This is a genomic window from Roseateles sp. GW823-FHT07B05 (assembly GCF_058794515.1).
Window position 1 is genome coordinate 56,386 of the sequence record NZ_JBXAGX010000010.1, and the last position, 110,691, is coordinate 167,076.

General features: G+C 67.7%; 111 protein-coding genes, 1 tRNA gene and 2 pseudogenes (2 of these 114 cut by a window edge). 51 read left to right on the top strand and 63 right to left on the bottom strand.

Annotated elements, in window-relative coordinates; all coding sequences use genetic code 11:
• Positions 1-607, bottom strand: the 5' portion of a protein-coding gene (flhB, locus tag AC1Q7O_RS19950; protein WP_492657643.1) for a flagellar biosynthesis protein FlhB. 569 nt of this gene lie to the left of the window's left edge; the window shows 607 of its 1,176 coding nt (coding positions 1-607); it begins with the start codon at positions 605-607; the stop codon falls past the left edge of the window.
• 192 nt (positions 608-799) lie between these two features.
• On the opposite strand from flhB, the gene AC1Q7O_RS19955 reads away from it, so the two are divergent.
• Positions 800-1,537, top strand: coding sequence for a substrate-binding periplasmic protein (locus AC1Q7O_RS19955; protein WP_492657644.1), 738 nt, complete (start codon positions 800-802; stop codon positions 1,535-1,537).
• A 48-nt stretch (positions 1,538-1,585) separates the two neighbouring features.
• Here the strand turns inward: AC1Q7O_RS19955 and AC1Q7O_RS19960 are convergent, their stop codons facing one another.
• The 6 genes from AC1Q7O_RS19960 to AC1Q7O_RS19985 form a co-directional block, all read right to left on the bottom strand.
• Positions 1,586-2,215 (bottom strand): protein phosphatase CheZ, encoded by a 630-nt coding sequence (locus AC1Q7O_RS19960; RefSeq protein ID WP_492657779.1) that lies wholly within the window; start codon positions 2,213-2,215, stop codon positions 1,586-1,588.
• A 29-nt stretch (positions 2,216-2,244) separates the two neighbouring features.
• Positions 2,245-2,637, bottom strand: a complete 393-nt coding sequence (gene cheY / locus AC1Q7O_RS19965) for a chemotaxis response regulator CheY (RefSeq protein WP_119043331.1) — start codon at positions 2,635-2,637, stop codon at positions 2,245-2,247.
• 56 nt (positions 2,638-2,693) lie between these two features.
• Complete coding sequence (gene motB / locus AC1Q7O_RS19970) at positions 2,694-3,644, bottom strand: flagellar motor protein MotB (RefSeq protein ID WP_492657645.1); 951 nt, start codon at positions 3,642-3,644, stop codon at positions 2,694-2,696.
• Positions 3,645-3,691: 47 nt separating this feature from the next.
• Positions 3,692-4,549 carry a flagellar motor stator protein MotA gene (gene motA / locus AC1Q7O_RS19975; RefSeq protein ID WP_394510711.1) on the bottom strand — a complete coding sequence of 286 codons (858 nt, stop codon included), beginning with the start codon at positions 4,547-4,549 and terminating at the stop codon, positions 3,692-3,694.
• Positions 4,550-4,638: 89 nt separating this feature from the next.
• Entirely contained in the window at positions 4,639-5,391 is a 753-nt protein-coding gene (locus AC1Q7O_RS19980; protein ID WP_492657646.1) for a class I SAM-dependent methyltransferase, read from the bottom strand.
• A gap of 10 nt (positions 5,392-5,401) precedes the next feature.
• Positions 5,402-6,460 (bottom strand): glycosyltransferase family 2 protein, encoded by a 1,059-nt coding sequence (locus AC1Q7O_RS19985; protein WP_492657647.1) that lies wholly within the window; start codon positions 6,458-6,460, stop codon positions 5,402-5,404.
• 130 nt (positions 6,461-6,590) lie between these two features.
• Between AC1Q7O_RS19985 and AC1Q7O_RS19990 the strand changes: the two genes are divergently transcribed.
• From AC1Q7O_RS19990 to AC1Q7O_RS20000, 3 genes are read left to right on the top strand one after another with little or no spacing between them, the layout of a single operon-like run.
• The gene (locus AC1Q7O_RS19990) at positions 6,591-7,232 is read left to right on the top strand and encodes a glycosyltransferase family 32 protein (RefSeq protein WP_492657648.1); all 642 of its coding nucleotides are present in this window, start codon (positions 6,591-6,593) and stop codon (positions 7,230-7,232) included.
• Positions 7,229-7,891 (top strand): class I SAM-dependent methyltransferase, encoded by a 663-nt coding sequence (locus AC1Q7O_RS19995; protein WP_492657649.1) that lies wholly within the window; start codon positions 7,229-7,231, stop codon positions 7,889-7,891. The genes AC1Q7O_RS19990 and AC1Q7O_RS19995 overlap by 4 nt, the downstream gene beginning before the upstream one ends.
• Positions 7,888-9,441 carry an O-linked N-acetylglucosamine transferase, SPINDLY family protein gene (locus tag AC1Q7O_RS20000; protein WP_492657650.1) on the top strand — a complete coding sequence of 518 codons (1,554 nt, stop codon included), beginning with the start codon at positions 7,888-7,890 and terminating at the stop codon, positions 9,439-9,441. The genes AC1Q7O_RS19995 and AC1Q7O_RS20000 overlap by 4 nt, the downstream gene beginning before the upstream one ends.
• Positions 9,442-9,470: 29 nt before the next feature.
• Here AC1Q7O_RS20000 and flhC read toward each other — a convergent pair whose 3' ends face one another.
• The 3 genes from flhC to AC1Q7O_RS20015 all read right to left on the bottom strand — a co-directional run bounded on the left by flhC (position 9,471) and on the right by AC1Q7O_RS20015 (position 11,065).
• The gene (flhC, locus tag AC1Q7O_RS20005) at positions 9,471-10,007 is read right to left on the bottom strand and encodes a flagellar transcriptional regulator FlhC (RefSeq protein ID WP_310331736.1); all 537 of its coding nucleotides are present in this window, start codon (positions 10,005-10,007) and stop codon (positions 9,471-9,473) included.
• A gap of 49 nt (positions 10,008-10,056) precedes the next feature.
• A complete protein-coding gene (gene flhD, locus AC1Q7O_RS20010; protein WP_394396766.1) occupies positions 10,057-10,377 on the bottom strand; it encodes a flagellar transcriptional regulator FlhD in 321 nt (106 codons plus the stop codon).
• A gap of 229 nt (positions 10,378-10,606) precedes the next feature.
• On the bottom strand, positions 10,607-11,065 hold the full coding sequence (locus AC1Q7O_RS20015) for a hypothetical protein (RefSeq protein ID WP_492657651.1): 459 nt from the start codon (positions 11,063-11,065) through the stop codon (positions 10,607-10,609).
• 439 nt (positions 11,066-11,504) lie between these two features.
• Between AC1Q7O_RS20015 and AC1Q7O_RS20020 the strand changes: the two genes are divergently transcribed.
• From AC1Q7O_RS20020 to AC1Q7O_RS20055, 8 genes are all read left to right on the top strand, one after another.
• Positions 11,505-12,353, top strand: a complete 849-nt coding sequence (locus tag AC1Q7O_RS20020; RefSeq protein ID WP_492657652.1) for a flagellin N-terminal helical domain-containing protein — start codon at positions 11,505-11,507, stop codon at positions 12,351-12,353.
• Positions 12,354-12,585: 232 nt separating this feature from the next.
• On the top strand, positions 12,586-13,434 hold the full coding sequence (locus AC1Q7O_RS20025; protein WP_492657653.1) for a flagellin N-terminal helical domain-containing protein: 849 nt from the start codon (positions 12,586-12,588) through the stop codon (positions 13,432-13,434).
• Positions 13,435-13,669: 235 nt separating this feature from the next.
• Positions 13,670-14,653, top strand: a complete 984-nt coding sequence (locus AC1Q7O_RS20030) for a flagellin N-terminal helical domain-containing protein (protein ID WP_492657654.1) — start codon at positions 13,670-13,672, stop codon at positions 14,651-14,653.
• Between the two features lie 132 nt (positions 14,654-14,785).
• A complete protein-coding gene (gene fliD, locus AC1Q7O_RS20035) occupies positions 14,786-16,222 on the top strand; it encodes a flagellar filament capping protein FliD (protein WP_492657655.1) in 1,437 nt (478 codons plus the stop codon).
• Positions 16,223-16,413: 191 nt separating this feature from the next.
• A complete protein-coding gene (gene fliS, locus AC1Q7O_RS20040) occupies positions 16,414-16,845 on the top strand; it encodes a flagellar export chaperone FliS (protein WP_492657656.1) in 432 nt (143 codons plus the stop codon).
• 35 nt (positions 16,846-16,880) lie between these two features.
• Positions 16,881-17,180 carry a flagellar protein FliT gene (locus AC1Q7O_RS20045; protein WP_492657657.1) on the top strand — a complete coding sequence of 100 codons (300 nt, stop codon included), beginning with the start codon at positions 16,881-16,883 and terminating at the stop codon, positions 17,178-17,180.
• Positions 17,181-17,336: 156 nt separating this feature from the next.
• Positions 17,337-18,068 (top strand): flagellar brake protein, encoded by a 732-nt coding sequence (locus AC1Q7O_RS20050; protein WP_492657658.1) that lies wholly within the window; start codon positions 17,337-17,339, stop codon positions 18,066-18,068.
• Positions 18,065-18,556 carry a pilus assembly FimT family protein gene (locus AC1Q7O_RS20055; protein ID WP_492657659.1) on the top strand — a complete coding sequence of 164 codons (492 nt, stop codon included), beginning with the start codon at positions 18,065-18,067 and terminating at the stop codon, positions 18,554-18,556. Before AC1Q7O_RS20050 ends, AC1Q7O_RS20055 begins: the two co-directional genes overlap by 4 nt.
• Positions 18,557-18,783: 227 nt before the next feature.
• On the opposite strand, the gene fliE is transcribed toward AC1Q7O_RS20055, so the two are convergent.
• The gene (gene fliE / locus AC1Q7O_RS20060; RefSeq protein ID WP_492657660.1) at positions 18,784-19,110 is read right to left on the bottom strand and encodes a flagellar hook-basal body complex protein FliE; all 327 of its coding nucleotides are present in this window, start codon (positions 19,108-19,110) and stop codon (positions 18,784-18,786) included.
• Positions 19,111-19,257: 147 nt separating this feature from the next.
• Between fliE and fliF the strand changes: the two genes are divergently transcribed.
• From fliF to fliR, 13 genes are all read left to right on the top strand, one after another.
• Positions 19,258-20,949: a flagellar basal-body MS-ring/collar protein FliF gene (fliF, locus tag AC1Q7O_RS20065; protein ID WP_492657661.1), complete on the top strand. Its 1,692-nt coding sequence runs from the start codon at positions 19,258-19,260 to the stop codon at positions 20,947-20,949.
• Positions 20,950-21,119: 170 nt separating this feature from the next.
• The gene (gene fliG, locus AC1Q7O_RS20070; RefSeq protein ID WP_492657662.1) at positions 21,120-22,115 is read left to right on the top strand and encodes a flagellar motor switch protein FliG; all 996 of its coding nucleotides are present in this window, start codon (positions 21,120-21,122) and stop codon (positions 22,113-22,115) included.
• 9 nt (positions 22,116-22,124) lie between these two features.
• Entirely contained in the window at positions 22,125-22,898 is a 774-nt protein-coding gene (locus tag AC1Q7O_RS20075) for a FliH/SctL family protein (RefSeq protein WP_492657663.1), read from the top strand.
• A complete protein-coding gene (gene fliI / locus AC1Q7O_RS20080; protein WP_492657664.1) occupies positions 22,895-24,322 on the top strand; it encodes a flagellar protein export ATPase FliI in 1,428 nt (475 codons plus the stop codon). Before AC1Q7O_RS20075 ends, fliI begins: the two co-directional genes overlap by 4 nt.
• A 72-nt stretch (positions 24,323-24,394) precedes the next feature.
• Positions 24,395-24,850, top strand: coding sequence for a flagellar export protein FliJ (gene fliJ / locus AC1Q7O_RS20085; protein ID WP_492657665.1), 456 nt, complete (start codon positions 24,395-24,397; stop codon positions 24,848-24,850).
• A gap of 4 nt (positions 24,851-24,854) precedes the next feature.
• Complete coding sequence (locus tag AC1Q7O_RS20090) at positions 24,855-26,027, top strand: flagellar hook-length control protein FliK (protein WP_492657666.1); 1,173 nt, start codon at positions 24,855-24,857, stop codon at positions 26,025-26,027.
• 124 nt (positions 26,028-26,151) lie between these two features.
• Positions 26,152-26,748: a flagellar basal body-associated FliL family protein gene (locus AC1Q7O_RS20095; protein ID WP_492657667.1), complete on the top strand. Its 597-nt coding sequence runs from the start codon at positions 26,152-26,154 to the stop codon at positions 26,746-26,748.
• Positions 26,749-26,761: 13 nt separating this feature from the next.
• The gene (gene fliM, locus AC1Q7O_RS20100; protein ID WP_492657668.1) at positions 26,762-27,766 is read left to right on the top strand and encodes a flagellar motor switch protein FliM; all 1,005 of its coding nucleotides are present in this window, start codon (positions 26,762-26,764) and stop codon (positions 27,764-27,766) included.
• 28 nt (positions 27,767-27,794) lie between these two features.
• Positions 27,795-28,202 carry a flagellar motor switch protein FliN gene (fliN, locus tag AC1Q7O_RS20105; RefSeq protein ID WP_492657669.1) on the top strand — a complete coding sequence of 136 codons (408 nt, stop codon included), beginning with the start codon at positions 27,795-27,797 and terminating at the stop codon, positions 28,200-28,202.
• Between the two features lie 186 nt (positions 28,203-28,388).
• Entirely contained in the window at positions 28,389-28,712 is a 324-nt protein-coding gene (locus AC1Q7O_RS20110) for a FliO/MopB family protein (protein WP_492657670.1), read from the top strand.
• Positions 28,702-29,448 carry a flagellar type III secretion system pore protein FliP gene (gene fliP / locus AC1Q7O_RS20115; protein WP_492657671.1) on the top strand — a complete coding sequence of 249 codons (747 nt, stop codon included), beginning with the start codon at positions 28,702-28,704 and terminating at the stop codon, positions 29,446-29,448. The genes AC1Q7O_RS20110 and fliP overlap by 11 nt, the downstream gene beginning before the upstream one ends.
• Positions 29,449-29,517: 69 nt before the next feature.
• Positions 29,518-29,787, top strand: coding sequence for a flagellar biosynthesis protein FliQ (gene fliQ, locus AC1Q7O_RS20120; protein WP_492657672.1), 270 nt, complete (start codon positions 29,518-29,520; stop codon positions 29,785-29,787).
• 16 nt (positions 29,788-29,803) lie between these two features.
• Positions 29,804-30,568: a flagellar biosynthetic protein FliR gene (gene fliR, locus AC1Q7O_RS20125; protein WP_492657673.1), complete on the top strand. Its 765-nt coding sequence runs from the start codon at positions 29,804-29,806 to the stop codon at positions 30,566-30,568.
• A 9-nt stretch (positions 30,569-30,577) separates the two neighbouring features.
• Here fliR and AC1Q7O_RS20130 read toward each other — a convergent pair whose 3' ends face one another.
• From AC1Q7O_RS20130 to AC1Q7O_RS20165, 8 genes are all read right to left on the bottom strand, one after another.
• Entirely contained in the window at positions 30,578-30,940 is a 363-nt protein-coding gene (locus AC1Q7O_RS20130) for a hypothetical protein (RefSeq protein WP_492662735.1), read from the bottom strand.
• A gap of 128 nt (positions 30,941-31,068) precedes the next feature.
• Entirely contained in the window at positions 31,069-31,944 is an 876-nt protein-coding gene (locus AC1Q7O_RS20135) for a DUF4394 domain-containing protein (protein WP_492657675.1), read from the bottom strand.
• A gap of 100 nt (positions 31,945-32,044) precedes the next feature.
• On the bottom strand, positions 32,045-33,361 hold the full coding sequence (locus AC1Q7O_RS20140) for an ABC transporter permease (protein WP_492657676.1): 1,317 nt from the start codon (positions 33,359-33,361) through the stop codon (positions 32,045-32,047).
• A gap of 2 nt (positions 33,362-33,363) precedes the next feature.
• On the bottom strand, positions 33,364-34,533 hold the full coding sequence (locus tag AC1Q7O_RS20145; RefSeq protein ID WP_492657677.1) for an ABC transporter permease: 1,170 nt from the start codon (positions 34,531-34,533) through the stop codon (positions 33,364-33,366).
• Positions 34,534-34,550: 17 nt separating this feature from the next.
• Positions 34,551-35,249 (bottom strand): ABC transporter ATP-binding protein, encoded by a 699-nt coding sequence (locus AC1Q7O_RS20150; RefSeq protein ID WP_492657678.1) that lies wholly within the window; start codon positions 35,247-35,249, stop codon positions 34,551-34,553.
• Positions 35,246-36,463, bottom strand: a complete 1,218-nt coding sequence (locus AC1Q7O_RS20155) for an efflux RND transporter periplasmic adaptor subunit (protein WP_492657679.1) — start codon at positions 36,461-36,463, stop codon at positions 35,246-35,248. The genes AC1Q7O_RS20150 and AC1Q7O_RS20155 overlap by 4 nt, the downstream gene beginning before the upstream one ends.
• A 189-nt stretch (positions 36,464-36,652) precedes the next feature.
• Complete coding sequence (locus AC1Q7O_RS20160) at positions 36,653-37,300, bottom strand: response regulator (protein WP_492657680.1); 648 nt, start codon at positions 37,298-37,300, stop codon at positions 36,653-36,655.
• The gene (locus AC1Q7O_RS20165; protein WP_492657681.1) at positions 37,297-38,457 is read right to left on the bottom strand and encodes a hybrid sensor histidine kinase/response regulator; all 1,161 of its coding nucleotides are present in this window, start codon (positions 38,455-38,457) and stop codon (positions 37,297-37,299) included. Before AC1Q7O_RS20165 ends, AC1Q7O_RS20160 begins: the two co-directional genes overlap by 4 nt.
• A 198-nt stretch (positions 38,458-38,655) precedes the next feature.
• Here AC1Q7O_RS20165 and AC1Q7O_RS20170 point away from each other — a divergent pair, with 198 nt between their 5' ends.
• From AC1Q7O_RS20170 to AC1Q7O_RS20190, 5 genes are all read left to right on the top strand, one after another.
• On the top strand, positions 38,656-39,123 hold the full coding sequence (locus AC1Q7O_RS20170; RefSeq protein WP_492657682.1) for a hypothetical protein: 468 nt from the start codon (positions 38,656-38,658) through the stop codon (positions 39,121-39,123).
• A gap of 54 nt (positions 39,124-39,177) precedes the next feature.
• Complete coding sequence (locus AC1Q7O_RS20175) at positions 39,178-39,540, top strand: response regulator (protein ID WP_056199337.1); 363 nt, start codon at positions 39,178-39,180, stop codon at positions 39,538-39,540.
• A gap of 25 nt (positions 39,541-39,565) precedes the next feature.
• The gene (locus tag AC1Q7O_RS20180; RefSeq protein ID WP_492657683.1) at positions 39,566-41,707 is read left to right on the top strand and encodes a chemotaxis protein CheA; all 2,142 of its coding nucleotides are present in this window, start codon (positions 39,566-39,568) and stop codon (positions 41,705-41,707) included.
• Positions 41,708-41,734: 27 nt separating this feature from the next.
• Positions 41,735-42,259: a chemotaxis protein CheW gene (locus tag AC1Q7O_RS20185; protein ID WP_492657684.1), complete on the top strand. Its 525-nt coding sequence runs from the start codon at positions 41,735-41,737 to the stop codon at positions 42,257-42,259.
• 172 nt (positions 42,260-42,431) lie between these two features.
• Positions 42,432-44,564 carry a methyl-accepting chemotaxis protein gene (locus AC1Q7O_RS20190; RefSeq protein WP_492657685.1) on the top strand — a complete coding sequence of 711 codons (2,133 nt, stop codon included), beginning with the start codon at positions 42,432-42,434 and terminating at the stop codon, positions 44,562-44,564.
• Between the two features lie 69 nt (positions 44,565-44,633).
• Here the strand turns inward: AC1Q7O_RS20190 and alaS are convergent, their stop codons facing one another.
• Complete coding sequence (gene alaS, locus AC1Q7O_RS20195; RefSeq protein ID WP_492657686.1) at positions 44,634-47,255, bottom strand: alanine--tRNA ligase; 2,622 nt, start codon at positions 47,253-47,255, stop codon at positions 44,634-44,636.
• A gap of 107 nt (positions 47,256-47,362) precedes the next feature.
• Between alaS and AC1Q7O_RS20200 the strand changes: the two genes are divergently transcribed.
• The gene (locus AC1Q7O_RS20200; protein WP_492657687.1) at positions 47,363-48,847 is read left to right on the top strand and encodes an NAD-dependent succinate-semialdehyde dehydrogenase; all 1,485 of its coding nucleotides are present in this window, start codon (positions 47,363-47,365) and stop codon (positions 48,845-48,847) included.
• 107 nt (positions 48,848-48,954) lie between these two features.
• Here AC1Q7O_RS20200 and AC1Q7O_RS20205 read toward each other — a convergent pair whose 3' ends face one another.
• A complete protein-coding gene (locus tag AC1Q7O_RS20205; RefSeq protein WP_492657688.1) occupies positions 48,955-51,363 on the bottom strand; it encodes a TonB-dependent receptor in 2,409 nt (802 codons plus the stop codon).
• Positions 51,364-51,764: 401 nt separating this feature from the next.
• On the opposite strand from AC1Q7O_RS20205, the gene AC1Q7O_RS20210 reads away from it, so the two are divergent.
• The 3 genes from AC1Q7O_RS20210 (at position 51,765) to AC1Q7O_RS20220 (ending at position 57,079) form a co-directional block, all read left to right on the top strand.
• Positions 51,765-53,432 carry a bifunctional metallophosphatase/5'-nucleotidase gene (locus AC1Q7O_RS20210; protein WP_492657689.1) on the top strand — a complete coding sequence of 556 codons (1,668 nt, stop codon included), beginning with the start codon at positions 51,765-51,767 and terminating at the stop codon, positions 53,430-53,432.
• Positions 53,433-53,552: 120 nt separating this feature from the next.
• A complete protein-coding gene (locus AC1Q7O_RS20215) occupies positions 53,553-56,144 on the top strand; it encodes a response regulator (RefSeq protein WP_492657690.1) in 2,592 nt (863 codons plus the stop codon).
• Positions 56,141-57,079, top strand: a complete 939-nt coding sequence (locus tag AC1Q7O_RS20220) for a diguanylate cyclase (RefSeq protein ID WP_492657691.1) — start codon at positions 56,141-56,143, stop codon at positions 57,077-57,079. The genes AC1Q7O_RS20215 and AC1Q7O_RS20220 overlap by 4 nt, the downstream gene beginning before the upstream one ends.
• Before the next feature lie 63 nt (positions 57,080-57,142).
• On the opposite strand, the gene AC1Q7O_RS20225 is transcribed toward AC1Q7O_RS20220, so the two are convergent.
• On the bottom strand, positions 57,143-58,648 hold the full coding sequence (locus tag AC1Q7O_RS20225; protein ID WP_492657692.1) for a methyl-accepting chemotaxis protein: 1,506 nt from the start codon (positions 58,646-58,648) through the stop codon (positions 57,143-57,145).
• 70 nt (positions 58,649-58,718) lie between these two features.
• A complete protein-coding gene (locus AC1Q7O_RS20230; RefSeq protein ID WP_492657693.1) occupies positions 58,719-58,910 on the bottom strand; it encodes a hypothetical protein in 192 nt (63 codons plus the stop codon).
• A gap of 355 nt (positions 58,911-59,265) precedes the next feature.
• Between AC1Q7O_RS20230 and fic the strand changes: the two genes are divergently transcribed.
• Positions 59,266-60,372, top strand: a complete 1,107-nt coding sequence (gene fic, locus AC1Q7O_RS20235; RefSeq protein ID WP_492657694.1) for a protein adenylyltransferase Fic — start codon at positions 59,266-59,268, stop codon at positions 60,370-60,372.
• 239 nt (positions 60,373-60,611) lie between these two features.
• Here the strand turns inward: fic and AC1Q7O_RS20240 are convergent, their stop codons facing one another.
• Together AC1Q7O_RS20240 and AC1Q7O_RS20245 are read right to left on the bottom strand one after the other, a co-directional pair.
• Positions 60,612-61,391: a DUF6538 domain-containing protein gene (locus AC1Q7O_RS20240; RefSeq protein ID WP_492657695.1), complete on the bottom strand. Its 780-nt coding sequence runs from the start codon at positions 61,389-61,391 to the stop codon at positions 60,612-60,614.
• 83 nt (positions 61,392-61,474) lie between these two features.
• Positions 61,475-61,548: transfer RNA gene (locus AC1Q7O_RS20245), tRNA-Gly, on the bottom strand.
• A gap of 155 nt (positions 61,549-61,703) precedes the next feature.
• On the opposite strand from AC1Q7O_RS20245, the gene AC1Q7O_RS20250 reads away from it, so the two are divergent.
• The 6 genes from AC1Q7O_RS20250 to rpoH all read left to right on the top strand — a co-directional run bounded on the left by AC1Q7O_RS20250 (position 61,704) and on the right by rpoH (position 70,420).
• Positions 61,704-62,111, top strand: a complete 408-nt coding sequence (locus AC1Q7O_RS20250; protein WP_492657696.1) for a PA2779 family protein — start codon at positions 61,704-61,706, stop codon at positions 62,109-62,111.
• On the top strand, positions 62,108-63,058 hold the full coding sequence (locus AC1Q7O_RS20255; protein WP_492657697.1) for a PA2778 family cysteine peptidase: 951 nt from the start codon (positions 62,108-62,110) through the stop codon (positions 63,056-63,058). The genes AC1Q7O_RS20250 and AC1Q7O_RS20255 overlap by 4 nt, the downstream gene beginning before the upstream one ends.
• Positions 63,059-63,097: 39 nt before the next feature.
• The gene (locus tag AC1Q7O_RS20260; RefSeq protein ID WP_492657698.1) at positions 63,098-65,665 is read left to right on the top strand and encodes an ABC transporter permease; all 2,568 of its coding nucleotides are present in this window, start codon (positions 63,098-63,100) and stop codon (positions 65,663-65,665) included.
• Positions 65,662-68,814, top strand: a complete 3,153-nt coding sequence (locus AC1Q7O_RS20265) for a CHASE domain-containing protein (protein WP_492657699.1) — start codon at positions 65,662-65,664, stop codon at positions 68,812-68,814. The genes AC1Q7O_RS20260 and AC1Q7O_RS20265 overlap by 4 nt, the downstream gene beginning before the upstream one ends.
• Positions 68,815-68,843: 29 nt before the next feature.
• On the top strand, positions 68,844-69,347 hold the full coding sequence (locus tag AC1Q7O_RS20270; RefSeq protein WP_492657700.1) for a chemotaxis protein CheW: 504 nt from the start codon (positions 68,844-68,846) through the stop codon (positions 69,345-69,347).
• Between the two features lie 155 nt (positions 69,348-69,502).
• A complete protein-coding gene (gene rpoH, locus AC1Q7O_RS20275) occupies positions 69,503-70,420 on the top strand; it encodes an RNA polymerase sigma factor RpoH (protein ID WP_492657701.1) in 918 nt (305 codons plus the stop codon).
• Between the two features lie 310 nt (positions 70,421-70,730).
• Here rpoH and AC1Q7O_RS20280 read toward each other — a convergent pair.
• From AC1Q7O_RS20280 to AC1Q7O_RS20320, 9 genes and pseudogenes are all read right to left on the bottom strand, one after another.
• Positions 70,731-71,171 (bottom strand): annotated as a pseudogene (locus AC1Q7O_RS20280) (transposase); the annotation flags it as partial.
• A gap of 18 nt (positions 71,172-71,189) precedes the next feature.
• Positions 71,190-71,444, bottom strand: coding sequence for a hypothetical protein (locus tag AC1Q7O_RS20285; RefSeq protein ID WP_348713561.1), 255 nt, complete (start codon positions 71,442-71,444; stop codon positions 71,190-71,192).
• A 107-nt stretch (positions 71,445-71,551) separates the two neighbouring features.
• Positions 71,552-71,863 (bottom strand): annotated as a pseudogene (locus AC1Q7O_RS20290) (DUF1153 domain-containing protein); the annotation flags it as partial.
• 829 nt (positions 71,864-72,692) lie between these two features.
• Entirely contained in the window at positions 72,693-73,376 is a 684-nt protein-coding gene (locus tag AC1Q7O_RS20295) for a glycosyltransferase domain-containing protein (protein ID WP_492657702.1), read from the bottom strand.
• Positions 73,361-74,308, bottom strand: a complete 948-nt coding sequence (locus tag AC1Q7O_RS20300) for a hypothetical protein (protein ID WP_492657703.1) — start codon at positions 74,306-74,308, stop codon at positions 73,361-73,363. Before AC1Q7O_RS20300 ends, AC1Q7O_RS20295 begins: the two co-directional genes overlap by 16 nt.
• Before the next feature lie 120 nt (positions 74,309-74,428).
• Positions 74,429-75,196 (bottom strand): glycosyltransferase family 92 protein, encoded by a 768-nt coding sequence (locus tag AC1Q7O_RS20305; protein ID WP_492657704.1) that lies wholly within the window; start codon positions 75,194-75,196, stop codon positions 74,429-74,431.
• 164 nt (positions 75,197-75,360) lie between these two features.
• On the bottom strand, positions 75,361-75,786 hold the full coding sequence (locus AC1Q7O_RS20310; protein WP_492657705.1) for a hypothetical protein: 426 nt from the start codon (positions 75,784-75,786) through the stop codon (positions 75,361-75,363).
• A complete protein-coding gene (locus AC1Q7O_RS20315; protein ID WP_492657706.1) occupies positions 75,776-77,521 on the bottom strand; it encodes a hypothetical protein in 1,746 nt (581 codons plus the stop codon). The genes AC1Q7O_RS20310 and AC1Q7O_RS20315 overlap by 11 nt, the downstream gene beginning before the upstream one ends.
• Before the next feature lie 408 nt (positions 77,522-77,929).
• The gene (locus tag AC1Q7O_RS20320; protein WP_492657707.1) at positions 77,930-78,811 is read right to left on the bottom strand and encodes a hypothetical protein; all 882 of its coding nucleotides are present in this window, start codon (positions 78,809-78,811) and stop codon (positions 77,930-77,932) included.
• A 1,294-nt stretch (positions 78,812-80,105) separates the two neighbouring features.
• Here AC1Q7O_RS20320 and AC1Q7O_RS20325 point away from each other — a divergent pair.
• Both AC1Q7O_RS20325 and AC1Q7O_RS20330 read left to right on the top strand, forming a co-directional pair.
• Positions 80,106-80,390 (top strand): helix-turn-helix domain-containing protein, encoded by a 285-nt coding sequence (locus AC1Q7O_RS20325; protein WP_492657708.1) that lies wholly within the window; start codon positions 80,106-80,108, stop codon positions 80,388-80,390.
• 12 nt (positions 80,391-80,402) lie between these two features.
• Positions 80,403-81,725: a type II toxin-antitoxin system HipA family toxin gene (locus AC1Q7O_RS20330; protein WP_492657709.1), complete on the top strand. Its 1,323-nt coding sequence runs from the start codon at positions 80,403-80,405 to the stop codon at positions 81,723-81,725.
• Positions 81,726-81,991: 266 nt separating this feature from the next.
• Here the strand turns inward: AC1Q7O_RS20330 and AC1Q7O_RS20335 are convergent, their stop codons facing one another.
• From AC1Q7O_RS20335 to AC1Q7O_RS20355, 5 genes are read right to left on the bottom strand one after another with little or no spacing between them, the layout of a single operon-like run.
• Positions 81,992-82,600, bottom strand: a complete 609-nt coding sequence (locus tag AC1Q7O_RS20335) for an SCO family protein (RefSeq protein ID WP_492657710.1) — start codon at positions 82,598-82,600, stop codon at positions 81,992-81,994.
• Positions 82,597-83,502, bottom strand: coding sequence for a heme o synthase (gene cyoE, locus AC1Q7O_RS20340; RefSeq protein WP_492657711.1), 906 nt, complete (start codon positions 83,500-83,502; stop codon positions 82,597-82,599). The genes AC1Q7O_RS20335 and cyoE overlap by 4 nt, the downstream gene beginning before the upstream one ends.
• A gap of 2 nt (positions 83,503-83,504) precedes the next feature.
• Positions 83,505-84,593, bottom strand: coding sequence for a COX15/CtaA family protein (locus tag AC1Q7O_RS20345; protein ID WP_492657712.1), 1,089 nt, complete (start codon positions 84,591-84,593; stop codon positions 83,505-83,507).
• Positions 84,590-85,288: an SCO family protein gene (locus AC1Q7O_RS20350; RefSeq protein WP_492657713.1), complete on the bottom strand. Its 699-nt coding sequence runs from the start codon at positions 85,286-85,288 to the stop codon at positions 84,590-84,592. The genes AC1Q7O_RS20345 and AC1Q7O_RS20350 overlap by 4 nt, the downstream gene beginning before the upstream one ends.
• Positions 85,239-85,946: an SURF1 family protein gene (locus AC1Q7O_RS20355; RefSeq protein ID WP_492657714.1), complete on the bottom strand. Its 708-nt coding sequence runs from the start codon at positions 85,944-85,946 to the stop codon at positions 85,239-85,241. The genes AC1Q7O_RS20350 and AC1Q7O_RS20355 overlap by 50 nt, the downstream gene beginning before the upstream one ends.
• Positions 85,947-85,976: 30 nt before the next feature.
• Here AC1Q7O_RS20355 and AC1Q7O_RS20360 point away from each other — a divergent pair, with 30 nt between their 5' ends.
• The gene (locus tag AC1Q7O_RS20360) at positions 85,977-86,201 is read left to right on the top strand and encodes a DUF2909 domain-containing protein (protein ID WP_492657715.1); all 225 of its coding nucleotides are present in this window, start codon (positions 85,977-85,979) and stop codon (positions 86,199-86,201) included.
• A gap of 52 nt (positions 86,202-86,253) precedes the next feature.
• Here the strand turns inward: AC1Q7O_RS20360 and AC1Q7O_RS20365 are convergent, their stop codons facing one another.
• The 7 genes from AC1Q7O_RS20365 to AC1Q7O_RS20395 all read right to left on the bottom strand — a co-directional run bounded on the left by AC1Q7O_RS20365 (position 86,254) and on the right by AC1Q7O_RS20395 (position 91,973).
• Entirely contained in the window at positions 86,254-87,138 is an 885-nt protein-coding gene (locus AC1Q7O_RS20365; protein ID WP_492657716.1) for a cytochrome c oxidase subunit 3, read from the bottom strand.
• Between the two features lie 47 nt (positions 87,139-87,185).
• Positions 87,186-87,428 carry a DUF2970 domain-containing protein gene (locus AC1Q7O_RS20370; protein WP_492657717.1) on the bottom strand — a complete coding sequence of 81 codons (243 nt, stop codon included), beginning with the start codon at positions 87,426-87,428 and terminating at the stop codon, positions 87,186-87,188.
• Positions 87,425-88,024: a cytochrome c oxidase assembly protein gene (locus AC1Q7O_RS20375; RefSeq protein ID WP_492657718.1), complete on the bottom strand. Its 600-nt coding sequence runs from the start codon at positions 88,022-88,024 to the stop codon at positions 87,425-87,427. The genes AC1Q7O_RS20370 and AC1Q7O_RS20375 overlap by 4 nt, the downstream gene beginning before the upstream one ends.
• 4 nt (positions 88,025-88,028) lie before the next feature.
• The gene (locus AC1Q7O_RS20380) at positions 88,029-88,139 is read right to left on the bottom strand and encodes a cytochrome oxidase small assembly protein (RefSeq protein WP_492657719.1); all 111 of its coding nucleotides are present in this window, start codon (positions 88,137-88,139) and stop codon (positions 88,029-88,031) included.
• Between the two features lie 5 nt (positions 88,140-88,144).
• Positions 88,145-89,788 carry a cytochrome c oxidase subunit I gene (gene ctaD, locus AC1Q7O_RS20385; protein ID WP_492657720.1) on the bottom strand — a complete coding sequence of 548 codons (1,644 nt, stop codon included), beginning with the start codon at positions 89,786-89,788 and terminating at the stop codon, positions 88,145-88,147.
• A 30-nt stretch (positions 89,789-89,818) separates the two neighbouring features.
• Positions 89,819-91,009, bottom strand: a complete 1,191-nt coding sequence (coxB, locus tag AC1Q7O_RS20390) for a cytochrome c oxidase subunit II (RefSeq protein ID WP_492657721.1) — start codon at positions 91,007-91,009, stop codon at positions 89,819-89,821.
• Between the two features lie 181 nt (positions 91,010-91,190).
• The gene (locus AC1Q7O_RS20395) at positions 91,191-91,973 is read right to left on the bottom strand and encodes a class I SAM-dependent methyltransferase (protein WP_492657722.1); all 783 of its coding nucleotides are present in this window, start codon (positions 91,971-91,973) and stop codon (positions 91,191-91,193) included.
• 164 nt (positions 91,974-92,137) lie between these two features.
• Between AC1Q7O_RS20395 and AC1Q7O_RS20400 the strand changes: the two genes are divergently transcribed.
• The 3 genes from AC1Q7O_RS20400 (at position 92,138) to AC1Q7O_RS20410 (ending at position 94,357) form a co-directional block, all read left to right on the top strand.
• Positions 92,138-92,893, top strand: coding sequence for a ComF family protein (locus AC1Q7O_RS20400; RefSeq protein WP_492657723.1), 756 nt, complete (start codon positions 92,138-92,140; stop codon positions 92,891-92,893).
• 233 nt (positions 92,894-93,126) lie between these two features.
• Entirely contained in the window at positions 93,127-93,597 is a 471-nt protein-coding gene (gene trmL / locus AC1Q7O_RS20405) for a tRNA (uridine(34)/cytosine(34)/5-carboxymethylaminomethyluridine(34)-2'-O)-methyltransferase TrmL (protein WP_492657724.1), read from the top strand.
• A gap of 4 nt (positions 93,598-93,601) precedes the next feature.
• Positions 93,602-94,357: a tRNA-uridine aminocarboxypropyltransferase gene (locus AC1Q7O_RS20410; protein WP_492657725.1), complete on the top strand. Its 756-nt coding sequence runs from the start codon at positions 93,602-93,604 to the stop codon at positions 94,355-94,357.
• A gap of 22 nt (positions 94,358-94,379) precedes the next feature.
• Here the strand turns inward: AC1Q7O_RS20410 and AC1Q7O_RS20415 are convergent, their stop codons facing one another.
• From AC1Q7O_RS20415 to AC1Q7O_RS20445, 7 genes are all read right to left on the bottom strand, one after another.
• Entirely contained in the window at positions 94,380-95,378 is a 999-nt protein-coding gene (locus AC1Q7O_RS20415; protein WP_492657726.1) for an NAD(P)H-dependent glycerol-3-phosphate dehydrogenase, read from the bottom strand.
• A gap of 76 nt (positions 95,379-95,454) precedes the next feature.
• Positions 95,455-95,928 (bottom strand): protein-export chaperone SecB, encoded by a 474-nt coding sequence (secB, locus tag AC1Q7O_RS20420; protein WP_056875037.1) that lies wholly within the window; start codon positions 95,926-95,928, stop codon positions 95,455-95,457.
• A 131-nt stretch (positions 95,929-96,059) separates the two neighbouring features.
• Positions 96,060-96,320 (bottom strand): glutaredoxin 3, encoded by a 261-nt coding sequence (grxC, locus tag AC1Q7O_RS20425; protein ID WP_492657727.1) that lies wholly within the window; start codon positions 96,318-96,320, stop codon positions 96,060-96,062.
• A gap of 11 nt (positions 96,321-96,331) precedes the next feature.
• Entirely contained in the window at positions 96,332-96,742 is a 411-nt protein-coding gene (locus AC1Q7O_RS20430) for a rhodanese-like domain-containing protein (protein WP_492657728.1), read from the bottom strand.
• A 70-nt stretch (positions 96,743-96,812) separates the two neighbouring features.
• Complete coding sequence (locus AC1Q7O_RS20435) at positions 96,813-98,327, bottom strand: methyl-accepting chemotaxis protein (protein ID WP_492657729.1); 1,515 nt, start codon at positions 98,325-98,327, stop codon at positions 96,813-96,815.
• Positions 98,328-98,391: 64 nt separating this feature from the next.
• Positions 98,392-98,814, bottom strand: coding sequence for a type 2 periplasmic-binding domain-containing protein (locus AC1Q7O_RS20440; RefSeq protein WP_492657730.1), 423 nt, complete (start codon positions 98,812-98,814; stop codon positions 98,392-98,394).
• A 16-nt stretch (positions 98,815-98,830) separates the two neighbouring features.
• Entirely contained in the window at positions 98,831-100,030 is a 1,200-nt protein-coding gene (locus AC1Q7O_RS20445; RefSeq protein WP_492657731.1) for a porin, read from the bottom strand.
• 189 nt (positions 100,031-100,219) lie between these two features.
• Between AC1Q7O_RS20445 and gpmA the strand changes: the two genes are divergently transcribed.
• A complete protein-coding gene (gene gpmA / locus AC1Q7O_RS20450; protein ID WP_492657732.1) occupies positions 100,220-100,969 on the top strand; it encodes a 2,3-diphosphoglycerate-dependent phosphoglycerate mutase in 750 nt (249 codons plus the stop codon).
• Here the strand turns inward: gpmA and AC1Q7O_RS20455 are convergent.
• Positions 100,966-101,943: a glycosyltransferase family 9 protein gene (locus tag AC1Q7O_RS20455; protein WP_492657733.1), complete on the bottom strand. Its 978-nt coding sequence runs from the start codon at positions 101,941-101,943 to the stop codon at positions 100,966-100,968. The genes gpmA and AC1Q7O_RS20455 overlap by 4 nt on opposite strands.
• A gap of 42 nt (positions 101,944-101,985) precedes the next feature.
• Between AC1Q7O_RS20455 and AC1Q7O_RS20460 the strand changes: the two genes are divergently transcribed.
• Together AC1Q7O_RS20460 and AC1Q7O_RS20465 are read left to right on the top strand one after the other, a co-directional pair.
• Positions 101,986-102,609 carry a DUF4254 domain-containing protein gene (locus tag AC1Q7O_RS20460; RefSeq protein WP_492657734.1) on the top strand — a complete coding sequence of 208 codons (624 nt, stop codon included), beginning with the start codon at positions 101,986-101,988 and terminating at the stop codon, positions 102,607-102,609.
• Positions 102,606-103,364: a hydroxypyruvate isomerase family protein gene (locus AC1Q7O_RS20465; RefSeq protein ID WP_492657735.1), complete on the top strand. Its 759-nt coding sequence runs from the start codon at positions 102,606-102,608 to the stop codon at positions 103,362-103,364. The genes AC1Q7O_RS20460 and AC1Q7O_RS20465 overlap by 4 nt, the downstream gene beginning before the upstream one ends.
• Here AC1Q7O_RS20465 and AC1Q7O_RS20470 read toward each other — a convergent pair.
• From AC1Q7O_RS20470 to AC1Q7O_RS20495, 6 genes are all read right to left on the bottom strand, one after another.
• Entirely contained in the window at positions 103,348-104,067 is a 720-nt protein-coding gene (locus tag AC1Q7O_RS20470; RefSeq protein WP_492657736.1) for a lysophospholipid acyltransferase family protein, read from the bottom strand. The genes AC1Q7O_RS20465 and AC1Q7O_RS20470 overlap by 17 nt on opposite strands.
• Positions 104,068-104,143: 76 nt before the next feature.
• Positions 104,144-105,448 (bottom strand): dihydroorotase, encoded by a 1,305-nt coding sequence (locus AC1Q7O_RS20475; RefSeq protein ID WP_492657737.1) that lies wholly within the window; start codon positions 105,446-105,448, stop codon positions 104,144-104,146.
• A complete protein-coding gene (locus tag AC1Q7O_RS20480) occupies positions 105,445-106,407 on the bottom strand; it encodes an aspartate carbamoyltransferase catalytic subunit (protein ID WP_268165264.1) in 963 nt (320 codons plus the stop codon). The genes AC1Q7O_RS20475 and AC1Q7O_RS20480 overlap by 4 nt, the downstream gene beginning before the upstream one ends.
• On the bottom strand, positions 106,407-106,892 hold the full coding sequence (gene pyrR, locus AC1Q7O_RS20485) for a bifunctional pyr operon transcriptional regulator/uracil phosphoribosyltransferase PyrR (protein WP_492657738.1): 486 nt from the start codon (positions 106,890-106,892) through the stop codon (positions 106,407-106,409). The genes AC1Q7O_RS20480 and pyrR overlap by 1 nt, the downstream gene beginning before the upstream one ends.
• Complete coding sequence (gene ruvX, locus AC1Q7O_RS20490; protein ID WP_492662736.1) at positions 106,889-107,284, bottom strand: Holliday junction resolvase RuvX; 396 nt, start codon at positions 107,282-107,284, stop codon at positions 106,889-106,891. Before ruvX ends, pyrR begins: the two co-directional genes overlap by 4 nt.
• Positions 107,285-107,286: 2 nt before the next feature.
• Positions 107,287-107,871: a YqgE/AlgH family protein gene (locus AC1Q7O_RS20495; RefSeq protein ID WP_492657780.1), complete on the bottom strand. Its 585-nt coding sequence runs from the start codon at positions 107,869-107,871 to the stop codon at positions 107,287-107,289.
• Between the two features lie 38 nt (positions 107,872-107,909).
• Between AC1Q7O_RS20495 and AC1Q7O_RS20500 the strand changes: the two genes are divergently transcribed.
• A complete protein-coding gene (locus AC1Q7O_RS20500) occupies positions 107,910-109,334 on the top strand; it encodes a cryptochrome/photolyase family protein (protein WP_492657740.1) in 1,425 nt (474 codons plus the stop codon).
• A 177-nt stretch (positions 109,335-109,511) separates the two neighbouring features.
• Here the strand turns inward: AC1Q7O_RS20500 and AC1Q7O_RS20505 are convergent, their stop codons facing one another.
• The 3 genes from AC1Q7O_RS20505 to AC1Q7O_RS20515 form a co-directional block, all read right to left on the bottom strand.
• Complete coding sequence (locus tag AC1Q7O_RS20505; protein ID WP_492657741.1) at positions 109,512-110,159, bottom strand: ATPase; 648 nt, start codon at positions 110,157-110,159, stop codon at positions 109,512-109,514.
• 148 nt (positions 110,160-110,307) lie between these two features.
• On the bottom strand, positions 110,308-110,571 hold the full coding sequence (locus tag AC1Q7O_RS20510; RefSeq protein ID WP_492657742.1) for a hypothetical protein: 264 nt from the start codon (positions 110,569-110,571) through the stop codon (positions 110,308-110,310).
• 85 nt (positions 110,572-110,656) lie between these two features.
• Positions 110,657-110,691, bottom strand: the 3' end of a protein-coding gene (locus AC1Q7O_RS20515) for a cache domain-containing protein (RefSeq protein ID WP_492657781.1). Its footprint extends 541 nt past the window's final position; the window shows 35 of its 576 coding nt (coding positions 542-576); its start codon lies beyond the right edge, outside the window — the gene reads right to left on this strand; the stop codon is at positions 110,657-110,659.

Genomic DNA, 110,691 nt, shown 5'->3' on the forward strand with positions numbered 1-110,691 from the left:
CCGCCAGCGCAACCGCCAGCAGCGCCAGCCCGCCCATCAGCTGCTGGCCCGCGTAGGCCAGCGCCGAAGGCAACGGCACGGACATGATGCTGACGTAGGCTGCCAGCCGGTTCTTCAGCACCAGGGCCCCCACGATGCCCAGGACCAGCGCCAGCAGCACCGCCTTCAGCGCCGTGCCCAGGCCCTGGCCGGTGAACAGCCGCTTGAGCCCGCCAAGCGGGTTCAGGTGATTGAACTTGGGGGCCAGCGGCTTCATCGTCCAGTTCCAGCCGCCGCTGGCGAGGTTGCTGGCGATGCCCACCAGCACCAGCAGCGCAGCGATGGGCCCCATGACCAGCGCGAAATCCAGCGTCATCTCCAACAGCCGCTCGCTCATGAAGCCGGGCCGGGCCAGCAGCCGGGCGTCGAAGTGCAGGCCATGGATCAGCGTCTGGCGCAGTTTCTCGACGATCTGCGGCCCGCCGATCGCCAGCACCGCGCCGCCAGCCACCATCATGGCGAAGTGCGGCAGGTCGCGCGAACGCGGCAACTGCCCCTCGGCCCGAGATTTCTGGATCTTCTTGGGCGAGGCAGGTAGGTTGCGGTCTTGTGCGTCTTGGTCGGCCATGTCGGGATTCACCCCATGCGGGGCGCTGACCCGATTGTTCGAGGCCAGCCGGAAAACCTGAGCGGAAAAAGCGGGGCGCTCACCCGCCTGTTCCGCACCGACATCCGCCGGCAAGCCGTGAAGGATTGCCGCCGCCACGGCAGCGGCCAGTCAGCACAGGGCGTTACGCTTTTGCCCATGGTCTGCCTGCGATTGCGCCCGCTCGCCCTGCTGGCCGCCCTGCTGGCCGGCAGCGCCTGGGCGCAGCCGTCGCTGACCATCGAGTACCGCGACAAGCCGCCCTACAGCTACACGGACGCCGGCAAGCCTCTGGGCTTCCTCATCGAGCGCTCGGCGCGGCTGCTCAAGCGCGCCGGCATCGAGGCGCACTACGTCGAGGTGCCCATACGGCGCACGCTGCAGCACTTGCAGGCCAACCAGGGCGCGCTGTGCTCGCCGGGCCTCTACAGAAACCCCGAACGGGAGGCCTTCGCGCGCTTCTCGCTGCCCATTCACCGTGACCGGCCGCATGTCGTGCTGGCCCATGCCAGCGTGGCGGCGCAGATCCGCGCCATGCCCAGGGTCGCGCAGCTGTTCGCCGACGCGTCGCTGCAGCCCGGCCTGATGGACGGCGTGTCCTATGGCCAGCAGCTGGACCAGCACCTCGCCAACGCCGCCCGCACGCCCGTGCGCGCCCAGCTGGCGCCGCTGCAGCTCGCCCGCATGGTGGGTGCGCGGCGTGTGGACTACATGCTCATCGACGAGGAGGACCTGGGCTGGCTGCGCCGCAACCCGGACTTCACCCACCTGCCACTGGTGCGCATCGAGTTCCCTGACATGCCGCGCGGCGAGCTGCGCTACCTGGCCTGCTCGCAGCAGGTCCCGCCGCAGACGATGGAGCGACTCAACCAGTCCATCCGGGAGCTGGTGCCCGAGGCGCAGCCGGACTGAGCATGAAAAAAGCCGGCGCGAGGGCCGGCTTCGTCGGGGTGGCGAACCTCAGAACCCGAGGCTGGCCAGCAGGTCGTCGACCTCGCCCTGGTTGGTCACGACGTCGGTGCGTCCTTCGGCGTTGACGACCGGGCCCTGCAGGATGGTCGGGTCGACCTTCTCGCGCTGCTCGGGCGGCACCACCTGCACCAGCAGCTTGACGAGGCTGTCTTCCAGATCGTTGGCCAGGTTCACAACCTTGGCGACGACCTGACCGGTCAGGTCATGGAAATCCTGCGCCAGCATGATGTCGGTCAGGTGGTTGTCGATGCTCGTCGTGCGGCTCTCGACATCCTTGACGAAGTTCATCACCGCACCGCTGGCAACGGCCCGCACGGGGTCGGCCACGATGGCAGCGGCCAGCTCCTGCGTCGCCTTGCTGATGCCCGCGTGCTCGGCCTTGGCCTGGTCGACCGAATTCAGCACCTTCTCGGCCGCAGCGGCCGTCTTGGTGGCGATGTAGCTCAGGCGGCTGCGTGCATCGGGCAGGCCGTCCGTGGCCACCTGCAGCTTGGGCATGACGCCCAGGCGCTGCATCGTGTCATGCAGCGTGCGGGTGATGGTGCCGAGCTGCTGAAAGACCTCGGGCGAGACGAGCAGCGGCTCCTGAGCCTTGGCCAATTGGTCCAACTGATCCATCGACATGGCAGTCCCCTTTGGTTTTGTTGTCAGGCGGCGGCAGCCAGCTTCTGCATGATCTTGAGGACTTTTTCCTCCAGCGTCGCCTTGGTGAAGGGCTTGACGATGTAGCCGGCCGCGCCGGACTGCGCTGCCAGCACGATGTCTTCCTTGCGGGCTTCGGCCGTGACCATCAGCACCGGCAGGTGCTTGAGGTTGGGGTCTTCCTTGATGGCCTTCAGCAACTCGAAGCCCGTCATGTTGGGCATGTTGATGTCGCTGACGACGAAGTCGAACTTGGCGCCCTTGAGCATGTTCAGCGCTTCGACGCCGTCTTCGGCCTCTTCGCAGTTGTTGTAGCCGATCTCTTTCAGCAGGCCGCGAACGATGCGGCGCATGGTGGAGAAGTCGTCAACGACCAGGAATTTCATGTCAGCGCTCATGGCGATCCTCTCTGTAGGCAGGCGGGGATTTCAGGGGTCAGCCCGCAGTCTAGTTTCTAGCGGGCCGGCGCCACAGGCTGAGTTTGCGGCATTTTGCCGGTCTCGGCCGCTGGCGTGTCGGCCTCGGGTTCTTCCACCACATTCTTCAGCACGGCGTCCTCGGCATCGCGGTTCATGACGATGATGCTGATGCGCCGGTTCAGCGCGCCGTTGGGGTCCTTGGCATCCAGCAGCTTGCTGGCAGCCAGGCCCTGCACGCGCAGCATGCGCGCCTCGGACAGCCCGCCTGCCACCAGCTCGCGCCGCGACGCATTCGCGCGGTCGGCTGACAGCTCCCAGTTGCTGTAGCCCTTGTCGCCCCCCGGGAAGGGCTGGGCATCGGTGTGGCCCTCCACCGTCAGGCGGTTGGGCACCTCGGTCAGCACGTTGCCGAGCTCGCGCAGCAGCTCGCGCATGTAGGGCTTCACGACGGCGCTGCCGCTGTCGAACATGGGCCGGTTGCCTTCGTCGACGATCTGGATGCGCAGGCCTTCGCGCGTCATGTCCAGGCGGATCTGGCCGCCCAGCGCCGCAAGCTTGGGGTTCTCGGCCAGCACCTCCTCGACCTTGGTCTTGAGCTGCTCCAGGCGCGACTTCTCGGCCTTGCGCTGCTCCTCCTTCAGCGCGCGCAGCGTGTAGCTGGCGCGCTTGGCTTCGCTCTGGCCTTCCTTGACCTGGCCGGTCTCGCGCGTCAGGTCCTTGCCGCCGCCGCGCACGACGCTGGACGAGTCGCCCGAGCCGGAGCCGCCCAGCATGGCCACCTTCAGCGGCGACTGGAAGAACTCGGCGATGCCCTTCTTGTCGCCCTCGGTCGTGGAGCCCAGCAGCCACATCAGCAGGAAGAAGGCCATCATGGCCGTGACGAAGTCAGCGTAGGCAATCTTCCACGCGCCGCCATGCGCCGCATGGCCGCCCTTCTTCACCTTCTTGATGATGATGGGCTGGAGCTTTTTCGCGTCACCAGCCATTCACGGCTCCCGCGAAACCACGCTGCGTTGCCAGGGCGACCGCCACGTCACTTCTTCTTCACGTGGGATTCGAGCTCGGAGAAGCTCGGCCGGTCGCCCGAGAACAGCACCTTGCGGCCGAACTCGATGGCCACCTGCGGCGCGTAGCCCTGCATGCTGGCCAGCAGCGTCGTCTTGATGCACTGGAATTCCTTGCCGGCGTCCTCGACCTTCTGCTCCAGCAGGCCGGCCAGCGGCTCGGCGAAGCCGTAGGCCAGCAGAATGCCCAGGAAGGTGCCGACCAGCGCCGAGCCGATCATGCCGCCCAGCACCGCCGGCGGCTGGCCGACCGAGCCCATGGTGTTCACGACGCCCAGCACGGCCGCCACGATGCCGAAGGCCGGCAGGCCGCCCGCCAGGCGCTGCAGTGCGGCCACGGCGGCGTGCTCTTCCTGGTGGTGGGTCTCGATCTCGCTGTCCATCAGCGATTCGATCTCGTGCGCGTTCAGGTTGCCCGACACCATCATGCGCAGGTAGTCGGTGATGAATTCGGTGACATGGTGGTCGTTGCCCACGACCGGGTACTTCTGGAACAGCGGGCTGGAATGCGGATCCTCGACGTCCTTCTCGATGGACATCAGGCCTTCCTTGCGCGCCTTCTGCAGGATGTCGTACATGAGCGCCAGCAGCTCCATGTAGCGCGCCTTGCTGTACTTGCTGCCCTTGAAGCACAAACCCAGGCCGGCAGCCGTGGCCTTGACGACCTTCATCTGGTTGTTGGCCAGGAAGGCGCCGATGGCGGCACCGAAGATGGTGATCATCTCGAAGGGCAGCGCGTGCAGGATGACGCCGATGTTCCCGCCGTGGGCGATGAACACGCCGAAGATGCAGGCCATGGAGACGGCCCAGCCGATGATGACGAACATGCTTGGTCGGGTTGAGGGTGTTCAGGCCATATCGGCCCGATGCCGGGGGGCTTGAGAAAGTATGCCGAAACGGCGCCGGCGTGAATGCATCAATTGGGCGGCTTTGACGCCACAGTCCGCTGCGGGCGGTAAAGCCACACGAACTGGCCGTTGCCAAGTTGCCAGCTCGCCACCGGCGCGACATCGGGCACGGCGAAGTCCAGGCTGACCAGCCAGGCGCCCGGCGCCATCTCGGCGCAGGCCTTGGCCCAGGCCCGCGGCATGGACTCGGGGCGCTGGAACAGGTAGACCAGCGCGAACGGTGCCCAGTCATCGGCCCACAGGTCGCCCCGGCGCACGGTGGCGCCGCGCACACGCCAGCGCGCAGCCAGCGCGAGTGGCCGGCTCCATTCCACGCCCTCCACGCGGGCCTCGGGGTAGGCCTGCACCAGCTCGCGCAGGCCGTCGCCCACGCCGCAGCCGGCGTCCAGCACGCGGGCGCCGGGCGGCAGCGGCGCGTGGGCGGGCAGCTCCGCCAGCGCGCCGGCGGGTGTGGGGAACAGCGGCGCCTCGCTCCAGCTGCGCCGCGGGTACAGCCACCACAGCAGCCACAGCGGCAGCAGCCACAGCAGCGGCGGCGCGCCGCCCTGCCAGCCCAGCATCAGCGCCGACAGCGGGAAGCCCAGCGCCGCGATGAGCCGGCGCCAGCGCGCCGCGTACAGCAACGCCAGCGCGCCACCCAGCAGTGCGCCGGCGACGACGGCCACCTCGCGCCCCGCGCCCAGCAGCAGCGCGTGGGTGGCCCAGGCCGCCAGCCAGACCAGCAGCGCCGACAGCGGCCAGGCGCCAACGAGCCGCCTCATGCCGACGCGGTCATGGCCATGGGTGGGCGGCCCGCACGGCGGCGGCCTCGGCCTCGCGGCCGGTTCCGTCCAGCACGACGGCCAGGTTGTGCGCGGCCAGCCAGCTGCCCCGCCCCGCAACGGCGCCCGGCTGCTCGGGGTGCTCCCCCAGCGCCAGGCACTGCCGCCAGGCGGCTTCGGCCATGGGCAGGGCGTCGGCGGCCTGCGCGGGCTGGGACGCGGCCAGGTCCAGCAGCACGTCGCCCACCGTGAAGAAGAAGTCGGGCGAGCCATCGCCCACGAGCATCTGCGTCTGCGCGAAGTCCACCGCGTCGCCATGGCGGCCCAGGCACTTCAGCGCAAACAGCCGCCGCGAGACCAGGTCCAGCCACCACGGGGCGGCGGCCGCGTCGGGCAGCGCGCAGGCACGCTCGAAGGCGGCTTCCGCGGCGGAGTGCTCGTCATAGACGGCGCAGTCCTTGCCCAGCTGGTACCAGAGGTAGGCATCGCCCGGCGCCTCCGCCAGCGCCCGCTCCAGCAAGCGGCGGTTGCGGCCGCGCTTGTCCGCCAGCCGCTCGCTGACATAGCCGTCATGCCCCACCACCAGCGGCAGCCGGCGCACCGGCAGCGCGTGCTGCGGCTGCTCGTGAACGCGACCGGCATAGCGAACCGGGCCAGGCAGCACGCGGCTGAGCCAGGCAATAGCCTCGGCCTGCCGGCCGGGCGCCTGGTCGAAGCGGTCGCGCAGCTGCAGCGCGCCGACGAAGCCGGGCACCGTGTCGCGCAGCGCCTGCAGCGCCTCACCGCCGTCGATCAGCCATTCGTCGGCATCCAGCACCAGGTGCCAGTCAGCCCCGGCCAGCGCCAGCGCCTGGTTGCGGGCGGCGGAAAAGTCGTCGCACCACGCAAACGCCTGCACGCGGGCACCGTGCGCACGCGCGACGTGCACGGTGTCGTCCCGCGAGCCGGTGTCCAGCACCAGCATCTCGTCCACCCAAGGGCGCACGCTGTCCAGCAGCCGGCCGATGCGAGCCGCCTCGTCTCGGGCGATGACGACAAGGGCCAGGCGGCGGCGCGGGGGGGCGGTCATGCACGCATTGTGTTCACGCGCACCGGGGCAATGGGGCATTTCAGGGCCGGATTTCCCCTGTTCCACCGGGTTTCGCCCCGGGGCAGGCCGGCCTAGAGTGGCAGTTCTTCCACCGTCCGCGAGGCTTCCGATGATCCCCCGCACCCTGCACGTGATCTGGGTGGGCGACGAATCCAAGCGCCCCGACAACTGCATAGACACCTGGCGCCAGCACAACCCCGACTGGACCGTGCGCGTCTGGGGCAATGACGACCTCGCAAGCTACGGCTGGGTCAACGCCGCGCACATGCGCCAGATGGCCGGCCGGGAGCTCAACGGCGTGGCCGACTTGATGCGCTGGGAGATCCTGTACCACGAGGGCGGCTTCGTCGTCGACGCCGACAGCATCTGCAAGCGCCCGCTGGAGCCCTGGCTGTTCGAGGGCGAGGCCTGCGCCTGCTGGGAGAACGAGCTGATCCGCCCCGGGCTGATCGCCGCCGGCTACGTGGCCTCCGTGCCCGAGAACCCCTTCTTCGGCCAGATCATCCTGGACCTGCAGAAGGAACCCACCGTCGTCGACCGCATGGCCTGGCAGAGCGTGGGCCCGCTGTTCCTGACCGAGCAGGTGCGCCTGCAGCGCTACGCGGGCCTGACGATCTGGCCCAGCCACTTCTTCATCCCGCGGCATTTCACCGGCCACGAGTACACCGGCGGTGGCGCCGTGTTCGCCGCGCAGGAATGGGGCAGCACGCTGGGCAAGTACGACGAACTGCACAAGAGGAAAGTGGCATGACCCCTCCCGCACTCGCAGCAGAACGCGCACCCGTGGACGACCTCCCCGTCTCGCCGCTGGAATACGCACACCAGAAGTACTTCGTGCAGAAGGTCAAGGTCGGCGAAGACTTCGTCGGCGTGCCGCGGCTGGACGCCTTCGTCGCGCTGTGCGCCGAGAAACGCGTGCTGCACGTCGGCTGCGTCGACTGGCCCATCACCGACCTGAAGCGCTCGCTGCACCTGCAGCTGGACGAGCACTGCGCGCTGGACGGCTTCGACATCCACGGCGAGGCCTTCGAGCTGATGCGCCCGCACCTGAAGGGCCGGCTGTTCAGCAACTGGGCCGACGTGACCGACCGCTACGACACCGTGCTGGTGCCCGAGGTCATGGAGCACGTACCCGACGTGCAGGGCTTCCTGCAGCAGCTCGACGCGCTGGGCGCCGACCAGTACATCATCACCGTGCCCGACGCGTACTCGTGCTTTCGCCGGCACTTCGACTACAACAGCGGCGCGCAGACTTTCGTCGAGGTGGTGCACCCCGACCACAACTGCTGGTACACGCCGTTCACGCTGAGCAACGTGATCCGCAAGTACACGCCGTGGCAGGTGGACGGCATGTTCTTCTTCAACGGCATGTCGCTGCTGGCCGTGGCCAGCCGGCCGCAGCCCGAGTGACGACGCCCGCAGCCCTGCGCAGCGAGGCCGAGGCACTGCGCCACGCCGGCCGCGCCGTCGAGGCCATCGACCTGCTGATGCAGGCGCTGGCGCTTGCGCCCACCGACGTCGACACCTATCTGCAGCTGGGCTTCGCGCTACAGGCATTGGGCCTGCACAGCCAGGCCGCCGAGGCCCTGCGCACGGCGGCCATCCTGGCGCCGCACAGCGTGATGGCTCAGGGCTACCTGATCCACGCGACGCAGAAGGCGGCCGACTGGCGCAGCTTCGACGCGGACCTCGCCGCGCTGCGTGCCGCGCTGCAGGCCAGCCCCGACGACGAGTTCGGCATGCCGTTCGCCTTCGTGGGCCTGCCGCACACGCGGGCAGAGCTGAAGCGTGCCGCGACCATGGCCAGCCGACATGTGACACGGGGCCTCAAGTCGCTGTCGCCGCGGCCGATACGCGCACGCGAGCGCGTGCGGGTGGGATATCTGTCGGCCGACTTCCACGCCCACGCCACCGCCGCGCTGATGGCCGAGCTGCTGGAGCGCCACGACCGCGCGCGCTTCGACATCCGGCTGTACTCGCACGGGCCCGATGACGGCTCGCCGATGCGCCAGCGCCTCGTGGCCGCAACCGAGACCTTCATCGACGTGACGCCGCTGAGCCTGACCACGCTGGCCGAGCGGCTGCGCGCTGACGAGCTGGACATCCTCGTGGACCTCAAAGGCCACACTGCCGGCAGCCGCATGGCCGCCCTCGCCTACCGGCCGGCGCCGGTGCAGGTGAGCTGGCTGGGCTTTCCGGGCACCAGCGGCGCGGACTTCATCGACTACGTCATCGGCGACCCGGTCGTGACGCCGCTAGACCATGCCACCGACTACAGCGAGTGCATCGCCCAGCTGCCGCACTGCTACCAGCCGCAGGACGGCCGCCGTACGCCGGGCCCCGCGCCATCACGCGCGTCCATGGGACTGCGCGACGACGCGCTGGTGCTGCTGGGGGCCAACGCCGTCTACAAGATCACACCGCCGCTGTGGGCAGCCTGGATGGACGTGCTGCGCTGCCTGCCCGGCGCGCAGCTGTGGCAGCTCAGTGGCGGCGAGCAGGCCGACGCGCAACTGCGCGCCGCCGCCGGCCCGCTGGCGGACCGCCTCGTCTTTGCGCCCCCGGTGGACATGGACGCGCATCTGGCGCGGCTGCAGGTGGCCGACCTGGCGCTGGACAGCTGGCCCTGCAACGGCCACACGACCACCAGCGATGCACTGGCGGCCGGCGTGCCGGTGGTGACGCTGATGAACGACAGCTTCCCGGGCCGCGTGGCAGCCAGCATCCTGGCGGCGGCCGGGCTGGAGCACTGCATCACGCAGGATCCGGCGAGCTATGTGGACAAGGTGTGCGAGCTGGGCCGCGACGCCGCGGCTCGCCAGGCGCTGCGTGAGCAGATCGCCACGCGGCCGGCCGGCCTGTACGACATGGCGCGCTTCGCGCGCGATCTCGAGTCGCTCTACCGACGCATGTGGGAACGCGCGCTGGCGGGCTTGTCACCCGCGCCGCTCGGCGCCTGAGGCTGCACGGGGGCTGGCGCCCCACGTGATCAGTGCATCTGGATGGAGCCCTGGGCGCGGCCCTTGCCGGCGCGTGCCGGTGGGTTGCACAGGCCACAGACGTAGTGGCGGGCCACTTCATGCGGGTGGGTGACGAAATGACCGTTGCACTTGGAGCACTTGGTCAGCGTCAGCATGCCGTTGTCGACGAACTTCACCAGGCGCCAGGCGCGGGTGACCGACAGCATGGCTTCCAGGCCTTGCGCCTGCGTCTGCTCCTGGTACAGCTGGTAGGCCTTGATGACGGTGTCGATCTCGTCCATCTCGGCGGCCTTGTTCAGGTACTCGTGGATGTTCAGGAACAGGCTGGCATGGATGTTGGGCTGCCAGGTCATGAACCAGTCGGTCGAGAACGGCAGCTGGCCCTTGGACGGGGACTTGCCGCTCACCTCCTTGTACAGGCGCAGCAGGCGCTCGTAGGACAGGTCGGTCTCCGACTCCAGCACCTGCAGGCGCGCACCGAGGTGAATCAGCTGAACGGCACGTTCGATCTGCTTGGCTTCGGTCAGGATGCTCTTGACGCGCATGGTGGGCTCCGGAATCTATGAACTGTTTGGCAGCGAGGCGGACGACGGGTCAGGCGTGCTCGTGGCGGCCGGCCATCAGGATGGAGGCGTGCAGGCGGCTGACGCTTTCGTTCGCACCCGGCTTGCTGTGGTTGGTCAGCAGGCCCCACACCAGGTCGTCGCTCATGCGGAAGGCGCACAGCAGCGTGTTACCGGCGGCGATCTTCATGATCTGCGCGGGGCTCAGCGTGCCGATCAGCGTCGCCGTCTCCTCGCTGATGCCCAGGCGGTACAGCGCCTGTTCACGGTCCGCGCGGATGAGGCTCTGGGCCAGCATCAGGTAGGACAGGTTGGCTTCACGGATCTCGGCGAGCATTTGGTCGGCGTTCATGGCGGGTTTCCGTTTCAGAGCTAGAGGGGTGTTCGGGATCAGTGAAACGGATTGTGTTGAAGCCTCTTTTCCGGCGATATCAGGCTGCGTCGGTGGCCGGCGTCACCCTGGCAGGAAGCGCCTGTCAGGCAAATTCCTACAACCGCGTCAGGCCTGAAAACACCGAGGCCCCGCAGCTTTCGCTGCGGGGCCTCGGTGTTGGGCGTCGGGGTGTACTGTGGGCAGGGGGTCAACGCATTCTGCGCAGTCGCTCCAGCTCGATCATCGCGACGGGCACCAGTTCCGGCGCCTCGGCCTGCAGGCTGTCCCGGCCGGCCCCGTGCTGCAGTTCGGTCAGCACGCCGATGGCGCGGTCCACCTCGCCGCGGCCGGACAGCGAGAACGCCAGCGTGTAGAGGCTGGGGCCGTGCAGCGGGCAGGCCTGCAGTGCACGGTCGGCGTAGGCGCCGGCATGCTCCAGCTTGCCGGCGGCCAGCAGCAACGCCGCCATGTCCGAGAGCAGGTCGTGGCTCATGGGCTCGTCCTGCAGCGCGTCATACAGCATGCCCAGGCCACCGCCCACATTGCCCTTGGCCGCCTCGGCAAACGCCGCGTTGCGGGCGCGCGCCAGCAGCAGCTTGGGATCGTTGCTGGGGACGGCGACGGGGCGGTGGGCGTTCTTGCGTGACGACGAAGACAGGGCTCGCATTGCGGGACTCCAGGGCCGGCGCAGGGTTCGGCCGGGATGTGCCGCACTTTAGGAACGGGTCACCGCGCCGATCCACTGAAAAGCCCCGGCTTTCCGGCGCGCTTTTCGCGCCCGGGGTCGATCCGAAGAACAGGCTGTTGCAGCACCTTTTATTCAAAAGATCACGCTCTTGACAAATCGAGCTAAAGAAACTTGTCCGCCACACCGATAGCCAATCCAACGGCGCTGCAAACAGTTCCGTGGTCCGGCTGGAAGGCCGAGAAGTTGTGACATTGCCCCCTGGGCGGTGACATGACCTGTCGGTTGACCGGCGCCGGGCGTCGCCACAGCGGTGGGTCGCAAGTCCTGCCATTGGGGCAGCACGGGTGCCGCACCCGGGCACCTGGGTCTTCGTCCGGCGCTATTGCCGGGTTCTCTCTAGCTGAAAAGGAAGCGCATCATGGCCTCGGTCATCAACACCAATCTGCTGTCGCTCAACGCGCAGCGCAACGCGTCCACGTCACAGGCCTCCATGTCCGTGGCAATGCAGCGCCTGTCATCGGGCCTGCGAGTCAACTCTGCCAAGGACGACGCCGCCGGCCTCGCCATCTCGGAGCGCCTGAACGCCCAGGTGCGCGGCTCCAACGTGGCCATCCGCAACGCCAACGACGGCATCTCCCTGGCGCAGACCGCCGACGGCGCACTGTCCAAGGTGAACGACTCGCTGCAGCGCATGCGTGAACTGTCGGTGCAGGCGCGCAACGCCACGAACACCAGCGCCGACAAGGACTCCCTGCAGAAGGAATTCGGCGAGCTGCAGAAGGAAATCCAGCGCGTGCTGGGCGGCACGACCTTCAACGGCCGCGCCATCCTGGCCACCAGCGCCGCGGGCACGCAGACCTTCCAGGTCGGCGCCAACACCACCGACAACGACCGCATCGACGTGGCCACCACGGACATGACGACCGCGACGGAAGTCACGGACGTGACCGGCACCGCCGCCCTGATCGACAACACCGCCAACGGCACCGCCATCGACACGGTGATCAACAACATCGACAAGGCGATCGACAAGGTCAACGGTGAGCGCGCCACGCTGGGTGCATCGCAGAACCGCCTGGACGCCGTCATCTCCAACCTGCAGATCTCGGTGGAGAACCAGAGCGCTGCGAAGAGCCGCATCACCGACGCGGACTTCGCACAGGAAACCGCCAACCTGTCGCGGGCCAACATCCTGCAGCAGGCCGGCAACGCAATGATTGCCCAGGCGAACCAGATTCCGTCGCAGGTCCTGTCCTTGCTTCGATGACGCCGGGCCAGCACCGCTGGCCCTGAGTGAAACGTCCACGCTGAAGACGGAAGTCCTCACGCCACCAGCACAAGCACCTTGAACGCCGCTCCGCCCCCAGCGGGCGGCGCTTTTAGGGCCACGTGCAAAAAGGATTCAAGTCAATCCATCGTCACGACGATAAGCATCTCAACGGGTTCGCGATTCATTCGAGGACTACGTACCAGACGCCTCGTCACGAAAGGATTGAACCATGCCTCAAGTCATCAACACCAACCTCGCTTCGGTCAACGCCCAACGCAACACGGCGATGTCGCAGTCGTCGCTGTCGGTGTCCATGCAGCGTCTGTCCTCCGGCCTGCGTGTGAACTCGGCCAAGGACGACGCTGCCGGCCTGGCGATTGCCGAGCGCATGAATGCGCAGGTGCGCGGCATGAACGTCGCCGTGCGCAACGCCAACGACGGCATCTCGCTCGCGCAGACCGCCGAAGGCGCGCTGTCCAAGGTGGGGGACGCTCTGCAGCGCATGCGTGAGCTGGCCGTGCAGGCCCGCAACGCGACCAACACCAGCGCCGACAAGGACTCGCTGAACAAGGAGTTCGCCGAACTGCAGAAGGAAATCCAGCGCGTGCTGGCAGGAACCACCTTCAACGGCCTGGCCATCCTCGCCGGCAACTCGGGCTCGCAGACCTTCCAGGTCGGCGCCAACACCACCGACAACGACCGCATCGACGTGGCCACCACGGACATGACGACCGCGACGGAAATCACGGACGTGACCGGCACCGCCGCCGTCATCGACAACACCGCCATCGGCACCGCCATCGACACGGTGGTCAACAACATCGACAAGGCGCTGGACAAGGTCAACGGCGAGCGCGCCACGCTGGGTGCGTCGCAGAACCGGTTCGACGCAGTGATCTCCAACCTGCAGATCTCGGTGGAGAACCAGAGCGCCGCGCGGAGCCGCATCATGGATGCCGACTTCGCCGTTGAAACGGCCAACCTGAGTCGGGCGCAGATCCTGCAGCAGGCCGGCAACACGATGATCGCGCAGGCCAACCAGCTGCCGCAGCAAGTGCTGGCCCTGCTGCGCAGCTGAGCGCGGAAAACCAGGGCGGCAACGCCCTTGACGACGAGGCACCGGCCGCGGTGCCGGCCCGGCCGGGCACCGCGGCGGCACCCAACTCCCCTGCCCTGACGCTGGCCCGCAGAGGCCTGGAATAGCCGTGGTTTGGCCCGTTGATCGGGCTTTTGCCGGCGGCACGCACTTTCAGAATTCAGCCCATCGGATCGACGCTTCATGCGGTCCGGACTGATATCCGAGGAGTGCGTCAATGCCCCAGACCATCAACACCAACATCGTCTCGCTGAATGCGCAGCGGAACCTGAACGCGTCGCAGTCGTCGTTGTCGACGTCGATGCAACGCCTGTCTTCCGGCCTGCGCGTGAACTCGGCCAAGGACGATGCTGCCGGCCTGGCCATCGCGGAGCGCATGAACACCCAGGTGCGCGGCATGAACGTCGCCATCCGCAACGCGAACGACGGCATCTCGCTGGCGCAGACGGCGGAAGGCTCGCTCGGCAAGGTCGGCGACATGCTGCAGCGCATGCGTGAGCTGGCCGTGCAAGCTTCCAACGGCACCAACAACACCCAGGACCGGGCCGCGCTGAACAACGAGTTCACGCAGCTGCAGACCGAGGTGGGGCGCCTGATGCGCAACACCAACTTCAACGGCTCGCCCATCCTGACCGGCTTTGCCGGCGGCACCAGCGCCTCGTTCAGCTTCCAGTGCGGCGCCAACGCGACCGCCGACGACCAGATCGTCATCACGCAGAGCGACATCCTGGGCACCACGCTGGGCACCACGGGCACCCCCACCGGCAACGACGGTGCGCTGGAAGCCGCGGTCAACAAGACCAAGATCAACATCCTGGGCTCGGCCGGCAGCAGCAACGCCGGATTGCCGCCGACCGCCGCGGTGGACTTTGCCGCCGCCACGCTGCCCGCCCCGGGCGGCGCCGCCGGCGACGAGGGCGACCCGCTGGTGGCCGTGCAGTTCCTGGACTTCGCGCTGGCGCAGGTCAACCTGGCCCGCTCCACCTTCGGTGCCACGCAGAACCGCTTCGACGCCGTCATCTCCAACCTGCAGGTGGCCGTCGAGAACCAGACCTCGGCCCGATCCCGCATCATGGACGCCGACTTCGCGCAGGAAACGTCCAACATGAGCCGGGCGCAGATCCTGCAGCAGGCCGGCAACGCGATGGTGGCCCAGGCCAACCAGCTGCCGCAGCAGGTGCTGTCGCTGCTGCAACGCTGAAAAAGTTTTCGTCCGGGCCTAAAGTTCCGGAAACACCGGCCGATATCGCCTTGGCATATCGGCTTTTTTCATTGGTGAAACACGCCCGCACCCCCGACACTTGCGGGCAACATTCCTGATCTTCCATACAGCATGGCAACCATCAGCTCGGCCGGCCTCGGCAGTGGACTCAATGTTGACGACATCGTCAGCAAGCTGGTCGCGCTCGAGCGCACGCCCATCACGCAGATCAGCAAGAGGGTCGACGGGCTCAAGACCGAGCTGTCGTCGTATGGCAAGGTGCAGAGCGCACTGTCGACGCTGCGGGATGCCGCCTCCAAGCTCACCAACCCGACCACTTGGAGCGGCACGCTCGCGACGTCCAGCGACCCCACGTCCGTGACGGTGTCGGCCGGCGCCGGCGCGGCCACCGGCAGCGTGTCCGTCACGGCGCAGGCGCTGGCCCAGTCGCAGACGCTGGTCAGCGGCACACCCTACGCCAGCTCGACCACCACCGTGGGCCAGGGCAGCCTGACCATCACGCTGGGCAAATGGACGACCGACGGCGGCACACCCCCGACGTACACCGATTTCACCGACAAGGCCGGCGCCACGCCCATCACGATCAACATCGGCGAAGGTCAGGACACGCTGGCCGGCATCCGCGACGCCATCAACGGCGCCAATGCCGGTGTGACCGCCTCCATCATCAACGACGCCAACGGCGCCCGGCTGACGCTGCGCTCCACCGCCAGCGGCGAGACCAACGCCTTCCGCATCGATGCCGGCGGCGGTCTGGCCGACCTGGGCTACGACCCGCGCATCGGCGTCACGTCGCTGATCCAGACGCTTCCGGCGCAGAACGCCCGCGCGCTGATCAACGGCATCGAGGTCAGCTCCGAGACCAATTCGTTGAAGGAGGCCATCGACGGCCTCAACATCACGCTGCTGAAGACGTCCACCATCCCGGCCAGCATCGCCGTCAGCCAGGACAAGGACTCGATCAAGAAGCTCATCACCGACTTCACGACCGCCTACAACGCCGTCAACGCGCTGCTGCGCGACCAGACCAAGTACGACTCCAGCAGCAAGACGGCCGGCCCGCTGCAGGGCGACTCCACCGCCGTCGGCCTGCAGAGCCAGCTGCGCAGCATCATCGGCGGCACCACGTCGCTGGCCGGCAGCCTCAGCCGGCTGGCGCAGATCGGCCTGGAGGCCGGCACCGACGGCAACCTCAAGGTCACCGACGCCAAGCTCAACACCGCGCTGAGCGACATCGACACGGTGAAGAAGCTGTTCATGGGTCTGGATGGCAGCAACAGCAGCAACGACGGTTTCGCGCAGCGCATCCGCAGCTATGTCGACGGCGCGCTGAGCACCGATGGCCGCGTCAGCACCAAGCAGGCCGGCCTGCAGAAGCTCATCGACAGCAACAACAAGAGCATCGACAAGCTTGAAGACCGCGTCGCGCTGACCGAGAAGCGCCTGCGTGCGCGCTACACCGCGCTGGACACGCAGATGAGCCAGCTCAACGGCCTGTCCAGCTACGTGACGACGCAAATGAACAAGCTCAACAACAGCAGTTCGTGACCCGCGCGCATGGCGCCCTGCCATTCACGGCGGCCTCCGGGCCGCCGTTGTCATTTCCGGCTCACCCCAAGCCGCCGAATAGGCGCCAAGTCCGGCACATGTTCCGGTGAAGACCCCCTCAAGTTCCCCCCGGCGGAGGCCGAAAAACAGTCAACACGACGCCACCTCCGCGAGACCCCATGTACGGCAACATGTCCTCCCCCTTCGCAGCCCGCAACCAGAGCGCCACCTTCTACGCCAAGGTCGGCCTGGAGACCGACGTGCAGGCCGCCAGCCCGCACCGCCTGGTCGCCATGCTGTTCGACGGCGTCTTCGATGCGATGACCCAGGCCACGCAGGCCATCCAGGCCGGCAACGTCGAGCTCAAGGGCCGCGCTCTCGGCCGCGCGGTGCGCATCCTGGACGAAGGCCTGCGCGCCGGTCTGGACCTGTCGGCCGGCCAGCTGGCCAACGACCTGCGCGACCTGTACGGCTACGTCTGCACCCGGCTGACGCAGGCCAACCTGCGCAGCGACATCGCCGCCATCGAGGAGTGCCAGCGCCTGCTGAGTCCGGTGCGTGAAGCCTGGGCCGCCATCAGCCAGACCCCCGCCGCCCTGGGCAGCACCGCCCGCGCCGCGTGAGCGTCTCGTCCCTGCCCACTTCCGGTGACCCCGCAATGAATTCCGACCTGCTGAACTACTACGAAGCCATCGAGCAAGCCAGCGCCGACATGCTGTCTGCGGCCCGCACCGGCAACTGGGACGAAGTCGTCAAGCTCGAAGGCGCTTGCGTGCTGCTGATCTCCCAGCTCAAGGCCGCAGCCCACCAGAACCAGCTCAGCGCCGGCGAGTCGCAGCTCAAGACGCGCATCATGCAGCGCATCCTGCTGAACGACGCCGAGATCCGCCACCTGGCCGAGCCGTGGCTGGAAGACCTGGATCATGTGCTGAAGGGCAAGAGCCGGATGGTTCACTGACGCCCCTCGTCTGGCTCGCACCGGCTGAACGCCGGCGAGCCAGACGGACCGGCTTGGGGCGGCCCGGCGCTCGGCCCGCAAATCCGTCGGCGAGACCGTGAACGGATGCCGGCCGCACACTGTCCCGCGACTGGCGCCGCGACTACCATCTCCCGCATGAGCGCCCCTGAAGCCGCCCCTGAAGAATTCCGCGTCGCTGCGCCGGCCGAGATCGCCGGCTATCTGCAGCAGCTGCAGCGCGACAACGCCACCGTGCTGCTGAGCGGCCCGCCGGGCCAGAGCCTGGCCGGCCACATCGCCACGCTGGACACCGCCGCCGGCGTGCTGGGACTGGAGCTGGGCGCCGACCCCGATGGCATCAGCCAGGCGCTGGTGGCCAGCGGCGAGATCACGGCCGTGGCCTACCTGGGTGCCGTCAAGCTGCAGTTTGAGCTGGACGACGCCGTCCTCGTCAGCGGCGAACAGGGCGCCGTGCTGCGCAGCAGCCTGCCCGAGCGGCTGTATCGCTTCCAGCGCCGCCAGTCCTTCCGCGTGCAGCCGGCCGGCAGCATCTACCCGCGTGTCGTGCTGCCCGGCGGCGCTCAGCCCGGCCGCGCGCTGCGCGTGCTGGACATCAGCATCGGCGGCCTCGCGCTGGCCCTGCCGGCCGACGCACCCGCACTGCCCGCAGGGCAACCGACCGCCGGCCCGGTGCTGGAGCTGGACCGCATCACCGCGCTGCGCGTGACGCTGCTGCCCCACCACGCCAGCGCCATCGCAGGCGACGTGCACGGCACCCGGCAGCTGGGCTGCTCCTTCGTCGACCTGGACGCCGCCGCCAGCCGCTCGCTGCAGGTCTACGTGGACCAGACGCAGAAGCGACGCCGGCTGCTCAAGCTGGACCTATGACGCTGCGGCGCCGGCGGGGCTTCACGCTGATCGAGGCCGTCTTCGTCATGGCCGTGCTGGCCATCATCCTGTCGGCCGCGGTGCCCAGCTATGCGAGCTACGTCGCACGCCAGCGCCTGCGCCATGTCGCCGAGCTGCTGGAGATGGACCTGCGCCGCGCCCGCGCGCTGAGCGTGGACGAGCGACGTGACATCCACGTGAGCTTCCACAGCGGCCCGCAATGGTGCTGGGGCTCCAGCCGGGCGACGGCCTGCGACTGTGCCACCGCCACGCCGCGCTGCGAGCTGGGCAGCGTGTCGTCGCGCGATCACAAGGGCACGCTGCTGCAGTCCGGCCAGGGAGTCGCCTTCCAGGCGGGCATCGGCACGGCGCTGGACTGGACGCGCATCGGCATCTCCAACGACCGCAACCAGCAGCTCTACATCGACCTGAACCCGCTGGGCCGCCCCTCCATCTGCGGCACCGACGCCCGCAAGGGAAACTGCTGAAGGTGGCGTCTTAGGGCCGAGCGCCGGGCCGCCCCAAGCCGGCCCCGCGGGCGATGTGCTTGCGGCTCGATGCCGCAAGCATCGCCGTCCCCTCGGGGGCTTCGGCAGGCACATTGAGCCCAGTGGGCTCAATGTGCCTGCCGAAGCGCAGCTGCCGCTGGCCGCTGCGCGGTCCCGATCAGGGTCACCCGCGTACAGCGCGGCGAGCCTGGTCGAGGGGCGCCCGCTCACACCTGCATGTTCATGATCTCGGAATACGCCGAGACCAGCCGGTTGCGCACCTGCAGCGTCGCCTGGAAGCCGATCTGCGCCTTCTGCATGGCGACCATGGTCTCTTCGAGGCTGACGGTGGGGTTGTCCAGCTGCACCTCGCGCTGCAGTCGCGTCGCCTCGCTTTGCTGGGCGCTGACGTTCTTCAGCGCCTGCGTCATCGCGTCGCCGAAACTGGCACCGGCCGTGGCGGCCGGCTTGGGCGCGAGCGGTGTGCCGTTGACCGCCAGCCCCGCCCGGGCGGCGGCCTGGGCGAAGTCGAAGGGGCGCAGCTTCATGTCCATGGGGCAGCACTGTGGCAGCAAGCCGCCTGCGCGAAGCACCGAGATACGCGGGTGGGGTCGGCTACTTCGGCGCTTTCTTGAGGGGGCCCGGCCCAAATAATTTGCGCCATCGCCGGATCCCCCGGCCCCGCCGTACCCGCCCACCCGATGGACAACGCCCTGAGCGCCAACGCTGCCACCGCACCGGCCCTGATCACGCCGGTCGAGCCGCCCAACTTCGCACAGCGACTGAACGGCCTGCCCCTGCGCAGCAAGCTCACGATGGGCGCCGGCCTGCTGGCGCTCGCCGGCGCGGTGCTGGCCATCACGCTGTGGTCCAGCCAGGGAGACTTCCGACCGCTGTTCACGGGCCTGTCGGACAAGGACGGCGGCGCCGTCATCGGCCAGCTGTCGGCGCTGAACGTGCCCTACAAGCACGAGGCCGGCGGCACCATCCTCGTGCCCGCGGGCCAGGTGTACGAACTGCGCATGAAGCTCGCCGCACAGGGGCTGCCCAAGGGCGGCGGCGCCGGCAACGCGGTGGGCTTCGAGCTGATGGACAAGTCCTCCATCGGCCAGACCCAGTTCGCCGAGCGGCTGAACTTCCAGCGCGGGCTGGAGGGCGAGCTGGCGCACTCGATCAAGACGACCAACGACGTCGCCGACGCGCGCGTTCACCTGGCCATCCCGCAGCAGAACGGCTTCTTCCGCGAGCAGCAGAAGCCCAGCGCCTCGGTCGTGCTGACGCTGCGCGGCGGCCGCACGCTGGACCGCAGCCAGGTGGCTGGCATCGTGCACCTCGTCTCCAACGCCGTGCCCGAGCTGAACCCCAAGGCCGTCAGCGTGCTGGACCAGACCGGCGCGCTGATTTCCCAGACCGGCTCCGATGCGGCGACCGGGCTGGACACGCAGCAGCTGCTCTACAAGCAGCAGGTCGAGGCCGGCTACAACAAGCGCATCTTCGAACTGCTGGAGCCGGTGGTGGGCCGCGAGAACCTGCGCGCCAGCGTGACGGCTGATGTGGACTTCTCGCAGACCGAGGCCACCGCCGAGGAATACCGCCCCAACCAGGGCCCCAACGCGCAGGCCTCGGTGCGCTCCAGCCAGAACAGCGAGAGCACCAACGCCAACGCCGCACCGCCCACCGGCGTGCCTGGCGCGGCCACCAACCAGCCGCCCGTGCCGGCCACGGCACCCGTCAACGGCGCTAGCGCGCCGCTGCAGGCCGCCCAGGGCGGCGCCGGCCAGAACAGCAGCCGCAAGGAACAGGTCACCAACTACGAGGTCGACAAGACAGTGCGCGTCACGCGCGGCGCGGTCGGCAACGTGAAGCGGCTGAACGCGGCCATCGTCGTCAACCATCGCTCGGTGACCGACGCCAAGGGCAAGACGACGCAGCAGCCGGTGCCCGCCGAGGAGATCACGCGGCTGACCGACCTCGTCAAGGAAGCCATGGGCTTCAACGCCGACCGGGGCGACTCGGTCAAGATCGTCAGCGCGCCCTTCGTCGTCGACAAGACCGAGCCCGTCGACGTGCCGATCTGGAAGCAGCCCTGGCTGCTGGACATCGCCCGCAGCGCCATCGTGCCGCTGGCGTTCGTGGCCATCGCGCTGATCGCCGTGTTCGGCATGATCCGCCCCGCCATCAAGGCCGCCGCACCGCTGCCGCCGGAGGAAAAGCCCGAGACCGTCGACGAGGTCGTGGACGACACCGAGCTGCTGCCGGGCGCCGACGGCATGCCCAGGCTGGAGGCGCCGCTGCACAACGACAAGCTCGACCGCGCCCGGGCGCTGGCGCGCGACAATCCGGTGGCGGTCGCGAACATCATGCGCGACTGGATGGAAGGACAGACAGCATGAGCCCCTCGTCCAGTCTTGCCACGCTGAACGCGGGCAAGCCTGGCCGGTCCCCCGAGGGGACGGCGATGCATTCGGCATTGAGCCGAATGCACATCGCCCGCGGGCCGGCTTGGGGCGGCCCGGCGCTCGGCCCGAAGGGGCACTACGCTTCGGGCGGTTAAGGTGGCGAGATGGACGACAAAGGCTTAGAGAACGCTGCAATCCTGTTGATGTCGCTGGGCGAGGAAGAGGCCAGCGAGGTCTTCAAGCATCTGTCGCCCAAGGAAGTGCAGGCGCTGGGCGAGACCATTGCCAAGCTCAAGGTCATCAAGCGCGCCCAGGTCGAGCAGGTGCTGGAGAAGTTCGACGCGGTGGCCGAGACGCAGAGCACGCTGGTGACCGACACCGACGAGTACGTGCGCGCCGTGCTGCGCAAGGCGCTGGGCGAGGACAAGGCCAACCTGCTGCTGGACCGCATCCTGCAGGGCAGCGACGTGTCGTCCATCGAGAGCCTGAAGTGGATGGACGCCACCAGCGTCGGCGAGCTGCTGCGCAACGAGCATCCGCAGATCATTGCGGCCATCCTGGCCCACCTGGACTTCGACCAGACCAGCTCGGTGCTGAAGACCTTCACCGAACGCGGCCGCAACGAGGTGCTGATCCGCATCGCCACGCTGGACGGCATCCAGCCCACCGCGCTGAAGGACCTCAACGAGGTCATGAGCCAGATCCTGGCCGGCGGCGAGCGCATGAAGAAGAGCTCGCTGGGCGGCGCCAAGACGGCGGCCGAGATCATCAACATGATGGGCTCCAGCGTGGAGGCCTCGGTGCTGGACTACATCCGCGAGGCCGACGCCGACCTGGCGCAGAAGATCATGGACAACATGTTCACGTTCGACGACGTGAACAAGATCGACGACAAGGGCATCCAGGCCGTGCTCAAGGAAGTTCAGAGCGAGAGCCTCATCGTCGCGCTCAAGGGCGCCAGCGCCGACCTGCGCGAGAAGATCTTTCGCAACATGTCCAGCCGCGCCGCCGAGACGCTGCGCGAAGACCTCGAGACCCGCGGCCCGGTGCGGCTGTCGGAGGTGGAGGCGGAGCAGAAGGAAATGCTCAAGATCGTGCGCCGCCTGGTGGACGAGGGCCAGATCGTGCTGGCCGGCGGCGGCGACGACCAGTTCGTTTAAGGTCGCGCCATGGTCACGCGACAACCACCCCGGCAAGTTCCCCCGCCCGACCGCCGCGAAGGCGAGCGGCGCGGCAGCTACGCGCGCTTCATTCCCGGCGAGGAAGTCCAGGGTGCCAAGGCCTGGAGCCTGGACAGTCTGGGCGACTCGGCGCCCTCACCGTTCGCGCCGATGCGCCCCGGGGTCGCGGCCCCGCCGCCGCCGGCCGCTGCGCCGGTGCAGCCCCCTCCTCCGCCCGAGCCCAGCGTGCATGAACAGCTGCACGCCGCCCGCCAGAGCGGCTACCAGGACGGCTACCGCGACGGCATGGCCGCGCTGGACGCCTTCAAGCACAGCTTCGCGCAGCAGATCAGCGCGCAGGTCGGCGTGGTCGTGAAGAACTTCGATGACGAGCTGCAGGCGCTGGAGGGCGAGATGGCCCAGTCCGTCGCCCGCATCGCCGTGGAACTGGCCCGCCAGGTCGTGCGCAGTGAGCTCACGCAGCGGCCGGAACTGATCGCCCGCGTCGCACACGATGCCGTCGAGGCGCTGCAGCTCTCCGCGCGCCATGTGCGCGTGCGCGTGCATCCCGATGACTTCCCGCTGGTGCAGGACGGCGCCGGCCAGGAGCTGCAGGCCCGCGAGGCCCAGCTCATCCCCGACGTCGACGTGGCGCGCGGCGGCGTCAAGGTGGACGCCGACATCGCCAGCGTCGACGCCACCATCGCGGCGCGCTGGCAGCAGGCCGTGTCGGCCATCGGCCAGCAGTCCATCTGGGAAGACCGCCGGGCGGAGGACGAATGACGTCCGCGCGTACCGAGCGCTGGCAGCGCTACCTGGCCGACCTCGAAACGCTGGCCGGCAACGCCGCGCCGCTGGAGTCGCAGGGCAAGCTGGTGCGCGTGGCCGGCCTGGTGCTGGAAGCCACCGGCATCAAGGTGCCGCTGGGGTCGGTATGCCGCATCCAGATGCCAAGCTCCGGCAACTCGCCGCGCCGCGGCCTCGCGCCGGTGAACGCCGAGGTGGTCGGCTTCTCGGGTGACCGCGCCTACCTGATGCCCACCGACGAGGTGCAGGGCCTGTCCAGCGGCGCCACCGTCGTGCCGCGCCACCTGCCGCCGCTGGCGCCTCAGCTGGGCCAGCCTCTGCACCCCTGGCGCCGCGGCGAGGACCGCGGCCTGCACCTGCCCATGGGCGACGGCCTGCTGGGCCGCGTGGTGGACCCGCACGGCCACCCGCTGGACCGCGGCGGCGAGCTCAGCGCCATCCACAACGAGCCCATGGTGCGCCGTCCCATCAACGCGATGGACCGCGACCCCGTGCGCACGCCGCTGGACACCGGTGTGCGCGCCATCAACGCGCTGCTCACCGTCGGGCGCGGCCAGCGCCTGGGGCTGTTCGCCGGCACCGGCGTCGGCAAATCGGTGCTGCTGGGCATGATGGCCCGCTACACGCAGGCCGACGTCATCGTCGTGGGCCTCATCGGCGAGCGCGGCCGCGAGGTGAAGGAGTTCATCGAGGACATCCTGGGCGAGCACGGCCTGCGCCGCAGCGTCGTCGTCGCCGCGCCGGCCGATGCGCCGCCGCTGATGCGCATGCAGGGTGCGCACTACGCCACGGCCATCGCCGAATACTTCCGCGACCAGGGCCGCCACGTGCTGCTGCTGATGGACTCGCTGACCCGCTACGCGATGGCCCAGCGCGAGATCGCGCTGGCCATCGGCGAGCCGCCGGCCACCAAGGGCTACCCGCCCAGCTGCTTCGCCAAGCTGCCACAGCTGGTGGAGCGCAGCGGCAACGGCCTGCCCGGCGAGGGCTCCATCACCGCGTTCTACACGGTGCTGACCGAGGGCGACGACCCGCAGGACCCGATTGCCGACGCGGCGCGCGGCATCCTGGACGGCCACATCGTGCTCTCCCGCGAGCTGGCCGAGGCGGGTCACTACCCGGCCATCGACATCGAGCGTAGCGTTTCGCGGGTGATGACCAGTGTTGCACCCCAAAACCAGGTCGATTCCGCGCGTCGGTTTCGCCAGCTTCTGGCGAAATACAACAAGGCCCGCGACCTGATCCAGCTCGGTGCCTACGCCCCGGGCGCGGACCCCGAGCTGGACATGGCCGTGCGCCTGCATGCCGACATGACGCGGCTGCTGCAGCAGGACATGCACAGCCCGGCACTTCTTCACGCCAGCGTCAACCAGCTGCAGGCTGTGGTCCAGGGCGCCTAAACCTCCGGGTGGCGCCCGCCGATAACGACAGAGCGTCGGGCCGCCGTGCCGGGCGCAGCGCTGGAGCCCCCGATGAGTGCCACTGCCACCGATACCCTGAGCCTGCTGCTGGAACGCGCCGAAGGCGAGCGCGATGCCGCGGCCCGCGCGCTGCACACCGCCAGCACGCAGGCCGATGCCGCCCGCGCGCAGCACGGCGAACTGGCCGGCTACCGACAGGACTACCAGCAGCGCTGGACGCAGAGCTTCTCGCAGGGCACGACGATGAGCCTCGTCGGCTGCTACCAGAGCTTCGGCCAGCGGCTGAACCAGGCCGTCGACACCCAGGGCCACGTCGCCAACCACGCCGACCAGCGCGTGCAGCGCGCCCGCGAGGCTTTGCGCCAGGCCGAACTGCGTGTGGCCGCGCTGCGCCAGCTGATCGCCCGACGCCGGGCCGAGGCCGACAAGCAGGCCCAGCGCCGCGAACAGCGCGCCACCGACGAGTTCGCCGCCCGCGCCCACCTGCGCCGCACCGCCCACGCCTGACGCCATGCTTGCCCAGAACATCGCCCCCAAGCCCGCCGCGCTGCCGCCGACCGCCCCGGCCAGCGCCCAGCCGCCACAGTCCGCCGGCCCGAGCTTCGCGCAGTTCCTGACCAGCCAGGCCCCGCCACCCGCCCCGCCAGAAGCCGATACCGCGGCGGACGAGGCGCGCTCGGCGCAGGCCGCCGCCCGGCGCCGCCCGGCACAGCCCGCCAAGCCCGCTCAGCAGCGCCCAGCAGAGGCCGCTCCCAAAGCCGAGGCCAAGGCACCGGCCGACAAGACCGACGCCGAAACCGCCACCGACGCCGTGGCGGCCAGCGCCGACGAGGACGACGCCACCGACACGCCGGAGCTGAAGGAGTTCACGCAGTTGCTCGGCATGACGGCCGCACAGCCCGAGGCCCTCGCGAGGAACGATACGCACCGCAGCCGCAACGCGGCCGCCAGCGACGACGACGCGCCCACCGGCCGCACCGGCACGCGCGGCGTGGCCGCCGACGGTGGCCGCAGCCCGGTCGAAGCCGCCGCTGCCGCGCCGGCCCGGGCCGGCGACCTTCGCGCCGATGCCGGCAAGGCCGCACGCGCCGACACGGACGCGCTGCAGACGGCCGCCGCATCACAGCCTGCCAGCGAGCCCGCACCCGCCGCGCCGGCCCCGGCCTCGCCCAGCTTCGCCGCGGTGCTGGCGCAGGCGCTGCCTACGCCCAACGCGGCGGCCGGCGCCGCTCCCGCCACCACCTACGCCGGCGTGCAGGCCCCCGTGCAGAGCCACGCGTTCGCGCCGGAGCTGGGCGCCCGCGTCAGCCTGCTGGCCGTGGACGGCGTGCAGCAAGCGCAGCTGCAGCTCAACCCGGCCGACATGGGCCCGGTGACGGTGCAGATTACCGTCGACGGCAGCCAGGCCCAGGTGTCCTTCCACGCCGCGCAGGCCGAGACCCGCCAGGCGCTGGAGCAGAGCCTGCCCGACCTGGCCGCCGCGCTGCAGGGCCAGGGCCTCACACTCGCCGGCGGCGGCGTGTTCCAGCAGGCTTCGCGTGACGCAAATCACGAGGGCGAGCGGGACGACGACCGCGGCACGGCCCGCGGCTCACGCAGCGGCGACGACCGCGTCGGTGCCGCAGCCACCCCCGGCGCGCCGCCAGCACGCCGCAGCGTGGGCCTGCTCGACACCTTCGCCTGAGCCTGAAGTGGAAATAGCCACGGCAGGCGCCACCTAATTGAGGCTTGCCAGGCCGGGCCGACGTCAATAATCGGCCATAGAAACGTCCACCGCGTGCCGTGGGCGTGCTGTTCAAGGAGTTCTCATGGCGACTGCGCCGGCTGCCGAAGAGGCCGCGCCCAAGGGCGGCGGCAGCAAAAAGCTGATCATCATCCTGGCGGCCGTGCTCGTGCTGGTGCTGGGCGGCGGTGGCGCGGCCTTCATGCTGCTGAAGAAAAAGCCCGCCGAGGACGGCGAGGAGGGCGATGTCGCCGCCGAGGACCACGCCCCCAAGGCCAAGCCCAAGCCCAAGAGCGACCACCCGCCCACGTTCGTGCCGCTGGACCCGTTCACGGTCAACCTGGCCGACAAGGACGTGGACCGCTTCGCGCAGATCGGCATCACGCTGGAGGTCGAGGACCCCAAGTTCGCCGAGCAGATCAAGGCCTACATGCCGGCCATCCGCAGCAACGTGCTGATGGTGCTGGCGCACAAGACCGCCGTCGAACTGCTGACGCGCGAGGGCAAGGAAAAGCTGGCCAAGGACATCATGCGCGAGTCGGTGCGCCCCATGGGCATCGAGCTCGAGGACGAGGACGAGGAACCGCCGGCCGACGCGCCGAAAAAGAAGAAGAAGAAAAAGAAGGCGGCCGTCGAGAGCCCCATCACGCAGGTGCTCTTCTCCAACTTCATCGTGCAGTGACCGCGGATTCACCATGAATCAGCAGATCCTTTCCCAAGACGAAGTCGATGCACTGCTCCAGGGCATCACCGGCGAGAGCCAGAAGCTCGAGCAGGAGGAGGAGCAGGTCGGCGGCATACGCGAGTACAACCTCGCGAGCCAGGAACGCATCGTCCGTGGGCGCATGCCCACGATGGAGATCATCAATGAGCGGTTCGCGCGCAACATCCGCGTGGGCCTGTTCAACTTCATCCGCAAGAGCCCGGAAGTCGCCATCGGCGGCATCAAGGTGCAGAAGTACAGCGCCTTCCTGCGCGAGATCGTCGTCCCGACCAACTTCAACATCGTGTCGGTGAAGCCGCTGCGCGGCAGCGGGCTCATCGTCTGCGACCCGACCCTGGTGTTCGCCGTCATCGACAGCCTGTTCGGCGGCATCGGCAAGTTCCACGCCCGCATCGAAGGCCGCGACTTCTCGCCCACCGAGCAGCGCGTCATCACGCGCATCGTGGAAGTGATCCTGCAGGAGTACCACAAGGCCTGGAAAGGCATCTACCCGCTGGAGCTGGAATACCAGCGCTCGGAGATGCAGCCCCAGTTCGCCAACATCGCCACGCCCAGCGAGATCGTCGTGTCGACCTCGTTCACGCTGGAGATCGGCGAGACCAGCGGCACGATCTACTTCTGCATCCCGTACTCGACGCTGGAGCCCATCCGCGACGTGCTGTATTCCACGACGGTGGGCGACTCCTCCGAGCCCGACCGCCGCTGGATCAACCTGATGAAGACGCAGATCCAGGCCGCCGAGGTGGAGCTGGTGGCCGAGCTGGGCACGGCGCCGGCGACGGTGGAGCAGCTGCTCGCGTTCAAGCCCGGCGACTTCATCGAGCTGGACCTGGACCCGCTGATCCAGACCAAGGTGGATGGCGTGCCCGTCTTCCAGTGCCACTACGGCACGTCCAACGGGCGCTACGCCCTCAAGATCGACAAGATGCTGACCGGCTCTCAAGAGAGCTGGCTGGGAGCCAAACATGACACCTGATTCACCCAGCCAAGAAGAACAGGACGCAATGGCGGCTGAATGGGCGGCGGCGCTGGCCGAAGCCTCGTCCGCCGCGCCTGCGTCTACCGAGGTCGTGGCCGAAGTTCCCGAGCAGGTCTCCACGCCCAGCTTCGCCAACTTCACGCCCACCACGGCGGGCGGCCCGGCGGGCGACATCAACATGATCCTGGACATCCCCGTCCAGCTGACCGTGGAACTGGGCCGCACGCGCATCCCGATCAAGAACATCCTGCAGCTGGCCCAGGGCTCCGTCGTCGAGCTGGACGCGCTGGCTGGCGAGCCGATGGACGTGCTGGTCAACGGCTACCTGATCGCGCAGGGCGAGGTGGTGGTTGTGAACGACAAGTTCGGCATCCGGCTGACCGACATCGTCACGCCGTCCGAGCGCATGCGCCGGTTGTCCAAGGCCGCATAGACGGCCCACCCCGTACCGGCTTCGCCGGCCCCCTCAAGGGGGCAACGCCAGCTGACCGGCAAAGCCGGATCAGCGGCTGCCTTGATGTCGCCGCGCCTTCGGCGGCGGCGGTCGTCGGACTAGCGCAGGTTTGGCCGGCCATTTAGGCGGTTCGGGGGCTCAAGTCGCTCCGCAGAATGCCGAGGCATGAACGCTTCCGGCCTGCTCCCCTTCCTGTGGTTCCTCGGGATCATCGCGCTGATCCCCGTCGCGCTGTGGCTGCTCAAGCGCACGCCGATGGGCGGCGCGGCGGCGGCGGGCGTGCTGCGCGTCGTCGCGCAGCTGCCCACGTCGCCCAACCAGCGTCTGCTGGTCGTCGAGGTGGGCCAGGGCGAGGACCGCCGCTGGCTGGTGCTGGGCGCGACAGCCCAGAGCATCACGACGCTGCACACGCTGCCACCGCAGGCCGAGCCCCCGGCACCGGCCACGTTCGCCACGCTGCTCAAGAAGGAGCGCGGCAATGCGGCCTAAGCACCTGATCGGCCTGGCGCTGCTCGCCGCAGGCAGCGCCATCGCGCAGACGCAGAGCCCGCCAGCAACGCTGCCGCTGCTGGTCGGCCAGGGCGCCGGTGGCAGCAGCTACTCGGTGCCCATCCAGACGCTGCTGTTCTTCACCGCCTTGGGCTTCCTGCCCGCGGTGCTGCTGATGATGACGGCGTTCACGCGCATCGCCATCGTGCTGAGCCTGACCCGCCAGGCGCTGGGCACGCAGGCCTCGCCGCCCAACCAGGTCATCGTGGGCCTGTCGCTGTTCCTGACCTTCTTCGTCATGAGCCCGACGCTGGACAAGGTCTACGCCGAGGCCTGGCAGCCCTACAGCGCCGGCACCATCCAGTTCGACGAAGCCCTCAAGCGGGCCGAGGTGCCCATGCGCGGCTTCATGCTCAAGCAGACGCGCCAGGCGGACGTCGCGCTGTTCGCGCGGCTGGCCAAGCTGGACAACGGCATCAAGCCCGAGGACGTGCCCTTCAAGGTGCTGGTGCCGGCCTTCGTGACCAGCGAGCTGAAGAGCGCCTTCCAGATCGCGTTCCTGATCTTCATCCCGTTCCTGGTCATCGACATGATCGTGGCCAGCGTGCTGATGAGCCTGGGCATGATGATGCTGTCGCCCGTGCTCGTGTCGCTGCCCTTCAAGCTGATGCTGTTCGTGCTGGCGGACGGCTGGAACCTGCTGCTGGGCTCACTCGCCGCCAGCTTCGTCACCTGAAGCAACTGAATCTGCGGGACAGACCGCCCGAGCGAAGCGAGCAGCTCTGTCCCCAACTGACTGAGATTTATGGACGCACAACAAGTCTTCACCTTCGGCCAGCAGGGCCTGTACATGCTGATGCTGGTGTCCGCACCCATCCTCATCGTCGTGCTGCTGGTGGGCGTGGTCATCAGCGTGATCCAGGCCGCGACGCAGATCAACGAGGCGACGCTGTCCTTCGTGCCCAAGGTCATCGCCGCCGTGCTGACGCTGGCTGCCGCCGGGCCGTGGATGGTCACGCAGCTGGTGGATTACATCCAGCGCACGCTGATGACGATCCCGAACGTCGTCGGCTGAGCGCGCCCTTCCTCCGATGTTCAGCGTCACCGAAGCCCAGCTGCTGGCGTGGCTGAACCCGCTGCTGTGGCCCTTCATCCGCACGCTGGCGCTGTTCGCCGGCATGCCCACGTTCAGCCAGCGCAACGTGCCGCTGCGGCTGCGCATCGGCCTGTCGCTGTTCATCGCCGTGGCGGCCCAGCCGTCGCTGCCCGACATCCCGCCCACACCGCTGGACTCGCTGCCGATGCTGACGCTGCTGATCGCGCAGCAACTGCTGATCGGCCTGGCCATGGGCTTCGCAGTGCGCATCGTGTTCGCGGCGCTTGAGTTCGCCGGTGAAATCATCGGCCTGCAGATGGGCCTGAACTTCGCCGGTTTCTTCGACCCCGGCACCGGCGCCCAGGGCACCGCCAGCGCGCGCTTCTTCGGCAGCATGGTGGCGTTCCTGTTCATCGCCATCAACGGCCACCTGCTGCTCATCAACGCGCTGGTGCAGAGCTTCCACGCCTTCCCGGTCGGCGCCGAGCCGTTCGCCTTCCTGCGAATGGCCCAGCCGCACAAATGGGGCGGCGAGATCTTCAATATCGGCCTGTGGATCGCGCTGCCGCTCATCACGATGCTGATGTTCGTCAACCTCGTGCTGGGCGTGATCTCTCGCGTGGCACCGCAGATCGGCGTGTTCTCGGTGGGCTTCCCGCTGACCGTCAGCGTCGGGCTGATCGGCATGGTGGCCACGCTGCCGCTGATGCAGACGCCGTTCACGGTGGCGCTGGAGCGGCTGCTGGCGGCGTTCACCTGAGGCGCCGCTTCAAGGTCTCCGGTAGACGTTCACGGACTGCCCCGGAGAGGCTGCCATGAGGCGCACACCCCAGTCCTGCGGTGCCATGGCGACGGGCAGAACGCGATGGACAGTCTCGCCCAGCGACGCCCAGTTGGGCGAGTCCTCGGAGACCTCCAGCCAGCGCTCACCCGGTCCCTGGAACGACAGGCAGAGGCAGTCGCCGATGTACGCATCCCGCCGGTAGGCTTCAACGCGCTGGACGTCATCCCAGACAAGGCGGTCGTCGCCACTGCCGATGTCATCGGCATCGACAACAACCGCCGCCAGTGCGGGGCGCTGGCCTTGCAGACGCGCCAGCAAGCGCTTGAAGTAGCGAGTCATCATGCCCACCGGGACATTGTCATCGGGTCATGAATCTTGCTGCGCATGCCACGTCGGTCAGCACCCACAGGGCTTCGGCGTCAGGATGCACGCCCGGTCGGCGCATCATGCTGCCACCGCGCCGCCGCCCGGCAGGCTTACGTCGCGCGGCGGCGCAGCGCCGCCAGCGCCGCCAGCGCCAGCAGTCCCGCCGCCAGCATCGCGTAGCTGCTCGGCTCCGGCACCGCACTGACCGTCAGGCCCGACAGCGTGCCGTTGTAGGTGCCGATCAGCGTTGCCGCACCGGTGCCCAGGTTGACGCGGTAGATGCCCGTGGCCAGCGACGTGCCGGCGTCCACGTTCAGGGCTGCATAGGCCTCGCCGTTGCCCAGCACCTCGAAGCCGTTGGCCTTCAGCGCGTCCACGCCCAGAGCGCCGACGGTGGTGATGGTGGGCGTGTTGAACGCCGAGGGCGCCATCGCCAGCGTGTCGGTGGCCGCGTCGATGTAGTACAGCGCCGTGCTCGCCGGCGCCGCGGTGGGCATCAGCGTCGAGTTCGTGTAGGCCACGCCCGTGAAGCCAGCAGCGATCTTGTTCGCCGCATTGCCAACCGCGCCCGTCGCGGCGTTGATCGCGAAGTTGTCGCCGGCCGAACTGACCAGCCGCAGCGACGCGCCGGTGCCGAAGTCCGCCACCGGATTGAAGTCGATGCCGTAGCCCAGGTTGGCCTGCACCACCGGGGCGCTCAGGGCGGCCACCCAGGTTGCGGCGCCTGTCGTCTCGTTGATGGTGTAGATCTGGTTCAGCGTGCTGACGCCGTAGACCTTGCCGTCCTTGGGCCGCGTGTCGATCCCCACGAGGCGATCCCCCGCCATCAGGCCGGAGATGTCGGTGTTGGTGGCGCCGGCGATGTTGGCCGTGTCGATGCGGCTGATCTGGCCCTGGCTGTTCAGGCCGACCAGCGTGACCGCCTGGGCCGAGGCCGCCATCAGCAGCGCTGCCGTGGCGAGCGCCGTGCGAGAAAAGAACGTCATGGGAAGTGCTCCTGGTGAAGGTGAGGTACGGGAACGTCTTCACCTACGACCAGGTACCGGCGCCAGATGCGCGCCGACCGCCCTTCTCCCTAACTTGAGCTCAGGCCTCCCGCAACGCCGTCGTCACCGGCAGGCTGGCGGCTCGCACGGCCGGGAACAGCCCGCCGACGAAGCCGATGGCCAGCGCCCACTTGATGCCTTCCCACAGCAGCTGCGGCGACACGGCGAGGTTGAAGCTCAGCTTGCCGACCGCCCCGGCCGACATCGTCGACGCCTCGAAGCCGTTGAACAGCAGCCACGCGACGAAGCCGCCGATCGCGCCGCCCAGCAACGCCAGCAGCGTCGTCTCCAGCATCACCGCCACCACCACCGGCAGACCGCGGAAGCCGATGGCGCGCAGCGTCGCGATCTCGCGGGCCCGGCTGGCGACGGCGGCAAACATCGTGTTGAGCGCACCGAACACCGCGCCCACGGCCATGATGGCGCCCACCGTGATGCCGATGATGCGCAGGATTTGCGTCATGCGCTCGGCCTGCTTGGAGAAGAATTCCAGCGTCGTCGTTGCCTTGACCTTGAGCTGCGGGTTGCCCTCCAGCGCCTCGCTGAAGGCCTTGATGGCCGCCGGATTCTCCAGCTTCACCGTCGCCGAGTTGCGGCCGCCGCCACGCCGGTAGGCGTCGTTGACAACGTTCGCATCGCCCCACAGCTCCGACTCCATCGCGTCGCCCGACGCGAAGACGCCCACCACGGTCCACGGCTGGTTGCCCAGCTTCAGCGTCGCGCCGACGGTGAGGCCGTCGAACTGCCGCACCGCCCCCTTGCCGACGATGAGCTCGCGCAGGCCGGCCTGGAAGCTGCGGCCTTCGACGATCTTCACCTGGGGCCGCACCGCAAAGGCTGCGTCGCTGACGCCGCGCACCTGGGCACTGCCCGTGTCGCCGGTCTTGCTGCCCTTGACGGGCAGGTTGGCGGCGGCCACGGTCTCGGCCGAAAGGATGGGCTCGCCCTTGGCGTTGCGGGCGACGCCGGGCGCCTGCTCGATCTGCACGATGTCCTCGCGGCTCAGCGACGACGACACCTCGTTGGCCGACGCGCCGCGCATGACGATGGCGGTGTCCAGGCTGCCCGAGTTGCGCTGCGTGCGCGCATAGCCTTCGGCCATCGCCAGCAGCGACACCAGCACGCCCACGACTCCGGCGATGCCCACGACGATGACGGCCGATGAGCCCAGCCGCTGCGTCAGCGTGCTGAGGCCCACAGACGCCACCGAGCGCGCCTGCGCACCGGTGCGGAACAGGAACATCCACGCCGCCAGCAGCACCGCCAGCGCAAGCGCGCCCCACCAGGGCAACGCCACCCAGCCGGCCAGCAGCACGGCCATCAACAGCACAAGGCCGAGGTTCTTCAGGAGCTTCATGGTCAGGCCCTCCCGGCCAGTGCATCGGTGATGTTCACGCGCATCGCCCTCAAGGCCGGGAATGCGCCCACCAGCAGGCCGAACAGCAGCGCCAGGCCCACGCCCACCAGCCAGCTGGTCAGGCCGGCGGCCGGCAGGTTCAGCGCGCCGCCGCTGCCCGCGCTGACGGCGGGACCGATGACGCTGGCCAGCAGCAGGCCCACGCCGCCGCCGATCAGCAGCAGCAGCACCGACTCGGCCAGCACCATGGCCAGCACGCTGCCGCCGGAGAAGCCCAGCGTTTTCAGCACGGCAATCTCGCCGGTGCGCTCGCGCACCGCCTGCATCATCGTGTTGCCCGCCAGCAGCAGCAGCGTGAAGAACACGGCGCCCATGATGGAGGTGACGATGAGGTTGATGTCGGCCAGCTGCCGCATCCACGCAGACATCGCAGCCTGCTCGGTCTGCGTGCGGGTCTCGTGGTCGGAGTTCGCCGAGATCTCGTCGATGGCCTTGAGCACGCGGTCGGCCTGGTTGACGTCCTTCACGCGCGTCACGTACCAGCCCACCTGGCCCTGGTTCCACGGCGTCGTGTCGTCGAAGTACTTCCAGTTCAGCAGCAGCATCTGGTCGTAGAACGCGCCGCTCTTCTTGTCCGGCACCTTGATGAGGCCGGCGATCTTGAACGGCCAGTTCTGGCTGCCGTTGCGGTCCGGAAAGATGGTGGATTGCATCGGGATCTGGTCGCCCACCTTCCAGCCGAACTTCTTGGCCAGCCCCTCGCCGACGAGCACGCCGTCCTTGGTTTCGGCGAACGCCTTGCGGTGCTCGGCCGAAACGTCCATCTCGGGGTAGACGTCCAGGTAGTTGGGCGACACGGCGAAGCTGAACACCTGGTTCTCGGGCTTCTGGTACGCGCCGCCGAACCAGTTGGCGAAGGCCACGTCCTTGACGCCGTCGATCTGCCCGATGCGCGCGCCCAGCGACATTGGCAGCAGCTGGATGAAGCTGAGCCTGGCACCGGTCTGCAACCGTTGCGCCCCGTTTGCACTTTTCCCGGCCTGGTCGAAGCCCACGCGCACCGCGTCCAGCAGCCCGAACAGCAGGAAGGCCGTGATGATGGACACCAGCGTCAGGAAGGTGCGCCCCTTGCGCCTGAACAGCGCAGCCCAGATGAGGTGGAGGTATTTCATGGCGTCACCTCGCTGGCTCAGGCCATGGCCTCGGCTTCGCTCACCAGCGTGCCCTTGTCCAGATGCAGCGTATGGCTGGCGCGCGCTGCCGCGCGCGGGTCATGCGTGACCATGACGATGGTCTTGCCATGCTCGCGGTTGAGCGCCTGCAGCAGCGTCAACACGTCCTCAGCGGACTGGCGGTCCAGGTCGCCGGTGGGTTCGTCGCAGACAAGCAGAGTGGGGTCGGACACGATGGCCCGCGCGATGGACACGCGCTGCTGCTGACCGCCCGACAGCTCGGTGGGCTTGTGCGACGCGCGGTCCGCCAGGCCCACCAGCTGCAGCGCGATGGCCGCACGCTTGCGACGCTCGGCGGCCGACAGCTTGGTCAGCAGCAGCGGCAGCTCCACGTTCTTCTGCGCCGACAACGTGGGCATCAGGTTGTAGAACTGGAACACGAAGCCCACACGCGACGCCCGCCACCGGGCCAGCGCAGCACCCGAGAGCTTGTCGATGCGCTCGCCACCCACGCTGATGGCGCCACCGCTGGGCGCGTCCAGCCCGCCCATCAGGTTCAGCAGCGTCGTCTTGCCCGAACCCGACGGGCCCATCAGCGCGAGGAAATCACCCTGCGCCACGTCGAGGTTGATGCCGTGCAGCACCTCCACGGTCTGCTTGCCGCGGGCGTAGGCCTTGGACAGGTCACGGACTTCGATCAAAGCGCTCATGCTCATTCCTTGTTGGAGACGGTTGAACCACTCTTGAGTTCGGCGGGCGGCGACACGACAACCGTCTCCCCGGCCTTCACACCCTCGGTGACGAGGTGGAACTTGCCCACGTTGGCACCCTGCTTGAACGTGCGCTGCTGCGCGCGGCCGTCAGCCACGACGAACACCACCGGCATGCCGTCCCGTTCGGTGACCGCGTCCGGCGGCACCAGCACGCCCGGCACCGGCTTCGCATCCACCGGCGCCTTGGCCGCCAGGAAGCTCACGCGCACGCCCATGTCGGGCACCACGCGCTCGTCCTTCTGCTCCAGTGCCACGCGCACCTTGACCGTGGCCTTGCCGCGGTCGGCGCTCGGGATGACGGCGACGACATGGGCCGGGATCCTCCAGTCCGGGTAGGCGTCCAGCACCGCCTCGCAGGGCATGTCGGCCTTGACCTGGGCGATGTAGGCCTCGTTGACGTCCACGCTGACCTCCAGCGAGTCCATGTCGACGATGGTGCCCACGCCGGTGCGCGTGAAGCCACCACCGGCGGACAGCGGCGAGATGATCTCGCCCACCTGCGCCGCGCGCGCCGTGACGATGCCGTCGAATGGCGCACGCACCGTGGCGTAGTCATAGTTCACGCGCGAGGCCCGCGCCTGCGCCTGTGCTGCCTCGACCTGGCGCTGCGCCGCCTCCAGCTGCGCCGCCACCGTCTTCACGGCCGTCGCTGCCTGCTCGCGCGACTGCCGCGTCGTCATGCCGGCGGCGTTCAGCTCGGCCTGGCGGCGCTCATCGGCCTGGGCCTGCGCGAGCTGGGCGCGGAGCTGCCCCAGGTTGGCCTCGGCGGTGCGCACCTGCGCCTCGGCCGCGGCCAGCCCGGCCTTCAGGCCGGTGTCGTCCAGCCGCGCCAGCACCTGGCCCTTCTTGACCTTGAAGCCCTCGTCGATGAGCACCTCGGTCAGCGTGCCGGTGATCTGCGCCGACACGGTGGCCATGCGGCGCGCCGTCACGTAGCCGGTGGCCTGCAGCACCGCGTTGGGCGAGACGCCCTGGCCGTTGGCCTTCACGGCGACGGTCTGCACCGGCACGGCCCTGTTGGCGTTGAGATACCACCAGGCGCCGCCGCCCGCTGCTACCAGCAGCACGGCAGCGCCGGCCAGCCCCCACACCCACTTCGGCGTGCCACCGCCGTGATCCTCACGCTGCGCACCGTCGATGCGCAGCTCCTTCAGCATTCCGGTATCGATGACGCACTCCTGGAAGAAGGTTCACCGGGCCGGCCAACGCCGCACCCGCTCGAAAACGGGCAAATTCTGCACAGAGAGCGCTACCAGCGCCCAGGCTTTCGACCAACGGTCGCCCGGAGTGGCGAATCGACAGCCAGCCGGGATGAGTGGCGGCTGGCCAGGGCGAACGGCTGCTAGCTAGCTGGCCACCAGGCCGTTGCGGATCGCGTAGACCGTCAGTTCGGAGTTGTTCGTCAGACCCAGCTTCTCCAGCACGCGGGCGCGGTAGACACTGACGGTCTTGGGGCTGAGCATCAGCTCCTCGGCGATGTCCGACAGGCGCTTGCCCGACGCGATCATCACCAGCGTCTGCAGCTCGCGGTCCGACAGCTTCTGGTGCGCCAGCTCGGTGACCGGCGCCGTCAGGCTCTCCACCAGCATCTGCGCGATCTCGGGCGTCACGTACTTGCGGCCCTGCGCCACCGTGCGCACGGCCTGCACCAGCGTCGCCGGGTCGCCGCCCTTGTTCACGTAGCCATAGGCGCCCGCCTTCAGCGCGCGGATGGCGTACTGGTCCTCCGGGTACATCGACACGATCAGCGCGCGCAGCGGCGAGCCCTCATCCTTGAGCACGTGCAGCACGTCCAGGCCCGAGCGGCCGGGCATGTTGATGTCCAGCACCAGCACATCGCAGGGGTTGTCCTGGCCCAGCTTGTGCAGCAGGCCGCGCAGCTCCGTGTAGTCGCCGGCCTCGCCCACCACCTCGATGTCGTCAGCATCGGCCAGCGTGTCGCGGATGCCGCGGCGGATCAGACCGTGGTCGTCACAAAGGATGACGCGAATCACAGTCGCCCCCAGATGGATTGGCCGACATCGTCGCGGCCGAAGTCGGTGGTGTCGTCCAGCGCGTCGATGGCGTCGGCGTCCAGCGGCACGGTCAGGATGAGGCTGGTGCCCTGCCCCGGCGTGCTGGACAGGTCCACCCAGCCGCCCACCGTCGCCGCCCGCTCGTGCAGGCCGCGGATGCCGAAGGAGCGCTCCTTGGCCAGGTCTTGCGCCGCCACGCCGCGGCCGTTGTCGCGGATCTCCAGCGTCAGCACGCCGGAGTCCAGGCTCAGCTCCAGGTCCACCCGCGTCGCGCCGGCGTGCTTGGACACGTTGGTCAGCGCCTCCTGCGCTGTGCGGTAGGCCACCAGCGGCACGCCGGGCGGCAGGGCCAGGCGCGCCTCGCCGATACGCAGCCCGGCCTCGATGCCCGTCCGGCGCTCGAAGCGCGCCGTCATCCACTGCAGCGCGGCCACCAGGCCCTGCTCCAGGATGGCCGGCCGCAGGTTGTGCATGATGCGCTGGCTGGCGTCGATGGCCGAACTGACCGTCTCCAGCGCTGCCGCCACGCGGGCACGCACCTCGGGCTCCTGCGCATGGCGGTCTATCCAGGCAAGGTCGAACTTGATGGCCGTCAGCGAGCCGCCCACATCGTCATGGATCTCGCGCGCGATGGCTGCGCGCTCCAGCTCCACGCTGGTCTGAAGGTGGCCAGCCAACTGGTGCAGGCGCTGCTTGGAGCGCACCAGCTCGTCCTCCGACGCGCGCCGCGCACGCTCGCTGTCGGCCGCGTCGATGGCGTGCAGCAGCGCCGGCACCAGCCGGGCCAGGTTGTTCTTGAGCAGGTAGTCGGACGCACCGTTGCGCATCGCTGCCACCGCGGCGTCCTCGCCGATCTCACCGGACACCAGCAGGAACGGCATCAGCAGTTGGCGGTCCTTGACGGCCTCCAGCACCTGCAGGCCCGTGAAGCCGGGCAGGTTGTAGTCGGAAATGATGGCGTCCCAGGGGCGGTCCAGCGCCGCCAGCACGGCCGGCAGCACATCCAGCCGCTCCATCTCCAGGCTCAGACCGGCGCGCGCGAGCTGCGCGAGGATGAGATGGTGGTCGAGGTCGGAGTCCTCGACATGCAGCACGCGCAGGACTCTGCCGGCCTGTTCGACACCTGGAATCGTCATGGGCCCGCAGTATGCCCCGCCCGGCAACGGCGCCACGGCACCACGCTCAACGCCTGCCAGACCGGTAATACCGCTCGTTCTCACAACATCTCAAGGTCGACAGCTGCCGAAAATGCGGTGAACATGCAATGATTGATTTGCCCTGATCGAACTCACAGGGCCATGGGACAAGAAGCAGCATCCCCTCGCGGAGACACGATGCAGACAGACACCTTCAACGCAGCCGAAATCGACGAAGCCGTGGCCGCCATGCCACTGCTGGCGGCTGCGGAACTGCAGGATCACCTGATGACGGTGACCAATGACCTTGAGCGCCTGCAGCGCCTGCTCGACGACGCTGGCGAGGCCTTGTCCACGCACTTCTACAGCGCGTCCAACCAGACCATGTCGCTGCTCAGCGGCAGCGATGGCGGCCCCGCGTCGGAGGGCCTCAAGCAGATCATGCAGGACATCGCCGGCGCCATCACCGCGCTGCAGTTCCAGGACATGGCCACGCAGCTGATCGCCCACACCAGCCAGCGGCTGCGCAACTGCGCCGACCAGCTGGCCCGCGACACCTTCGGCATGGACGACGAGGACGGCGCGGCCGTCGTCGAGATCGCGCCGCTGCGGCCCAACCCGGTCACGCAGGACGAGATGGACGCCGGCTCCATCGAACTTTTCTGAACCCCCCGGTCAAATTCAGCCCCAGGCAACCACGCTCTCTCGGAGAAAACTCAAATGCACTCAATCCTTGCTGTCGACGATTCGGCCTCGATGCGCCAGATGGTGGCCTTCACGCTCAAGAACGCCGGCTTCAACGTGGTGGAAGCAGTGGACGGGCAGGACGCCTGGGAAAAGTCCGGCCAGCGCGATTTCGACCTCGTGCTGACCGACCAGAACATGCCCCGCATGGACGGCATCAGCCTGACCAAGAAGCTGCGCGAGAACCCCAAGTTCAAGACCACGCCCATCCTGATCCTGACCACCGAGTCCAGCGACGCGATGAAGCAGGCCGGCCGCGCCGCCGGCGCCACGGGCTGGCTCGTCAAGCCTTTCGACCCGGCCAAGCTGATCGAGGTGATCGGCAAGGTCATCCGCTGATTCCGGTTCCAGGGGAGCACCAGCCATGGGTGACATGACCACCGAAGGCGCCAGCATCAGTGCTGGCATCGACCTCAGCCAGTTCTATCAGGTCTTCTTCGAAGAAGCCGGCGAGAACCTCGACAACATGGAGCAGTTGCTGCTCAACGTGAATGTCGAGGCGGCCGACGACGAAGAGCTGAACGCGATCTTCCGCTGCGCGCACTCCATCAAGGGTGGCGCGGCGACCTTCGGCTTTTCCGACGTCGCCGAACTGACCCACCAGATGGAGACGCTGCTGGACAAGCTGCGCCGCCACGAACTGCAGCCCAACGCCGCGATGGTGGACGTGCTGCTGCAATCCGGCGACGCGCTGCGCGCGCAGCTGGGCCGCCACCAGGGCTCGGGCGCCGATCCGTTCGACACGACCGACCTGCTGGTCAGCATCAAGAGCTTCGTCGAGGGCGGCGCTGCCCCCGCGGCCGCGGCGCCGGCACCCGCTCCCAAGGCGGCGCCTGCGCCCGCCCCGGCTGCCGCGCCCGCTGCCACGGCCGCCAAGCCCGGCACGCGCCTGCTGGAGCTGCAGGTCGGCCCGTTGACCGACCTGACGCTGGCCGAGAACCTCGTCGAGCTGTTCAAGGAAATCACCGACCTCGGCACCATCGAGCCGCTGGACGCCGGCCAGAGCTCCGACGGCATGCGCCGCTTCAAGGTGCTGACCAGCTCCACCGACAACGACCTGCTGGATCTCTTCACCTTCCACGTCGCGCGCGAGCAGGTCAAGCTGATGCCGCTGACCACGGGCTTCGGTTTCTACGACGGCGCGCCCGGCGCACCGCCGGCCGAGGCACCGTCCGCCGATCCCGGCTACGGCTTCTTCGACGACGCCCCCGGCGTGCCCGCCGGTGCGGCCCCCGAGGCGGCGCCTGCGCCCGCCGAGGCAGCGCCCGCGCCTGCGGCCATCGTGCCCGCCCGCCCCGCCACGCCGGCCAAGACCGAGTCCAAGCCCGCCGCCGGCGGCATGGACCAGACGACGCTGCGCGTGTCCATCGAGAAGGTCGACCAGCTCATCAACCTCGTTGGCGAGCTCGTCATCACGCAGGCCATGCTGGCCCAGAACAGTCGCGAGCTCGACCCGGCGCTGTACCAGCAGCTGACGTCAGGTCTTGCCGACCTGGAGCGCAACACGCGCGACCTGCAAGAGTCGGTCATGTCGATCCGGATGATTCCGATGTCGACCGTGTTCAACCGCTTCCCGCGCATGCTGCGCGACCTGGCCGCCAAGCTGGGCAAGAAGGTCGAGCTGGTCACGCAGGGTGAAGCCACCGAGCTGGACAAGAGCCTGGTCGAGAAGATCACCGACCCGCTGACCCACCTGGTGCGCAACAGCTGCGACCACGGCATCGAGATGCCCGCGGACCGCGTCGCCAGGGGCAAGTCCGAGCAGGGCACGATCACGCTGGTCGCGTCCCACCAGGGCGGCAGCATCGTCATCGAGGTGCGCGACGACGGCCGCGGCCTGAACCGCGAGAAGCTCATCAAGAAGGCCCGCGAGAAGGGCATCGACGCGCCGGACACGATGACCGACGCCGAGTGCTGGAACCTCATCTTCGCGCCCGGCTTCTCCACCGCCGAGCAGGTCACCGACGTGTCCGGCCGCGGTGTCGGCATGGACGTGGTCAAGAAGAACATCACGTCGCTGGGCGGCACGGTCGAGATCGACTCCGCCGAGGGCTACGGCATGAAGGTGTCCGTGCGCCTGCCGCTGACGCTGGCCATCATGGACGGCATGAGCGTGGGCGTGGGCGACGAGTGCTACATCCTGCCGCTGAGCAGCGTCGTCGAATCCTTCCAGGTGCAGTCCGACACCATCAAGACCGTCGCCGGCTCCGGCCGCGTCGTCGAGGTGCGTGACGAGTACATGCCGGTCATCGAGCTGGAGAAGGTGTTCGACGTGCCGCGCTTCGACTTCGAGCATGTCAGCTCCATCATGGTCGTCGTGGAAGCCGAAGGCGGCCGCGTCGCACTGCTGGTGGACGAGCTCCTCGGCCAGCAGCAGGTCGTCGTGAAGAACCTGGAAGCCAACTACCGCAAGGTCAACGACGTGTCCGGCGCCACCATCATGGGCGACGGCCGCGTGGCCCTGATCCTGGACGTCGGCAGCCTCGTGCGCCGGTCTCGCCACTAACAATCCACCAACGACAGAGAGGTCCGCATGGAAGCCAGCAACGTCCCCGCCCTGCGCCAGCAAGGCGCCGTCACTGCCAAGTCCCATGGCCCCGCCAGCGGCGAATACCTGACCTTCCGGCTCGGCTCCGAGGAATACGGCATCGACATCCTGAAAGTTCAGGAAATCCGCTCCTACGAGCAGCCCACCCGCATCGCCAACGCGCCGGACTTCATCAAGGGCGTCGTCAACCTGCGCGGCGTCATCGTCCCCATCGTGGACCTGCGCCTGAAGCTGAACTGCCCGACGGCCGAGTACAACAGCTTCACGGTCGTGATCGTGCTGAACGTGAAGAACCGCGTCGTCGGCGCCGTCGTCGACTCGGTGTCGGACGTGCTGGAACTGAACCGCGACGCGATCAAGCCGGCCCCCGAGCTGAGCTCGGCGTCGGTGGACACCAGCTTCATCACCGGCATCGGCTCGGTGGGCGAGCGCATGCTGATCCTGATGGACATCGAGGGCCTGATGAGCAGCGCCGAGATGGGCCTGATGGACGCCGCCATCGCCGCCTGAGAGCGCGGCACACCTGGGCGCAACCCGCGAGGCGGGGAGACATTCAAGATTCAACGGGCTGGGCGCCATCAGCGCCCGGCCCTCTTTCTTGATTAGTCGGGCAAGCTGCTCATCCGAAGCAGCCACCTGACTCTGTACGGTCTTTCAACAAAGAAGTTCAAGAGGTGTGCGCATGCGCCAACCCGTTCAATCGGTTGCACGACAGGTCTCGCTGTCGGGCGCCGCCGCCGTCGCGGTGATCTTGCTGGTGGTCAGCCTCATCGTGGGCACCATGCTCAAACGCACATCGCAAGACCAGGTGAACACCTGGGTGGGCGACAAGGCCCAGTCCCTGATCGACGCCATGCAGGCGATGGACGAGGTGGCCGCCAAGCAGACCCAACGCACCTTCGGCTCCTTCCGCCAGGAGTTCGGCCCCAGCTTCACGCTGGACGAGGCCACCGGCGAGCTGCGCGACTGGGGCCCCAAGCTGAACGGCAACTTCAGCCAGGTCGACAAGTTCGCGGCCGTCAACGGCGGCGTGGCCACGGTGTTCGCGGCCAAGGGCGCTGACTTCGAGCGCATCACGACGTCGCTGAAGAACGAGAAGGGCGAGCGCGCCATGGGCACGCTGCTGGACAAGCAGGGCGCCCCCTACGCCGCCATCACGGCTGGCAAGGCCTACACGGGCCGCGCGCTGCTGTTCGGGCGCGCCTACATGACGCACTACGAGCCGATCAAGAACGATGCCGGCAAGATCATCGGCATCCTCTTCGTCGGCTACGACCTCGACTCTTTCGAGCAGGCCATGGACCGCATGGCCGCAGCCGCCCGCTTCTTCGAGCATGGCGGCACCTACATCGTCGCCGTGCCCAAGGACCCGACCAAGGCGCAGCTGGCCGCCCACCCCACGGCCAAGGGCAAGCTGCTCTCCAGCGTGGCGCCGGGCTTCGAGAAGGTGCTGGCGGAGCAGACCGCGACGGCGGTGACGCTGAACGACGCGCCCGATGTGCTGGGCAACGGCGTCAGCGACAACTTCGCCGTCGCCCGCAAGAGCGACAAGACCGGCTACTGGGTCATCGCCCAGGTGTCCCGCAGCGAGGCGCAGGCCGCCGGCCGCACGACGCTGTTCTTCTTCTGGGGCGCCTTGGCGCTCACGACGGTGGGCCTGGGCTTCGGCCTCATGTGGATGATGCGCCGCTGGGTGGCGCGGCCACTGGCCTCGCTCCACAAGGCGGTCGGCGCCATCGCTGACGGCGACCTCACCCAGTCGGTCAGCAGCAGCCGCCACGACGAGATCGGTGCGCTGATCCAGGACACCGAGGGCATGCGCCAGCGCCTCGCCGCCACCATCGGCACGGTGCGCGCGTCCGTCGACAGCATCGGCACGGCCAGCACCGAGATCGCGACCGGCAACCTGGACCTCAGCCAGCGCACGGAACAAACCGCCAGCAACCTGCAGAACGCCGCGTCATCGATGGCCGAGCTGACCGGCACCGTCCGCCAGACGGCCGACTCGGCCCGCACGGCCAACCAGCTGGTGCAGTCCGCCGTCGGCGCCGCCACGCGCGGCGGCGAGGTGGTGGGCCAGGTGGTCACGACGATGGACGAGATCAACATTGCCAGCAAGAAGATCGCCGACATCATCGGCACCATCGACGGCATTGCCTTCCAGACCAACATCCTGGCGCTGAACGCCGCCGTCGAAGCGGCGCGCGCCGGCGAGCAGGGCCGCGGCTTTGCCGTCGTGGCCGGCGAGGTGCGCTCGCTGGCCGGCCGCAGTGCCGAGGCCGCCAAGGAGATCAAGACCCTGATCGGCAACAGCGTGGAGCGCGTGGAGAACGGCGCCCGCCTGGTGCAGACGGCGGGCACGACGATGGGCGAGATCGTCGCCAGTGTGCAGCGCGTGCAGGACATCATCGGCGAGATCAGCTCGGCCGCCACCGAGCAGAGCGAGGGCATCGCGTCGGTCAACACCTCGGTCGTGCAGCTGGACCAGATGACGCAGCAGAACGCGGCGCTGGTGGAGGAATCCGCCGCCGCGGCCGAGAGCCTGAAGGAGCAGGCGCAGCGGCTGGTGGAGGCCGTGGCCGTGTTCCGCGTGGCCGGCGGCGAGCCGCCGCGCCGGGCCAGCACCCCCGTGCCGGCACGGGCGCCTGCGCCCGCGGTGCCGGTGAAGGCAGCAGCTCCCAAGGCCGCGGCGCCCAAGGCTGCAGCTGCGGCGAAGGCCTCGCCGCCGTCCAAGCCCGCGGCCCGTCCCGCTCCGGCGACCCCAGCGCCCCGCCCTGCCCCGGCGGCCGACGACGGCGACTGGGAAACCTTCTAGCCCGCACCGGCGCAAGAAAGCAAAAGGCCCGCGATCTGCGGGCCTTGTTCATGGCGCGGCGCGCGCCGCTTACAGGCGCTCGGCCACCCAGCCGGCCACGCTGTTGAGCGCCGCCGCCACACCGGCCGGCTGCGTGCCACCGGCCATCGCCAGATCGGGCTTGCCGCCGCCCTTGCCGCCCACCTGCTGCGCGACGAAGTTGACCAGCTCGCCGGCCTTGACCTTGCCCGTGCTGTCGGCCGTCACGCCGGCCGCCAGCTGGACCTTGTCGCCGTCCACGGCCGCAAGCACGATGGCCGCCGTCTTGAGCTTGTCCTTGAGCTTGTCCATGGTCTCGCGCAGCGTCTTGGCGTCGGCGCCTTCGAGCTTGGCGGCCAGCACCTTCAGGCCCTTGACGTCCACGGCCTGGGCCAGCAGCTCGTCGCCCTGGGCAGAAGCCAGCTTGCTCTTGGCGGCGGTCAGCTCCTTCTCCAGCTGGCGCACCTGCTCCAGCACGGCATGCAGGCGGGAGCCCAGCTCGTGCGGCGTGGTCTTCAGCGTCATCGCGGCACCCTGCACCGTGGTTTCCAGCGACTGCAGATAGGTCAGCGCGTTGTCGCCGGTAACGGCCTCGACGCGGCGGATGCCGGCCGCGACACCCGACTCGGCGACGATCTTGAACAGGCCGATGTCACCCGTGGCCTTCACGTGCGTGCCGCCGCACAGTTCCTTGGAGCTGCCGATACTCAGCACACGCACGGTCTCACCGTACTTCTCGCCGAACAGCATCATCGCGCCGGACTTCTGCGCGTCCTCCAGCGCCATGACCTGCGCCGAGACGCCGGCATTGGCCAGGATCTCGGCGTTGACGAGGGCTTCCACTTCGCGGATTTCCTCGGCCGTCATCGGTGCGTTGTGCGCGAAGTCGAAGCGGGTGCGCTCGGCGTTCACGAGCGAGCCCTTCTGTTGCACGTGCGCGCCCAGCACCTCGCGCAGTGCCTTGTGCATCAGGTGGGTGGCGCTGTGATTGCGCACGGTCTTGGCGCGGCGCTCGGCGTCGACCTTGGCGGTGAACACGTCGCCCACCTTGACCGAGCCTTCGACGACCTGGCCATGGTGGCCGAACACGTCGGCCTGGATCTTCAGCGTGTCGGCCACGACGACGCGCGTCGTGCCGTTGCGCAGGTCGCCGGCATCGCCGACCTGACCGCCGCTCTCGGCGTAGAAAGGCGTGTGGTCCAGCACGATGACGGCGTCGTCACCGGCCTGGGCCTCGTTCACTGGCGCACCGTCGATGTAGATGGCCGTGACCTTGCTCGTCTCGCAGACCAGGTGCTCGTACCCGTGGAACTGGGTGGCCGCACCGCTGTAGGCCAGGCCCTGGGCCATCTTGAACTTGCCGGCAGCGCGGGCGCGGTTCTTCTGCTCTTCCAGCAGCTCGTTGAAGCGGACCTCATCCACCGTCACGTCGCGCTCGCGGCAGACGTCGGCGGTCAGGTCGACCGGGAAGCCGTAGGTGTCGTGCAGTTTGAAGGCGGTGTCACCGTCGACGTTGCCCTTGGCCAGCGCACCTTCGAGGATTTCCATGCCGGTGGCGATGGTCTGGAAGAAGCGCTCTTCCTCCTGCTTCAGCACGTCGGTGACGCGCTTCTCGGCCTGGCGCAGCTCTGGGTAGGCGTCGCCCATCTCGGCGGCCAGCGCCGCCACCAGCTTGTGGAAGAACGGCGTGCGGGCGCCCAGCTTGTAGCCGTGGCGGATGGCGCGACGGGCGATGCGGCGCAGCACGTAGCCGCGGCCGGCGTTGCCCGGGATGACGCCGTCGACGATGGTGAACGAGCACGCGCGGATGTGGTCGGCGATGACCTTCAGCGACGGACTGGTCGCATCGCAGTCGCCGCCGCCGGCCGCGTCCACGGCCGACTTGGCCGCGGCCAGCAGGTTCACGAAGGTGTCGATCTCGTAGTTGCTGTGCACGTGCTGCAGCACGGCCGCCAGGCGCTCCAGGCCCATGCCCGTGTCCACCGAGGGCTTGGGCAGCTTGTGCATGACGCCGTCTTCAGTCCGGTTGAACTGCATGAAGACGTTGTTCCAGATCTCGATGTAACGGTCGCCGTCCTGCTCGGCCGAGCCCGGGGGGCCGCCGGCAACGTCAGGGCCGTGGTCGTAGAAGATCTCGGTGCAGGGGCCGCAGGGGCCCGTATCGCCCATCATCCAGAAGTTGTCGGACATGTAGCGCGCGCCCTTGTTGTCGCCGATGCGCACGATGCGCTCTTGCGGCACGCCCACCACCTTGTTCCAGATCTCGTAGGCCTCGTCGTCCTCCGAGTAGACGGTGACCCAGAGCTTGTCGGCCGGCAGCTTGAAGTTGACCGTCAGCAGCTCCCACGCGTAGGAGATCGCGTCCTTCTTGAAGTAGTCGCCGAAGCTGAAGTTGCCCAGCATCTCGAAGAAGGTGTGGTGCCGCGCCGTGTAGCCGACGTTGTCCAGGTCGTTGTGCTTGCCGCCGGCGCGGATGCACTTCTGGCTGGTCGTCGCGCGCGAGTAGGCACGCTTGTCGAAGCCCAGGAACACGTCCTTGAACTGGTTCATGCCCGCGTTCGTGAACAGCAGCGTCGGGTCGTCACCAGGCACCACGGGGCTGGAGGCGACGATCTGGTGGCCTTTCGACTCGAAGAACTTCAGAAAGGTCTGGCGGATCTCGGCGGCTTTCATTCAGCGGCTTCCTGTGGAAATGGGCGGTGACAAAGAGGATCGATTGTAGAGAGGGGGCCTCGCCCGCCACGGTTAGAGTGAATGCCAAATCGACTGGAGAAGCCCCGATGGACGCGAATTCCCCGCTGGACGCGCTGGAGAACCCCGGCCTGCTGCGCACGCAAGCCTTGATCAATGGCGAATGGGTGGGTGCCGCCGCCACCTTCGCCGTGACCGATCCGGCCACCGGCCGCGAGCTGGCCCAGGTGCCCAACCTGGGCCGCGCCGAAACCCAGGAAGCCATCGCCGCCGCCGCCAACGCGCTGGCCGCCTGGCGCGCCAAGCCCGCCAAGGAGCGCGCCGCGGTGCTGGTGCGCTGGCAGCAACTGCTGGTCAGGCATGCCGACGACCTGGCCCGGCTGATGACGGCCGAGCAGGGGAAGCCGCTGGCCGAGGCGCGCGGCGAGGTGGTCTACGGCGCCAGCTTCCTGGACTGGTTCGCGGAAGAGGCCAAGCGCGTCTACGGCGAGACCATCCCGACCACCGACCCCACCAAGCGCTACCTCGTCGTCAAGCAGGCCGTGGGCGTCTGCGCGGCCATCACACCGTGGAACTTCCCGCTGGCGATGATCACGCGCAAGGTGGCGCCGGCGCTGGCCGCTGGCTGCACCGTCATCATCAAGCCGGCAGAAGCCACGCCGCTGACGGCGCTGGCCGCGGCCGAGCTGGCGCAGCAGGCCGGCATGCCCGCCGGCGTGCTGAACGTGCTGACGGCGGACTCGCAGCAGTCCATCGAGATCGGCAAGCTGCTGTGCGAGAGCGACGTGGTGCGCCACCTGTCGTTCACCGGCAGCACCGAGGTGGGCCGCATCCTGATGGCGCAATGCGCGCCGACGATCAAGAAGCTGAGCCTGGAGCTGGGCGGCAACGCGCCGTTCATCGTCTTCGATGACGCCGACCTGGACTCGGCCGTCGAGGGCGCCATCGCCAGCAAGTACCGCAACGCCGGCCAGACCTGCGTCTGCGCCAACCGCATTTATGTGCAGGCCGGCGTGTACGACGCCTTCCTGGAGAAGTTCGCCGCCAAGGTCGGCGCGCTGAAGACGGGCAACGGCTTCGAGCCCGGCGTCCACGTCGGCCCGCTGATCGACGAGCAGGCACTGCAGAAGGTCGAGACCCATGTGGCCGACGCCGTCGCGCTGGGTGCCAAGCTGCTGGCCGGCGGCAAGCGGCTGGAGACCGCCGGCGGCAGCTTCTTCGAGCCCACGCTACTGGCCGACGCAACATCGCAGATGCTGTGCTCGCGCGAGGAGACCTTCGGCCCGGTGGCGCCGGTGTTCAGGTTCCAGACCGAGGCGGACGCCATCCAGCTTGCCAACGCCACCGAGTTCGGTCTGGCCAGCTATTTCTACAGCCGCGACATCGGCCGCATCTTCCGCGTCAGCGAGGCGCTGGAGTACGGCATGGTGGGCGTGAACACCGGGCTGATCTCGACGGCCGAGGTGCCGTTCGGCGGCGTCAAGCAGTCGGGCCTGGGGCGCGAGGGCGCGCGTCAGGGCATCGAGGACTACGTCGAGGTCAAGTACATCTGCCTGGGCGACATCCAGAAGTAGTCATCCAGAAACGAAAAAACCGCGAGGCAGCTTTTGGCTGCACACGCGGTCACTGAACCGACTGGCCGGGCCGGATCGGCCCGCCAGCCACACAGTTTCTTGAAGACTTACTCGAAGTCGGCGCTGAACGTCACCGTGCTCAGGCGCGGGGCGCCGAGGTAGTAAAACACGCCCTGGGCAGCCTGGGTCTGGTAGGCCACGGCGTTGGTCACTGAGCCCGACGACGGGTTGCGGAACTTGGTGTTGGTCAGGTTGCTGACGTTGAAGCGCAGCTGGGCGTTCTTCACGAAGCCGAGGTCGCCGACCTTGTAGCCGACGTCCAGGTCGGCCGTCTTGTACGCAGGCGCGACTTCGTCGTTCATCAGCGTGGCCTGCTGCGAACCCGAGTACTTGGCCTTCACGCGGGCGTAGAACGGGCCTTGCTCGTACTGCAGCGACAGACCGGCCATGTGGCGCGGCGTCAGCGTGAACTCCTTGCCGGCGGTCGGCAGCGTCACGGCGGTGGAGACGCGCAGGTTGTCCTTGATCAGGCTTTCCTGGATGGTCACCGAGGCGTAGGCCGAGAAGCCCGAGAACACGCCCGTACCGGCTTCGAGTTCCAGACCGCGGGTGCGCACGCGACCGGCGTTCATGTAGACGTTGGTCAGCGTGTTCGGGTCGACGGCGTTGGCCTGGCGGTCGCTGAAGTTCGAGTTGAAGATCGTGGCGCCCAGCGACACGGCCGGCGACTGATAGCGGAAGCCGAAGTCCGTCATGATGGACGTCTCGGCCTTCACTTCGGTGTACGGCTGGATGGAGCCAGCGACGAAGCGCACGTTGCTGCCCGTGTAGGCGAAGTTCGACGGCGCGCGGAAGTTCTTCGCGACGTTGGCGAACACCTGCGTGCGCGGGTCGACGTTGAAGCGGATGCCCAGCTGCGGCAGCACTTCGGTGAACGAGCGCTTGATCTGGTAGTCCTGCGACACGTTGGTCGACGTCGTGGCGGTGGCCGACGCGAACGAACGGGTCGTGGCCTCGCTGGCGAAGTTGGTCACGTCGCGCTGGACCGTGGGCACGCGGATGCCCACCGAGATCAGGCCGCGGTCATTGGCGAAGCTGATCTGGTCGTTGAAATAGGCCTGGTGGGCGGTGCTGACCGTCGACCAGTCGCGGCCCTGGTAGCAGGAGCCGTTGACGCGCTGGATGCAGCCTTCCTGCAGCCACATGTCGGACGGCGAACCGTCGGCATTCAGCTGCACGGCAGGCTGGGTCTGGCGGTGCTTGGCGCGCTCGAACCACAGGCCGAACTTCAGGTAGTGGTTTTCCCAGGTCGTGCTCAGCTCGGCCGTGACGCCCGGGCGCTGCGTGCGCGTGACGCTGGCGCGGCCCACGCGGACCACGTCCACCGTGTCGCCGTCGCCGTTGACGTCCTTGGCACCGCCCAGCAGGCCGGTGGTTTCGTTCAGCGCGACTTCAGACCAGCCGCCGTTGCCGAAGCCGTACCACATGTAGGGCTGCACCTTCAGGTAGGTGTCCTTGGCAACCTTGAACGAGCCCGAGACCGACGCGATGACGTTCTCGAACGGGTTCAGCGACGTCTTCCAGAAGATCGGGTTCATCGCCGTCTCGGTCTGCGCGCCGGCGCCCGGCGTCAGACGCGGCTTGAACGTCGTCGCGTAGTCGTAGTTGTAGCCGTTGGCGTTCAGCTGGGCCAGGCTGATCGAGTAGATGTTGTTGTTGACGGCGCGGTTGTAGAGCACCGAACCCAGGATCTTGTTGTCTTCCGACAGGTCCAGCGAGAAGCCGAAGTCGACGTGGTCCTTCTTGGCCTTGCCCTCACCCTTCCACTTGTCGGCTTCGGTGTGCGAGACGCTCAGGAACATCTTGGCCTTGCCGTCCATGAAGCGGCCGGTGTCGGCGCGCAGATAGGTACGGGTCATGCTCAGGCCACCCAGCGTCTGCGAGAAGCGCATGCGACGCTTGTCGGCCGGGTCGCAGGTGATGATGCCCACGCTGCCGCCGGAGGCGCCGCCGCTGGGCGATTCCAGCTCGGTGGACCCTTGCGCGACGGACGTCGTGCAGACGTTCTCGGTGTCGATGAACTCCTGCGGGTAGACGGCGAAGTTGCCCGAGTCGTTGACCGGCACGCCGTTGACGGTGAAGCCCAGCTGGTCGGAGTTGAAGCCGCGGATGGACAGGCCACCACCGAACAGGCCGGTGCCGTCGTAGTTGTAGGTGTTGACGCCCGGCAGCAGCGCGATGGCCTGGTAGGAGTTGCCGGTGGAGCGATCCTTCTCCAGCGACGCCTTCGTGACCGTGCTGCGGCCCTTCACGGAGTCGTCATTGATCATCAGGCCCGAGCCCAGCTTGGCGCCGGAACCCACGACGGTGATGGTGCCCAGACGGACGGCATCGTCCTTGGCGCGGGGCGTTTCGGTGGGCTGGGTACCCGCTGCTTCCTGCGCGTACACGGTGCCAGTGGCCAGTACGGTGACGGCCAGGGCCGTGGCCGTCTTGCAGAACAGTCCGCTCTTCATTCGTGTGACTCCTAGTGGGCGCGCCGGGCGCGCTGGGCTGTAACAAATTCCGTTGACATGACAGTCGGACCGGGGCCCGACCTCTGCCAGTCCTGGAATTGTCATGACTTTCCGTGACAGAACTTTACGGGTAAGTCAGAAGTGGCCCTTTTTAGACACTTCGCTCCGGTTGCCGGCACCAGGGAGGTGCGGCTGCGGGTCGGGTCGGCCGTGGCGCGAAGGCGTGACAGAGGCCGCCGTTTCCCAGTAGGCGCGGGCTTCCCGCCGGGTCGGCGAGGCACCAGATTGGGTTGACGCGCGACCCGGACCGAGGCATTCCCTGACTGTCGCAAAACCGCTACAGCCCCTTGTCACGGTTGGACTCCTAAGATCGACGGTTTAGTCAAACTTCGCTTCGCGCCATGTCATTTCGCCTCAGCGCCGTCGTCATCGCCGGCCTTCTGCTCGCCGGTTGCGCCACCCCGCCGCCCGGCAAGACCACCGAGCTGACGCTGCTGTCGATCAACGACTTCCACGGCAACATCCAGCCCGCCAAGCCGACACCGCTGATGCCGCGCCTGCCCGACCCCGCCACCGGCGAGGTCAAGCCCCAGCCCGCCGGCGGCGTTGCCCACCTGGCCACCGCGCTGGCCCAGCTGAAGGCGAAGAACCCGGACGCGCTGCTGGTCGCCGGGGGCGACCTCATCGGCGCCTCGCCGCTGATCTCCAACCTGCTGCGCGACGAACCCACGCTGGCCGCCATGTCGCAGCTGGGCATCTCGGCCAGCGCGCTGGGCAACCACGAACTGGACGCCGGCCTGCCCGAGCTGCTGCGCCAGGCGCGCGGCGAATGCGCGCCGGCCGGCTGCCTGTGGCCGGGCTACCGGGGCCCCGGCTTTCCCTTCCTGGGCGCCAACGTGCTGGACGCCGCGACGGGCAAGCCCGTGCTGCCCACGCACGTCATGCAGCAGGCCGGGGGCCTGAAGGTCGCGGTCGCCGGCGTGGCGACCAAGGAGACCCCGCAGGTCATCGTCGCCCGGGCCATCAAGGGCCTGCGCTTCGCCGACGAGGCCGACACGCTGAACGCGCTGGTGCCCCAGCTCAAGGCCGAGGGCGCGCAGGTGCTGGTGGCCGTCATGCATGAAGGCGGCGTGCAGGGCAAGGACGGCGCCGCCAACGACCCGAGTTACGCCTGCCCCACGCTGAGCGGCCGCGTGTTGGACATCGCCAAGCGCCTGGACCCGGCCTACGCCATCATCATCGGCGGCCACACCCACCAGGCCTACACCTGCAAGATCAACGGCCGCCTCGTCGTGCAGGCCGGCAGCTACGGCGGCTGGATCACCGAGAGCAAGCTCAAGATCGACGCCACCGGCCGCGTGTTGGAAGCCAGCGCCGTGAACCACCCGGTGCTGCAGTCGGCCTACGCGCCCAATGCCGCGCTGGCCGATCTGGTGGCCCGCGCCGCCGCCCTCACCGAGGCCGCACGCCTGAAGCCCGTGGCGACGCTGCCGCGCGGCGCCGTGCGCAGCGCCAAGGAACCCCACGGCGATGCCGCTCTGGGCAACCTCATCGCCGACAGCCAGCTCGTGTTCGCTCGCAAGCAGGGGCCGGCGGACATCGCCTTCATGAACCCGGGCGGCATCCGCGCCGACCTGGTGGTGGAGCCCGGCAAGCCCACGACGATGAGCGACCTGCTGGCCATCCAGCCCTTCGGCAACGAGATCGTCGTGCTGACGCTGACGGGCCAGCAGCTGTGGGACGTGCTGCAGCGCCAGTTGCCCAAGGGCGACGCCGCGCCGCGCATGCTGCAGCCGTCGTGGACGCTGCACTACCGCTGGCGCACCGGGCCGGACGGCACGCCGCAGCTGGGCGAGATCCTCATCGACGGCAAGCCGCTGGAGCGCACGCGCGACTACCGCATCGTCGTCAACAACTTCCTGTCCGAGGGCGGCGACGCGCAGGCGGGCTTCCGCCACGGCCGCGACCGCGCCGTGCTGGGCACTGACATCGACGCGCTGGTGGGCCTGCTGCGCGACCAGCCGCAGGCCATGGACCGCGTCGCCCCGGGCCGCATCGTCCGCGAGTGAGGGGTCACAGGGGAAACCTGTAACCAATTGCAGCGACGCCCACCCGGGCGCAGCAACGGCGGCCCCCTAGACTCGACCCGTCCGGCACCATTGGCCGGGCGCCAGCGGTTCGGGGGAGCGATGGCGGCGTGGGACAAGCAAGGTGGCGCGGGTGCGGAGCACCGGCACAGGCCCGCGCCCAGCCCGCTGGTGCTCGAGGTGCTGGCCCACCTGCCCTGCGGGCTCGCGGTGTTCGACGCCGAACGCCGGCTGCTGGTGCACAACGCCGAGTTCGAGCGGCTGCTGGACATCCCCGCCTCGCTGTTCGAAGAGCCGCTGCTGCGCTTCCACGACCTCGTCAGCTTCTTCGCCGCGCGCGGCGACTACGGCCAGGGCGAGCGCGCCCGCGCCACCGTCGAGGCGGCGCTGGCGCTGGCCCGCGACGGCCAGCCGCGCCGGCTGGAGACCTACCGCACCGGCGACCGCGTCATCGAGGCCCGCACCGCACCGCTGCCCGACGGCAGCCTCGTCGTCACCTGCCTGGACCTCTCCGCCCAGGTCCAGGCGCGCGTGGCCGCCGAGCGTGCGTCACTGGCCAAGACGCGCTTCCTGGCCAACGTGAGCCACGAGATCCGCACGCCCATGAACGCCGTGCTGGGCATGCTGCGGCTGCTGCAGAAGACGCCGCTGGACGCACGCCAGCGCGACTACGCGGTCAAGAGCGAGGGCGCTGCGCGCGGGCTGCTGGGCCTGTTGAACGACATCCTGGACTTCTCCAAGATCGAGGCCGGCCACCTGGAGCTGGACCCGCACCCCACACGGCTGGACGAGCTGCTGCGCGACCTCTCCGTCATCCTCGCCGCACACGTGGACCGGCGCGACATCGAGGTACTGTTCGACCTCGACCCCGCGCTGCCCGCCATCATCCACGCCGACGCGCTGCGCCTGCAGCAGGTGCTCATCAACCTGGCCGGCAACGCGATCAAGTTCACCAGCAGCGGCGAGGTGGTGCTGTCCATCCAGCGAGTCATGCAGGCCACCGGCAGCGTCACGCTGGCCTTCTCGGTGCGCGACACCGGCATCGGCATCGCGCCGCAGCAGCTGGAGCGCATCTTCTCCGGCTTCACGCAGGCCGAGGCCTCCACCGCGCGGCGCTTCGGCGGCACGGGCCTGGGCCTGGCCATCAGCCGCCGACTCGTGCGGCTGATGGGCGGCGACATCCATGTCGACAGCACGCCCGGTGCCGGCAGCTGCTTCAGCTTCTCGCTGAGCTTCCCGCTGCCCGGCGACGCACCGCCGCCGCCGCCTCGCCAGACGCTCCAGGCGCTGGTCATCGACGACCACGCCGAGGCCCGCCGCGTCATCGGCGCGCTGGCCCGCTCGCTGGGCTGGCAGGTGCGGCTAGCTAGCAGCGGCGCCGAGGCGCTGGCGCTGGCCGCCGCGCAGGCGCCCGAGGTCGTGCTGCTGGACTGGGTCATGCCCGACATGGACGGCTGGCAGACCGCCGTGCAGCTGCGCCACCTGCTGGGACCGGCGCCGCTGGTGCTGATGGTCACCAGCCACGACCGCGAGCGGCTGGCCCAGCGCAGCGCCGCCGAACAGGCGTTGCTGGACGGCTTCCTCGTCAAGCCCATCACCGCGGCCATGCTGAGCCAGGCCGTGGCCGCCGCTCACCAGGCCCGCAGCAGCGACGCCGCCACGCCAGAGCCCGCGCCACAGCGCCTGGCCGGGCTGCACCTGCTGGTCGTCGAGGACAACCCGATCAGCCAGCAGGTCTCGCGCGAGCTGCTGGAGCTGGAAGGCGCCACCGTCACGCTGGCCGGCGACGGCCAGCAGGCGCTGACGCTGCTGGCCCAGGCGCGCGGCCGCCCCGGCTTCGACGCCGTGCTGATGGACGTGCAGATGCCTGTGATGGACGGCACCACGGCCACCCGGCTGATGCGCCGCCAGCTGGGCCTGACGCTGCCCGTCATCGCGATGACCGCCGGCGCGCTGGCCGCCGAGCGCCAGGCCTGCCTGGACGCCGGCATGGACGAGCACATCGTCAAACCCTTCGACCCCGACACCGTCGTCGCCGTGCTGCGGCGCCGCTGCGGCGCGGCCAGGGTGCCCGACCGCAACGCACCGGCCGAGCTGCCGCCCGCGCTGCTGGACGATGCCGGCCGCGCCGGCATCGCGCTGGCCGAGGCGCTGGCGCGCATGTCCGGCCGCGTGGAGCTGTTCGAGCGCACGCTGGCTGCGCTGCATGAGCAGGACCGCCACATCGCCCAGGCGTTGGCCGAAGGCGGCACGGCCGCCGCGCGCGGCCTGCACGGCTACCGCGGCCTGGCCGCCATGCTGGGCGCCGGGCAACTGGCCGCGCTGGCCGCCGAGGGCGAGCACGCCGCCGCGCCCGACCCCGACTGGCGCCAGCGCTTCCTGGAGCGCCGCCAGGTGGACCTCGCCGCGCTCGACCGGCTGGCCGCCAACCTGAACGCGCGCCAGGCCGTGCAGGCGCTGCACGCCGCGGCCAGCGCTCCGCCCGCGGCTGGCACGCTGGCCGGGCAGCTGGCGGTACTGGCCGAGCTGCTGGCCGGCTCCGACCTCGCCGCGCTGGACGCCCACGAGGCACTGCGCCCGCAGCTGCCGCCCGGCGCCGCCGCCACGCTGGACGCGGCGATGGCCGCACTGGACTTCGACACCGCGCTGGCGCTGTGCCGCGAGCTGCACGCCACGCTGGAGCCCCGCCCATGATGCAGATGTCGCTGCCCGAGCACACGCCGCTGATCCCCGGCCACGGCCCGTCGGGGCGGCGCCCCCGGCTGCTTATCGTCGACGACCAGCCCGTCAACATCCAGGCCCTGCACCGCGTGTTCGCGCAGGACTGCCAGGTGCTGATGGCCACCGACGGCGCGCGGGCACTGCAGCTGTGCCGCGAACGCCAGCCCGACCTCGTGCTGCTGGACGTGCAGATGCCCGGCATGGACGGCCACCAGCTGTGCGCCGAGCTCAAGGCCGACCCGCTGCTGCGCGGCATCGCCGTCATCTTCGTCACCGCGCAGGACCACCCCGACGACGAGACCCGCGGGCTGGATGCCGGTGCTGCCGACTTCATCACCAAGCCCTTCAACCCCACCGTCGTGCGCGCCCGCGTGCGCACGCAGCTGACGCTGAAGGCCCAGGCCGACCTGCTGCGCGAACTCGCCTTCGTCGACGGCCTGACCGGCGTGCACAACCGGCGCCACTTCGACGAACGCTTCATCGCCGAATCGCGCCGCGCCCAGCGCACCCGCGCGCCGCTGGCCGTCGTGCTGGCCGATGTCGACCACTTCAAGCGCTACAACGACGCACTGGGCCACCTGGCCGGCGACGACTGCCTGCGCCGCGTGGCGGCGGCGCTGCGCGCCTGCCTGCGCCGGCCCACCGACCTGCTGGCGCGCTACGGCGGCGAGGAGTTCGTCTGCCTGCTGCCCGACACCAACCTGGCCGGCGCCATCGGCGTCGCGCAACTGATGGAAGACACCGTGCGCGCGCTGGCGCTGCCGCATCCGGGCACGGAGGGGCCGGTGACGATCAGCCTGGGCGTCTCGGCCAGCGTGCAGGCCGAGGGCCTCGTCGAGGCGGCCGACAAGGCGATGTACCTGGCCAAGGCCGCCGGGCGCGGGCGGGTCAGCTGGGTGGATGCATGAGACACCGCAGCACCGCGGGCCGGTGCCCGGCAGGCCCCGGCCGCGCCCCCGGCGCCGGGGGCATCACGCCCCGGCCAGCTTGAACACGGCGACGGTCTGCAGCATCCGCTCCGCCTGCTGCTTCAGGCTTTCGGCAGCGGCGGCCGACTCCTCGACGAGCGCCGCGTTCTGCTGCGTGACCTGGTCCAGCTGAACGACGGCTTCGCCCATCTGGTCAATACCGCGGCTCTGCTCGGTGCTGGCAACGCTGATGCCATTGATGAGCTCGGTGACCTGCCGGAACCGCTCCACGATGTCGCTCATCGTCTGACCCGCTCCGCCCGCCAGCGCGTGGCCCGCCTCCACCCTGGCGACGCTGTCACCGATCAGGCCCTTGATGTCCTTGGCCGCCGCCGCGCTGCGCTGCGCCAGGACGCGGACTTCTGCCGCGACGACGGCGAAGCCCTTGCCCTGTTCGCCGGCACGCGCCGCTTCGACGGCGGCGTTCAGCGCCAGGATGTTGGTCTGGAACGCGATCCCGTCGATGACACCGATGATCTCGGACATCTTTCTCGAGGCGGCCGTGATGCCCTGCATCGTGTCGACCACGTCGCGCACGACGGCGCCGCCATTCGCGGCGGCGGCGGACGCCGTCCTGGCCAGATCCGATGCCGAGCTCGCCGTGTCGGCGTTGTGCTTCACCGTCGCCGTGAGCTGCTCCATGGACGCGGCCGTCTCCTCGAGGCTGGCGGCCTGCTCTTCGGTCCGCTGGCTCAGCGCCGCGCTGCCAGTGGCGATCTCGGCCGCCCCAGTGGCCACCGATTCCGCACTCTCGCGGACCTCACCGACGATCCTGGAGAGGTTCTCATTCATCGCGCACAGCGCCTTGAGCAGGCGCCCCGTCTCGTCATCGGCCGTCGCGCCGACCGGCGTGCGCAGGTCGCCCGTCGCCACCGCCTCGGCCAGCTTCACCGCCCGGCCCAGCGGCAGGATGATGGAGCGGATGATGGTCCACGACATGGCCACACCGACGATCAGCGCCACGGCGATGCCCAGCGCGCTCGACCACGTCACCATGCGGGCCGTCGCCACGCTGGCCGCGTACTCGTCCCTCGCCACATCGAGCTGCACCTGGCTCAGCTGGCTGACGACGTCCGCGATGGGGTCGATCGCCGGGTACATGTCCTTCGCGGCGTAGGCCCGCAGCCCCTCGGTGTCAGCGGCCTGCATGAGCGCGATCAACCGGTCTGCCGCCATGTCTGCGTCCTTGAGGAGCGGTCCCGCCTTGGCAATCAGCACCTGCTCGCGCTCGATCAGCGTCGTGGCCACGTAGGCGGCCCACGACGTGCGGATCTTCTGCCGCGCCTCGGAGACCGCGCGCACGCCCTGCTCAGGCGTGAACGCGCCATCGCGCGTCTTGTGCGCGGCGTCGACGATGCCGACGGCATAGCCGTCCGCCACCTCCTTGAGTTGCGCGAGCGGCAGCACACGGTCGTTGTACAGCGAGCCGAGCGTGTCGCTGGCCGCACGCGAGTTCCACACGCCCACGGCCGTCGACAGGACCAGCAGTGCCAGCAGCACCCCGACCATGAAGACAAGCCGCGTCTTGATGCTCCACTGACCCATATTCACACCTCACTTTTTGGATTCGATAAATTTATCATTTTTGATAAATAAACATCCAGTCGAGTCGAGCACCAAAGCCGAGGAAGCGCCAACAAGTTCTCGTCGGCAGGCCCGATGCAAGGCAGCGGTCACGCGCCAAAGGCATGTGGCCGGCCAGGGCATCGACCAGCGCATTGACCATGCGCGTCATGCCGCTGTACCAGCAATGACTGGCGCTGGCGGTCAAGGCCAGACGCTAGGCGAGATATGCAACAACGTCACGACTTGGCCGCACGCCACCATCAAGAACTCGCTCAAGACGCTGTGCGGCTTTTCGTCGGACTATCCGGGCATCCGACATGCCGGTACCCCGGCCGGCAAGCTCCGTAGCATGGAGACCCGCGATTTAGCTGCGCTGTCCATCATGCTGCTGGGCTACTCGCCCTACCTGACGGCAGCGCTTGAGACCAACCTCGCGTCGTTGGTGGAGCCATGAGAGATGAACGTGTCGCAAAAATCAAATAATTCAACCACGTTTGCATGACATGTCGCTGGCGACGACATAGGATGAACACCTGTCGTCAAAATCAGAAAATGCCACCATGACTTGGGTGCCCGGACAGCCCTACAACGCTTTGCCGCCCCTGCCACCCACCGTGGAACTGGAAACGCGCGTGGTGTTGAAGGCCTGTATCCCGGCACGGGCGGCGCTGGCGGCGATGAATCAGGCGGCAGCCCTGATGCCCAACCCGGCCATGCTGGTGAACACCCTGCCCATGCTGGAAGCGCGGGACAGTTCGGAAATCGAGAACATCGTCACCACGGCCGACCGGCTGTTCCAGTACGCTGATGCCGCCGAACAACAGGCTGACCCTGCCACCAAGGAAGCCTTGCGATACCGGGGCGCCCTGTACTGGGGTGCGACCTCGCTGACCCAGCGTCCCTTGTCCACGGCCACGGCGGTGGAGGTGTGCCGGCAAATCAAAGCGGTGGACTTGGATGTACGGCACACACCGGGCACGCAATTGGTCAACGACCGCACCGGTGAGGTGGTCTACACCCCGCCCCAAGGCGAGGCCCTGCTGCGCGAACTGCTGGCCAACTGGGAAGCCTTTCTTCACAACGCTCATGACATCGACCCGCTGGTGCGCATGGCAGCGGCTCACTACCAGTTCGAAGCCATTCACCCCTTTGTGGACGGCAATGGTCGTACCGGCCGGGTACTGAACCTGTTGTTCTTGGTGCAGGAAGGCCTACTCGACCTGCCAATCCTCTACCTGAGCCGCGCCATCCTGCGCCGCAAGGCCGACTACTACCGGTTGCTGCGTGAGGTGACCCAGACCAGCGCATGGGAGCCGTGGGTGTTGTTCATGCTGCAGGGCGTGGAAGAAACCGCGCAGTGGACCACCGCCAAGATTCTGGCCATCAAGCAACTGGCCGACCACACCGCCCAGCATGTACGCGAGCGCCTGCCCAAGCTGTACAGCCGGGAACTGGTGGATGTGATTTTCGAGCAACCTTACTGCCGCATCGCCAACTTGGTAGACCGTGGCATCGCCCAGCGTCAGGCGGCATCGCGCTACCTGCATGCACTGGCCGAACTGGGTGTGCTGGAAGAAAAAACACTGGGCAAAGAAAAGCTCTTCGTCCACCCACGCCTGCTGCGGCTGCTGGGGAACGAAGCGCACGAATACGAACGATACGAATAGCGCCGGCCGGCAACAGAATAGCGCCTACGCACCTTATCGCGGCCGTGCGGTACCCGGGCCAGTTGCTCCGCGACCTTCCACATCAGGTCGCGATCAATCTCGTCAAGCATCGGATCGTCGGCGAGTTCGACGAAAACCGCGGCCCGGACCGAGTTCTCGCGCGAGGTATCGGGCCTCCAGCCGCCCGACTTGCGCGCGAGGAAGACGCCTACCATCTCCGACAACTTCATCGTGGAGTACTAGGCTGCCGCGTGGCCAGTGCTGGAAGGGGTCACTGGAGATTCGTGGACGGGCGCCGAGGCTTGAAGTGGTGCGACAGGCGCCACCATCTGCGGCCGTACCAGCGCCTCGAAGGCAAGCCGAACGACCTCGACATCCATCCGGCGGACGAGAAGGTCCGCGGCCTGTAATGACCTCCCGGGCAAAGGCACCACGAAGCCGAAGTTACGGACTGGCGGGTACATGAACATGCAGACCTGGACGGGCGGCGTGGATGAGGCTAAGGCAAGCGCCTCCTCGTCGATCCGGATCGCCAGTTCCCGCGACTCCCGCTTGGCGACGCAGTGCCACTGAAGTTCATGTTCCGAAACATCGACTTGCACCAAGCCGCTCTCATCGCGGCCATGCCACAGCTGCTCGATGTCCTCAAGGACCCCGCCGTCCCAGTCCCGGGCTTCGACGTAGAGCTTCCTGTGGCGCTTGATGAGCTCTGGCGTGAGGAGGCGACGATCCGTACCGAGTAGGCCGCAGGCAGCGTCCAGCGGCATCAGCCCATTGCCGAGGAGCTCGAGTGAGCCGGCAATGATCTTGGCGGGGTCCATGCGGTCTAGGGTCAGCAGCTGTGCATGCCACCGCGCGGTCAGCTCGGCGGCCACGATCTTGGCCAGGCGCAAGTCCGTGACGCCGGTGCTGTGGAGGATCTCGGCCTGGCCGAAGAAGCCACGCAGGCGCGCGGGCACGCGATAACGAACGAAAAAAATGCCGCTGGCGCGGCGCTTGAGGTTGAGGCTGGCGGCCATGGAACTACCCCTTGGTAGTTGGCCTGCGAGCACGGGGCGGATTGTGGAGACCGCCCAAGTCAAATCAATGACTTACGAAACTGTGGAGCGGGTGATGGGAATCGAACCCACGTAGTCAGCTTGGGAAGCTGAAGTTCTACCATTGAACTACACCCGCATCGGGCCGGGAGTTTACGTGATGCCGCGGGCATGGCCGCGCTGTAGGACAAGGCCGCGAGAACGACTTGTTGCACCCGGCCATGGGGCCGCTGCCGGTCCAGGCCCTAGCATGCCGGCCACCCACAACCGCCTCCCCAAGCAGGAGCTCCCCCCATGAACAAGAACACCGCCCGCCGCGCCCTCGCCTCGCTGCTCATCTCGTCCATCGTCTTCAGCGGCATGGCCCAGGCCGCGCCGACGGCGCTGATCAGCACCGAGCAGGCTGCGGCCGCCCATCAGGCCGCCACGCGCTCCGAGGCGCACGCCCGCCTGCATGCCGCGCTGGACCGCGCCGACCTGGCCGCCATGCTGCAGGCCCGCGGCGTGTCGGCCGACGAGATGCGCGCCCGCGTGGACGCGCTGACGGACGCCGAGGCGCAGCAGATGGTCACGCAGATCGACCGCGACCCCGCCGGCGCCGCCGATGTCGTCGGCGTGCTGTTCACGGTGTTCATCATCCTGCTGGTGACCGACATCCTGGGCCTGACCAAGGTGTTCCCCTTCACGCGCTCGGTGCGTTGATCGCCCGAACCGCGGCGGCGCTGGCCGCGCTGCTGCTGAGCGGCTGCGCCAGCTTCTTCACGCCGCCGCAGACGGCCGCGCTGCTGGCCGGCCCGCCGCAAGACCTGCCCCCGCGCGTGGAGCGCACGGAGGTGCCGTTCTTCCCGCAGACGCGGGACCACTGCGGCCCGGCCGCGCTGGCCACCGCGCTGGCTCACGCCGGCCTGGCCACCGACCCGGACCGGCTGGCCGACGCCGTCTTCCTGCCATCCCGCGCCGGCACGCTGCAGCTGGAGATGCTGGGAGGCGCGCGGCGCCAGGGCGCCGTCGCCACGAAACTGCCGCGCGACCTGCCCTCGCTGCTGCGCGAGGTGGCGGCCGGCCACCCGGTCGTCGTGCTGCAGAACCTGGGGCTGGACCTGATCCCGCGCTGGCACTACGCCGTGGTGGTGGGCTACGACCTGGCCGCGCGCGAGCTCATCCTGCGCAGCGGCACGACCGCGCGCGCCGTGCTGCCGCTGCGCACTTTCGAATACACCTGGGCGCGCGGCGGGCACTGGGCCATCGCCGTGCTGCCGCCCGACCAGCTGCCGGCCACCGCGCTGGAAGCCGATGCGCTGGACGCCACCGTCGGCTTCGAGCGCGCCGCACCGCCGGCCCGCGCCGCGCTGGCCTACCAGGCCCTGCTGGCACGCTGGCCGGCCAACCTGCTGGCCGGCATCGGCCTGGGCAACACGCGGGCCGCCGCCGGGGATGCGGCCGGCGCACGCGCCGCCTTCGAGGCCGTGGCGACGCAGCACGACAGCGCCGTCGCCTGGATCAACCTCGCGCGGCTGCGGCTGGACGCGGGCGACCGCGCCGGCGCGCTGGCCGCGGCCAGGCGGGGCCTGCAGCGAGCCAACGCCAGCGAACCCGCGTGGCGCGATGCGGCCAACGCCACACTGGCGGCCATCGACACGAGCCGCTGACGACCGTCAGGCGGTACCCGCGCGGCTACAGTCGCCCGCATGACGTCCGCTGCCGTACCCGCCCCACGTCCTCCCGCCACACTGGCCGTCGCCTGGCGACAACTGCTGCGGGACTGGCGCGCCGGCGAACTGCGGCTGCTGATGCTGGCCGTCGCGCTGGCGGTGGCGGCGCTGTGCGCGGTGGCCTTCCTGTCGGACCGGCTGGACCAGGGCCTGCGCCGGGACGCCGCGCAGCTGCTGGGCGGCGACGCCGTCGTCGCGAGCGACCAGCCGACGCCGCAGGCCATCGTCGACCTGGCGGCCGAGCTGAAGCTCACCACGGTGCGCACGGCGGCCTTCCCGAGCATGGCGCGCGCCGACGAGGCCCAGGGCGGCGAAAGCCGGCTGGTGGCGGTGAAGGCCGTCAGCAGCGGCTACCCGCTGCGCGGCCGCATCGCGCTGCGCGAGGGCCTGCCGGGCCAGGGCCTTGCACCGGCGGCCGGCACCGTCTGGGCCGACCCGGCGGTGGCCGACGGCCTGGGCCTGAAGCTGGGCGACTGGCTGCTGCTGGGCGACAGCCGCCTGCAGTTGGCCGGCCTCATCGAGACCGAACCGGACCGCGGCGCCGGCTTCATCAACTTCGCACCGCGCGTGATGCTGGCGGAGGCCGACCTGGCCGCCACGCACCTCGTGCAGCCGGCCAGCCGCATCACCTACCGGCTCGCGCTGGTGCCAGCGCCGGGCGCGACGGCCGACGCCGTGAAGCGCTTCGTGGCCGGGTCCGAGAAGCTCATCGAAGCACAGAAGCTGCGCGGCCTGCGGCTGGAGTCGCTGGAGTCCGGCAGGCCCGAGATGCGCCAGACGCTGGACCGGGCGGCGCGCTTCCTGCGGCTCGTGGCGATGCTGTCGGCGCTGCTCGCCGCCGTGGCCGTGGCGCTTGCCGCGCGCGACTTCGCGGCCCGCCACCTGGACGCCTGCGCGATGTTGCGCGTGCTGGGCCAGCCGCAGCGGCGCATCGCCTGGGCCTACGGGCTGGAGTTCCTGCTAGCCGGGCTGGCCGCCAGCGTCGTCGGCGTGCTGCTGGGCCTGGGGCTGCACCAGGTGTTCGTGTCGCTGCTGGCCGGGTTGATCGACGTGGCGCTGCCGGCGCCCAGCGTCTGGCCGGCACTGCTGGGCCTGGGCCTGGGGCTGTCGCTGCTGATGGGCTTCGGCCTGCCGCCGGTGCTGCAGCTGGCGGCCGTGCCGCCGCTGCGCGTCATCCGCCGCGACCTGGGCGCGCCCAAGGCCAGCTCGCTGCTGGTGCTGGGTGCGGGCGTGGCGGGCCTCGCGGCCATCCTCGTCGTGCTGGCGGGCGACCTGACGCTGGGCGCCATCGCGGCCGCCGGCTTCGCGGGCGCGGTGCTGCTGTTCGCGCTGCTGGCTTGGGCTGCCGTGAAGCTGCTGCGCCGCGTGGTGCCCGCCAACGTCAGCGGCGCCGGTGTGCCGCGCTGGCTGCTGCTGGCCACGCGCCAGGTGGCGGCGCGGCCGGGCTTCGCCGTCATGCAGGTGTCGTCGCTGGCCGTCGGCCTGCTGGCGCTGGTGCTGCTGGTGCTGCTGCGCACGGACCTGATCGACTCCTGGCGTGCCGCCACGCCGGCGGCCGCACCGGACCGCTTCGTCATCAACATCCAGCCCGACCAGGGCGCCGACTTCCGCCAGATGCTGACCGGCGCCGGCGTGCAGAAGTACGACTGGTATCCCATGATCCGCGGCCGGCTGACCACGCTGAACGGCGAGGCCGTGCAGGCCAGGCGCTTCACCGACGACCGCGCCCAGCGCCTGGCCGAGCGCGAGTTCAACCTCAGCCACACGGCCGAGCTGCCTGACCACAACCAGATCGTCGGTGGCCGCTGGGGCTCGGCCGCCCCTGGCGAGCTGGGCCTGAGCGTGGAGGAAGGCCTGGCCAAGACGCTGAACCTGAAGCTGGGCGACCAGATGGCGTTCGACATCGCCGGCCAGCCGGTGCAGGGCCGCGTGACCAGCCTGCGCAAGGTGGACTGGTCGTCCATGCGCGTGAACTTCTTCGTGCTGTTCGAGGCGGCCGAGCTGCCCGACCTGCCGGCCACGCAGATCGCCGCCTACCGCACGCCCGCGGCGGCGAAGCTGGACCGCGAGCTGGCGCGCAAGTTCCCCAACCTCACCGTCATCGATGTGTCCGCCCAGCTCAACCAGGTGCAGGGTGTGCTGGACCAGGTCATCCAGGCGGTGCAGTTCCTGTTCGGCTTCACGCTGGCGACGGGCCTCGTGGTGCTGCTGGCCGCGGTGGGCAGTACGCGCGAGGCGCGCACGCGCGAGTTCGGGCTGATGCGGGCCTTGGGCGCGCCGTCGTCGCTGCTGGCGCAGGTGCAGCGCGCCGAACTGCTGGGCGTGGGCGCGCTGGCCGGCTTCCTGGCCGGCGCGGTGGCGCTGGTGCTGGCGGCGCTGCTGGCGCGCTTCGTGTTCGAGTTCGACTGGCAGCTCAAGCCCTGGGTGCCGCTGGCGAGCGCCGCGGCCGGCGCGCTGCTGGCCTGGAGCGCCGGCTGGTGGAGCCTGCGCGGCGTGCTGCAGCGGCCGGTGGTGCAGACGCTGCGGGAGGCGCAGGCGGAATGAACCGGCCAGGCGCCCGTGCCCTCGGCCGCTACCTGGCGCTGACCGCGGGCATCACGGCCGTCTACTACCTGCTGGGCCGGCTGGGCCTGCTGATGGTGCTGCCGCCCTACCAGCTGGCGCCCATCTACCCGGCGGCCGGCTGGGGGCTGGCCGTGCTGCTGGTACTGGGGCTGCGCTACCTGCCGGCCGTCGCGCTGGGCTCGTTCGTCGTGCAGGCGACGATGCTGGGCAGCCAGGCGCTGCCGCTCGCGCTGGCCATCGGTTGCGGCGCGGCCGCGCAGGCTGCCGCCGGCACGCTGCTGATGCGGCGCTGGTGCGGCCAGCCGCTGCTGCTGGCGTCGCCGCGCGAGGTGGCCGGCTACCTGGCGGCGGCGGCGCTGGCGGGCGTCGTCAGCCCCTGCTGCGCGACGCTGGCGCTGAAGGTCGCGGGCGTCATCACCACGGCGCAGATGGGGCTGGTGTGGACGATCTGGTGGACCGGCGACCTGATGGGCGTGCTGATCGCCGCGCCCATCACGCTGGCGCTGATCGGCCAGCCGCGCCGGGCCTGGGTGCCGCGGCGCCTCAGCGTGGGCCTGCCCATGCTGCTGACGACGCTGCTGGTGGGGCTGGGCGTGGCCGCCACGATGGAATGGGACCGCCAGCGCAACCGCGCCGACTTCACGCGCGAGGCCGCCAATGCGGCGCAGGCGCTGGCCGGGCGGCTGCGCGAGCCGCTGCTGGCGCTGGAGGGCGTGCACGGCCTCGTCAAGGTGAAGCCGCTGCCCACGCGCGACGAGTTCGAGCAGGCCACGCGCGGCTTCCTCACCGAGGACAGCCCGCTGATCGCGCTGGGCCTGGCGTTGCGGGTGCCGCGCGCCGACGTGGAGCAGTTCCATGCCGCCGCCGCCGCGGACCGCTTCCCCGGCGGCTTCCAGGTGCGCGACCGCGCGCGCGCCGGCGACGTGCACACCTCGCTCGACGAGGACGTGCTGGCCATCCGCCTCATCGAGCCGCTGTCACGCAACGCCGGTGCGCTGGGCGTCAACGTGCGCAGCGTGCCGGTGGCAAGAGCCGCCACGGAGCAGGCGGCCGCCACGGGCCGTGCGGTCGCGTCGGCCGGCTTCCAGCTGTCGCAGGACAACGAGGGCGTGGGCATCGTCATCTACCAGCCGCTGCAGCGCGGCTCCGCCGGCGTCAGCGGCCACGTGTTCGCCACGCTGCGCCCGGACGTGCTGCTGTCGCGGCTGTCCGCGGACTGGCCGGAGTACCTGGGCGCCTGCCTCGTGGACCTGCAACCCGGCGTGGCGTTCCCGCGCCTGGCCGGCCGGCGCGGCTGCGAGGCGGTGGAGCGCGGCGCCGAGTCGGCGCTGCCGCTGGTGAAGCTGCCACTGAGCTTCGGCGGCCGCGCGTGGGAGGTGCGCATCTACGACCTGCCGGGCCGCTCGCCCGCGCCGGGGCGCAGCTGGGCGTTCGCGCTGGTGGGGCTGCTGGCCACGGCCATGGTGGGCGCGCTGCTGCTGCTGATGTCGGGCCGCACGCAGCACGTGGAGGCGCTCGTGCGCGAGCGCACCGCGGCGCTGCAGCGCGAGATCGCCAGCCGCGCCGAGGGCGAGCACGCGCTGATGCAGACCGAACAGCGCTTTCGCAGCATCTTCGAGACGGCCCCCATCGGCATCGCCTTCACCGACCTGAACGGCGGCTTCCAGGAGGTCAACGCCTACTTCTGCGGCCTGGTGGGCCGCCCGGTCGAGCAGTTGATCGGCCAGCGCTCCGTCGACGTGACCCATCCCGACGACCGCCGTGAGGACATCCGCCTGGGCCGCCGGCTGATGCGCGGCGAGCTGCCGTTCTACCGGCGCCTGAAGCGCTATGTGCGGCCCGACGGCAGCCACGTGCATGCGCGCGTGCTGGTCAGCCTGCTGCGCGGCAACGACGGGCGGCCGCACCGGCTGGTGGGCATCGTGGAAGACATCACCGACCAGCTGCGCATCGAGGAGCTGGGCCGCGCCCGCGAGGCCGCCGAGGCGGCCAACCAGGCCAAGAACGAGTTCCTGTCGCGCATGAGCCACGAGCTGCGCACGCCGATGAACGCCATCCTCGGCTTCACGCAGCTGATGCAGATGGACGCCGGCGAGCCGCTGCCCCCAGCGCAGCGCACCCGCGCACAGCAGATCGCGCAGGCCGGCTGGCATCTGCTGGAGATGATCAACGACACGCTGGACCTGTCGCGCATCGAGGCCGGCTCGCTGCGACTGGAGCTGGCGCCGCTGGCGCTGCCGCCGCTGCTCGCACGCGCACTGGCGCTGGTGCAGCAGAGCGCCGCCGAGCGCGGCCTGGCCATCAGCCAGCGCCTGGCCCCAGACGCGCTGCGGCTGATGGGCGACGCCACCCGCGTCACGCAGGTGCTGACCAACCTGCTCAGCAACGCCGTCAAGTACAACCAACCCGGCGGCAGCGTCGCCGTCGAGGCCCGCTGCCCCGAGCCCGGCTGGGTGGAGGTGGCCGTACGCGACACCGGCCTCGGGCTGACCGACGAGCAGCGCGCCGCCCTCTTCCAGCCGTTCAACCGCCTGGGGCGCGAACGCAGCGGGCTGCCGGGCACGGGCATCGGCCTGGTCATCAGCCAGCGCCTGGCCGAAATGATGGGCGGCAGCCTGCGCGCCGAGGCCGTCGAAGGCCCGGGTGCCTGCTTCGTGCTGCGCCTGCCCGCCGCCGCAGCCGCGCCGGCCACGGCCGAGTCCGGCCCGCAGGGGCCGGCCCAGCCGCAGGCCGGCCCGCACCGGCGGCTGCTGTACGTGGAAGACAACCCGCTGAACGCCGACGTCATGCGCGGCATCCTGGAGCAGCGCCCGGGGCTGGAGCTGGAGGTCGCCTCCACCGTGGAGGCCGGCCTGCGCGCGCTGCGCGAGCGCCCGCCGGCGCTGCTGCTGCTGGACTGGCAGCTGCCCGACGGCGACGGCCTGGCGCTGCTGCGCCAGCTGCAGGCGCCGGGCGCCGCGGCGCTGCCGGTCATCGTCGTGTCGGCCAACGCCCAGCCCGAGCAGATCGAGCTGGCCCGCCAGGCCGGCGCCCGCCACTACCTGACCAAGCCGCTGGATGTGCGCGAACTGCTGGCGCTGGTTGACGAATTGTTGGCATCGCCCGCCCAGCCGGAGCGGGCAGAATGAGCGGCTGAGATCCACCCCGCACCGTACCGATGAGCTCCACCGACCTCGTTCCTGCTACTTCCGGTGCCCAGGCCGTGCAGGCCCTGGCCCGCACCGATGGCCGCCAGTTCCTGACCTTCCGCATCGGCGAGGAGGAATACGGCCTGGACATCCTGCGTGTGCAGGAAATCCGCTCCTACGAGGCCCCCACCCGGGTCGCCAACGCGCCGTCCTTCGTCAAGGGCGTCGTCAATCTGCGCGGCGTCATCGTGCCCATCCTGGACCTGCGCATCCGCCTGGGCCAGGCCGGCGAGTACAACGCCTTCACGGTCGTCATCGTGCTGAACGTGGCCGGCCGGATCGTCGGCGTCGTCGTGGACTCGGTGTCCGACGTGCTGGAACTGAGCGACGACGAGATCAAGCCCCGCCCCGAAGTGCCCGCGGCGATGGACTCCCGCTTCATCACCGGCCTGGGCAAGCTCGGCGAACGCATGCTGATCCTGCTGGACATCGAGGCGATGATCAAAAGCCCCGATTTCGGCCTGGTCGACTGAACCGCGGCCGCGCCAAGTTAGCGGCCGCCCACTGTTCAAGCCTCAGCAACACTGCATTCCAGGAACAGCCATCCGATCCTTAGCACTCAACAAAGCAGAGTGCTAATATCCATCTCACCGCTGCATCTCGTGGCGGTTCAGTAAGGATCAAGACGATGTCTGCTTCTTCCGCCATTGCCGTTCGCAGTCCCTGGGCCATGGTGCCCTCGCTGGGCAATCTGGACGCGTACATCTCCGCCGTCAACCGCCTGCCGCTGCTGACGGCCGAGGAGGAATCCTCCGCCGCACGCAGCCTGCGCGACAAGGGCGACGTGGAGGCTGCCGGCCGCCTGGTGCTGTCGCACCTGCGCCTGGTGGTGTCCATCTCGCGCCAGTACGTCGGCTACGGCCTGCCCCAGGGTGACCTGATCCAGGAAGGCAACGTGGGCCTGATGAAGGCCGTCAAGCGCTTCGACCCCGACCAGGGCGTGCGCCTGGTGAGCTACGCGATGCACTGGATCAAGGCCGAGATCCACGAGTACATCCTGAAGAACTGGCGCATGGTCAAGGTCGCGACGACCAAGGCCCAGCGCAAGCTGTTCTTCAACCTGCGCTCGATGAAGCATCAGCTGAAGGCCGACCAGGCCGACGGCCAGACGCACCGCAACACGCTGACGGAGGCCGAGGTCGCCCACGTGGCCAGCACGCTGAACGTGAAGCGCGAGGAAGTGCTGGAGATGGAGACCCGGATGTCGGGCGGCGACGTGGCGCTGGAGCCGCAGACCGACGACGAAGGCGAGGCCTTCGCGCCCATCGCCTACCTGGCCGACGAGACGCACGAGCCGACGCACGTCATCGAGTCCCGCTCGCGCGACGCCCTGGCCGGCGATGGCCTGCATCGCGCACTGGATGTGCTGGACCCGCGCAGCCGCCGCATCGTCGAGGAGCGCTGGCTGAAGGTGAACGACGACACGTCCGGCGGCATGACGCTGCACGAGCTGGCCGCCGAGTACGGTGTATCGGCCGAGCGCATCCGCCAGATCGAGGTGGCGGCGATGAAGAAGATGAAGAAGGCGCTGACGGAAGCCGCCTGACCGGCGCCGCCCCAGCAAAAAGGCCCCTCGCGGGCGAGGCGTTCAACTTAAGTGTTGAAGTCCTAGGATGAGCCCCTCCCAGCAGGGGCTCATCTTTTGTCTGCTTCTCCACGCCACCCCCGGGTCCCACCTGAATCGGCCGGAATTCAGGTCAATCACTGCAAGACCGTCGGCTGCGCCAACTTCGGCGTGCCCGCTCCGCAAACCCGCGGCCAGGTTGAAGGTGGGGTCGGAAGCAAACTCCTGACCATCGAGGGCCGGCAGTTGCCGTTGCTGCTCTGCTGTATTGACCCAGCAGAACCTGCACAGGTCAGGCCGCTAATGCAAATGCCTCAGCGGGGGGCTTCATGTTCAGCGCCTGGTGCGGGCGCCGATGGTTGTAGAAGTGGATCCAGTCGCCGATCAGGCGGCTGGCGTGCTGCAAGGACTCGAAGCGGTGGCGATGCACGCACTGCTCCTTGAGCGTACGAATGACCCGCTCGACCAGCCCGTTCTGCTCGGGGCTGTGCGGCGTGATGAACTCCTGCTGCAGCCCGTAGCTCCTGACGAGCGCCGTGAAGCTGCGGCTGGTGAAGACCAGGCCGTTGTCCGAGCGCAGCAGGAACGGCGCCGGCACGCGGCCCAGCGTGCCGAACCGCGCGATCAGCGCCTGCTCCAGTGCCGACTCGGCCGTCTTGGATCGGCCGCTGCGCGACAGATGCCAGCCCAGCAACTCGCGGCTGTGGCGGTCGATCACCAGCGCCAGCGTCGTCCAACTGTCGCGCCCCGCTCAGACCCGGCACATGTCGGTCGCCCAGCGCTCATTGGGTGCCTTGGCCACCGACGGCAGCGACTGGATCCGAGGCCTGAAGCCCACAGGCCGCTTGCGCACCTGCCAGCCCTTGAGCTGGAAGACGCGCTGCACCGTGTTCTTGTTGAACCCCAGCAGGTGCGCCACCGTCCGGTAGCCGAACGACGGGTTCTCTTCGATCATGGCCTTGATGGGCGTGACCAAGCGCTCCTGCAGCGACGGGGCTGCCTTCACGGGCCGGTAGTACACCGTGCGCCTGGGCACCTCGAACCACTTGCACAGTTTGCTGATCGAGACGGTGATGCCGTCGGCTTGCAGTCCCTGGCGGATCGTCTCGATCGCTTCTCGTCCTCTCCCAGCAGGGACTGCAATTTTTTTCTGGCGCGCAGCTCCAGCATCGCTTCGCCGTACGCCTCCTGCAGTTCCTTGAGCTGGCGCTCGTACTGCTCGCGCACATCCTGCGGGTTGGCTTTCAAGGCGTTCTCCACGCCTCGGCGGCCGTCTTCCATCCAGCTCTCGATCTCCGACGGCGGCAGCTCATATGTCCTGCTCGCCTCCGACACGCTGGTCTTGCCCTGGATGATCTCCAGCACCAACGCCGTCTTGCGCTTGGCCGTCCAGCGCTTGATCTCTTCGTCCATCAACGTACTCACGGTGTCTTCCTTTCAAAGGTAACACCTGAGCAGGTTTTCACTGGGTCAATACATGACCGCCCAGGAGATCCAGCAGGCGAGGTCGATCGGCGCTGGCGGGTTGCCGATCTCATCGTCGAGCCCTTCCTGGGCAAGAACGACAACGGCGTAGGCAACACCGGGGCAATTCATACACCATCAAGTACCACCGTCGAAGCTCGCCCCTGTGATTGAGCGCTTCAAATCATGGTGATTTCCCATAGTTTGCCTTGCCTCTCATCATCGCCCTCAGTTGCACTCGACATCTAAACAACTTAGCGCTTGGAGCTGAGCAACTCTTGCTTAACTTCTCGCAACTCTTCGTGAAGAGCATGCAGCCCTACATCCATGCGGATGGTGCTCTTCTCAATCCGAAAAACTGTCTTCACTGCAGAAAGCAGAACCCAAAACACGACAATGTTTACCAAGGCCACTGCAAAAAGGACAGCAATCACAGAAATAGTCAAACCCATAATTGGTCCACCCTCTCATGAAACTCAAGTTTTCTGATCTTTAACTGAGCAATTAGAGGCCAAGGAAGTTATCTGGCTTTAAATCAACTCAACCAAGTAAATGACCACCCCTCGCAGCTACCTGTCATACTTTACTCTGACGGGCTTCAGCAGCATCTCTGCAGAGAATAAAAGTCTCCGTCCTTCAAGAACTGTCTCCTCGACACTTCCTGGCAGATCACTCAAACTGGCCTCATGCACCCGGTCCGCGAAAGTGCCGACGACAAATCAACGATGCTAGCCCACCCAGAATGTAGCCCTGCTGCCCAACCAAGAGCAGCTCTCAAACTTTGAGAAATTTAACCGACCATCTCTTTCCCAGCCGGCCGGTTAAAAATTGAAAAAAATGGATTGTCATACTTAGTGGGAGTGATGTACTGAACTGCTATGTTTGTGGACCGGGCCACCTGCATAAAGCTGAGCTGATCTCTCACGGAGTGCTGACAAACCTCAGCCCACCATTTCATGTTGAACTCCCTAACGGCATCGCTGTGCCTACGAATTACCACCGAGGTTTCCGCAAGACCATAGTTGGCTGGCAAGCCATCCGCTCTGTATTTGCGCATTTGCTCTGAGATTAACTCGGGAGAGTCAACTCTCAATTCCAGACATCGCCTCGCCTCGTCGTATGTGCAGATTCTGGCTCTGTGCCTAAATACGGCCAAATCTGCCGATTTCAAATATTCATTGATCAATTTTCTAGCGGGCACCCTCAGCGACACGTTTGCGTCCATCCAAATGGAGTAGGAAGACTCTGTAAAATGATGACTAAGAATCTTGTGCCTACGAGCATTTCTTCTTGGAGATTCCGACTGCTTTGAGGCAGGCCTATATTGCCATATCCCGTTCGATGGCACAGCATGGTCTACATAGGCAACGAAGACAGCGCTATCGGTACATTGATCAGTGCGCAAGACGTCCCGACCGTTGGTGCAGCATGTGTAGACGGTTATCAAGCTAAGACTTCCTAGTAAACCAAACATGGGAACTGCATCGGTTTATCGCTGCGGAGTCCAAGCGCCGTCTGAGCAAACCGCAAGTAGTGCTGCGCGACCACGTCAATGCTCAGACGCCTAGCAAGAAGCTTGCGATATGCCCAGTCCTGCCTTCTTACAAGCGTCGGCGGCGAACTTATGTCAATCCGCCGAATATCCATAACTCCATTAACTTGGCCAGCCGCAGGGAAATCTTTGTTTATTGCACATGGAATACCAGACATCAGGTATTTCTGTAGCTTGGTAGGTGGCTTGTGCAGTTGGTTAAAACATTCTGTGTATTTAACATCAAAGGCGGCCGCGCAGGTCAAAAGGGCAGCCCGCTGCGCTTCTTCAGACCAATCAGATATCTGAACGCCATAGCTTGCAATACTACTTGCGAGTTGCCCAATTCCTACCGCGTGCGCATTCTTGTCCGCAGCAATTCTAGCTGGGGCATGATATTGGTTAGTAAGCAACACTATCCGATCATGCGGCCAGCTAATTTTATCAAGTGCAGCCAAAACATATGGCACATACTGAAATCCCCCAATCCACAGCAGCGTGCGGTTGTCGGGGCGCCGTCGATCGGGGTTTACACCATACTTGTTGTAATGATCGACAAACTCAGTTTTGCCGGACGGAAAAAATGGAGCCAGACTGTGGGAGTGCAAACAAATCAAACGCGCGTAATCGATGAACTCAGAGCTTTCAGCGATTGCTGATTGATTTAAGAATGCATCAACAGGGAAGAATACTATGCTCAGGCTCTTCTTCTTAACTTCTTCGGTCGTTGCTACGTTAGGCGGGCATTTAATCCAGAAGACAAGCGCACCGTCAGCGATGTCAGCAACTTCCTCAAAGTATCTGACGTCCACACAAGTGCGCATAAATGCAGCAATATCGGCGCCGACCCATGCCCAGGAAGGCTGGGAAGTCATGGGGCCAAAATAGATAGTCGGCAACGTCATCATGAGTATGCAGCGCAGCACATCGCTCGTAGCGCTAACTCTACTTAGGGGGGCAAGCCTCAGCTTAAGCAGTCGATGATAATGGAAGGGCTAGGCGCCATCGACATACTCGCTCGGATCACTCGACCCATCCCCCCCCCTTGCCTTCAATTTCGCCTTCAAGTATGGCGCAAAGCGCAACATGCGATTGTCTAGCACATCCCCTTTATCGTACTTGTCCAAAATCGACTGTACAGCGCGCTCCACATTCGCCAAGCGTTTCCGCTCCGTCTCTTGCGACCAAACGTCACCGCGCGTCACCTTGTGCCAAACATCCTCGCCGCTTTTTAGCATGTAGTGAAACAGCGGGATTTCATCTAACGCGGCTTCTACAGCACGAAATCCTTCGCGGTAGGAAAAGCGGTGCGGGCACTTAATATCGTCCTCGTTTATCGCTTCGGGGCGGCAAAGCGTCTTGACGTTCCTCTGAGGTGCGACTAGGTGGCAGCGTGTGTAGTTCTCGATGACCAATCCTTGTGGGCGCACCCTATGATCATTCGAGTCAAATATGATCCAGGGCATTTCCAATCCACCAATGTCCGGGTCTAAGCTTGCCAGGAACGGCAGCAATCCCGCGCCGCGGGCATCAAATATGAACTCGTCTGCATCGATGAATGCTGACCAGACTGCTTTCCCTTTCGTTCGCCGCAAATAGTCTTGGTAAGCAGTTCGTTGCTGATTTCCTCGCTCAGGCCAAGCTATGACAGTCACATTTTCGAAAAGTGAACAGACAGCCGCGAGATCGTCCTCGCTACCATTGTCATAAAGCGTTATGTGCGCCACTCCGAGCCCGAAATGATATTCGAGCCATTCGGCCATGTAGCGCGCCTCGTTCTTAACAATCGAACAGATTTCTATGTTCATCGTGGCGGCAATTTAGGATGGCCGCGCCGACACAAATCCAGGACCCAGAAACCGTGTCGCAGCAATCCACGCAGAAATGACAATTTGCACATGCTGCAATCCCAGCAGAATGCAACTATTCATGGTGAAAATCTATGCTTCAGCACCGGCCGAAGGCCTTCGCGCGGTTTTACAACATACAGGAATCCCTTCTTAAGAAAAACGACATACTTGCTTCTTGGAAGCTGCTCAATCAGCCTCGCAACGTTCAGGTGAGTCCCCTTCTTGAGGACAACATCGACTACGAACAGGAATTTACCCTCATTCCATTCGCCAATATTCCTAGGCATTTTTCGAGTCATGACCATAAGAAGCATAGCTTCCTTGGAAAAATTCGCCCATGCAACATACCCAGAAAGTCGTTCATACTTGTCTTTGAAGACGTGTATTTGGCTGTGATAGGCGGAGTTCCACAACATGCGAAATAGTTCCGGCTCGGTATTGAGATTGGCCATCGAACGAAACATAAGAAGGTCCAGCAGCAGGCACTTCCTATCATCTTGCATGATTGCTCACCATATTCATATTGTGGATGAGGCCTAACACTCTGCGAAGGTATGGAAGAAACGAAAACCCCTCAATCTCAAGCGTTCGAGGATTCTGGCTTTCGCACCATTCCAGCAAGCTCTGCGGCCTGCGGAAAATGTTCTTCTCGCAAGCATTGAAGACTGCGACATACTCACCCGCAACCGCATCGAAGTTAACGATCAGCCTAGGCAGTTCGACCACGACTACGTGGCGGCTTGACTTCAAACTTAGCACCCAATTTGAGGCATGAATAACCTCTCCTATGCAGCTCTCCAATTGATTTATCTGATTATTCTCGAGCATTCGACAAACCAGCCTCTCAAGCCGCCCTTTGTAAAAGAACGGGGTGAGAAGTAGCCGCTTTGCCGCTGCTATTGCCGATGCGATAAAGAAAAGATGGGGGTGGGAGTCAAATCCTGGGGATGCTAGTTTGCTCTCAAGGAGAATCTCGCGAAACGACGCGCCCCACGTCTCGGCGAAAGAGCTTTTGTGTAAAGCATTCACTTGTACCCCCTCCCCCGACGAAGCGGCGACAAAAAGGCTCGCTATGGTTTCAAAGATGGGTTCGTCTTTCGGTGGATCGCTAGGCCATCGATCGTATATTACCGGCCCTTCCGAGCCTTCACTCAATAATTTCTTGGACAATGAGTGGAGAAACAAATGGCCATGATTTTTCGAAAAGGCACCTCGTGACAAGCCGCACACATAATCCAAATGCGCGATTAGTCTGTCATTGAGGCAACTCCGATAGTAATCAATGAACGGTTGTATCGCAATCTGATGGCAGTTGAATTTGGAGAACTGCGCGATAAGGTCCGCGCCAATGCCAATCGGCTCATTCGCTTCCTCGTGAAATGCGGCGGATTCCCGGTTGCCGCCTGCATAGTTTTCAGCTGGATTGACGAATGAGGTATTGGTTAGATCTATCCATCGCCCATCTAAGCATTGATTTGACGGAGAGACTGCGCCGTGCATTATTCCCGCCAGACGAGCGAACGCAAACTGGTCAGCGGCATTGGCAAAAAAGCGGCAGAAAAGTTGAATGACGCGCGAAACGTCGCCGGCGCTTCTCATCAATTGCCTATTGGCCCCCCGTACCCGCCCAACGTCAGACAACAGATGTCTTGCCGCTTCCGATGATGGCGAGAACAAGCTTGCACGCAGAAAGTTTGCGGGACGAAGACTTTGCTCACGGACAAGAAGGCCACCCCAACCGCGCTCCATGCCGCTTACATACGCTGCCTCTGAACCAGTTAAAATGACTCCGTGGACCTCAGCAACCCCTATAGGCAGTATCTTTGATAGGATGCTTGAATATATTGCCTCGTGAATCGCGTAAGCCGCCTTAAACCCACCGTACGAGTGATGGATATCCCGGGAGGCGGCTAGAACATTTTTGCCAACGCCTTTTACCTGTAGTGCGCCAATGTTTCCACAGCGCGCGCCGCCTCCATTTTCGCCAATGCCGGCTCCGCCGTATCGCTCAGCATAAAGAACTACACTATCATTCTCATTGAGTGCAAGCTTGTCGAACGTGACCCCGCCTGGCACGAGGTAGGAGAAGTTCTTTGCAAAACGTTCATTGTTTGCTGAAGCATAGCTCCCAATGTGCTCGGGGCATTCCGCATTAATCCAGATCGTGCGGGCTGACGAGAGGTGCGATGCTGCAAAAGGAACCAGCAGTTGTGGGAAATCGCCAAGATGCAGATTCATTGTCGACCTAAGGGCGTTTTTCGTCTAAAGCCAAGGATCCCATCCCGGGAGCCGCATTGTTGCTGTTGGCCTAGCCCTGTTGAAATGCGCATGCAACCGCCATGCGCCAAATCAGGTGTTGGTTGATAGATTTCGAGACAGAGATCCAATCGTAATCATCGGACACTAACCAAGCCTCTGGGCCCAAAGCAAACGCCCACCCCGGATTTAACCATTGCCTTGTACGTCGGCAATCCAATCCAACTACGCCTCGAAGGCTCGCTCACGACACCGGTGCGCAATATCGCGCATTCTTGAAGGCACACGTGCTCTTACGCGAGATGTGGCGCCAATACTGTGGCACATCCCCCTCGCCATGTTTGGCAAATCTCAGAGGGCAAAGACAAAGAGCCAAAAGGTTACGTTGCACTAACGGCTACGAAGCTCTGAATTAAGCGAGCACCAACTCAGAATCTCGGCAGTTTTGGCCGCTTGAACGTCTTTGTCCACGCCACGATTAACATCGTAGAATGGAAGAAACCTTTTTGTCAGTTCATCAAAACTGTCATTCTTCGCCTTGCGGTCTTTCACTAGCTGAGCGAATGCCGCATGAACAGCTGCTACTTCAGCGCTATCAAATGCTTTGGGAAACCGAAGGGCGGTAAGCTTGTACGCTGCGAGTGATCCACGATCACAGTGCGTGGCGTCACGCTTCAGGAGGTCGAGAGCTTCCGTTTGACCGTCAACGTTGTCGAGTGCCTTTGCCTCGGGTGTTCTCCACCAAAGCGCGGCGGCGCCCCGCTCACCACCTTCCATGGCCCTCTTAAGCATGGGTTCGTATTGCCCGATCATGCTCGTGTCAAGTTCTTGACACATTCGCTCTCTGCCCTCAAGTGGCCCAACAATTTCTGATAGAGGCCGACGCGTCTTCGTCCCTTTTTCGGCAATCATTTCAAGCAACTTTTGGGTAGATCCTGCGATGAGGCTACATTTTCGGATTTCCTTCGCAGCAACTATCGCGTCTTTCGGCAATCCAGATTGCTGAGCAATCTCAACTGCCCGACGTGGCGAAGGCTGATTCTTGCGGCTGATGTTGCTTGCTGCCCCGGCTGGCGTAGTGCTTATCGAGTTTTCAGCGGCAAGCAAGTTGTTTCCATCTTGCCCGCCCCAACGCGCGACCTCAATTCGTTGACCATTGCCGGCATCGGCGGCGACATACGTGCCATCTGCCGCCCCCCTCGAAAGCACGTAATACGCAGCAGATACTCCAACGACTAAGGCGCCGCTACAGATGATGACCTTACGTCCCATCAGCCTCTTTCTCGCGATGTCACCTGCAGGAGTCCTGCGCGCATCCTACATAGCCAGTCCAGCAATCCTCATCCGCAGCCTTCTTGATTTCGTTATTGATCTTTTCGCACAGTGCCGCCCCACCAATGAAATCGGCTAAGCCACAAATCCACTCACCCGTGTCATGAGCCGACTCGGCCTGCTCAAAGCACTCAGTGATCGAATCGATGCATGAGTCTGGCACGGTGTCTGGCAGCCCCCACGAGTTGCAAGATGCAGCCGTGTATGGTGTATGCAATGCGAGGCTAACCGCAACGATTGTAAGAGAGCACGCTTTTTTCATGAAGGACCTCCGCTGTAATCAAACAGGAATACTGCTGACGCCAAACCATACCAATCAAGATGGCATGTTGGACAAAGCATTAAGTACGCACTCGAAAGAAAGTACCTATGTGCTGCTTACATGCTAACGGGCGTAATAAGGTGAGTCCATATGGGAAGCCAAGGGTAATCGCTCTTGCTTCGCAAACAGTCAAAATCTTGATTGTTTAGTTATCCAATCCCGGAAAAGTGGCTCCGCCGCGGCAGGCATTCGATCCTCGTGGGCTGGGAGATCTTGAGATGCCTGCGGGCACACTAGAGTTGCTGGTCATCGACATGCTGATCAACTTGCAAAAGAACGCTACGCCCACGCCGGCTACGCCCCAGGCGATTTAGCACGCCATGGCACTGACGTCCGGCGACTCGCTCCTTCAAAATAGCTTTCTGCCCTGGGAGGCTGGGCTGCAGCCCTCCGGATGGCCGCCAGGCGTGCGCGTCACGTGCGCCGCGGCGGCGGCGGCACCGGGGCGCCCCGCACGATGATCTGGGTGGGCTCGCCCAGCTTGGTCAGGAACAGCCGGTCAGGATCCTCCTGGCGCCATTCCAGCCCGCCCCGACCCTGAACGACACCCGAATTCCTCCACCAATCGACAGGCAAATTCCCCCCCTGGTGCCCCTGTCGTGATGGCGTAAGCCATCACGACGTCGTTCGCACATCTCGTCGCGCCTAGGGCGACGCAGGCACATGCCGACACGATGCCCTGCAGCGTCCGCAACCGCAATGATGCTGTATTTGCTATAAGTTGGACTGAGAAGAGGCCGTCTCCCAAGATGCAGTTGATGAACTGGCGCAGACCTTCATAGCAAATACGACAACCAACCCCTTCGTCGGCCGAGAGAAGATGCTGTATTTGCTATATTCAATCAGTCGGAAATCGACTCCTACCCAAATTGAGAGCCAATTTCTTGCCTACATTGATAGCAAATACAGCATATGGACAACCTCTATTCCCTCGGCAGAGCGGTGGCTCAGCTCAGGCAGGAACGCGGGATGACCCAGAAGCAACTCGCAGCTTTTTGCGGCCTGGGGCAGTCGACTCTCGCCCGCTTCGAAACGGGCGGTGTCGCGGAGTTCGGTTCGCGCAAGTTGCTCCGCCTGTTGGAGGCCCTCGGCCACGAGCTGTCGTTCACGCCCAAGAGCGGCAGCTTCACCCTCGACGATGCGCTGGCTGAGCGGCAAAGGCAGGCTCAGGAACCGAAGCGAGACGAACACCGCTGAACGCCCCCAACGATGAAGCTACACGTCTACGTCCACAACCAAGCTGTCGCCACGCTGGAGTCGACGGACGGTTTCCGCCACGTGATGACGTACCACCCGGACGTACAGCCTGAGCAGTTCGTCTCCCTGCTCATGCCCGTGCGCACGGAGTCCTATGCCTATCCGGAACTGCATCCGCTGTTCCGGATGAATCTGCCTGAAGGATTTCTGCTCTCCATCCTTCAAGAGCAGCTTGGACCACACGTCGGCGCGTCGCCCCTGAACCTGCTCTCCGTCGTGGGTCGAAACGCCATTGGGCGAGTCAAGGTGGCCACACCCGATGCAGACCCAACGCAGCCGCCAGCGCCATTCGACCTGGGCGGCATCCTGCGGGGCGACAACTCGGAAGAGGCGTTTGTTGACCTTGTGCGCCGCCATGCGGCGTCCGGCGTGTCCGGTGTCGTTCCGAAGTTCTTATCGCCGAATACATTCGGCGAATACACCAAGGGCACCCTGGCCACAGAGCGCTACATCATCAAGGGCACGACAGCACGGCTACCCGGCGTGGCCCTCAATGAGCATCTGTGCATGGAAGTTTCGCGCCAGGCGGGGTTTCCGACGGCGATGACCGAGGTCTCCGACGACGGACAAGCTCTCGTGGTGCATCGGTTCGACTTCGAAGATGACGGCACGACACGCAAAGGCATGGAAGACTTGTGCAGCTTGCTCACGTTGCGGCCGGAACAGAAGTACGAGTCGACCTGGGAGCGCGTTGTCGGGCGCATCAAGGACGTCACGCCTCAGGTAGAGCAGAGAAACGCGGCGCTCTCGCGCCTTGCAGACCTGCTGCTGCTGACCTACGCGCTACGCAATGCCGACTGCCACACCAAGAACATCGCGCTGCTCTACAGCTCCCGCGACCACATCGAGCTTGCACCCGTCTACGACATGCTGACCATCACGGTCTACGACGACTACGCGAAGAGCCCGCCGGGCATGTCTGTCGACGGACGCAGCACGTGGATGCCTGGTAAAGCCCTGGAGCGGTTTCTGCAGGCCAGGTGCAACGTGATGCCGGCGCAGACACGTGAGCGCGTCGAGCGCATCTGCGAGGCCATCGTCCAGGTCACGCCTCAAGTCATCGCGGCCACAAGGCAGCACCCAGCGTTCCATGAGACGGGTAAGCGCATGCTGCACGCCTGGAATGCCGGGATGAATAGCTTGCGCCTTCAAAGAACCTGGAGCCTGCCGTCGCTGGACGGGGCCATCGCAGCAGCCAGGTTCTCTGGCCTACAGCCCATTAACGCCGCGAAGGTCGAGAAGATCGGCCGCTCGCCTCTGCTGGGCAAGCGTTAGCCGTCTCTTGGCCCCGCCCCCCCCTGGCGGCATGTCGCGCATACACCGGTGCATCACCGCCGACTTCCAACTTGCGCCGGTCTACGGCGCGGGCATGCGGAATCTGACTCAGCCGGCGGTCCGCAAGCGGTGATCCGGATTCCATCCGACTCGCGCGGAACTCGGCGTGGTGCGGCAGGCCAGACTAGAGAAGCGCCATGTGGAGAGCCGCGCACTCGCACGCGCCCGACCACTTCACTTGAACGACTTGCCCGAGCAGGGCCCTGTCATTTGCGGCTCTGGGCCTCGGCAAGCAGCAGCTTGATGTCGTGCGCCAGCGGCTCGGCGCCGGCGCCGTAGCGGACGTAGACGCGCACGCGGCCTTCGGTGTCGAAGACGAAGCTCGCGGCGGTGTGGTCCACCATGTAGCTCTCCGGCGTCTTGCCGGGCGACTTGGCGTAGAACGCGCGGAATTCCTTGACCGCGGCCTTGGTCTGCTCCTCGCTGCCGCGCAGCGCGACAAAGCTGGGGTCGAAGGCGGTGATGTAGGCCTTCAGCAGCTGGGCGGTGTCGCGGTCGGGGTCCACGGTGACGAAGACACCCTGCACCTTGTCGCCGTCCGCGCCCAGCGACTTCTTGACCTCGGCCACCTCGGCCATCGTCGTCGGGCACACGTCGGGGCACTGCGTGTAGCCGAAGAACACCACGACGACCTTGCCCTTGAAGTCGGCCAGCGAGCGGGCACGGCCGTCCTGGTCCGTCAGGTTCAGTTGCCTGGCGTAGTCGACGCCGGTCAGGTCCACGCCCTTGAAGGCGGGTTTGTCGGGGCCGGAGGGCTGGCAGCCGGCCAGGGCGAGCGCGGCCAGCGCGGCGATGGCGAGACGACGTGTGTTCATGGGATGTAGTGGTCGATCAGCAGCGCCGCGAACAGCAGCGACAGGTGCCAGATGGAGAACCAGAAGGTCCGCCGCGCCAGCATCTCCGAATACTCGCGCCACAGCCGGAAGGCATAGCCGCAGAAGCCCAGGCCCAGCGCGATGGCGCTGACCAGGTAGAACCAGCCGCTCATGCCGGTCAGGAACGGCAGCAGCGTGGCGGCCAGCAGCACCCAGGTGTAGAGCAGGATCTGCAGCCGCGTGTAGTCGTTACCGTGCGTCACCGGCAGCATCGGCAGGCCGGCGCGGGCGTAGTCCTCGGCGCGGTACAGCGCCAGCGCCCAGAAGTGCGGCGGCGTCCACAGGAAGATGATGAGGCACAGCAGCCAGGCCTCGAAGCCCACCTCGCCGCGCATCGCGGCCCAGCCCAGCACGGGCGGCATCGCGCCGGACGCACCGCCGATGACGATGTTCTGCGGCGTCATCGGCTTGAGGATGACCGTGTAGACGATCGCGTAACCGACGAAGGTGGCGAAGGTCAGCCACATGGTCAGCACGTTCACGTAGACGGCCAGCAGCGTCATGCCGGCGCCGCACAGCAGCGCCGAGAACGCCAGCGTCTGCGGCCGGCTCAGCTCGCCCTTGGCGGTGGCGCGCCAGGCGGTGCGCTTCATGCGCGCGTCGATGCCGTCCTCGATGAGGCAGTTGAACGCGGCGGCCGCGCCGGCCACCAGCCAGATGCCGGCGATGGCGGCGAGCATGGTGACCGCCTGCGGCAGGTCGGGCAGGCCCGGCACGGCCAGTGCCATGCCGATGGCGGCGCAGAAGACGATGAGCTGGACGACACGCGGCTTGGTCAGCTGGTAGAACTGCTGCCAGCGCGGGTGGTGCGCGGGCGCGCTGGCGGTGGACGTGGAAGCCATGGTCAGACGTGACGCGCGTTGGCGCGAGCAAACAGGGTGGTGAGCAGGCCCAGCAGCACGGCCGCGCCGGCGGTGTGGGCCAGGGCCGCGGCGATGGGCCAGTCGAGCACGACGTTGGACAGGCCGGATGCGAACTGCCAGCCGGCCGCGGCCAGCAGCGCGCGCGACCAGCCGGGCGCGGGCCGGCGCAGCGCCCAGGCCAGCGCCAGCAGAGCGGTGAAGACGATGGCGGCGCCGACACGGTGGGCCATGTGGATGGCGGCGAGCGCCTCGAAGCCCAGCCAGCTGCCGTCGGCGCGCTGGCCCAGTTCGCGCCAGAGCTGGAAGCCCTGGCCGAAGTCCATGTGCGGCCACCACTGGCCGTTGTGGCAAGTGGGGAACTCGTCGCAGGCCAGCACCGCGTAGTTGGTGCTGACCCAGCCACCCAAGGCGACCTGGCCCAGCGTCAGCAGCAGCACGACGAGCACGGTACGGGCGAGCGCGGGGGGCAAGGCCACGGGCCGCGGCGCGTAGGCCTCGTGCTGCCAGGCCAGCAGCATCAACAGCCCAAGGCCGAACAGCAGGTGCAACGTGACGATGGCGGGGAACAGCTTCATCGTGACCGTCAGCGCGCCAAACGCGCCCTGCACGCAGACCCAGACGAAAGTCAACGTGGGCAGCCACGCGGAGGGCGCGTGCTCGCCCTCCTGGCGCTTCAGGCGCCAACTGAGCGCCGTCATGACGAGGATGAGCAGGCCCACGCCGCTGGCGAGGTAGCGGTGGATCATCTCGATCCACGCCTTGCCATGCGTAACCGGGCCGGTGGGCATGGCCGTCTGCGCGGCCTCGATGTGCTCGCGCGCGCCGACCGGGCTGGCCGACGCGTAGCAGCCGGGCCAGTCCGGGCAGCCCAGGCCGGAATCGGTCAGCCGCGTGAACGCGCCGAAGACGATGAGGTCGAAGGTGAGGAACAGCGTCAGCAGCGTCAGCGCCCGCAGCCGGCCAGTGGGCGTCTGCGTGCGCGAGCGCTGGCGCCACCACAAGAGCGGGCCGAGTGCCACCGCGCCGCCGATGGCGGCGACCTGACCCAGCGGAAGCAGCAGCTCGTTCATCGCCCGGCGTTGTCCCAGCCGGCGGCGGCCTTGAGCAGCTTGTCGAGGTCGCCCTTGAGCTTCTTGGGGTCGGGGTCGCCCGGAGCGCGCAGCATCCAACGACCCATGGGATCGACGAGGAAGAAGTGATCGGTCAGTGCCTTGCCGGCCGCCGGCTTGAGCCAGGCGTCCAGGCGCGCCTGCGGCACGCGCAGCACGGTGACTTCGATGCCCTTCTGGCTCAGCGCCGCCAAAAGCTCGGCGCGCGGCGCGGCGCTCTCCTGCGGGATGAGCCAGAGCTTGTCGACGCGGTCACGGTTCTTGCCCAGCATCTCGCGCAGTTGGCGCTGCACGTAGAGCTGGCGCTCGCACGCCTCGGGGCAGGCGGCCGGCTGGACGACGGTCAGCAGCCACTGGCCCTTCAGCGATTCGGCCGTCACGACGCGGCCCTGCAGGTCGGTCAGCGGCAGGTCGGCTGGGATGTCGACGGTGGGCGTGATGAGCTCGCCGTAGGCCGAACCGCTGGGCTTGATGACGTAGAACGTGAAGTAGGACGCGACGACCGGTGCGGCGCAAAGCGCCAGCACCAGCAGCATCTTCCAGCGCCCGGCCTTCTGCGCAGCCGCGCGTGGGTCGGGCAGGCTGTGCACGGCGAAGCTCAGCGGCTCAGGCGTGCTGGCGGCGGAGCCGGGGGCGGAGGAGTTGGAACCAGACATAGAGACCGACGATCAACGCGCAGAGCGCGAACCATTGAAAGGCGTAGCCGTAGTGCTTGTGCAGGCCGAGGTCCGGTGCCGGCCAGTGGCGCAGCAGGCCATCGTCGGCACCGGCGGGCATGGCCTGCACGACGGTCAGCGGCAGCAGCGCCAGGCCCGACTCGACGGCGAAGGCCGCCGGGTCCAGATTCTGCCGGATCGCGCCGCCCGCCCCTTCGCCCAGCTCATAAAGCCGTGACGGCGAAGCAGCCAGCCGTCCCGTCACTTCAACCTCTCCCGCGGGCGTCGCCAGCGGCGGCAACTGGCGCAGGTCGGCCTGGCTGCGCGGCGCCCAGCCGCGCTGCACGAGGATGGCGTCGCTGCGGCCGGCCAACCGCAGCGGCGTGACGACGTAGAAGCCGGCCCGGCCATCCATGGGCCGGTTGTCCAGCCAGACGGTGCGATCCGCAACCCAGGTGCCACGCAGCACGACACGGCGGTGCACCGTGGCGCCGCCCAGCGCCGCGTTGCCCAACGGCGCGCGGGCGGTCTCGGCGTCCATCGCGGCCTGCAGCTGCAGCTTCTGCTGGGCGCGGTCCAGCTGCCAGACGCCCAGCCGAGCCGTCAGCGCGGCGCCCAGCAGCGCGGCCAGCAGCACCAGCCATCGCCGGCCCGTCACGGCCGCACCTCGCGCGGATAATTCGCCGTCATGAAATTCCTGTTCCTGGTCGCCTTCATCGGCATCCTCGGCGCGCTGGCGGCGGCCGGCTTCTTCATGTTGCGCAAGGGCCGCGGCACCGACAAGCGCAGCCCCAACATGGCCCGCGCGCTGGCGGTGCGGGTGGGGCTGTCGGTGACGCTGTTCCTCATCATCCTGCTGAGCTGGAAGCTGGGCTGGATACACCCGACCGGACTGCCGCTGAAGTCATCCTGAACCGCAAGAAAAAAGCGCCGCTTCCGCGGCGCTTTGTCTTTGGGTGGCTGGCTTACATCCAGTAGACGATGACGTACAGGCCCAGCCAGACGACGTCGACGAAGTGCCAGTACCAGGCGGCGCCTTCGAAGCCGAAGTGGTGCTCGGGCGTGAAGTGGCCCTTCATCAGGCGGATGGTGATGAACAGCAGCATCAGGGCGCCCACGCAGACGTGGAAGCCGTGGAAGCCGGTCAGCATGAAGAACGTGGAGCCGTAGATGCCGGAGTTGAGCTTGAGGTTCAGCTCGGCGTAGGCATGGTGGTACTCGTAGGCCTGGAAGCCCAGGAAGGTGGCACCCAGCAGCACGGTGATCCACATCCACGTGATGGTCTTGGCACGGTTGCCGGCGATCAGCGCGTGATGCGCGATGGTCAGCGTGATGCCCGAGGTCAGCAGCAGCGCCGTGTTGATGGTCGGGATGGGCCAGGGGCCCATGGTCATGAAGGGCTCGACGGTGCCGCCAGGCGCCGCGGTGAAGCCGGCAGCGGTGCTGGGCCAGATGGCCTTGAAGTCGGGCCACAGCAGGCCGTTCTCCAGGCTGCCCAGCGACGGCACCGAGAACACGCGGGCCCAGTACAGCGCGCCGAAGAAGGCAGCGAAGAACATCACCTCCGAGAAGATGAACCAGCCCATGCTCCAGCGGAACGACAGGTCGATGCGCTCGCTGTAGAGGCCGCCCTCGCTCTCGCGGATGGCGTCCCCGAACCACTGCTTGAGCACGAAGGCCCACAGCGCCAGGCCGCCGAACAGCGAGTACATGCCCCAGCCGTGGCCGTTGACCCACTGGCCCGCGCCGAGGATGACGAAGAACAGGCCGATCGCGGCCATCACCGGATGCCGCGAGGGCGCCGGGACGAAGTAGTACGGGGTCTTGCCCGAAGTTGTCGCTGCCGACATGTCGTTCTCCTAGTTCTCGCTCGTTCTGAACCTTGTCGCGTGCGGCCTCAGGCCGCCGCCACGCCACTGCCGATGACCCAGCGGACCAGCAGCACCAGCATCAACACAAACAGGGCCGCGCCGAGCAGGCCCGCGATGATCACGTGCACCGGATTGAGCTTGGCCATGTCGTTCTCATGGTCCTTGCCGCGGCGCACGCCGAAAAAACTCCAGGCCACGGCCGCGATCGTCTGGCCCAGTGAAGCCTTGCGGTTCACGGCGTCCTTCAGATCCTGGCCCGGCTTGCTCACAGCGCGGCCCCTTTCGGAGACTGGCTGAGCTTGACCCCGCCCTTGCCCGCCACCTCGAAGAAGGTGTAGGACAGGGTGATGGTCTTCACGTCCTTGGGCAGCTTGGGGTCGATGACGAACACGACCGGCCACTGCCTGCTCTCGCCCGGCTTCAGCGTGTACTCGTTGAAGCAGAAGCATTCCAGCTTGTTGAAATGCGCACTGGCCTGCATCGGCGCATAGCTCGGGATCGCCTGCGCGGCCATCGTGCGGTCCTGCTTGTTGCGGAACTCGTACATGACCTGGCTCAGCTCGCCCGGGTGCACCGTCATGTGGCGCACGGCGGGCTTGAAGTCCCAGGGGCCACGCGCGTTGGTGTCGAACTCGACAGTGATCTCGCGGCTGTAGTCGACCTGGCCGTTGCCGTTGGCGATGCCCTTGTCGGCCAGCGCAACCTGGCGCTCGGCGAGAGACAGCACATTGATGCCCAGCGCCTCGCAGATCGCCTTGTACAGCGGCACCAGCGCATAGCCGAAGCCGAACATCAGCGCCACGATGACCGCCAGCTTCGCAAAAAGCTGGCGGTTGTCGCGACGCAGGGCGTTCAGCAAGCGCATGTCGTCAATGGGCGAACAAGGTCATCTTGGCGATGAAGCCGACCCCGAAGGCCAGAGCCACCGTCAGCAGGATCAGGCCCAGCCGACGGTTGGCCTTGCGCTGCTCAGGCGTCATCGCGTTCAGCCGACGATCTTGGTGGCCGAAGCGTTCAGCTTGGGCGGTTCCTCGAAGGTGTGGAACGGTGCCGGCGAAGGCACTTCCCACTCCAGGCCTTCAGCGGCTTCCCACGGCTTCTGCGGGGCCTTCTCGCCCTTGCCGCGCATCATCGGGACGACGACGAACAGGAAGAAGTACACCTGCATCAGGCCGAAGCCGAAGGCGCCGATGGACGCGATCTGGTTGAAGTCGGTGAACTGCATCGGGTAGTCGGCGTAGCGACGCGGCATGCCGGCCAGACCGAGGAAGTGCATCGGGAAGAACGTGACGTTGAAGAAGATCAGCGAGCCCCAGAAGTGGATCTTGCCGCGCGTCTCCGAATACATCACACCGGTCCACTTCGGACCCCAGTAGTACACGCCGGCGAACAGCGCGTACAGCGAGCCGGCCACCAGCACGTAGTGGAAGTGGGCCACAACGTAGTAGGTGTCCTGGATCTGGATGTCGATCGGCGCCATCGCGCAGATCAGGCCCGTGAAACCGCCCATCGTGAACACGAAGATGAAGCCGACGGCCCACAGCATCGGGGTCTCGAAGGTCATCGAGCCGCGCCACATCGTGGCCAGCCAGTTGAAGATCTTCACGCCCGTGGGCACCGCGATCAGCATGGTCGCGTACATGAAGAACAGCTGACCCGTCACCGGCATGCCGGTGGCGAACATGTGGTGGGCCCAGACGATGAAGGACAGGATGGCGATGGACGCCGTCGCGTACACCATGGAGGCGTAGCCGAACAGGCGCTTGCGGGCGAAGGCCGGCACGATCTGGCTCACGATGCCGAAGGCCGGCAGGATCATGATGTAGACCTCGGGGTGGCCGAAGAACCAGAAGATGTGCTGGTACATCACCGGATCGCCGCCGCCAGCGGGGTTGAAGAAGGCGGTGCCGAAGTGGCGGTCCGTCAGCGTCATCGTGATGGCACCAGCCAGCACGGGCATGACGGCGATCAGCAGGTAGGCGGTGATCAGCCAGGTCCACGCGAACATCGGCATCTTCATCAGCGTCATGCCGGGGGCGCGCATGTTGAGGATGGTCACGATGATGTTGATCGAGCCCATGATCGAGGACGCGCCCAGGATGTGCATCGCGAAGATGCCGGCGTCCATCGACGGGCCCATCTGCAGCGTCAGCGGTGCGTACAGCGTCCAGCCGGCGGCGGGGGCGCCACCCGGCATGAAGAAGCTGCTGACCAGCATGATGGCCGCGGGGATCATCAGCCAGAAGCTGAAGTTGTTCATCCGCGCGAAGGCCATGTCGCTGGCACCGATCTGCAGCGGGATCATCCAGTTCGCGAAGCCGACGAACGCCGGCATGATGGCCCCGAACACCATGATCAGGCCGTGCATGGTGGTGAACTGGTTGAACAGTTCGGGATTGAAGAACTGCAGGCCAGGCTGGAACAGCTCGGCGCGGATGCACAGCGCCAGGATGCCGCCGATCATCAGCATCGTGAAGCTGAACAGCAGGTACAGCGTGCCGATGTCCTTGTGGTTGGTCGCGAACACCCAGCGGCGCCAGCCGGTGGGTGCGTGGTGATCGTGGTGGTCGTCATGGGCATGGCCGTCATGGCCGCCATGAACGCCGTGGGGGGGGAGCACTGCACTCATGTGATTTCCTCTGATTCGGCGTTCTGACGATTACTTGCGGGCCGCGACGATCTCGGCCGGCTGCACGGTCTGGCCGGTCTTGTTGGACCAGCTGTTCTTCGTGTACGTGATGACGGCGGCGATATCGGTGTCGCTGAGCTGCTTCCAGGCCGGCATGCCCTTGTCCAGGCGGCCATTCAGCAGCACCTGGATCTGGTCCAGATGGTTCTCGGCCAGCACGACCGGCGAGGCGTCCAGCGCCTTGATCGGGCCGGCACCGGTGCCGTCGGCCTTGTGGCAGGCCGCGCAGTTGGCGGCATAGACCTTCTCGCCGCGGGCGACCAGCGCCGCCTGCTCCCAGACCTTGCTCGGGTCGTCGGCCTTGGCGGCCAGCTTCTTCTTCTCGCCGTCCACCCACTTGGTGTAGTCCTCGGCGGACACCACCTTCACGTGGATGGGCATGTAGGCGTGTTCCTTGCCGCACAGCTCGGCGCACTGGCCGTAGTAGTCACCGACCTTCTCGGCCTTGAACCAGGTGTCGCGCACGAAGCCGGGGATGGCATCCTGCTTCACGCCGAAGGCCGGCACCATCCACGCGTGGATGACGTCGTTGGCGGTCGTGATGATGCGGATCTTCTTGTCCACCGGCACCACCAGCGGGTTGTCGACCTTCAGCAGGTAGTTGTCGACCGGGGCGGGCTTGCCGGAGTTGGACTGCTCGCGCTGCTCGGTGTCCAGCGTGGCCAGGAAGCCGATGCCCTCGCCTTCGCCCTTCAGGTAGTCATAGCCCCACTTCCACTGGTAGCCGGTGGCCTTGATGGTCACGTCGGCGTTGGTCGTGTCCTTCATCGCGACGACCACCTTGGTGGCCGGCAGCGCCATGCCGATGACGATCAGGAACGGCACGACGGTCCAGGCGATCTCAACGGCCACGCTTTCGTGGAAGTTGGCCGACACCGCGCCCTTGGATTTGCGGTGCTTGAAGATGGAATAGAACATCACGCCGAACACCGCCACGAAGATGACGAGGCAGACGATCAGCATGAAGTTGTGCAACCACATCTGGTCACGGGCGATGTTGGTCACCGGCTCGTGCAGATTGATCTGATTGACGCCCGGGCCGCCCTTGAGGTCGTTCACCGCGAAGGCCGAACCCGCTGCCAGGGCCGCCATCGCCGCCACGGCAGCCCGCTGGGCCCAGCCGCGTGAGGCGCTATGCACTCGTGCGTTCATCATCGTCATGGTTGTCACTTGGTTCTTTGAAGAGCAGGACTTGCATGTCCACCCGAAAGGCCGGACCTGTGCGCCGCGAGCGCCGCGGAGATGGGTCGGGTTTTGCCCTAGACCCTCTGTGCGGCGCGAAATTTTAGCCCAGGGGTCCCCTGCCGCCGGGGGGTGTCAGCCCCTGGGAATCACCTAGCAATCAGCCGCCGGGACGGCCTTTTTTGAGGCTGGCGCGCATCGCGTCCACCGACACAAGCGTCTCGGCAGCGACCGTCAGGCGCGGTGCTGCCTTGAAGGCGTGGCCAAACACCAGCTCCAGCGTCAGGCCCAGCCGGCCGTCGGGGCCGCGCAGCCCTTCCAGCGCCTGCCGCAGCGCCGCCTGCCAGGCCCGGCCGCGCAGGCCGGCAAACCGGCTGGGTGCCAGGTTGCCGCCCAGCGCATGCAGGTCGGCTAGCAGGCTCTCGGGGCTGGCCCAGGTCAGGCGCAGGCGCTCCTGGTCCATGACCGGGTCCGCAAAGCCGGCCTTGAGCACCAGATCGCCGATGTCGTGCATGTCCCACCAGTCTGGCGCCGGCCGGCCCCAGCCGGCGCGCGCGAACAGCGGGCGCAGCTCGACGAAGCTGTCGGGGCCCAGGCAGGAGAACATCACGAAACCGCCCACGGCGATGCTGGCCTGCCACTGCGCCAGCAGCCCCGGCAGGTCCGTGGCCGCATGCAGGGCCATGTTGGACCACAGCAGTTCCACCTCGGGCCGGGCCGGTAGCGTGTCCACACGGCCGGAGCCCGCGCCGCGCAGCTTCTGCCACCAGCCCGGCGCGCGATCCTGGGCCGCGCGTCCGGCCAGCGACGGGTCGGCCTCGTGCCACAGCAGCTCCGCCTTCGGGTAGGCCTGGCGCAGCAGCTCGGCGCTGGCACCCAGCACCGGCGTCACGTCCAGCACGCGCGCGGGCTGCAGCTTGATGAAGGGCAGGCGCTCGGCCATGCGCCGGGCCACCTCGGCGTGCAGCCAGGGCGGCTGCTCCGCCCGGGCCAGTCGACGGGCCTGATGACGCAGCGCGGCGTCATCAATGTCCTGAGGCCGCGGCCCCTTGTTTGAAGTGGGGGGGGCAGCCGGGTCACTCATGGGCCGATCAGTATATTGAGCCGATGCCTGACCGCCCGCTGGCCGCGCCCAAGCCCGCACTCGTCGAACGGGTCCTGATGCGCTGCGCCGGCCAGTGCGCCGTGTGCCGGGCTTGGAGCCACCAGACCGTCTGCGACGCCTGCCTGGCCCTGCATGCCCGGCCGCAGCCGCGCTGCTGGACCTGTGCGGCCCGGCTGCCGCTGGAACTCACGGGCCGCCCGCGCCCCCAGTGCGGGCGCTGCCTCGTCGAGGCGCCGCCACTGGACCGCACCATCGCCGCGCTGGACTACCGCTTCCCGTGGGACAGCCTGCTGCAGCACTTCAAGTACCACCAGGCACTGGACCTGCGCGAAAGCCTGCTGGGGCGGCTGAACGCCTGCCTCAACGCCGCCGACGTGCACGAGCCCGACTGGCTGCTGCCGGTGCCCTTGTCGACTGAACGGCTGCGCGAGCGCGGCTACAACCAGTCGCACGAGCTGGCGAAGGCGCTGGCCCGCCGGCGCGGCCTGCGCTGCGAGCCCGAGCTGCTGCTGCGCGTGCGCCACAACGAGCGCCAGGCCTCGCTGAAGCTGGAGGCACGCGCCGCCAACGTGCGCGGCGTCTTCGCCGTCGACCCGCTGAAGGCCGCGCGGCTGCGTGGCGCCAGCATCGCGCTGATGGACGACGTGATGACCAGCGGCGCCACGCTGTACGAACTGGCCCGCGTGCTGCTGCAGGCGGGGGTCATGAGCGTGCAGGCCTGGGTCGTCGCGCGCACGCCCGAGCCTGGGGAAGAATGAAATCCCCTCGCCCAGACTCGCATCGCTGAACGCGAGCGAGTCTGGGCGGGACCGCTCTGCGGCAGTGCCGCAGAGCTTCGGAAGGCACAGGTCGTCCACTGGACACCCTGTGTCCGGCCTCAGCCCCCGAGGGGACGGCGATGCGTTCGGCATCGAGCCGAACGCATATCGCCAGGCGGGCCGGCTTGGGGCGGCCCGGCGCTCGGCCCGAATGCACATCGATACTTCGGACCATGTTCCACATCGTCCTCGTCCATCCCGAGATCCCGCCCAACACGGGCAACGTGATCCGGCTCGCCGCCAACACCGGCTGCACGCTGCACCTCATCGAGCCGCTGGGTTTCTCGATGGAAGACCGGCTGTTGCAGCGCGCGGGGCTGGACTATCACGAGTACGCCCGCGTGCAGCGGCATGCCGACTGGGCCGCCTTCCTGGCCGCCGAGTCACCGGACGCGGCGCGGATGTTCGCGTTCACGACGCGCGGCAGCCGCCCGTTCGGCGAGGTCACCTGGCAGCCGGGCGACTGGCTGGTGTTCGGCAGTGAAACAGCCGGCCTGCCGCCCGCGTTGCGCGACGGATTTGCGCTCGAACAACGCGTCAGGCTGCCCATGCGCGAAGGCCAGCGCAGCCTCAACCTGAGCAACAGCGTGGCGGTCGCGGTGTTCGAAGCCTGGCGGCAGAACGGCTACGCCGGCGGCGGCTGAGCGCATGTCCCACGCGGTTTCCCGTCTGCGCGCCGCGCGTCTGGCCAGCGCCGACGAACCCTTCACGGCCCGCGGCGGCTTCAAGCGCGAGCGCTGCGAGGGTTGCCGGCTGGCCCCGACCCACTGCATCTGCGCCCTGCGCACGCCGATGAGCACGCGCGCGGCGGTGTGCCTGCTGATGGCCGACATCGAGCCGCTGAAGCCGACCAACACCGGCTGGCTGGTCGCGGACCTGGTGGCCGACACCTTCGCCTTCGGTTGGTCGCGAACCCGGACCGATCCCGCGCTCATCGCGCTGCTGGGCGATCCCGGCTGGGACTGCTACGTCGTGTTCCCGGGCCAGTACGCCGCGCCGGAACGCGTGGTGCACGCCGTCCAGCCGCCCACCACAGGCCCGGAAGGCGCGATGAAGCGCCCGCTGTTCATCCTGCTCGACGGCACCTGGTCCGAGGCGCGCAAGATGTTCAGCCGCAGCCCCTATCTGAACCACATGCCGGTGCTCAGTCTCGAGCCCGCCAGCACCTCGCAGTACCGATTGCGCCGGTCGCGCTGCGGCGACCACTTCTGCACGAGCGAGGTCGCCGCGCAGTGCCTGAACCTGGCGGACGACACGATGGCGGCTGACGCGCTGGATGCCTACCTGGGCGTCTTCACGCACCACTACCTGCAGGCGAAGAACCAGTTGCCCGTCGTCCCGGACGGCGCCATGCACCAGCGCCTGAAGGACGCCGTGGCCCGGCAGGCGGCGTGCATGGCTTGATCGGGCCGGGCCGCCCGAATCGCTACTCGGCCCGCGCCTCGCGACCCATCAGGGAGTCGACCGCCGCGCCGACCTGCAGCCGCCCGTCCAGCAGCGCCACCATGCCCTCGGTGATGGGCATCTCGACACCGGCGGCGCGCGCACGCGCCAGCACGGTCGGCGCGCTGTAGACGCCCTCGGCCACATGACCCAGTTGCTGCAGGATCTGCGGCAGCGCCAGCCCCTGGGCCAGCAGCAGGCCCACGCGGCGGTTGCGGGACAGGTCGCCGGTCGCCGTCAGCACCAAGTCGCCCAGGCCCGACAGGCCCATGAAGGTCTCGACCCGCGCGCCCAAGGCGACGCCCAGCCGCAGCATCTCGGCCAGGCCACGCGTGATGAGCGCGGCACGCGCATTCAGGCCAGGCGCGTCCGGCGCGGCACCCGACAGGCCGTCGCAGATGCCCACGGCGATGGCCATCACGTTCTTGACCGCTCCGCCCACCTCCACACCCACCGGGTCGGCCGAGGTGTAGACGCGCAGCCGCTCGCCATGGAAGGCGTCGACGGCGGCCTGGGCCAGATCGGCGTCCTCGCTGGCAGCCACCAGCGCCGTCGGCCGGCCCGCGGCCACCTCCTGCGCGAAGCTGGGGCCGGACAGCACGCCCACGCGCATCGCCGGCTGCAGCTCTCGCGCGATTTCGTGGCCCAGCTTGCCGGTGCCCGCCTCGAAGCCCTTGCACAGCCACAGCACGCGCTGCGTGGCGGGCAGCGCCGCCAGCGTCTCGCGCAGGCCCGACATGGGCGTGGCGATGATGGTCAGGCCTTGCGCCGCGTGGGCCACCGCCTCGCCGCGGTCGGCAGTCAGCGCGAGCGCGGCGGGCAGCTCGCTGTCAGGCAGGTAGGCCGCGTTGCGGCGGCTCGCGCGCATCTGCGCGATGGCGGCGGCGTCGCGCGCCCACAGTTGCACCGCATGGCCGGCCTGCGCGGCGCGGATGGCGAGGGCCGTGCCCCAGGCGCCGGCACCCAGAACGCTGATGTTCATCGTCGTCATCGCAGAAGTGTCGCCCATGAAAAACGCCCCGCAGCGCGGGGCGTCGTCACGAGGCGGACCCCGTTGCTCAGTTGACGGCCGAGCCGCCCTGCACGGCGCGCTGGGCCTGCTGGGCTTCGAACATCGCCTGGAAGTTCACTTCGGTCAGCAGCACGGGCGGGAAGCCGGCGCGGGTGCAGACGTCGGACACGATGGCGCGCAGGTAGGGGTAGACCATCTGCGGGCAGACGATGCCCAGGATGCCTTCGACCTGGTCCTGCGGCACGTTGCGGATCTCGAAGATGCCGGCCTGCTTGGCCTCCACCAGGAACAGCGTCTTGTCGCCGACCTTGGTGTTGACGGTGGCCGTCACGCAGACTTCGAAGATGCCGTCGGTGACGTTCTCGGCCGACAGCGTCAGGTTGATGTCGACCTGGGGCTGCTGCTGTTCCAGCAGGATGTGCGGCGCGTTGGGCTGTTCCAGCGACAGATCCTTCAGGTACATGCGCTGGATCTGGAACACGGGGGTGCCTTCGGCGGCAGCTTGGATCTCGTCGGCCATGGGACTCTTTCGGTGTCAAACAAAAGCCCGCAGACACGCTGCGGGCGGCGACTGGATTATGGGCGAGGCCTCGTGACAGCCCGCCCGGGGCTTGCCCGGGCTTGAAATCGGCCCTCGCGGCCGGAGGCGCCTCAGGCGGCCTGCAGCAGGGGCATCAGCCCGCCACGCTGGTCCAGCGCGATCAGGTCGTCACACCCCCCGACATGGGTGTCGCCAATGAAGATCTGCGGCACCGTGCGGCGGCCGGTCTTGTCCATCATGGCCTGGCGCTCTTCGGGGTTCAGGTCCACGCGGACTTCGTCGATCTGATCCACGCCACGCTGCTTGAGCAGCATCTTGGCGCGCACGCAGAACGGGCAGACCTGGGTGGTGTACATCTTCACGGGCGCCATCGCCAAACTCCTCAAGCGGTTTTCTCGACCGGCAGGCTGGCGTCACGCCAGGCCTTCAGGCCGCCTGCCAACACCTGGGCCTTCTCATAGCCCAGCTTGCGCAGCATGCCTGCGGCACGGCCGGCGCGTGCGCCGGTGGGGCACACCACCACGAGTGGCAGGGCCTTGTTGGAGGGCAGTTGCTTGTGGCCTTCAAGTTGGCCAAAGGGGATGTTGCGCGCGCCGACGGCGTGGCCCTTGGCGTACTCCTCGGGCTCGCTGACGTCGATGAGGACGCCCTTCTCGCGGTTGATGACCTGCACCGCCTGGGCCGGGGTCAACGCCGCGCCCTGCGAGCCGGACACGACCAGGGGCCACAGCAGCATGCCGCCGGACACCACGGCCGCGACGATCAGGAACCAGTTTTGGATCAGGAAGTTCAAGCGTTCACCGTCAGGACTTGGAAAAGCCCGTGATTATCGGCGAGGCCGGCCGGCCCCGCCTGACCCGGCCTCAGGAGAGCTTGAACGTCGCCACCGCCTGCTGCAGGGTGACGGCCTGCTGCTCCAGGCTGCTGGCAGCGGCGGCGGCCTGCTCGACGAGCGCGGCGTTCTGCTGCGTCATCTGGTCCAGCTGCACGACGGACGCGTTGACCTGGCCGATGCCGGTGCTCTGCTCGGTGGCCGCGGCCGTGATCTCGCCAATGATGTCGGACACGCGCTGCACGCTGGCGACGATCTCGTCCATGGTGCTGCCGGCATCCTGCACGAGGCGGGCGCCGGACTCGACCTTGTCGACGCTGGCGCCGATCAGTCCCTTGATTTCGCGGGCCGCCTCGGCGCTGCGCTGTGCGAGCGAGCGCACCTCGCCGGCCACGACCGCGAAGCCGCGGCCCTGCTCGCCGGCGCGCGCCGCCTCCACCGCGGCGTTCAACGCCAGGATGTTGGTCTGGAACGCGATACCGTCGATGGTGCCGATGATGTCGGCGATCTTCTTGGAGCTGGTGTTGATCTCGTCCATCGTCGAGACCACCTGGCTCACGACCTCGCCGCCGCGCTGCGCGACGGCTGCCGCCGAGCCGGCCAGCTGGTTGGCCTGGGCCGCGGCCTCGGCGCTCTGGCGGACGGTGTCGGTCAGCGCCTGCATGTTGCCGGCGGTCTGCTCCAGCGAGCTGGCCTGCTTTTCGGTGCGCTCGGACAGGTCCTGGTTGCCGGCGGCGATTTCGCGCGAGGCCACCGTCATCGAGTCGGTACCGGTGCGCACGTTGGCCACGATGGCCGACAGGCCGCGCGACATGTCGCGCACGGCGGCCAGCATGCTCTGCTCGGCGCCCGGCGCGACGAGGATGTCCTGCGACAGGTCGCCATCGGCCATGTGCCGCATCACGTCGCGGGCGTACTCGGGCTCACCGCCCAGCTGGCGCCACACGCCGCCGATGATCAGGAAGGAACCGCCCCCCAGGCACAGCACGACGATGACGCCACTGATGACCGTGGCCCACAGGCTGGAGGAGACGCCGCTCTGCGCACGCTCCAGGCCGGCATCGAAGCCCTCGCTGGCCTGCACGCGCGCGCTGGCGAGTTCGGACTCCAGCTTCTTCAGCGCGGCCTGCATCTTGGGAATGGCGCCCGCCTGGTCGCCCTGGCGGATGCCCAGGAACAGCTCGGCCGTCTCCACCGACGCCGAGAAGTAGGCCTCGAAGCTCTTGGTGAGCTGGCCACCGACCTCGCCCTTGCCCTCGATGCGGCCGATGGCCGCGAGCAGCTTGCGGATGCCCGCGGCGCGCTCGTTGGCCTCGTCCAGCCGCTTCTTCTCGCCCTCGGCGACGGCACTCTGGATGGTGGCGCCCAGCGCCTCCAGTTGAGCAGCGAACTGCGTGGTCGCATCCAGGTAGGGGTAGTCCACCTGGCCGACGGCGCGGATGGAGTCCGATGTTCTCGACGAGAACAACAACACCACCACGATGCCGATGGCAAAGATTGCCGCCGCCAACGCGGGGAGCAACCAGATCCGGGTCTTCACGTTCATTCGCTGTCTCCTGGGCGGGTGGGCGCACCGAGCGCCCCACGCCATCATCTGTTGTGGACGGAACTCAGTCGACGGTCAGCACGACTTTCACGCTGGCATCCACGGCAGATTTCTCGATGTAGCCGATGGCGTCCGGGTTGGCGGCCACGAACTTCTTGACTTCGGCCGAGCTGCCCAGTTCCTTGGGCGGTGTCGCCTTGCCCGAGAACACGAGCCGCGACCACGCCGCCTTGACCTGCGCGGCCTGCTTGCCGGCGACCTTGGTGTAGAACTGCTCGCGCACGGCGGAGCCTTCCGCCTGGTCGGCGGCCGCGGCCGTGGCGCCGCTGGGCAGCGTGGACGTCTTGCCCAGGAAGATGCCGGCGACCTGATCGGCCGTCATCGACGCGGCCGCGCTCTTGGGGTTCACGACGACGGCGACCTGCGCCTGCGCCGCAATCGAACAGGCAGTCAGCGCCAGGCCGGTGAGGAGATGCTTGAAATTCATGGCGTTGCTTCCTTGCTCAGAACACGGTGTCCAGCGCGACGCTGAACACGTTCACGGTCTTGCCGTTGCCCCAGTTGGCGTTGGTGGAGATGAAGTAGCCGCGGCCCTCGGGGCGGACGCTCTCCCACTGCGCCTTGAACGCAAAGTTGCGCGCGAAGTCCCAGCGGGCGCCCAGCGCCACGGTCTTCTGCGTGTGACGCTGGCCTTCGACCAGGCCGTCCACCGCCATCTTCAGCGCGGTCAGCTGCGGCGTGGCCGTGGGGATCGTGTTGTTGACATTGCTGTTCACCGTGCGGGCCTCGGACACCGTCAGGTACGGCGTCAGCGGACCGAAGCGGTGACCCACCAGCAAGTACCAGCCGTCGGTGTCGGAGAGGAACGACTTGATGCGGCGCTGCGTGTACTCGGCATTGACGAGCCACTCGCCCTGGTCCCAGGTCAGGCCCACGCCCGAGAAGCTGGCCTTGCTGTTGTTCGGGTCCAGCTGGTCGCCGACGCTGGCGAACGGCGTCGCGCGCAGCGTCGCCACCAGGCTGTTCAGCGGCGCGTTGCCCACCGTCAGCTTGCCCTCGGCATAGCCCAGGCGCAGCGTCAGGCCGGCATCGGTCTCCAGCGTGGCGTTGAAGCCAGCCATGCTCTTGACCTCGACCTTGTAGCGCTGCGACGTGTCGGAGGCCTTGCCGCCGAACACCTGGCCGGTCAGCGTGCCCACGGGCGTCGCGAGCTGGTAGCTGGCGTCGGCGCCGTCGAAGTGGCTGACGGGAACCTGGTCGTAGACGTCCTTGGGCGGGCGCAGCGCGGTGTTGGCGAAGCCCACGTCACGGAAGTCCGACACGGCGAAGAACGGCGCGCCCATGCGGCCGGCACGCACGGCCAGCGCCGGCGTCACCTGGGCCTTCAGGAAGGCCCATTCCACGCCGGGCATGAAGTTGCCCTTGCCGTTGGACTTGGTCAGCACCTGGACGGTGCCCGAGAACATGTTGTTGAACTTGGCGCCCACCTGCACGCCCAGCTTGCTGTCGACCTCGGCGCTCGGGTCCTTGTCGGCACCGCGCACCTGGCCGAACAGCGCGTACTGCCCGTCATCGGTGCTGGTGCGCACCAGGCCCAGCGTGCCGAAGCCCGACAGCGAGAACATGCTGTCGGCGGCGGAAGCACCACCGGCCACCAGGGCCAGCAGCAGGGGAAGCAGACGATGTCGGGCTTGGACCATCATGAGTTGACTCCTTGAGTGGCCACGGCGGGCCTTGTTTGCTCGGGAAAACCCGGATTATTCGGAGTCAACAAACGTTTGCGTCGCCTCTGCCAAGCGGGAACGCGCACTGATTCACAGTCGAAGGCCACTTCTGATCGAGGCGTCGCGGCCTCCCTACAATTTCAGCTGCCTTCATCCATTTCTCAGCCCATGTACAAGCTCGTCCTCATCCGCCACGGCGAATCGACCTGGAATCTCGAAAACCGCTTCACCGGCTGGACCGATGTGGACCTGACCCCCACCGGCGTGGAGCAGGCCAAGAGCGCCGGCCGCCTGCTGAAAGAAGCCGGCTACGACTTCGACATCGCCTACACGTCCGTGCTCAAGCGCGCCGTGTGGACGCTGTGGCACGCGCTTGACCAGATGGACCGCACCTGGCTGCCCGTGCGCCACGCCTGGCGCCTGAACGAGCGCCACTACGGTGGCCTGCAGGGGCTGAACAAGGCCGACATGGCCAAGCAGTATGGTGACGAGCAGGTGCTGATCTGGCGCCGCAGCTACGACACGCCGCCGCCGGCACTGGAGCCGACGGACCCGCGCAGCGAGCGCAGCGACGTGCGCTACGCCAAGCTGGACCCGAACGACATTCCGCTGACCGAGTGCCTGAAGGACACGGTCGCCCGCGTGCTGCCGTTCTGGAACGAGACCGTGGCGCCCGCCATCCAGGGCGGCCAGCGCGTGCTGATCGCCGCGCACGGCAACAGCATCCGCGCGCTGGTGAAGTACCTGGACGGCATCGCCGACGACGCCATCGTCAGCGTCAACATCCCCAACGGCATCCCGCTCGTCTACGAACTGGACGCGAACCTGAAGCCCATCAAGAGCTACTACCTGGGCGACGCCGAAGCCGCCGCCAAGGCAGCGGCGGCCGTGGCCGCGCAAGGCAAGACGGCAGCCTAAGCGGCCGCCGTGGGCAAGGCCTGACCCACGGCTGACATCACCTCGTCGACGCTGGACCACTCACCCGGTCCGCGTTGCATGAGCGTGACTGTCGAACCCCACGGCGCCCAGCGCGCCGCATCCACCGGGCCCCAGATGCTCAGCAGCCGCGCGCCGACGCCCGCGGCCATGTGCGCGGGGCCCGTGTCGTTGGCGACGACAACACCGGCAAGTTGCAGCAGCGCGTTGTAGACGCCCAGCGCCACGCCATCCAGCCGCGTCGCGTCCGGGTAGAGCTGCTTCGAGCCCTCCACCTCCGCCGGCCCCGGCACGATGACGATAGGTCGGCCCGCGGCCTGCAGGCGGCGCACGAACTCCGGGAAGGCCGGCCAGCTGCGGTCCAGGAATTCCACCTTGCCGTTGGCGAACGGGCAGATCAGCACGTAGCGCCCCGGCTCGATGCCATGCTGGGCCAGCAGCGCCCGCGCCTGCTCGCGCTGCGCGTCGGTCACCGTCATGCGGATGTCCGCCGGCGGCTGGGCCTCGACGGCCAGGAAGTCGCAGGCCAGCTCCCAATACTCCTTCAGCGTGTGCCGGCCCTCGCGGCGCAGGTGGCCGCGCTGCATCAGCCAGGTGCGGCCGTCGCCCGCATGGCCCTCGGCCTTCAGGCCGGCCAGCCGGGCGTCCAGCGCGGCCGAGAACGCGTACGGGAACAGCAAGGTGTTGGAGCGCCGGTCGAAGCCGGGGTCCTCGGCGCTGAAGCGCTGGCGCAGCTCGCGCAGCTGCGCGATGCGGTCGGCCAGCTTGGCCGGGCGCACATGCACCGCCCAGCCCTCGGCCTCCAGCAACCCGCGCGCCCAGCCCTTGCCCACCAGCTCCAGCCGGTAGCCGTGGCTCTGCAGCAGGCGCAGTGCCGGCAGGCTCAGCACCGTGTCGCCGACGAAGTTGCGCAGGCGCACGATGAGGGGCTTGGCGTCGGGGCGGGCTTCTATCATCGGCAGATCTTCAAAGTGGCGCGGGATTCTCCCCCGCAATTCATGAGCTCACTGCCCTCCTCCGCCGCCGTCATCGCCGCGCACGACGCGGCGCTTGCCGCCCCGCCCACGCCCGTCGACGCACACGACCTCACGGGCTGGATCGCCGTCAACCATTTCCACAACCGCAGCCTGTGGGCGCAGGAAGACCTGGCCCGCCGCACGCAGGCACCGGACGCGGAGATCGTCGCCAACAAGCGCGCCATCGACCGCCACAACCAGGCCCGCAACGACGCCATCGAGCGCATCGACGAGTTCCTGCTGTCGGCGCTGGGCCTCGTGGACCCGGCCACCATCGGCAGCGCGCTGCCGGTGTCCACCGTCGCGCCCGGCGCGCGGCTGAACAGCGAGACGGCAGGCTCCATGCTGGACCGCATCTCCATCCTGGGCCTGAAGATCGCCGCGATGCGCGAGCAGACACTGCGCACCGACGTGGACGACGCCCATCGCCAGGCCTGCACGGAACGGCTGCAGCGCCTCATCCAGCAGCGCGCCGACCTGGGCGCCTGCTTCGACGAGCTGTTGGCCGACGCCCACGCCGGCCGGGCCTACTTCAAGGTCTACCGCCAGTTCAAGATGTACAACGACCCGCGGCTGAACCCGGCGCTGGTGGCGGAGCGCAAGTGATAGCGCCGCGCTTCGCGGCCAACCTCGACTGGCTGTACGCGGAGCACGCCTACCTGGACCGGCCCGGCGCCGCACGAGCCGACGGCTTCACGGCCGTGGAGCTGCAGCAGCCGCAGCTGCACGATGCGGCGGCACTGAAGGCGGCGCTGGGCGACCTGCGCGTCGTGCTCATCAACGCGCCCGCGGGCGACTGGGCCGCGGGAGAGCGCGGCTTCGCCGCCCTGCCCGGCCGCGAGGCCGAGTTCCGCGACACGACCCTGCGCGGGCTTGAACTCGCCACCCGGCTGGGCGCCTCCCGCGTGCATCTGCTGTCGGGGCTGGCCGAGGACGGCGAATCGACACGCGCCACCTGGCTGGACAACCTGGCCTGGGCTGCTGAGCAGTCGACGCTGCCGCTGACGGTGGAGCCCATCAACCGGCGCGACATGCCCGGCTACTTCCTGCACCGCCAGGCCCAGGCGCTGGAACTGCTGGCCGCGCTGGGCTCACCGCGCGTGCGGCTGCAGCTGGACCTCTACCACTGCCGGGTCGCCGAAGGTGAGTCGCTGGCACACCTGGCGCGTGCGCTGGACCTCGGCGTGCTGGGCCATGTGCAGGTTGCCGGCGTGGCTGGCCGCCACGAGCCCAAGGCGGGCGAGTACGCGGCCGAACTGACGCTGCTGGCCGCGCGTGGCTGGCCGGGTGCGGTGGGGCTGGAGTACCGGCCTCACGCCGGCACGTCGGCCGGGCTGGGCTGGCTCACAGCCGCGCGCTGATCGCGGCGCGCAGCGTCTCGCCCAGCGCACGGCGGTCCTGCCCCGCCGTGGCGACGCTGGGCAGGATCTGCACCTCGATGCCCAGGCCGCGCGCCGACGCGATGGCCCACAGGCTCTGCACCAGCGTCGTGTTGCCGATGAAGCGGGCCGCCGTGCTGAAGCGCTCGCCGGGCTGGTGCCAGCGCAGCACGACAGGCAGCACCGCCGCGTCGGTGGACACGGCCGCCTGCAGCAGGTTGGCGTGAAACGGCAGCAGCTCGGGGCCGGCGCCGGTCGTGCCCTCGGGGAACACGGCCACGCAGTCGCCGGCCTGCAGCGCGGCGGCGGTCTGGTGCACCACGCGAAGCGCGTCGCGCTTGCTGGTGCGCTCGATGAACAGCGTGCCCACGCCCTCCACGAGCGCGCCCACCAGCGGCCAGTGCTTCACGTCGGCCTTGGACACGAAGCGCGCCTGCGGCAGCACCGCGTGCACGGCGGCGATGTCCAGCCACGAGACATGGTTGGCCACCAGCAGATGCCCGGCGGGCAGCGCCTGGCCTTCGGCCTTCAGCGTGATGCCCAGGATGCGCAGCGTCTTCAGCGACCACCACTGGATGAGCTGGTGCCGCTCGGCCGAGGTCAGCCGCTCGAAGCGGCGCTTGACGAGCCACAGCCCGTGTAGCACATGCGGCACGAGGCGAGCGAGGCGCCAGACGGCACGCATCAGGCCTCCCGCCCGGCGGCGCCAAGAGCGGCTGCGCCCCCTCGGGGGGCAGCGAGCGACGCGCGCATGGGGGCCTTCATTCTTTTTCGAACGCCACGTGGCCGGCCACCAGCGTGCAGCGCACACGCGCCGGCAGCTCGAAGCCCGTGCGCTCGAACGCGAACGGCGTGTGCTTGCCCTGGCTGGCGAGCTGCTCGGGCGTGACGGCCCAGCTGGCGCCGGCGTCGAACACGCAGACGTCGGCGACGCCGCCCTCCACAAGGCGGCCGGCGCTGGCGGCCAGCGAGCCCAAGGCGCCGCCCATCACGCGCACCGGCTCGGCGGTGACGACGGCCAGCGCGCGCTGCAGCGGCAGGTCGGCGTCGCGCGCCCAGCGCAGCGCCAGGCTCAGCAGCAGCTCCAGCCCTGTGGCGCCAGGCGTGGCCTCGGCGAACGGCACGGCCTTCTCGTCGGTCGTCACCGGCATGTGGTCGGACACCAGCGCGTCGATGGTGCCGTCGGCCAGGCCGGCGCGCAGCGCATCACGGTCGCGGCCCTGGCGCAGCGGCGGCGTCAGGCGCATGGCGGAGTCGAAGTAGCCGATGTCCACGTCGCTGAGGTGCAGCGAGTTGATGGACACATCGGCCGTGACGGGCAGGCCTTCCTTCTTGGCCGTGCGCACGAGCTCGACGCCGGCGGCACTGCTGAGGCGGCAGATGTGCACACGCGCGCCGGTCGCGCGCACCAGCTCGAAGAGGGTGTGCAGTGCAATCGTCTCGGCACTGACCGGCACACCGGACAGGCCCAGCCGCGTCGCGACCGAACCACTGGCGGCGACGCCGCCGCCCAGCCAGGCGTCCTGCGGGCGCAGCCAGACGGTGTAGCCGTAGGTCGCCGCGTACTGCAGCGCGCGGCTCAGCACGACGGTGTCCTTGATGGGCACCTCGGCCTGCGAGAAGCCAATGCAGCCGGCCTCCGTCAGCTCGGCCATCTCGGTCAGCGCGGTGCCGCCCAGCTGGCGCGTCAGCGCGCCGAGCGGGAACAGGCGGCAGCGGCTGAGCTTGCGGGCGCGGAACTTCAGCATCTCCACCAGGCCGGGCTCGTCGAGCACGGGGTCGGTGTCGGGCGGGCAGACCAGGCTGGTCACGCCGCCGGCCGCGGCCGCCGCAAGCTCGCTCTCCAGCAGGCCTTCGTGCTCGTGGCCGGGCTCGCGCAGGCGGGCGCACAGGTCCACGAGGCCGGGCGCGACGATGAGGCCGGTGGCGTCGATGGTGCGGTCGGCGGTGAAATCGGTCGCGTCGCCCAGCTTGACGATGCGGCCGTTGGCGATGGCCAGGTCACCGGTGCGGTCCAGGTTGCTGGCCGGGTCGATGAGGCGGCCGTTCTTGATGAGGATCTTCATGCTTCGTTCCCTGCGAGGATGGCCATGACAGCCATTCGGACAGCGATGCCGAATGTCACTTGAGGAAGGATGACGCTGCTCTTGCCGTCCGCCACCTCAGACGCGATTTCCACGCCGCGGTTGATGGGCCCCGGGTGCATGACGATGGCGTCGGGCTTGGCCAGCGCCAGCTTGTCCGGCGTCAGGCCGAAGTGCTTGAAGAACTCGCCGCTGCTGGGCAGCATGCCGCCGTTCATGCGCTCGTTCTGCAGGCGCAGCATGATGATGACGTCGGCGTCCTTCACGCCCTCGGCCATGTCGTGGCAGACACGCACGCCCATGTCGCGCAGGTCGCCGGGCACCAGCGTCTTGGGGCCCACCGCGCGGATCTCGGGCACGCCCAGGATGTTCAGCGCATGGATGTCGGAGCGGGCCACGCGCGAGTGAACGATGTCGCCGACGATGGCCACCGTCAGGTTGCGGAAGTCCTTCTTGAAGTGCCGGATCGTGTACATGTCCAGCAGGCCCTGCGTCGGGTGCGCATGGCGGCCGTCGCCGGCGTTCACGACATGCACATGCGGCGCGCAGTGCTGGGCGATCAGGTGCGGCGCGCCGCTCTCGCTGTGCCGCACGACGAACATGTCGGCGTGCATCGCGCTGAGGTTGGCCACCGTGTCCAGCAGCGTCTCGCCCTTGGCGGTGGAGCTGCGCGCGATGTCCAGGTTGATGACGTCGGCGGACAGGCGCTTGGCGGCGATCTCGAAGGTCGTGCGGGTGCGCGTGCTGTTTTCGAAGAACAGGTTGAACACCGACTTGCCGCGCAGCAGCGGCACCTTCTTGACCTCGCGGTCGTTGACGGACAGGAAGCTGCCGGCGGTGTCCAGGATCTGCTCGACGACCGCGCGCGGCAGGCCTTCGATGGACAGCAGGTGGATCAGCTCGCCGTGCTTGTTCAGCTGGGGATTTCGCTTGCTGAGCATCACTTCACCTCAAAGGCAAATCGGCCATCGTCGCTGCGCGCCAGGCGCAGGCTCTGGTCGGCGTTGAGCGTCACGCGCGCCGCCGAGAAGGCGGGCTCGATGGGCAGCTCGCGGCCGCCGCGGTCCACCAGCACCGCCAGCTGCACGCGCGCCGGGCGGCCGTAGTCGAACAGCTCGTTGATGACCGCCCGCGTCGTGCGGCCGGTGTAGAGCACGTCGTCGATGAGCAGGATGTCGCGGCCGTTCACGTCGAACGGCAGCTTGGTGTGGTCGGCCTTGGCCAGGCCGCGTGACCCGAAGTCGTCGCGGTGCATGGCGCTGGAGATGGTGCCGCAGGCCAGGCCCAGGTCGACCGCCAGACGCTCGGCCAGCCACGCGCCGCCGCTCCAGATGCCCACGAGGGCGGTATCCGACGTCAGCAGCCGCTGCACGCCTTTCTTCAGTTCGAGGTACAGCGCCTCGGCATCGAGCAGCAATTCACTCATGGGTGTTCTCTAAAAAACTGTTCCAGGATCAGTGCGGCGGCGGCGGCGTCCACATCGCGGGCGCCCTGGGCCTCGGCCTCGACGCTGGTGTAGCGCTCGTCCACCTCGAAGACCGGCAGGTGGTAGCGGCCGGACAACCGGCGGCCGAAGTTCTGCGCCTTGGCGGTCATCTCGTGCGGCGCGCCGTCGGGGTGGCGTGGCACACCGATGACGAGCGCGTCGGGCTGCCAGGTCTTGATGAGGTCTGCTATGGCGGGGAAGTCGCCGCCCTTCAGCGTGCCGCGCGGCTCGGCCGAGCCCAGCAGCCGCGTGCCGGAGGCCACGCCGATGCGGCGCAGGCCGAAATCAAAAGCAAGAAAGGACTGGTGGGCCGGCGTGAGGGCAGGAGCCATCATCAGGCGTGGCCCGCATCCGCGCTGAGCATGCGCGGGTCGATGCCCAGCAGGCCCAGGGCCTTCTCGTAGCGCTGCTCCACCGGCGTGTCGAAGATGATGGCCGGCGACGCGTCCACGGTGAGCCAGCCGTTGCGGCCGATCTCTTCCTCCAGCTGACCCGCGGCCCAGCCGCTGTAGCCCAGCGTGACGAGCAGCTTCTTGGGGCCGGCGCCGTTGGACAGCGCCTCCAGCACGTCGCGGCTGGTGGTCATCTCCAGGCCGCCGGGCACGGCCAGCGTGGCGTTGTAGTGGCCGCCCTGCTCGTCCAGCGGCTCGTGCAGCACGAACCCGCGGTCGGTCTGCACCGGGCCGCCGTAGAAGACGGGGCTCTCCGCCAGCGCCTCGGCGGGCGGGCTGAGCTCCACCTTTTCGAAAAGGTTGCCCAGCGTCAGCGAGATCGGTTTGTTGATGACCAGGCCCAGCGCGCCGTTGTCGTTGTGCTCGCAGAGGTAGACCACCGTGCCTGCGAAAGCCTCGTCGGCCATGCCGGGCATGGCGATGAGGAATTGGTTGGTCAGGACGATCCGGTCGGCGGGCATGCGCAGCATTTTATTCTGCGGGTATGAAACCTCCTCAGGAACGCATGCAAAGCGCCCTCGTCTGGTTCCGCCGCGACCTGCGCATGGACGATCACGCGGCGCTCTACCGCGCGCTGACCCGCGCCGGCCAGGTGTTCTGCGCCTTCGTGCTGGACCGCGACATCCTCGACGCCCTGCCCCGTGCGGACCGCCGGGTCGAGTTCATCCTCGGCGCGCTCGCCGTGCTGGACGCCGACCTGCGCCAGCGGGGCGGCGCGCTCATCGTGCGCCACGGGTGCGCGGCCGACGAGATCCCGAAGCTGGCCGCCGAGCTGGGCGTGCAGGCGGTGTTCACCAACCATGACGACGAACCCCAGGCGCTGCAGCGCGACGCACGCGTCGCCGAGCTGCTGGGCACCTTCGGCGTGGCGCTGCACACGTTCAAGGATCACGTCATCTTCGAGCGCCGCGAGGTGATGACGGCCGCCGGCGGCGCCTACGGCGTGTTCACGCCCTACAAGAACGCGTGGCTGAAGAAGGTCAACGAGTTCTACCTGAGCAGCTACCCGGTCGAGCGGCACACGCACGCGCTGGCGACGACACCGCTGGCCACCGGCGTGCCGGCGCTGGCGGACATCGGCTTCCAGCCCGCCGGGCTGAGCGCCCACCTGGGCCAGGGCAGCCGCGGCGCGCACGCGCTGCTGGACGATTTCCTGGACCGCATCGGCGACTACGGCGACCGGCGCGACTTCCCCGCCGTGAAGGGCCCCAGCTACCTCAGCGTGCACCTGCGCTTCGGCACGGTGTCCATCCGCCACCTGGCGCGCCTGGCCCACCAGCGCATGCAGGGCGGCGACCATGGCGCCGAGGTGTGGCTGTCGGAGCTGATCTGGCGCGACTTCTATCACCAGGTCATGCACCACCATCCGCACGCGATGACAGCCGCCTTCCGGCCGGAGTACGACGCCATTGCATGGGAGAACGGCCCCCACGCCGACGCGCTGTTCGCCGCGTGGTGCGAGGGCCGCACCGGCTTCCCGCTGGTGGATGCCGCGATGCGCCAGCTCAGCCAGACCGGCTATATGCACAACCGGCTGCGCATGGTGGCGGCCAGCTTCCTGACCAAGGACCTCGGGCTGGACTGGCGCCGCGGCGAGGCCTGGTTCGCGCAGCAGCTGCTGGACTTCGACCTGGCCGCCAACAACGGTGGCTGGCAGTGGGCCAGCAGCAGCGGCTGCGACGCCCAGCCCTACTTCCGCATCTTCAACCCCACGAGCCAGAGCGAGAAGTTCGACGCCGAGGGCCGCTTCATCCGCCGCTACTGCCCGGAGCTGGCCGGGCTGGACAACAAGGCCGTCCACGCGCCGTGGGAGCGCGCGCCGCTGGCGATGCAGGGGGTGGACTATCCGCGCCCGGTCGTCGATCACGCCGTTGCCCGCGAGCGCACGCTGGCACGCTACGCGGCCGTGAAAAGCCGGGCGCTGCCCTAGACATCGTGCGTCGGCGCCGAGCATGCCCTGATGCGATCGGACCTGGCGCATTTGTGGGCCAGGCAGGCGCGAGGCGGCTGGAAGTGCTGCATGGCGGACGGCCTGCAGGCAGCCCGGCCCGCTTCTTTCACGACAGGGGTGACGCGACGGACCTCGAGGCTGTCCCCCTCGGGCGGCTCAGGAGAACTGCTTCCAGAGCTCGGTGTCGAGGAGCCAGGGGCTGATCCGGCTGGCCTCGAGCCGGATTTCCTCAAAGTCGGTCACCTCGGCCAGCAGCTTGTGCTTCGTACCTGAGTTGTCAAAGATGTATGCCCGATGTGCCACCTTGCAGGCCTCGGTCATCAGGGCGATGGAGCGGTGGTACCTGCTGATCACGAGCTCGTCCTTCACGGGGTGTCCCCCCTGCAGGACGCGCCGGTGCACACGGTCGATGTTGATCGTCGGGTCGTCGGTGGCGACAAAGTAGAGGTACACGCGGTAGCCACGTTCCCTCGCCTGCCGCATGAAGTCGATCTTGGACGGGTGTGACATCACGGTCTCGAACGTGAACGTCTGGCCCTCCTCCAGCAGTTGCTGGCGGACGGCATCTGCAAGCGACGCCGCCAGGTAGGAGTCGTAGGGTCCGGGCACCCGCAGCCGCCCTGCGTCGTCGAGAGTCATGCCAACCAACAGGGCCTGCAGGTCCAGCCGCTTCTCCAGTCCGAAGGTCTTCAGGCTGTTCTTGATGCGGTGGAGCACCGCCACCGGCTTGCCACTGACGCCGAGGCCGCGCAAGTTCAGCCCTCCGGAGGCAACCATGTCGCGCTCCATCTCGTCGGCGTTCACGAAGACGCCAATCCACTGGGGCTTCAGGTCGGATTTGATCGTGCTCTTGCCCGATCCGTTCGGACCGGCGAGAACCCGAAGTCGAGGCTGCGCGGGCTGTGCCGCCGGCGCTTGGGGCAGCTTTGCGGCCCTGGCGACCGCCTGCGCGTCAGGCGGCTTCCTTGACACGCCTGAGGACGGTACCGGGCTTGACGCGCTTGCCGACGGACAAGCTCTTGATGACCGTCACGCTCCCATCGCTTTCCCGCTTCACGACCTGTCCATTGCTGGTCTTCACGGTCACCGCACCCGTCTGCTGCAGCGTGGTCCGATAGGCCTCATGCCCGGCCTTGGCCGCCAGCGCCGGAATGCGTCGCTCGACGATCTGCATGCCGCGCTCGGTGAGGGTGTTCCGATTGGTACGGGAGGACATCTTGGGACGTTGAAACCGTTGCATTGAGTTTACCAGCGAGCCTTCTGCCAGATGTGAAGGCCGACAGATTCGACCGCGCTGACTCCTAAAGACCCTTCACCTTGTAGACACCGCAGCCCA

Coding starts and splice junctions, on each gene's coding strand:
- AC1Q7O_RS20050 (WP_492657658.1), top strand. CDS start 17,337: ATGAGCGCCCCTGAAGCCGCCCCTGAAGAATTCCGCGTCGCTGCGCCG.
- AC1Q7O_RS19990 (WP_492657648.1), top strand. CDS start 6,591: ATGATCCCCCGCACCCTGCACGTGATCTGGGTGGGCGACGAATCCAAG.
- AC1Q7O_RS20315 (WP_492657706.1), bottom strand. CDS start 77,521: ATGAATCTGCATCTTGGCGATTTCCCACAACTGCTGGTTCCTTTTGCA.
- fliN (WP_492657669.1), top strand. CDS start 27,795: ATGGCGGCTGAATGGGCGGCGGCGCTGGCCGAAGCCTCGTCCGCCGCG.
- AC1Q7O_RS20360 (WP_492657715.1), top strand. CDS start 85,977: ATGAAATTCCTGTTCCTGGTCGCCTTCATCGGCATCCTCGGCGCGCTG.
- AC1Q7O_RS20260 (WP_492657698.1), top strand. CDS start 63,098: ATGACGTCCGCTGCCGTACCCGCCCCACGTCCTCCCGCCACACTGGCC.
- AC1Q7O_RS19995 (WP_492657649.1), top strand. CDS start 7,229: ATGACCCCTCCCGCACTCGCAGCAGAACGCGCACCCGTGGACGACCTC.
- ruvX (WP_492662736.1), bottom strand. CDS start 107,284: ATGGCTCCTGCCCTCACGCCGGCCCACCAGTCCTTTCTTGCTTTTGAT.
- AC1Q7O_RS20240 (WP_492657695.1), bottom strand. CDS start 61,391: ATGGCCGCCAGCCTCAACCTCAAGCGCCGCGCCAGCGGCATTTTTTTC.
- fliG (WP_492657662.1), top strand. CDS start 21,120: ATGGACGACAAAGGCTTAGAGAACGCTGCAATCCTGTTGATGTCGCTG.
- AC1Q7O_RS20480 (WP_268165264.1), bottom strand. CDS start 106,407: ATGCTCAGCAAGCGAAATCCCCAGCTGAACAAGCACGGCGAGCTGATC.
- AC1Q7O_RS20380 (WP_492657719.1), bottom strand. CDS start 88,139: ATGACGCCTGAGCAGCGCAAGGCCAACCGTCGGCTGGGCCTGATCCTG.
- AC1Q7O_RS20055 (WP_492657659.1), top strand. CDS start 18,065: ATGACGCTGCGGCGCCGGCGGGGCTTCACGCTGATCGAGGCCGTCTTC.
- fliR (WP_492657673.1), top strand. CDS start 29,804: ATGTTCAGCGTCACCGAAGCCCAGCTGCTGGCGTGGCTGAACCCGCTG.
- AC1Q7O_RS20180 (WP_492657683.1), top strand. CDS start 39,566: ATGGGTGACATGACCACCGAAGGCGCCAGCATCAGTGCTGGCATCGAC.
- AC1Q7O_RS20165 (WP_492657681.1), bottom strand. CDS start 38,457: ATGACGATTCCAGGTGTCGAACAGGCCGGCAGAGTCCTGCGCGTGCTG.
- trmL (WP_492657724.1), top strand. CDS start 93,127: ATGTTCCACATCGTCCTCGTCCATCCCGAGATCCCGCCCAACACGGGC.
- motB (WP_492657645.1), bottom strand. CDS start 3,644: ATGGCTGGTGACGCGAAAAAGCTCCAGCCCATCATCATCAAGAAGGTG.
- AC1Q7O_RS20400 (WP_492657723.1), top strand. CDS start 92,138: ATGCCTGACCGCCCGCTGGCCGCGCCCAAGCCCGCACTCGTCGAACGG.
- AC1Q7O_RS20095 (WP_492657667.1), top strand. CDS start 26,152: ATGGCGACTGCGCCGGCTGCCGAAGAGGCCGCGCCCAAGGGCGGCGGC.
- AC1Q7O_RS20440 (WP_492657730.1), bottom strand. CDS start 98,814: ATGAATTTCAAGCATCTCCTCACCGGCCTGGCGCTGACTGCCTGTTCG.
- fliJ (WP_492657665.1), top strand. CDS start 24,395: ATGAGTGCCACTGCCACCGATACCCTGAGCCTGCTGCTGGAACGCGCC.
- AC1Q7O_RS20295 (WP_492657702.1), bottom strand. CDS start 73,376: ATGTTTGGTTTACTAGGAAGTCTTAGCTTGATAACCGTCTACACATGC.
- coxB (WP_492657721.1), bottom strand. CDS start 91,009: ATGACGATGATGAACGCACGAGTGCATAGCGCCTCACGCGGCTGGGCC.
- secB (WP_056875037.1), bottom strand. CDS start 95,928: ATGGCCGACGAGATCCAAGCTGCCGCCGAAGGCACCCCCGTGTTCCAG.
- cheY (WP_119043331.1), bottom strand. CDS start 2,637: ATGAGCGCTGACATGAAATTCCTGGTCGTTGACGACTTCTCCACCATG.
- fliF (WP_492657661.1), top strand. CDS start 19,258: ATGGACAACGCCCTGAGCGCCAACGCTGCCACCGCACCGGCCCTGATC.
- AC1Q7O_RS20415 (WP_492657726.1), bottom strand. CDS start 95,378: ATGAACATCAGCGTTCTGGGTGCCGGCGCCTGGGGCACGGCCCTCGCC.
- AC1Q7O_RS20185 (WP_492657684.1), top strand. CDS start 41,735: ATGGAAGCCAGCAACGTCCCCGCCCTGCGCCAGCAAGGCGCCGTCACT.
- AC1Q7O_RS20410 (WP_492657725.1), top strand. CDS start 93,602: ATGTCCCACGCGGTTTCCCGTCTGCGCGCCGCGCGTCTGGCCAGCGCC.
- AC1Q7O_RS20135 (WP_492657675.1), bottom strand. CDS start 31,944: ATGACGTTCTTTTCTCGCACGGCGCTCGCCACGGCAGCGCTGCTGATG.
- AC1Q7O_RS20210 (WP_492657689.1), top strand. CDS start 51,765: ATGTCATTTCGCCTCAGCGCCGTCGTCATCGCCGGCCTTCTGCTCGCC.
- AC1Q7O_RS20075 (WP_492657663.1), top strand. CDS start 22,125: ATGGTCACGCGACAACCACCCCGGCAAGTTCCCCCGCCCGACCGCCGC.
- AC1Q7O_RS20350 (WP_492657713.1), bottom strand. CDS start 85,288: ATGTCTGGTTCCAACTCCTCCGCCCCCGGCTCCGCCGCCAGCACGCCT.
- grxC (WP_492657727.1), bottom strand. CDS start 96,320: ATGGCGCCCGTGAAGATGTACACCACCCAGGTCTGCCCGTTCTGCGTG.
- fliS (WP_492657656.1), top strand. CDS start 16,414: ATGTCCTCCCCCTTCGCAGCCCGCAACCAGAGCGCCACCTTCTACGCC.
- AC1Q7O_RS20395 (WP_492657722.1), bottom strand. CDS start 91,973: ATGGCCGAGCGCCTGCCCTTCATCAAGCTGCAGCCCGCGCGCGTGCTG.
- motA (WP_394510711.1), bottom strand. CDS start 4,549: ATGTTCGTCATCATCGGCTGGGCCGTCTCCATGGCCTGCATCTTCGGC.
- AC1Q7O_RS20265 (WP_492657699.1), top strand. CDS start 65,662: ATGAACCGGCCAGGCGCCCGTGCCCTCGGCCGCTACCTGGCGCTGACC.
- AC1Q7O_RS20110 (WP_492657670.1), top strand. CDS start 28,389: ATGAACGCTTCCGGCCTGCTCCCCTTCCTGTGGTTCCTCGGGATCATC.
- AC1Q7O_RS20025 (WP_492657653.1), top strand. CDS start 12,586: ATGCCTCAAGTCATCAACACCAACCTCGCTTCGGTCAACGCCCAACGC.
- AC1Q7O_RS20365 (WP_492657716.1), bottom strand. CDS start 87,138: ATGTCGGCAGCGACAACTTCGGGCAAGACCCCGTACTACTTCGTCCCG.
- AC1Q7O_RS20250 (WP_492657696.1), top strand. CDS start 61,704: ATGAACAAGAACACCGCCCGCCGCGCCCTCGCCTCGCTGCTCATCTCG.
- AC1Q7O_RS20305 (WP_492657704.1), bottom strand. CDS start 75,196: ATGGCCGAATGGCTCGAATATCATTTCGGGCTCGGAGTGGCGCACATA.
- AC1Q7O_RS20270 (WP_492657700.1), top strand. CDS start 68,844: ATGAGCTCCACCGACCTCGTTCCTGCTACTTCCGGTGCCCAGGCCGTG.
- AC1Q7O_RS20020 (WP_492657652.1), top strand. CDS start 11,505: ATGGCCTCGGTCATCAACACCAATCTGCTGTCGCTCAACGCGCAGCGC.
- pyrR (WP_492657738.1), bottom strand. CDS start 106,892: ATGAGTGAATTGCTGCTCGATGCCGAGGCGCTGTACCTCGAACTGAAG.
- AC1Q7O_RS20140 (WP_492657676.1), bottom strand. CDS start 33,361: ATGAAGCTCCTGAAGAACCTCGGCCTTGTGCTGTTGATGGCCGTGCTG.
- AC1Q7O_RS20375 (WP_492657718.1), bottom strand. CDS start 88,024: ATGCGCTTGCTGAACGCCCTGCGTCGCGACAACCGCCAGCTTTTTGCG.
- AC1Q7O_RS20225 (WP_492657692.1), bottom strand. CDS start 58,648: ATGGTCGGGGTGCTGCTGGCACTGCTGGTCCTGTCGACGGCCGTGGGC.
- AC1Q7O_RS20015 (WP_492657651.1), bottom strand. CDS start 11,065: ATGCGAGCCCTGTCTTCGTCGTCACGCAAGAACGCCCACCGCCCCGTC.
- AC1Q7O_RS20200 (WP_492657687.1), top strand. CDS start 47,363: ATGGACGCGAATTCCCCGCTGGACGCGCTGGAGAACCCCGGCCTGCTG.
- AC1Q7O_RS20320 (WP_492657707.1), bottom strand. CDS start 78,811: ATGGGACGTAAGGTCATCATCTGTAGCGGCGCCTTAGTCGTTGGAGTA.
- AC1Q7O_RS20445 (WP_492657731.1), bottom strand. CDS start 100,030: ATGATGGTCCAAGCCCGACATCGTCTGCTTCCCCTGCTGCTGGCCCTG.
- AC1Q7O_RS20435 (WP_492657729.1), bottom strand. CDS start 98,327: ATGAACGTGAAGACCCGGATCTGGTTGCTCCCCGCGTTGGCGGCGGCA.
- AC1Q7O_RS20345 (WP_492657712.1), bottom strand. CDS start 84,593: ATGAACGAGCTGCTGCTTCCGCTGGGTCAGGTCGCCGCCATCGGCGGC.
- fic (WP_492657694.1), top strand. CDS start 59,266: ATGACTTGGGTGCCCGGACAGCCCTACAACGCTTTGCCGCCCCTGCCA.
- AC1Q7O_RS19985 (WP_492657647.1), bottom strand. CDS start 6,460: ATGACCGCCCCCCCGCGCCGCCGCCTGGCCCTTGTCGTCATCGCCCGA.
- AC1Q7O_RS20470 (WP_492657736.1), bottom strand. CDS start 104,067: ATGCGTGCCGTCTGGCGCCTCGCTCGCCTCGTGCCGCATGTGCTACAC.
- AC1Q7O_RS19960 (WP_492657779.1), bottom strand. CDS start 2,215: ATGGATCAGTTGGACCAATTGGCCAAGGCTCAGGAGCCGCTGCTCGTC.
- AC1Q7O_RS20030 (WP_492657654.1), top strand. CDS start 13,670: ATGCCCCAGACCATCAACACCAACATCGTCTCGCTGAATGCGCAGCGG.
- fliQ (WP_492657672.1), top strand. CDS start 29,518: ATGGACGCACAACAAGTCTTCACCTTCGGCCAGCAGGGCCTGTACATG.
- rpoH (WP_492657701.1), top strand. CDS start 69,503: ATGTCTGCTTCTTCCGCCATTGCCGTTCGCAGTCCCTGGGCCATGGTG.
- fliE (WP_492657660.1), bottom strand. CDS start 19,110: ATGGACATGAAGCTGCGCCCCTTCGACTTCGCCCAGGCCGCCGCCCGG.
- AC1Q7O_RS20335 (WP_492657710.1), bottom strand. CDS start 82,600: ATGAACACACGTCGTCTCGCCATCGCCGCGCTGGCCGCGCTCGCCCTG.
- AC1Q7O_RS20455 (WP_492657733.1), bottom strand. CDS start 101,943: ATGATAGAAGCCCGCCCCGACGCCAAGCCCCTCATCGTGCGCCTGCGC.
- AC1Q7O_RS20045 (WP_492657657.1), top strand. CDS start 16,881: ATGAATTCCGACCTGCTGAACTACTACGAAGCCATCGAGCAAGCCAGC.
- AC1Q7O_RS20460 (WP_492657734.1), top strand. CDS start 101,986: ATGAGCTCACTGCCCTCCTCCGCCGCCGTCATCGCCGCGCACGACGCG.
- AC1Q7O_RS20475 (WP_492657737.1), bottom strand. CDS start 105,448: ATGAAGATCCTCATCAAGAACGGCCGCCTCATCGACCCGGCCAGCAAC.
- flhD (WP_394396766.1), bottom strand. CDS start 10,377: ATGAACGCCGACCAAATGCTCGCCGAGATCCGTGAAGCCAACCTGTCC.
- AC1Q7O_RS19980 (WP_492657646.1), bottom strand. CDS start 5,391: ATGAGGCGGCTCGTTGGCGCCTGGCCGCTGTCGGCGCTGCTGGTCTGG.
- AC1Q7O_RS20500 (WP_492657740.1), top strand. CDS start 107,910: ATGCAAAGCGCCCTCGTCTGGTTCCGCCGCGACCTGCGCATGGACGAT.
- AC1Q7O_RS20170 (WP_492657682.1), top strand. CDS start 38,656: ATGCAGACAGACACCTTCAACGCAGCCGAAATCGACGAAGCCGTGGCC.
- ctaD (WP_492657720.1), bottom strand. CDS start 89,788: ATGAGTGCAGTGCTCCCCCCCCACGGCGTTCATGGCGGCCATGACGGC.
- AC1Q7O_RS20175 (WP_056199337.1), top strand. CDS start 39,178: ATGCACTCAATCCTTGCTGTCGACGATTCGGCCTCGATGCGCCAGATG.
- AC1Q7O_RS20510 (WP_492657742.1), bottom strand. CDS start 110,571: ATGTCCTCCCGTACCAATCGGAACACCCTCACCGAGCGCGGCATGCAG.
- flhC (WP_310331736.1), bottom strand. CDS start 10,007: ATGCGCGTCAAGAGCATCCTGACCGAAGCCAAGCAGATCGAACGTGCC.
- alaS (WP_492657686.1), bottom strand. CDS start 47,255: ATGAAAGCCGCCGAGATCCGCCAGACCTTTCTGAAGTTCTTCGAGTCG.
- AC1Q7O_RS20300 (WP_492657703.1), bottom strand. CDS start 74,308: ATGACTTCCCAGCCTTCCTGGGCATGGGTCGGCGCCGATATTGCTGCA.
- AC1Q7O_RS20330 (WP_492657709.1), top strand. CDS start 80,403: ATGAAGCTACACGTCTACGTCCACAACCAAGCTGTCGCCACGCTGGAG.
- AC1Q7O_RS20145 (WP_492657677.1), bottom strand. CDS start 34,533: ATGAAATACCTCCACCTCATCTGGGCTGCGCTGTTCAGGCGCAAGGGG.
- AC1Q7O_RS20310 (WP_492657705.1), bottom strand. CDS start 75,786: ATGCAAGATGATAGGAAGTGCCTGCTGCTGGACCTTCTTATGTTTCGT.
- AC1Q7O_RS20205 (WP_492657688.1), bottom strand. CDS start 51,363: ATGAAGAGCGGACTGTTCTGCAAGACGGCCACGGCCCTGGCCGTCACC.
- cyoE (WP_492657711.1), bottom strand. CDS start 83,502: ATGGCTTCCACGTCCACCGCCAGCGCGCCCGCGCACCACCCGCGCTGG.
- AC1Q7O_RS20190 (WP_492657685.1), top strand. CDS start 42,432: ATGCGCCAACCCGTTCAATCGGTTGCACGACAGGTCTCGCTGTCGGGC.
- AC1Q7O_RS20155 (WP_492657679.1), bottom strand. CDS start 36,463: ATGCTGAAGGAGCTGCGCATCGACGGTGCGCAGCGTGAGGATCACGGC.
- AC1Q7O_RS20215 (WP_492657690.1), top strand. CDS start 53,553: ATGGCGGCGTGGGACAAGCAAGGTGGCGCGGGTGCGGAGCACCGGCAC.
- fliP (WP_492657671.1), top strand. CDS start 28,702: ATGCGGCCTAAGCACCTGATCGGCCTGGCGCTGCTCGCCGCAGGCAGC.
- AC1Q7O_RS20325 (WP_492657708.1), top strand. CDS start 80,106: ATGGACAACCTCTATTCCCTCGGCAGAGCGGTGGCTCAGCTCAGGCAG.
- fliI (WP_492657664.1), top strand. CDS start 22,895: ATGACGTCCGCGCGTACCGAGCGCTGGCAGCGCTACCTGGCCGACCTC.
- fliD (WP_492657655.1), top strand. CDS start 14,786: ATGGCAACCATCAGCTCGGCCGGCCTCGGCAGTGGACTCAATGTTGAC.
- fliM (WP_492657668.1), top strand. CDS start 26,762: ATGAATCAGCAGATCCTTTCCCAAGACGAAGTCGATGCACTGCTCCAG.
- AC1Q7O_RS20220 (WP_492657691.1), top strand. CDS start 56,141: ATGATGCAGATGTCGCTGCCCGAGCACACGCCGCTGATCCCCGGCCAC.
- AC1Q7O_RS20150 (WP_492657678.1), bottom strand. CDS start 35,249: ATGAGCATGAGCGCTTTGATCGAAGTCCGTGACCTGTCCAAGGCCTAC.
- gpmA (WP_492657732.1), top strand. CDS start 100,220: ATGTACAAGCTCGTCCTCATCCGCCACGGCGAATCGACCTGGAATCTC.
- AC1Q7O_RS20090 (WP_492657666.1), top strand. CDS start 24,855: ATGCTTGCCCAGAACATCGCCCCCAAGCCCGCCGCGCTGCCGCCGACC.